This window comes from Pseudomonas sp. BRG-100, from assembly GCF_000737955.1.
GTDB classification, from domain to species: domain Bacteria; phylum Pseudomonadota; class Gammaproteobacteria; order Pseudomonadales; family Pseudomonadaceae; genus Aquipseudomonas; species Aquipseudomonas synxantha_A.
In genome coordinates, this window is the sequence record NZ_JPRX01000001.1 from 5,175,050 (window position 1) to 5,290,392 (window position 115,343).

Genomic DNA, 115,343 nt, shown 5'->3' on the forward strand with positions numbered 1-115,343 from the left:
TTTCGAGCCGTATCGTATTGATCTGACGCCAGTGCCCTGAGGGGGATTTGAAACCTTTTTGATGGGGCGCGAGGGAGCTGGCTCCCGTGACGGTCGGATAGCTGGCGCATATCTACCTGACACGCCAAGATCCAAATGTGGGAGGGGGCTTGCCCCCGATGGCGGCCTAAGAGCCGACCAGGATGTTGGATCAGACCGAGTACATATCCATTCCTGCGGTAACGGCCACTTAGGGTTCCGCTTTTACAGCGGGTCACTTTTGGAAAAGAGCCCCAAAAGTAACCAAAAAGGCTCTTGCCCCACCACTCGGCACCTCGCGTAGGCTCGGTGTGCCCGTAATCCGCCATGGATTTGGGGGGCCGCCGCCACGCGCCATCCATGGCGCGGGGCGGCTAAACCGGCATCCCTGCCGGTTTACCCCCCAAATCCATGGCGAATTACGGCCAGCGTGGTTTGACGGGGCGCCTGAGATCAAAAGCAGATCAAGATCAAGATCACGAGCGGCTCGCTTCGCATTGTGGTTACGGTTGGTTGCGGCTACACGAGTTGTGTGGATACCCATGCTCATCGGTACCAGCATCACGCCTCTGCTCCCGCAGCATGGGCCCGCCGCGCTCAAACCCTGCGTGCAAACGTATCGCTGTGGCTGCCCGACACCTTGCGGCAATGCACCAGCGCATCGCGAATCATGAAGTTCACCAATGTCGGCGAAACCCCCAACTCCTTGGCGATATCCTTTTGCGGCACGCCATGCAGGCGGTACATCTCGAACGCATAGCGAGTGCGCTGGGGCAATTCCGTCAGGGCGTCGGCGATGTTTTCCAGGGTGTTGAAATTGATGTGCGACGTTTCCGGTGAAGCGCCGTGAATAACCACATTCAAGCCTTCCTCTTCGGTCCCGGAGTATTTGAGCTCCAGGGCCTGCTTGCGGTAATGATCGATCGCCAGGTTACGCACGATCTGGAACAGGTAACTCAGTTGGGCTTTGAACGATGAAGTGATCGTCGGCGCTGACTGCAATCGGAAGTAGGCGTCCTGTACCACGTCTTCGGCACGGGAGCGGCACCCGGTAATGCGTGCGGCGATCTTTACCAATATCAGTCGATTATCGACGAACGCCTGCAGAAGGGGTGAGTCGCACCTGCCTGTGGATACTTGTTCCGTCATGGAAATCACCTTGTCGCAAAAGAGGTTAGGGGAGGGCGTCCTTGCTGAGGCCTCCTACACATCGGGCAACAAATTATGCTGAATGATAATGATTGTCAAATGAGAAGGCGAACTAATCTTATGCCTTTGCGGAAGGTGTGAACTACGTCTCGCTCGCCGCCTGCGACTAATTATTTGCCGGGGCCGTCCGTTCTTCTGGGTGACAGGCTTGTTAACAAACGGCCAAGGATCAGCACCCGCAGGAGGAGCAGATGGGTTTTTATCGTGCATTGGGCATGTGTCAGTTTGGAGTGCTTGCGTGATGAATACGCCCGCCCGGCTGCGTCTGTTTTGCCTGCCCCACTCAGGCGCCAGCGCCTCGGTCTATGCTCGCTGGCGCCGCGTCCTGCCGGATTGGTTGCAGGTATGCCCGCTGGAATTACCCGGGCGCGGCAGGCGCATGGACGAGCCGTTGCAGCGCGATATCAAGGCTCTGGCGGCGCAATTGGCTGAGGAAATCAGCCGTGATCTCGACGGTCCTTATGCCTTGTTCGGTCACAGCCTGGGTGGGCTGTTGGCGTTTGAGTTGGCCCATGCCTTGAGCGCGCGCAATGTGCCTGCGCCCCTGGCGTTATTTGCTTCAGGCACGGCTGGCCCGGCGCGGCGCGATGTCAGCGAATACGCTATCGAGAAGACCGATGCCCAACTCATCGCCCGCCTGCGCGAATTGCAGGGCACTGCCGAAGAAGCCCTGGCCAGCCCCGAGTTGATGCAGTTGATGTTGCCGATCCTGCGCGCCGACTTTCTGCTGTGCGGCAGTTTCATCTACGGCGAGCGCGAGCCGCTTGGCCTGCCAATCCATGTGTTTGGCGGCAAGCAGGACAGCGTACGCGCCGACCAGTTGCTCGACTGGCAACTCGACGCCGCCAGCGGTTTCTCCCTGGATATGTTCGACGGCCATCACTTCTTTCTCGTACAGCACGAAAGCGCCGTATTGCGCTGCCTGCGGCGCTATGCCGACGAGCACTTGGCGCGCTGGCGCATTGGCGCGGCACGGCAACTTGCCGCCGGCTGAACCTCACCGATTTCCCGAATTTCCCGTAAGCCGATTTCAGGCAGGAACCCCATGATGGACGCCTTCGAACTCCCCCGCACCCTGGTCCAGTCCCTTCAACGCCGCGCTGCGCAGACACCGGATCAGGTCGCGTTGCGCTTCCTCGCCGACAGCGCCGAGCACAGTGTGGTACTCAGCTACCGCGACCTGGACCAACGCGCCCGCACCATCGCCGCCGCCTTGCAAGCCAATGCCGGCCTTGGCGAACGGGCGGTGCTGCTGTTCCCCAGCGGCCCGGACTACGTCGCAGCGTTCTTTGGGTGCCTGTATGCCGGGGTGATCGCGGTGCCGGCGTATCCGCCGGAGTCCACGCGCCGCCATCACCAGGAGCGCCTGCTATCGATCATCAGCGATGCCGAGCCGCGCCTGTTGTTGACGATTGCCAGCCTCAGCGAGGACCTGGCGCAGATTGAAAATGCGCCGCCGGTGCTGAGCGTGGACACCCTGGAGGCGCAGCTTGCCGAGCACTGGGTCGAGCCCCAGTTGCAGGCCGACGACATCGCCTTCCTGCAATACACCTCGGGCTCCACCGCCTTGCCCAAGGGCGTGCAAGTCAGCCATGGCAACCTGGTGGCCAACGAAGTGCTGATCCGTCGTGGCTTCGGTATCGACCTCAACCCCGATGATGTGATCGTCAGCTGGTTGCCGCTGTACCACGACATGGGCCTGATCGGTGGTTTGCTGCAACCGATTTTCAGCGGCGTGCCCTGTGTGTTGATGTCGCCGGCCTATTTTCTCGCCCGACCGTTGCGTTGGCTGGAAGCGATCAGCGAATACAGCGGCACCATCAGTGGCGGTCCGGATTTCGCCTACCGCCTGTGCAGCGAGCGGGTCAGCGAGTCGGCCCTCGAACGCCTGGATTTGAGCCGCTGGCGCGTGGCCTATTCCGGCTCCGAGCCGATTCGCCTCGATACCCTGGAGCGCTTCGCGGAAAAATTCGCCGTCTGCGGTTTCACGCCGAACAACTTCTTCGCCTCCTACGGTTTGGCCGAAGCGACCCTGTTTGTTGCCGGCGGCACCCGTGGTTGCGGGATTCCCGCGATGCACATGGACGAGCAAGCGCTGGCCGCCAACCGTGCCGAACCGGGCCAGGGCAGTGCGATCATGAGTTGCGGCACCAGCCAGCCGGACCACGCTGTGCTGATCGCCGACCCGCATACCCTCACCGAGCTTGCCGACAACTGTGTCGGCGAACTCTGGGCCACGGGGCCGAGTATCGCCCACGGTTACTGGCGCAACCCCGAAGCCAGCGCCAAGACCTTCGTTCAGCACGCCGGCCGCACCTGGTTGCGCACCGGTGACCTGGGTTTCATCCGCGACGGCGAGGTGTATATCACCGGTCGCCTCAAAGACCTGCTGATCGTGCGCGGCCACAACCTCTACCCCCAGGACATTGAACAGACCATCGAGCGTGAAGTGGAGGTGGTGCGCAAAGGTCGCGTCGCCGCCTTTGCCGTGAATGACCAGGGCCTGGAGGGCATCGGCATTGCTGCGGAAATCAGCCGCAGCGTGCAGAAAATCCTGCCGCCAGAAGCACTGATCAAAGCGATCCGCCAAGCGGTGGCCGAGTCCTGCCAGCAAGCCCCGAGCGTGGTGGTGCTGCTTAACCCCGGTGCGCTGCCGAAGACGTCCAGCGGTAAGGTACAGCGCGCAGCCTGTGCGATTCGCCACGCCGATGGCAGCCTCGATAGCTATGCGCAATTCCCCGGAGTACAAGAGGCTGCGAGCGGGGCGGCGCTGGCGTCTGATGTGCAACAACAGATCGCGGCGATCTGGTGCGAGCAACTGCAACTGCCCAGCGTGGCCGCCGATGACCATTTCTTCCTGCTGGGTGGCAACTCCATCAGCGCCACCCAAGTGGTCGCCCGCCTGCGTGAAACCCTGGGCCTGGAACTGAACCTGCGCCTGCTGTTCGAAGCACCGACGCTGTCTGCCTTTGCGGCGGGCGTGGCGCAATTGCAACAGGACGGCGGCGTTGCCCAGGGCGTGATTCACGCGTTGTCGCGCCAGGAAGAGCTGCCCCAGTCGCTGGCACAGAACCGCCTGTGGATCACCTGGCAGTTGGACCCGCACAGCAGCGCCTACACCATTCCCGGCGCCTTGCACCTGCGTGGCGAGCTGGATGAAGAGGCGTTGCGCGCAAGCTTCCAGCAACTGATCCAACGCCACGAAGCCCTGCGTACGCGCTTTTACGAGCGCGATGGTCAGGGCTTTCAGCGTGTCGAGGCCGCGACGGATTTTGCGCTGCAAGTCATCGACCTCAGTGACTTGCCCGCTGCCGAGCGCGAAGCGCGTGCGCAGCAGATTCGCGAAGATGAAGCGCGTACCCAGTTCGACCTGGAGAAAGGCCCGCTGCTGTGGGTCACCCTGGTGCGCCTGGACGATGAAGACCACCAACTGCTGGTGACGCTGCACCACATCATTGCCGACGGCTGGTCGCTGAATATCCTGATCGACGAGTTCTCGCGCCTGTACGCCGCTGCCGTCCAAGGGCAGCCCCTTGAGCTGCCGCCGCTGGCCCTGCACTACGCCGACTACGGCAGCTGGCAGCGCCAATGGCTGGCCGAAGGCGAAGGCTCGCGCCAGCTGGCGTACTGGACGGCGCAGTTGGGTGACGAGCATCCGACCTTGAACCTGGCCACCGATCATCCGCGTTCGGCCCAGCATCGGCACAGCGCCTCGCGGCACAGCCTGCGTCTGGATACACGCCTCAGCGCCGCGATTCGCCAAACCGCCCAGGCTCATGAGTCGACCCCGTTCATGCTGTTGCTGGCAGCGTTCCAGACCTTGCTTCATCGCTACAGCGGCCAGCGCGATATTCGCATCGGCGTGCCCAATGCCAACCGCCCGCGCCAGGAAACCCAGGGCCTGATCGGTTTCTTTATCAACACCCTGGTACTGCGTGCCGAGCTGGACGGGCGCCTGCCGTTCGACCAACTGCTGGCCACCACCCGCCACAGTGCGTTGGGGGCCCAGGCCCATCAGGACTTGCCCTTCGAACAATTGCTGGAAGCCTTCCCCCAGGCCCGTGAACAGGGCCTGTTCCAGGTGATGTTCAACCACCAGCAACGTGATCTGAGTGCCTTGCGCCGCTTGCCGGGGCTGTTGGCCGATGAACTGCCATGGCACAGCCGCGAAGCCAAGTTCGACCTGCAACTGCATAGCGAAGAAGACCGCAACGGGCGCTTCAGCCTGTCGTTCGACTACGCCGATGAGCTGTTCGAAAGCGCGACTATCCAGCGCCTGGCCGAGCACTACGTCAGCGTGTTGCAAGCGGTCTGCGAGCAACCGCAACAGGCCATCGGCGACCTGCCGTTGATGCCGCCCGGCCAGCAGCAACCCTGGGGCGAAGCGCCCTGCGAGCCGGCCCGGCAGTGGTTGCCTGAGTTGCTCAGCCAACAGAATTCGGACGCCACTGCGCTGGTCTGGCAGCACGGCAGCCTGACCTTCGCCCAACTGCATACCCAGGCCAACCGCCTGGCTCACTACCTGCGCGACAAAGGCGTCGGCCCGGACGTGTGTGTGGCCATCGCCGCCGAGCGTTCGCCGCAACTGCTGATCGGCCTGCTGGCCATCATCAAGGCCGGTGGCGCCTACGTGCCGCTCGATCCGGATTACCCTGCCGAGCGCCTGGCCTACATGCTCAAGGACAGTGGCGTACACCTGCTGCTGACCCAAACCGCGTTGCTGGAGCAGTTGCCGACTGCCGAAGGCGTGTGCGTGATCGCCATGGACAGCCTGCACCTCGACAGCTGGCCAACCCAGGCACCGGGCTTGCACCTGCATGGCGACAACCTTGCCTACGTGATTTATACCTCCGGTTCCACCGGCCAACCCAAGGGCGTGGGCAACACCCATGGCGCGCTGGCAGAACGTTTGCAGTGGATGCAGGCCACCTATCAATTGAATGAAACCGATGTACTGATGCAAAAGGCGCCGATCAGTTTCGACGTGTCGGTGTGGGAGTGTTTCTGGCCGCTGATCACCGGTTGCCGCCTGGTGCTCGCGGGGCCGGGTGAACACCGCGACCCGCACCGCATCGCGCAGTTGGTGCAGGAACATGGCGTGACCACGCTGCACTTTGTGCCACCGTTGTTACAGCTGTTTATCGATGAACCGCTGGCAGCCGAATGCACCAGCTTGCGCCGTATGTTCTCCGGCGGCGAAGCCTTGCCCGCCGAGTTGCGCAACCGCGTGTTGGCGCAGTTGCCGGCAGTGCAGTTGCACAACCGTTATGGCCCGACCGAAACCGCAATCAACGTAACCCATTGGCATTGCTCCGCCACTGATGGTGAGCGCTCGCCGATTGGTCGGCCGTTGGGCAATGTGATCTGCCGCGTGCTCGACGAGCAGCTTAACCCGCTGCCGGCCGGGGTGCCGGGCGAGTTGTGCATCGGCGGCATCGGCCTGGCGCGTGGTTATCTTGGTCGTGCCGGGCTGACGGCCGAACGCTTTGTTGCGGACCCCTTGGGTGCGGCGGGCGCACGCCTGTATCGCACCGGTGACCGGGCGCGCTGGAGTGCCGATGGCGTGCTTGAATACCTCGGGCGCCTGGACCAGCAGGTCAAACTGCGTGGGTTCCGGGTGGAACCGGAAGAAATCGAAGCACGCCTGCTGGCCCAGGACGGTATCGCCCAAGCCGTGGTGCTGGTGCGCGACGCGCAGTTGATCGGCTATTACACCGCCCACACCGAACTGGATGAGCAACAGGTCAAAACCGCCCTGGCCGCCCAATTGCCGGAATACATGGTGCCCGCGCTGCTGATGCGCCTGGACGCCATGCCGCTGAGCCCCAGCGGCAAGCTCGACCGGCGCGCCTTGCCCGAGCCGGTCTGGCAAACCCGCGAACACGTCGAACCGCACACGCCTTTGCAGCTGCAAATCGCCGCGATCTGGCGCGAGGTCTTGGGCCTGCCGCGCATTGGCCTGCGCGATGACTTCTTCGCCTTGGGCGGGCACTCGTTGCTGGCCACGCAAATCATCTCGCGCACCCGCCAGGCGTGTGACGTCGAGCTGCCGTTGCGCACCCTGTTCGAAGCCAGTGAGTTGGGCGCCTTTGTCGAGCAGGTCGGGCTGATCCAGGCGGCGGGGCAGCGCAACCAACAAAGCGCAATCGCCAAGGTCGACCGCAGCGCGCCGGTGCCGTTGTCCTATTCCCAGCAGCGCATGTGGTTCCTCTGGCAGATGGAACCGGACAGCCCGGCCTACAACGTCGGCGGCATGGCGCGCCTGCGCGGCGTGCTGGATGTGCAACGTTTCGAGGCGGCGTTGCAGGCATTGATCATGCGTCACGAAACCCTGCGTACCACCTTCCCGAGCGTTGACGGCGTGGCGTGCCAGAACGTCGCACCGCAGACCGGCGTGCGCATGGACTGGCAGGACTTCTCAGCGCTGAGCGAAACCGAGCGCCAACAGCGTTTGCAGCAACTGGCGGATCAAGAAGCGCACACGCCGTTCAACCTGGAAACCGGGCCGCTGCTGCGGGCCTGCCTGGTCAAGGCCGGCGAGCAGGAACACTACCTGGTGCTGACCCTGCACCATATCGTCACCGAAGGCTGGGCCATGGACATCTTTGCCCGTGAACTCAGCGCCTTGTACGAAGCTTTTATCGACGAACGCGATTCGCCGCTGGTGCCGCTGCCGGTGCAGTACCTCGACTACAGCGTGTGGCAGCGCCAGTGGCTGGAGTCCGGCGAGCGCCAACGCCAGCTGGATTACTGGACCGCGCAACTGGGCACTGAACATCCTCTGCTGGAACTGCCCGGTGATCGCCCACGGCCTGCGGTACAAAGCCACCAGGGCGAGCTGTACCGCTTTGACCTGAGCGATGAGTTGGCGGCCCGCGTGCGCGCCTTCAATGCCGAGCGCGGCCTCACGCTGTTCATGACCATGACCGCCACCCTGGCCGTGTTGCTCTACCGCTACAGCGGCCAGACCGACCTGCGCATCGGCGCGCCGGTCGCCAACCGCATTCGTCCGGAAAGCGAAGGGCTGATCGGCGCGTTCCTCAACACCCAGGTGCTGCGTTGCCAGCTCGATGGGCAGATGAGTGTCGCCCAGCTGTTCGAGCAAGTCCGTCATACGGTGATCGAGGGCCAGTCTCACCAGGACCTGCCGTTCGATCATCTGGTGGAAGCCCTGCAACCGGCGCGAAGTGCCGCGTATAACCCACTGTTCCAGGTGATGTGCAACGTGCAGCGCTGGGAGTTCCAGCAGAGCCGCCAACTGGCGGGCATGACCGTCGAGTACCTGGCCAACGATGCGCGGGCGACCAAGTTCGACCTTAACCTGGAAGTCACCGACCTCGACCATCGCCTGGGTTGCTGCCTGACCTACAGCACCGACCTGTTTGATGAACCGCGCATTGCGCGCATGGCCGAACATTGGCGCAACCTGTTGCACGCCTTGATCGCCAACCCGCAGCAGCGTCTCAGCGAATTGCCGTTGCTGAGCGCAGATGAACAGCGCGCATTGAAGGACAGCCTCGGGGTTGAGAAGGGCGAGCATCGCCTCGACCAATGCATCCATCAGCTGTTCAGCCATCAAGCCAGCCAGCGTGCCGATGCCCCAGCGCTGACCTTTGCCGGTGTGACGCTCACTTATGCTGAGCTGGACGCCCGCGCCAACCGCCTGGCCTGGATGCTGCGCGAGCGCGGGGTGGGCCCGCAGGTACGGGTCGGCCTGGCACTGCCGCGCTCGCTGGAAATGGTCATCGGCCTGCTGGCGATCCTCAAGGCCGGTGGCGCCTATGTGCCGCTGGACCCGGAATACCCGTTGGACCGCCTGCATTACATGATCGAGGACAGCGACATCGGCCTGCTGCTCAGCGATGCGGCGATGTTCGAAGCCCTCGGCGAATTACCGACGACCGTGGCGTGCTGGTGCCTGGAAGACGACCTGCCGGTGCTGGAGAATTACCCTGCCGATGCGCTGCCGTTTGTGAGCCTGGCGCAACACCAGGCGTACCTGATCTATACCTCCGGCTCCACTGGCAAGCCCAAGGGCGTGGTGGTGTCCCACGGTGAAATCGCCATGCATTGTCAGGCGGTGATCGAACGGTTCGGTATGCGTCCGGATGACTGCGAGCTGCACTTTTATTCGATCAACTTCGACGCCGCCACCGAGCGTTTGCTGGTGCCGCTGCTCAGCGGTGCCCACGTGGTATTGCGCGCCCAGGGCCAGTGGGATGCCGAAGAAATCTGCGCGCTGATTCGTACCCATCGCATCAATGTCCTTGGCTTTACCCCCAGCTATGGCAGCCAGTTGGCGCAGTGGCTGGCGACCCGGCAGCAGACCTTGCCGGTGCGCATGTGCATCACCGGTGGCGAAGCCTTGACCGGCGAGCACCTGCAACGTATTCGTGCGGCATTCACGCCTGAGGTGTTCTTCAACGCCTATGGCCCCACCGAAACCGTGGTGATGCCGCTGGCCAGCCTGGCGCCGCAGCAGTTGGAGGAGGGCGCCGGCAGCGTGCCGATTGGCAGCATCATCGGTGAGCGCGTGGCCTACATTCTCGACGCCGACCTGGCGCTGGTGCCCCAAGGCGCCAGTGGTGAGTTGTATATCGGCGGTGCCGGCCTGGCCCAGGGCTACCACCGCCGGCCAGGGATGACGGCGGAGCGGTTTGTCGCCGATCCGTTTGCCGCCAAGGGCGGGCGCCTGTACCGCACCGGCGACCTGGTGCGCCAACGCGCCGATGGCCTGGTGGAATACCTGGGGCGTATCGACCACCAGGTGAAGATTCGCGGTTTCCGTATCGAGTTGGGCGAGATTGAAACGCGCTTGCTCGAACATGCCGCCGTGCGCGAAGCGGTAGTGCTGGCCCTGGATGCACCGAGCGGCAAGCAACTGGTGGCGTACCTGGTCAGCGATGCCGAGCCTGTCGCCTTGCGCGAGGCGCTGAAGGCGCACCTCAAGGCGCAACTGCCGGACTACATGGTGCCTGCGCATTTGATCGTGCTGGACAGTATGCCGCTGACCGCCAACGGCAAGCTCGACCGCCGCGCCTTGCCTGAGCCGGACCCTGAGGCCAATCGCCAAGCCTACGTGGCGCCCCGCAGTGAGCTGGAACACAGCCTGGCCGCCATCTGGTGCGCGGTGTTGAATGTGCAGCAAGTCGGCCTCGACGATAACTTCTTTGAGCTGGGCGGTGACTCGATCCTGTCGATCCAGGTGGTCAGCCGGGCGCGCCAGGCCGGGATCCATTTCAGCCCCCGTGACCTGTTCCAGCACCAGACCGTGCAAACCCTGGCCGCTGTCGCCACCCGTTCGCAGCAGGTCACCGCCGAGCAAGGTGTATTGACCGGCAGCTCTGGGCTTACGCCGATCCAGCATTGGTTCTTCGACACCGATATTACGGCGCGCCAGCACTGGAACCAGGCGCTGGTGCTCAAGCCATTGCAACTGCTCGACCCCCATCGCCTGGAGCAAGCGTTGCTGGCGGTGCTGGAACATCACGACGCGCTGCGCCTGAGCTTCACCCGGCGCGACGCGCAGTGGCATGCCGAACACCTGGCCGTGCCGGAAGGCGGCGTGCTGATGCAGGCGCAGGTGCGCGACATGGAGCAATGCACCGCGCTGTTCACCGATACCCAGCGCAGCCTCGACCTTGAGCACGGGCCGCTGTTGCGTGCGTTGCTGGTGGACGGGCCGCAGGGCCAGCAGCGCTTGCTGATCGCGATCCATCACCTGGTGGTCGATGGCGTGTCGTGGCGTGTATTGCTGGAGGATCTGCAAAACGTTTATCGCCAACTCAGTGACTGCCAGTCTGTCAGCCTGCCGGCCAAGACCAGCGCGTTGCGCGATTGGGCCGCGCGTTTGCAGGCGTACGCCGGCAGCGAATCCCTGCGCGAAGAGTTAAGCCTGTGGCAGGACCAGTTGGCCGGCCCGGCCGTGACACTGCCGGTGGCACGCGCGCAAGGCAGCTTGCGCAATCGTGACGCCGAGACGGTCAGCGTGCGCCTGGACGCAGAGACCACGCGCCAACTGTTGCAGCAAGCGCCGAGCGCCTACCGCACCCAGGTCAACGACTTGTTGTTGACGGCCCTGGCCCGCGTGCTGTGCCGCTGGAGCGGCCACGACTCGGCGTTGATTCAGCTGGAAGGCCACGGCCGCGAACCGTTGTTCGATGAGATCGACCTGACGCGCAGCGTCGGTTGGTTCACCAGCGCCTACCCGTTGCGCCTGACCCCGCTGGCCGAGCAGGGCGCCTCGATCAAGGCGATCAAGGAGCAACTGCGCGGCGTGCCGCACAAGGGCTTGGGCTACGGCGTGCTGCGCTACCTGGCGGACGACCTGTGCAAACGCAGCATGGCGGCATTGCCAGGCGCCGACATCACCTTCAACTACCTCGGTCAGTTCGACCAGAGCTTTGGCGCCGAGGCGCTGTTCCACCCGCTGGATGAGTCCGCCGGCCTGGCCCATGATCCGGACGCACCGCTGCCCAATGAGCTGAGTGTCGACAGCCAGGTCTACGGCGGTGAGCTGGTGCTGCGCTGGACCTTCAGCCGTGAGCGCCACGATGCGCACACCATCCGCAATCTGGCCGACGCCTACCTGGCCGAACTGCGCAGCCTGATCGCCCATTGCCTGCAGGACGATGCCGGTGGCCTCACACCGTCCGATTTCCCCTTGGCGCACCTGACCCAGGCGCAACTGGATGCCTTGCCGGTTCCGGCCAGCGCCATCGAAGACGTCTATCCGCTGACCCCGATGCAAGAGGGCCTGTTGCTGCATACCTTGCTGGAACCGGGCACTGGCCTGTATTACATGCAGGACCGTTACCGCATCAACAGTGCCCTGGACCCCGAGCGTTTCGCCCAGGCCTGGCAAACGGTGATCGCCCGCCATGAAGCCTTGCGCGCCTCGTTCTGCTGGAACGTCGGCGAAGACATGCTGCAAGTGATCCACAAGCCCGGCAGCACGCCGATTGAATACCTGGACTGGAGCGCCGAGCCGCAGGATGAGCAGGAACCGCGCCTGCAAGCGTTGCTCAAGGCCGAGCGTGAAGCAGGATTCGATCTGCTCAACCAGGCCCCGTTCCACTTGCGCCTGATCCGCGTGGGGGAGGCACGTTACTGGTTCATGATGAGCAACCACCACATCCTCATCGATGCATGGTGCCGTTCGCTGTTGATGAATGACTTCTTCGATATCTACATGGCCCTGGGCGAGGGTCGCGACGCGCAACTGGCGACGCCGCCGCGCTACCGCGACTACATCGCCTGGCTGCAACGCCAGAACCTCAATGAAGCGCGCCAGTGGTGGCAACAAAACCTGCAAGGCTTCGAACGCACCACGCCGATCCCGAGCGATCGCCCGTTCCTGCGCGAACATGCCGGCGGCAGCGGCGGCATGGTGGTGGGCGACTGCTACACCCGCCTCGATGCCCGTGACGGTGCGCAACTGCGTGAACTGGCGCAGGCGCACCAACTCACCGTCAACACCTTTGCCCAGGCGGCATGGGCATTGGTGCTGCGTCGCTTGAGTGGCGATCGCGATGTGTTGTTCGGTGTCACGGTGGCCGGGCGCCCGGTAGAGATGCCTGAGATGCAACGTACCGTCGGCCTGTTTATCAACAGCATCGCACTGCGGGTGAAACTGCCCGAGGACGGCCAGCCTTGCAGCGTGCGCCAGTGGTTGAGCGGTTTGCTCGACAGCAATATGCAGCTGCGCGAGTACGAATACCTGCCGCTGGTGACCATCCAGGAGCACAGCGAATTGCCCAAGGGCCAGCCGTTGTTCGACAGCCTGTTTGTGTTCGAAAACGCCCCGGTGGAAGTCTCGGTGCTGGACCGTGCGCAAAGCCTGAATGCCACGTCCGATTCCGGGCGCACCCACACCAACTTCCCGCTGACTGCCGTGTGTTATCCAGGGGATGACCTTGGTTTGCACCTGTCCTACGACCAGCGCTACTTCGACGAAAGCACCGTGCAAGGCATGCTCAGTGAGTTCAAGCGCCTGCTGCTGGCGCTGGTGCAAGGCTTCCATGGCGACATGGCTGATTTGCCGCTGATTGGCGAGCAGGAACGTGAATTCCTGGTGGAAGGCTGTAACCAGAGCGCACATGCCTACCCGCTGGAGCGCAGCTACATCGAGTTGTTCGAGCAACAGGTGGCGCAGCATCCGCAGCGTATCGCCGCCAGTTGCCTCGACCAGCAATGGAGCTATGACGAGCTGAACCGCCGCAGCAATGGCCTGGGACACGCGCTGATTGCGGCGGGTGTGGGCCTGGACCAACCGGTGGCGTTGCTGGCTGAACGTGGGTTGGACCTGCTGGGCATGATCATCGGCAGTTTCAAGGCCGGTGCCGGCTACCTGCCGCTGGATCCGGGGCTGCCGGGTCCGCGCCTTAGCCGCATCATCGACCTGAGCCGCACGCCCTTGCTGGTGTGCACCGAGGCGTGCCGGGAACAGGCCATCGAACTGCTCGAAGGGGTCGATTGCCAACTGCTGGTGTGGGAGGAAATCCCTGCCCGTGGCGAAAACCCAGGCTTCTATAGCGCCCCGGACAACCTCGCCTACGTGATCTATACCTCGGGCTCCACCGGCTTGCCCAAGGGCGTGATGGTTGAACAGCGCGGGATGCTCAACAACCAGTTGAGCAAGGTGCCGTATCTGGGTCTGAGCGACGCGGATGTGATCGCCCAGACCGCTTCGCAAAGCTTTGATATTTCCGTCTGGCAGTTCCTCGCCGCGCCGCTGTTTGGTGCGCGGGTAGATATTGTGCCGAACACCATTGCTCATGATCCGCAGGGGTTGCTGGCGCACGTTCAAGCACAGGGCATCACTGTGCTGGAGAGTGTGCCGTCGCTGATCCAGGGCATGTTGGCCCAGGAGCGTATCGGCCTGGATGGTTTGCGCTGGATGTTGCCGACGGGTGAGGCAATGCCTCCGGAACTGGCGCACCAGTGGTTACTGCGCTATCCGCAGATTGGTCTGGTTAACGCTTATGGCCCGGCGGAGTGCTCGGATGATGTGGCGTTCTTCCGCGTCGACCTGGCCTCGACCCGTGGCACTTACCTGCCGATTGGTACGCCGACCGACAACAACCGTTTGTACCTGCTCGATGGCGCCTTGGAGTTGGTGCCACAAGGAGCTGTCGGCGAATTGTGCGTCGCCGGCACCGGTGTCGGTCGCGGCTACGTCAGCGATCCGCTGCGCACCGCCCAGGTGTTTGTACCCAACCCCTTTGGCGCGCCCGGCGAGCGCCTCTACCGTACCGGCGACCTGGCGCGGCGTCGCAGCGATGGTGTGCTGGAGTATGTCGGTCGTATTGACCACCAGGTGAAGATTCGCGGCTACCGCATCGAACTGGGTGAAATCGAAGCGCGCCTGCACGAGCAACCGCAGGTGCGCGACGCGGCGGTGGGTGTGCAAGAGGGCGTCAATGGCAAACATCTGGTTGGCTATCTGGTGGCTGCCGACGCCACGCTGGACCCGAGCGAACACTTGGAGCGCATCAAGCAACGCCTGCGTGCCGAACTGCCCGAATACATGGTGCCGCTGCATTGGCTATGGCTTGATCGCCTGCCCCTGAATGCCAACGGCAAACTCGACCGCAAGGCCCTGCCGGCTTTGGAGATCGGCCAGTTGCACAGCCATGACTATGTGGCGCCGCGCACTGAACTGGAAGCCACGTTGACGGCTATCTGGGCCGAAGTGCTGAAAGTCGAGCGGGTAGGGGTGCAGGACAATTTCTTCGAACTGGGTGGGCACTCGCTGCTGGCTACGCAGATCGCTTCGCGGGTGCAGAAAACGTTGCAGCGCGATGTGCCGCTGCGGGCGATGTTCGAGTGCAGCACGGTGGCGGAGTTGGCCGCGTATATCCACGGGTTGGCCGCCAATGAAATCAGTGCCGAGAAGGTGGATCGGTTGAGTGATTTGATGGCGGAGTTGGAGGGGCTCTAAGGCGCAAAGGGCGCTGTCCGTTGGTCGGGCAGCGCCGTTTTTTTAGCGCGAACTGTCAATTCTGACAGTAGGCGGGGGCGAAAAAATAGGACTCACTTAAGGGAGTGCCTTGGCCGGACTGGGCTGGTCGAGGATACCTACCTCTCTTGAACACGGAGTTCTGAAAGTGGCCAAGCAAACATCCATTCCTGAAACCCCCTCAAATACCGACAATGCGTCAACGCCTTCAATTACGCCACAGCCGCAGGCGCTAGAAGCCGACGCGCCCATCATCTCCAGTGAGCTGTACGGGACGATTACGGCAGAAGCGATGGAGAAGGACTCATACCTGACTGTCGACTCGCGCATGGACAGGTTGGACATTACCGTAAAGTTCAGCATAAAGGAGGCGCCAGAGATCCGCTTGAATGATGTTGTTGACTCAAGCGGGCAGCCGGGTGCCAGGGAAATCCTGATTCCGCAGAAATACCTGACCATGTCCATGGGGTACACGCTGATCGTATGGTACGAGGGCACAGTGAGCGGTAAACCAGCCGTTTCACTGACCAAGGAAGTGGGGGTGACTTTTTACTCTGCAGAACAAAGTAAAGCGCTAGCGCCTCGATTAAGAGATGAAAAGATATTCCAAAATACGCCAACCTATGACATGCACGATCACAAAGGCGATGAGATAGTTGAAATACCTATTCCTCCACTTGCCCAGGTTGGAGATAAAATTTATTGCAGTGTCGTTATTGAGCAATTCAGTGGAAAACCCGTTTTCTATATCGTGGCTTACGGGTATGCATTAACGCTCGAAGATATAGCATCAGGCGAAAAACTTGAATTTCCGATTCCTCGTGGTTGGCTGGCACGTCAAAAGCCACGTTACGAATCAATTACTTGTCAGGCTGCCTGGATCACCAGTGGCGAGGAGCCCCAACCGCCGGCTGAAGTTGAAAACCCTGATGAAGAGACCCGTCTTCCCAGGAACGCTCTTCAAATCCAACATCGTCGTACCGCTGCTTTCATTGGGGATCAAGGCCTGGAGAATTTGCTGCCTCCCCATTTGCGGCAGTCTGCGTTTTTCGATGATAAGTGGTGCCTCAATCCGGAGCTCACTAAAAATGGGGGAGATATAGATGCGCCGGAGCTGGACACTTATGCCGGTGATCAGATCTGCTTCTACGTAAGCGGTCCCGGCTACGGATCGAAGTTACTGGGTTGTGTGGATATTGAAAGCGATGGGGACCCGGCGTCCGTCAAGTTACCGCGCTGTGTGATTGCTTGTTTCTTTAATAAGCCGATGACGCTGAGCTATACCGTTCAATTTCCTAATCTGATGGGTCCAGAGCCTCAGTCGCCGGAGCGGGTGGTCGATGTGCTGAAGCCTAGACTTTCCAAGTCGGAAATTGCAGAGGCCACTCACGGCAAGGTTAACCTCAATATTTTCGATGAGGACGCATCGGCGTTTGTTCATATTGGCGACTATGCCACATGCTCAACGTTCTGCTGGATGTGGATCACCGGTGAACATGAGGACGGAAGTAGCTACCAATCGGAAATTTTGACGAAGGCGCCTGTTACTGAGGACTGGAAGAATAAAGGTGTTGAGACGTTTATCTCGAGAGACAAGCTGCAACAACTGGCTGATTGCAGTGATTTTGAACTGCATTTTGCCGTGAGTTTCTGCGAGGCCTCTGACCGATCAGAAGCTATCGAGGCTCCGGCGGCGACTTTCCATATCGTCCAGGAAGACCTGGTGCTGCCCACGCCCGAAGTCGACAAGGCTGAGGGTGATGAATTGGAACCCTGGAATGCGCGAGATGGCGTAGACGTGGTGGTGAGTTATCTACGTATGAGCGACAGGCAAACCATCGAGCTTTGCTGGAAGGATGATGAAGACAATTGTTGGCCGTTGGATCCTCAAACCGGTGACAGAACAGGCTCTGTCACCTTCCGTTTGCCAGCGCCAGCGGTGATTGCTTCCATCGGTAGCTCCGTGGAAATCAAATACACAGTGACCACCCGCTGTGGGATTAAAACGTCCGAAAGTCTGCTGTTGAAAGTCCTCGTGCCCCACCGTTTACCGACTCCTGTGGTACGGCAAGCGACACCGGTCGCTACTCAGGATGGTGTTCTGAACCTAAGTGCGTTTGCCGGCAACGCTGATATCGACGTAGAGAAGTGGTGGTTTATCCTGCTGCAGCAGAAAGGCAGGATGCGGGCGGAAGGCACTCGACAAAACGGTGGTCTCTACGCCTTTGATGTGTATCTGAAAAAGCCAGTGACAGATACCAGCGCAGGATTATCAGATATCGTGAAGCGATCTGACTTGGCGGTTTTGAAGAATAACTCTGCGCTGACGTTTACATTTTTTGCCAGGCCCAACCCGCGTTCTGACCAAGGTTACGAGGTCATGTTCCCATCGTTAAGGTTGATTTTCCGTTCTGAGTACCGGGATTTCACATCGTTTACAGGCGGCAGTCGGAATGGTTGGCTCGATGGGGCGGCCTCTCAGGGGGAAAACAGATACGCCTCGTTTTTTGGAAAGTCTTGCATCGCCAACGGTACTGCCAGTTCAGGCACCGCTGGCGTCATTCTATACAAAAATGTGACTGGGCTTGAGGTGGGGCGTAGTTATCGCTTCAGTATGCTTGGCTGTACTTATAACGGGGCTGCCCCGTTCCCACAGTTGTCGCTACGTACGGATGCAGGTGCCGTTACTGCGGCAACGCTGTTCACAGCCATGGCGTGGAAAAGAATAGAGGGGGTCTTCGTCGCTTCCAGCTCGTCGATGCAGATGCAAGTTGTGTCTCACCTCGCTTCGGGAGCTAGCGGTAATGATTTCGCGATGACGGACCTTTTGATCGAGGACGCATGACCTTGATAACAGCCGATTGAAAACGCTCCCGCCATTGGCGGGAGCGTTTTTGCACCTACTGTGGAGTTGCAGGGATCTTCAGGCGTAGTGGGTACTGTCCGATGGTCGGAGAATACGTTCTCCAGCTGATAACTGTGAATTCTGACAGTAGGAAAAGAGGCGTTTTTTCGATGTGATAGGACGGTGTCGATCAGGACTTACACCTGTACCTCGGCATTTCCTGCCAATTGAAAAAGGACCTCTCCTCATGCCCAAATTATTGCTGGATCTGCCCGAGCCAACGCTGGTTGAGGCTGACGAAAATGGCCGTGTCGATTCACTCACTCTGCTAGACGGAGGCAATGTCAGCGTCTGCTACGACGACATGCAGGCAACTGACAGCATCACTCTGAATTGGCCACTGGCGGGCAGCGCTTATCCGCCGATACCACCCCAGAATGGCAACGACGCTGGTTGTATCAACATTTATATACCTGCCGAATACATAGCACTATGGTTGGACAATTACGTGTTGTTCACTTACACCGTTACCCGAAACGGGGATGATCAAACGTCCTTACAAGGTCAAGTATGGATCAGCCTGCCCTCGAACCTGCCTCAGGTGCAAATTCTCAAAGCAACCGATGGCAAACTGGATCTTTCTTTGTTGTGCTGTAAAGATCCGATTCTTTACATCCCATCCTGGGCATTTGCCGACACAATCCAGACGATCGACTGCTATATAGGCGGCATCTATCCCGATGGGTCCAAGGCCAGACTCTACCCATTCGAGGATGAACCGGTTACCGACGAAGACATACGCCTGGGCTGGCGTCGAGCAATCCCTCGGGAGTTGTTCCAACAACTTAAACATGACAGCGAACTGTTTGTTTTGGCCTCCGTGCGCTTCAGCCGGGCCACTCCCTATAGATCGTTCCCCTCGCTAGTGTTGACATTGCTCACCGAGCCTCACCTGGAACTGTCGCCACCTGACCTCAAGGAAGCTGCACACACCGAGTTCGACGGCTGGGTGGTCAACCCCATAAACACGGTTAACGGTGCGCATATCACTGTGGGGTATGAGGGCATATGCAGCGGTGATACGGTATGCCCGAAGTCTTCCGGGACGCCGGGGCCAGGAACGCCGGTGCTGGAGTGTCGCCAACCGGTTGAAGGTGAAACCAGCCTGGTGTTTGCAGTATCGCCTTTAGCGATTCGTGCCAACTTTGAGCAAACCATTACCTTGACTTACGGCGTCACGCGTTGCGACGGCAGCCAATGGTCTTCACCCGAACGCAGGGTGAAAGTGCTGGGCATCACGGGCTTGCCAAAATCGAATATTGAACAGTCCACAGGCAACCGTCTGGACCTCAATACCTTTCGTGGCGACGCAACGGGCGTGGTGCCCATTTGGAGTTATGCCATTGAGCTGGACTGCTGCTGGATGTGGGTAACCGGTACGCTTGAGGATGGCAGCGACTATTGTTTTTATGTGTTGGAGGCCGAGCCGCTTAAAGCCGCCTGGTTACACGATGGGGTCGATACACCGATCTCCAGGGCCAAGCTGCAAAAGCTGGCGGATTGCAAAGCGTTTGAGCTGCATTTTGCCGCGAACTTCGATGGCCAGTGTACGTGGGAGACTGCCGTCGAGTTCCCGGTTCGGACTTTCAGCATCGAGCAGGAAGCTTTGACACTGCCCCCTCCCAGGGTATGTGAAGCAGTGGATGATCAACTGACCATCTGGAATGGCCGGGACGGTGTAACGGTGCGGGTGGAGTATGAGCGGATCAGCCCTCATCAGACGATTCAGGTAAAGTGGATCAAGGCGGACGGTACGAGCCTGCCGTTGGAATCAAAACCGGGCAACAGTGATCCGGGCTATGTTGATTTTGCGATCCCGAGTGAAGCGGTGATTCAGGGCGCAGGTAAAACCATCCTGATCAACTACATAGTGACCAGTACTTGTAAGTTGGCGCCGTCGAAGACGCTTGGGCTGAAGATCAGTGTGCCGACCCGGTTGCCGACACCCGTTGTGCCAGAGGCTACGCCACCTGCTACTCAAGGCGGGATTTTAGATCTGCAGACTTTTACCGGTGATGCGCATATCACCGTGTATGACGCAAACTTCGACAAAGCGTGGTGGTTTGCTTTTGAAGGGCAAAATGCTTGGCTACGTGTTGTCGGGACTCTCGAATCCGGTGCCCCCCATACAATCAACGTGCGTATGGACCCACGCGTAATTTCAGAGGAAGTCGATAACGGGTTATCGGCAGTACTGCTGCGATCTGAATTGGAAAAATTGAAAGATCACAGCCCGTTGACTGTTTTTTGCGAGGTCACGACTGACGGGAGTTCAAGTGCGACGGGCGCAGTGCGGTTCCCATCATTGGAATTGACAGTCATTGTGCCCCCCAAAATTCGCTATGAAAACTTTACTGGTCAGCCGACCCGACTGATTTCTGCAGGCGCAAGTATTAGCATCCCGACGATGAACATACGTTTTCTATCTGGGCCAGGAAAAATGGGTATCTCAACGTATCCATCGACACCAGGGATGCTAGAGGGGCAGGCACTTGTTTTTGCTGATGGATTAGGCCAGGCACCGAGTCATCAAAGAGTGCGCCTTGATTTAACCTTTACATGTAAGCGTGTGAAGTGTGCATATACCTGGAATCACTATCCTACGACAGTTAGTTTTTACAGTCCGTCTGGCGGATATTTAGGTGCAGTAAATTTAAATGGGAGTCCTTTGAATAGTTGGATCGATTTTTCTGCACCGATAGGTTCGGTAATAGGCTACATAGAGATATCGTCTGGCGATTGGATGTACTTTGATTTCTTTACCTTCTGGTTGTAGCTTCAGTCAGCTTGACTAAACGCCCACCTGCTTAGGGTGGGCGCTTTATGCACATCGTTTTTATCAACTTACTTCGGCCCCAAAATCTTCACCAACTTCTCCGGCGACGGCGCCCCCTGTTGCTGCTGCAATCCACCCTTGTCATCCAGATAGAAAATCGCCGGCGTTGCTGACAACTCCAGTTCATCCATCAACTTCATATTGGCATCGAGCTTGGCCTCGACCTCGGCCGGGATCTTCTCCAGCGCCTTGAGCTTACTGCCCTTGCCGGCGGCTTCGTGTTCTTGCAGGGCTTTTTGCGGGTCTTTGGCGGCGAGCAGGGCGGCGGATTTGCCTGGGCTGTCTTCGCGGATGATGCCGACCATGATGTGGCGCAACTGCACCTTGCCGGCCTTGACCCACGGCCGCGCCTGTTCCCAGAACATGTTGCAGTAGGGGCAGTTAGGGTCGCTGAACAGGTACACGGTGCGCGGGGCGTTTTTATCACCGTCCTGGATCCAGCTGCTTTTTTCCATCTTGGCCCAGACTTCCTTGGCCATGGGTGCGTACACCAGTTTTTCCAGGGGCGCGGTGCTCAGGTCATTGCCCTGGGCGTCGTACAGGTTGCCGGCGATCACGTTTTTGCCGTCGGCGGTCAGGTACAGGGCCATGCCACGGTTCTGGTACTGGGCGGCGTAGCCGGTGAGGCCGCTGGGGGCATCGAATTTACCGATGATCCTGGCGCCCTTGGCTTCGATCTGTTTGATCGGCGCCGGCCAGTCTTCGGCCTGGGCCAGGGAGGCGGCGAGCGTCAAGGGCAGCAGGGTCAGCAGGTGGCGGAGGCGAGGCATGTCGGTTTCCTTGTCGTGGTGTCATCGAAGGGTTCCATGGCCCGGGCCAGGCTGGCTTCGGAGAGTTCGCCCAGGTGGCTGTTGATCAGGCGCCCATCGGCTTGGTAGAACAGCGTGGTCGGCAGGGCCATGGAGCCCACGGCCTGGCCGAGGCGGCCGCTGGCGTCGAACAGCACGTTGTCCAGGTTCAGGCCCTGGGTGGCCAGGTAGGTGCTGACGCTTTGCATGCTCTCGGCCTGGTTGACGAACAGAAAGGTCACGTCGGGGCGCATACGCTGGGCGTTTTCCAGCACGGGCATTTCGCGCCGGCACGGCGGGCACCAGGTGGCCCACAGGTTGATCACCAGCGGGCCACCCTGGTAATCCGCCAACTGCACCACCTCGCCATTGGCGTTGCGCAGGGTGATGTCCGGCAGGCGCGTGCCTTTTTCATACAGGCTGAGGGACAGGCTGGCCATGCCCCAGAACAACAGACCGGTGATCACCCCGGCGCTGAGCGGCTTGCGCAGGGCCGGGCGACGCCAGCCATACGCCAGCGCGCCGAGCACCAGCGCGATGATGCCGGGCCAGGCGAGGAAACCACCGTCACGCAGGTCGACCATCTCGACCCAGTCGTTGCTGTAATAACTCCAGTACATCAGCACGAAGCTGACGCGGGCGGCCAACATGCCCAGCAGGAACAGGCTGAACAGCACCGATTCGGGGTTCTCACCGCCACGCTTGGCCACGCGCCAGCCTACCAGTGTGGCGAGAATCAGCGCGCTGATCAGCAGGATGTGATTCAGGGCGATGGCGAATGTGCCGATGGTCAGGGTCAACATCAGCGCGCGTCTCGGGTTTGCGTCCAGCGTTGCAGGAAGGCGGCGGCATCCACTTCGCCGGTGATGCGTTGGGCGCGACGTTCATCACCGTCCGGGCCGATCCACACGAAGCTCGGTGGCCCCGGCACCTTGTAGCGGCCCAGCAGTTCGCGGCTGGCAGCGTTGTCGGCGGTGACGTCCAGGCGTAGCAGGCGCACGTCTTTGAGCGCGTCCATCACCTCGGGTTTGCCGAACACCTGTTTTTCCATGATCTTGCACGACACGCACCAGTCAGCGTAATAGTCCAGCAGCACCCATTGGCCCTGGGCCTTGGCGCTGTCGAGCTGGCTTTGCAGCACTGCCGGGTCATTGATGGTGGTGAAGGCATCGTGAGCGCTCGGTGCACCGGCGACCTTTGAGCCGCTGTAAACCTTCAACGGTTGCCACAGCTCATCGCTGCCACCGGCTGCGCCCACCACCAGTATCGCGCCCCACAGGCCCAGCACCAGGGAACCTGCGCCGAACACCTTGGCGGCCACGCCGAACTCACGGGCCAGTGTCCAGCCGCAGTACGCCATCACCAGCGCCAACGCACCCCACAGGCCGATCCACAGGCTGTCGCCGACCACTGGGCGAATCATCAGCACGGCGGTGCCCAGGAACAGGAAGCCGAAGATACCCTTGAGCACGTTCATCCAGGTGCCCGGCTTGGGCAGGAAGCGATTGCCCACGGTCACCAGCAGCAACAGCGGAATGCCGATACCGATGCCCATGGCGAACAGGATCAGGCCACCGTGCAGCGCATTGCCGCTCTGGGCGATATAGAGCAGGGCGCCGGCCAGGGGCGCGGTCATGCACGGGCCCACCAGCAGGCCGGACAGCGCGCCGAGCACACCAGCACCCACCAGGCTGCCACCGCTTTGCTGGCGGCTGACGTTATCGAGACGGTCGCGCAGGAAGGCGGGCAACTGCAATTCAAAGAAGCCGAACATCGGCAGGGCCAGCAGCACGAACAGCGCGGCAAAGCTGCCAAGGATCCACGGGGTTTGCAGCAGCGCGGCGAGGTTGGCGCCAAGCAGCGCGGCCATCACACCCAGGCCCGCATACACCAGTGCCATGCACACCACGTAGCTACCGGCCAAGGCAAAACCACGGCGCGGGCTGGCGCCACTGCCGACTACCAGGCCGGCGAGAATCGGCAGCATCGGCAGCGAGCAGGGCGCAAACGCCAACAACAGGCCCAGGCCAAAGAAGATCAGCAGGCTCCAGCCCAGGCTGCGTTGTTGCAGGCCGCTGGCCAGGCTTTGGTCCTGGGCCTGCGCGGTAGCGGCTACGGCCGGGTTGCCGCCCAGGTCCACGGTGATCGACTGCGGTGGATAACACAGGCCCGCATCGGCACAGCCCTGCCAGCCCAGCTTGACCTTGCCGGTGGCGCCGGCCGGGATCTTCACTTCCAGGCCCTGGCGATACACTTGCTGTTCGCCGAAGAACTCATCGCTATGGGCTTCACCCTGGGGCAGCACGGGTTGTTCGGCCAGGCCGTCGAACTTCATGCGTTGCTGGTACAGGTAGTAACCGTCGGCTATTTGCCAATACAGTTGGGTTTCGCCACTTTCAAGACGTTCGGAGGTAAAGGTGAAGGCTTTGCCCACCGGGAGAAAGTCGGGTTTGGTTTCGAAGGGGTTGCCCGGCGCTGCCTGGGCGAATCCCGCGAACAATACCAGCAGAAAGGTAAACAGATGCCGCATGGTCAAGCCTTAGTTCGATGCAAGTGAGGCACACAATGTGTGGCGCTGATTAACCGATGATTAACCGGACGCTATTCTAGAGCGTAGGGATAATCTGATGTTGTGAACTTTAGCGGCATAATGCGCGCTTAATCTGGCGCTTTTCTAATCACCCCCATCTTTCATGAAGGGTTCAGCATGCACGTACTGGTCTGTGAAGACGACGAACTGATCGCCAGCGGCATTGTGGCCGGCCTCGGTGCCCAGGGCTTTACGGTCGAGCGCGTGGCCACGGCCGCAGCCGCCAGGGCGATGCTCAAGGCCGCAGCGTTCGACATCATGGTGCTCGACCTCGGCCTGCCTGACGAAGATGGCCTCAAGCTGCTGCAACAACAGCGCAGCCAGGGCCTGGAAATTCCCGTGCTGATCCTCACCGCGCGGGACTCGGTGACCAACCGCGTCGACGGCCTGCAAGCTGGCGCCGATGACTACCTGCTCAAGCCCTTCGACCTGCGCGAACTCGCCGCCCGCCTGCAAACCCTATTGCGCCGGGTGGCGGGGCGCAGTGTCAACCTGATCGAGCACGGCCGCCTGGCCTACGACCCCAGCAGCCGCGAGACCTTCCTGGATGGCCAGCCGGTGGACCTGTCCCGTCGCGAACAGGCGCTGTTGCAGGCGCTGCTGCACAACAAGGGCCGTGTGTTGTCCAGCGAGCAGCTCAAGGACAGCATCTACGGGTTCAGTGATGAGCTGGAAAGCAACGCGCTCAACGTGCATATCCATCACCTGCGGCGCAAGTTGGGCAATGGCATCGTCGAGACCGTCAGGGGCTTGGGCTATCGCCTGGGGCCGGCTGATGCAGGAGAGAACACTCAGTGATGAGCTTGCGCCTGCGCCTGACGTTCAAGCTGGGCGCCGCTTTTGTGCTGATCTGGGTGCTGGCGGCCGCCTGGATGCTCAACGATTTGCGCAACCAGATGATGTTCTCCCTCGACCAGCGCCTGGTGGCCTCGGCGCGCATGGTAGCCGGGCTCACCGAGCAGATGCCGGGTTTGGCCAGCGTCAGCGGTGGTGCACATTTGCGCACCGAACAGTTGAATGTGCCGGGGGGCATGGCCTGTCAGGTCAGCTCCTTGCGCGGCGAGATCCTGGCACGCAGCCACACGACCCCGGATGAAGGTCTGGAGTCGCGCAGGAGTGGTTTTCGTGACCAGATGATCGATGGCGTGGGTTGGCGCAGTTTCACCCTGTCCCGGGGCGACCTGCTGATCACCACCGCAGACCGCCAGGTGGAGCGTGAGGCACTCAACCTGTCGATCCTGCTGGCAGCATCGGTACCGGTCGGCGTGGCATTGCTTGGTTGCCTGTGCCTGTTGTGGCTGGGCATCGGCCAGAGCCTGGTGCCGCTCAATCGTATGCGCGACGCCTTGATGCGCCGCAGCGTCGACTCTCTCGAACCCTTGCAGATTCACCCGTTGCCCAGCGAGCTCAAGCCGTTGCTCGACACCCAGAACCAACTGTTGCAGCGCATCGCCAAGACCATCGAGCGCGAGCGCCGCCTGACCGGTGACGCGGCCCATGAACTGCGCAGCCCGTTGACGGCAATCAAGACCCACCTGCAAGTGGCGCGCATGACCGAAGGTGCGGCGCGCGACCAGTCGCTGGCGCACGCCGAGGAGGGCGCCGACCGCTTGCATCGCACGCTGGAGCAATTGTTGCTGTTGGCGCGGGTGGAGGGCAGCTTGTCGTTTGACGATGGCTTGCAGTCCAGTGCCGAAGAAGTCGCCAGGTTGGCGATTCAGGACGCCAATGCCGGTGACAATTCCCGTATCGATCTTATTCTTGCGCCGGACCTCTCCCACGTTCCGGTAGAAATGCCCGTAGGCCTCGCCGTCGCGGCCTTGCGTAACCTGCTGGACAACGCCTTGCGCCATACCCCCGCCGATACCCGCGTGGAACTGCACGTGTTTTCTACCCCGGATAACGTGGTGTTTCGCGTGCGTGACCATGGCAAGCAGATCTCCAGCGAAGACCTGCAATACCTTACCCAGCGCTTCTGGCGTAATGGCAACAGCGAAGGCTGCGGCCTGGGCCTGGCGATCGTGCAGGCGATTGTGCAGCGCTGCGCCTGCTCGCTTGAGTTCGACAGCCAGCCGGACGGCTTGCGGGTTGAGCTGGGTATGCCGCTGCGCCGCTGAACCTTGCTTTTCATGTGCCAAGTAATTACCGCCCGCCTGACATTCAACCCTTCAGGATGGCGGTAATTTTTTTGCGCTTGAACGGGCCGAATGATTCGGCCTGAAATGAAAAGGACGGTTCTTATGTTGGTTATCGACACCAGTTTCCCAGCCAGGGATTTCAACGACCGCCAAGGTGAATCCGTGCAGCAGGTTATTCTGCACTACACCGCGGCGCCTTTTGCTTCGTCCCTGCGTACCCTTACGCAACACGGCGTCAGCGCTCACTATCTGCTGCCCGACCCCGATGAATCCAGCTACCGCGCCGCGGGTTATGAAGAGTTGCGCGTGTTTCGCCTGGTGGAGGAGGACAAACGCGCCTGGCACGCGGGAGTGAGCCATTGGGCGGGGAGGGACGACCTCAACAGCCGCTCGATTGGCGTTGAAATCGTCAACCTGGCGCGGGATGACGCGGGGGTATTTACCTTTCCCGAATACTCCCCGGCACAGATCGATGCGTTGATTGCATTGGTTCGCGACGTGCTTGCACGTTATCCGCAGGTCGGCCCGACTGACCTGATCGGGCATTCGGATGTGGCCTATTGGCGCAAGAGTGATCCGGGGCCGCGGCTGCCCTGGCGTGTTCTGCATGAGGCCGGTATTGGGGCCTGGTTTGATGAGCCAACACGGGCGATGTACCAGCGCCGCTTTTGTGTCGGCTTGCCGCCAGAGGTTGAGGTAGAGCGTGCGTTTCAGCGTTTTGGCTACAAGCCCGCGCAGAATCGCCGAGCCTTTGAACAGCGCACCCGGGCGTTCCAGATGCACTTTCGGGCTAGGGATTATTGCGGGTTCCTGGATGCAGAGACTTGCGCGATCTTGTATGCACTGAACGACAAATACCGCGGGCTATGAAGTGTGGGAGGGGGCTTGCTCCCACATTTGCATCTTCATTCTTCAGTTATCGATCGCCGCCCCCTAAATCCTGTTCTAGCTGATGCGTTTCCAGAACAGGAAATCCGTGCGCATGCCCTTGGGCCAGCCGCCAACGGATCGGCAGTTTGGTCATCATCAGCGTATTGAGGGATCGAGAGATGTCAGTCGCTACCAGCCGTATCGAAGACGCCCTGGCGCCTGCGGAAACGCTCTACCAGTTTGACGAAACCCCGCTGCTGGCCCGCCAGCGCCAGCAGGAGTCCAACGCCCGCAGCTACCCGCGGCGTATCCCCCTGGCGCTCAAACGCGCCAAGGGCCTGTATGTGGAAGACGTCGAGGGGCGGCGTTTCATCGACTGCCTGGCCGGCGCCGGCACCCTGGCGCTGGGGCATAACCATCCGGTGGTGATCCAGGCGATCCAGCAAGTCTTGAGCGACGAGTTGCCGCTGCACACTCTGGACCTGACCACACCGGTCAAGGATCAGTTCGTGCAGGACCTGTTCGGCTTGCTGCCATCGGAACTGGCGCGGGAAGCGAAAATCCAGTTCTGCGGCCCCACTGGCACCGATGCGGTGGAAGCCGCGTTGAAGCTGGTGCGCACCGCAACCGGGCGCAGCACTGTGCTGTCGTTCCAGGGCGCTTATCACGGCATGAGCCAGGGGGCGTTGAGTTTGATGGGCAGCCTGGGGCCGAAGAAGCCGCTGGGGGCGTTGTTGGGCAATGGTGTGCAGTTCCTGCCATTTCCGCATGACTACCGCTGCCCGTTCGGGCTGGGCGGCGCCCAGGGTGTGCGGGCCAACCTGCACTACCTGGAAAACCTGCTCAACGATCCCGAAGCCGGGGTGGTGCTGCCGGCGGCGGTGATTGTCGAAGTGATTCAGGGTGAAGGCGGCGTGATCCCTGCCGACCTCGATTGGTTGCGTGGCTTAAGGCGTATCACCGCGCAAGCGGGGGTGGCGCTGATCGTCGATGAAATCCAGAGCGGCTTTGGGCGTACCGGCAAGATGTTTGCCTTCGAACACGCCGGCATCATTCCGGATGTGGTGGTGATGTCCAAGGCCATTGGCGGCAGCCTGCCGCTGGCGGTGGTGGTGTATCGCGACTGGCTCGACACCTGGCTGCCGGGTGCCCATGCCGGGACGTTCCGCGGCAACCAGATGGCGATGGCGGCGGGCTCGGCGGTGATGCGCTACCTAAAGGATCACGACCTGGCCAGTCATGCGGCGGCCATGGGCGAGCGCCTGTGCGAGCATCTGCGCATCCTGCAGCGCGACTTCCCGCAGTTGGGGGATATCCGTGGCCGTGGGCTGATGCTGGGGGTGGAGCTGGTGGATCCGACGGGCCCGCTTGATAGCCTGGGGCACCCGCCGGTGCATCGCCTGTTGGCACCGCTGGTGCAGCGTGAGTGCCTCAAGCGCGGGCTGATCCTGGAGATGGGCGGGCGCCATGGCGGCGTGGTGCGCTTTCTGCCACCACTGGTGATCACCGCGGCCGAAGTCGACCAGGTGGCCGAGATCTTCGGGCGCGCCTTGGCGGCGGCGGTTGCCGGCGTTTAATTTTTGCGGTGCCTGGTACGTTTCTACAGATATCAGCGCTGCGCGTGGTGCGCAGCCAGCCTTTGAGCGATGGAGAACAGCAATGACCTCAGTATTTGACCGCGACGACATCCTGTTTCAGGTAGTGGTCAACCACGAAGAGCAGTATTCGATCTGGCCTGACTACAAGGCTGTGCCTGAAGGCTGGCGAACCGTGGGCAAGAGTGGCATGAAGAAGGAGTGCCTGGCGTATATCGAGGAAGTGTGGACGGATATGCGTCCGTTGAGCTTGCGCCAGAAGATGGACGGTGCCGCCCTCGCCAACTGATTCACTTGGGCCCGACTGTGGGAGGGGGCTTGCTCCCGATAGCGGTGTATCAGTCAGCCAATGTTCAACTGAAACACTGCTATCGGGAGCAAGCCCCCTCCCACATCAAGCATTAGTGCGGGGTGTGGGTGTAGAGGTAATCCGTCGCCAACGACGCCAGCGTCCTCACGCCCACCACCAACGCCGACTCATCCACAAAGAACCCAGGGTTGTGATTCGGCGCCGCCTTGCTCATGTCCTGGTCCCTCGGTGTCACCCCCAGGAAGACAAACAGCCCCGGTGCCTCTTTGGCATAGAACGAGAAGTCTTCGGCGCCACCCACCAACGGGCCTTGCACCACATCACCCTGAGCCGCCCAGCGCAGGCTCGGCAGCATTTTCTCGGTCAGCGCCGGGTTGTTGATGGTGGGGTCGTACTTCTCGATGATCGTCACTTCGGCCTTGGCGCCACCGCTTTCGGCGATTTTCTCAACGGTTTGACGCACGTCTGCATGCAGCTTCTGGCGAATGCCGTAGTCGTAGGAGCGAATGGTGCCGCTCATGTCTACCGACTCGGGGATGATGTTGTAGCGGGTACCACCGTTGATGGTGCCGATGCTCACGACAGAGGGGAATGACGAAATATCGGTACGGCGGCTGACCACGGTCTGCAGGCCGACAATGGTTTGCGCGCCAACGGTGATCGGGTCGATACCGTCCCAGGGGCGGCCGGCGTGGGTCTGTTTGCCGAGGATCCTGATGCGCAGGTCGTCGGAGCTGGCCAGGGTCGGGCCTGGGCGGTAGGCGATTTGCCCGGCAGGCACACCGGCCCACACATGCAGGCCGAACACCGCGTCAGGCTTGGGCGCTTTCATCACGCCTTCCTGCACCATCATCTTCGCGCCCCAGGTGTTCTTGCCGTCGGGGATAAAATCGCTGGGGCCTTCTTCGGCCGGTTGGAAATAAAACACCACGGTGCCGGGCAGGCGGTCGCGCATCCCGGTAAGAATCTTCGCAGTGCTCAGCAGGATGGCGGTATGGGCGTCGTGACCGCAGGCGTGCATCACATCGACTTCCTTGCCCAGGTAGGTGCCCTTGGCTTTGGAGGCGAAGGGCAGGTCGGCGACTTCCTTGACCGGCAGCGCATCCATGTCGGCGCGCAGGGCCACGGTCGGGCCGGGCAGCGCGCCTTTCAATATGGCAACGACGCCGGTGCGGGCCACCCCGGTCTTCACCTCAAGGCCGAGTTCGCGCAATTGTTTGGCGACCAACTCGGCGGTGCGGGTTTCGGTATTGCCCAGTTCCGGATGGGCGTGGATGTCGCGGCGGGTTTCCAACAGGCTGGGTTCGAGTATTTTTGCCTGGGAGGCAATGGTTTCCCTGGCACCGTCCTGGCCGCTGCTGGCGGCAATCACTGCACTGCTCGTGACCGCGCAGAGCAAACCCAAAACCCATTGGTGTGTCAGACCGTTCATTCGCATACCAACCTCTGCTTGCTTATTGTTGTGGATCTTTCTCCTGCACGCTGCCTGCTGTCACTACCTGCACGCTCAAGCGCGGCGTTGCCAGGTCGAGGCCGGCTTCATCCAGGTGCCGCTTGAGCGAGAGGTTGAACGCTCGCGAGACTTCCCACTGCTTGATCGGCGCGGTCTTGAAGCGTGCGCGCAGGATCGCGCTGCCGGATTCGAAACTCTCCACGCCCTGGATTTCCAGCGGCGACCAGATATTGCGGCGTTGCAGCGGGTCATTGCGCATGGCGTGGCCGACATCGCGCATCAGCTTGATTGCGTCGTCAATTTCCATGTTGTAGGGGATTGCCACCCGGAAGATCGCGTAGCCGAACTCTCGGGAGTAGTTCTTGATGCTCTTGATCTCGCTGAACGGGATGGTGTGCACGATGCCGTCGATATCGCGCAGGCGCACGGTGCGGATGGTCAGGCCCTCCACCGTACCCAGGTGGCCGCCGACGTCTACGTAGTCGTCGATGGCCAGGGAGTCTTCGATGATGATGAACAAGCCGGTGATCAAGTCCGCTACCAGCGACTGCGCACCAAAGCCGATAGCGATACCGATTACACCCGCACCGGCCAGCAATGGGGTGACATTCATGCCCATGTTCGCCAGCGCCACAATGGCGGCGATGATGAAGATGGTCACGAACAGCACGTTGCGGATCAGCGGCATCATGGTTTGCGCACGCGCGTTGGCCAGGCCTTTGCGTGAGCGGGTCAGGGCGTGGTGGATGGCGGTGTCGCTGAGGATCCAGATCAGCCAGGCAAACAGCAAGGTCCCACCGAGGCCAAACAGCTTCACGGCTATTTCATGGCCGTCACCTTCGGTAAAGCGAATCATCGACAGGCCCCACACCCGCAGCCCCAACTCGATAAACGCCAGCCACACCACCAGGTGCACCAGGGTGTAGACAAACCCTTTGAGGCGTTCGGAGTACAGCGCGTGGCGTTTGTGCCCGCGCTGCGGCTTGAGGGCGTGGCGGCGCACCAGGCCGTTGATCACCATGCACAACACCAGCAGCACCGTGCACAGCAGCGACTGGCGCAGGGCGGTGCTGGTATCGCCGGCCGACAGGAAGGTCGCGAACAGTGAGATACCTACCAGCAGCAAGGCCGGGATGTACCAGAAGGTACCGATGATCGACAGGGTGTCGGTGAGGGCGCGGCGGGTCAGGCGGCGCGACAGCGGCTGGTTGCGGATCAGGTGTGCAATCGGTCGGCGGAAACGCAGGATAAACACGCCGGTGGACAGCGCCGCCATTACATTGGCTACGGTTGCGGCGGTGTGGGCCAGGTGCTGGCCGAGCGCCTCGATCAGGCGCGGATCGCTCAAGGCTTCACCGAAGGCGGCAAAGCTGCCGATCCACCACAGCGGGCGGAACGCCTGATGGCGCAGGATATACAGGGCGCGGTGGCGGTGCGGGCCGTCGAGTACGGAGAAGGCAATTACGCAGATTGCCGAAAAACAGGTGCCGACCACCAAGGCATACGCCAGCACCATCGCCAGGGATTTGCCCAGGGAGGAAGGCAGGGCGTAGCTCAGGTAAACCGTGATCACCAGGGCGATCAACCAGGGGCCCAGCTTGCGTAGGGCAAAGCGCAGCATGTCCCAGGTGCGCGGGTGTTGCGGCAACTCTTCGGGCAGGCCGAAACGCTCGCGTACCCGGTGGCTGAGCCAGATCAGCGCGGCGGCCAGCAGGCTCCACACTGCCAGGATCACGGCAAAACCAAAGATGATCGGCAGCCATTCGTTGGCCGGCAGCATCAGCGCGCCCAGTTCATCCTTGGCCAGGTCGACTTCATTGGACCAGCGCCCCAATGGGCTGTCGGCGCCGGAAAACTGCTGTTCAAAGCCCGACAGCGTGCTGCCGATCAACCCGAGCACACCTTGCTCAGTAGCAGGTTGGGCCTTTTGCGTGGCGGCGCGCAGCTTTTTCAGGTCGCTCAGCAACTGGGTGCGCTGTTGGTCGTTTTCGAGGGTCTTGATCACCTCGTCCAGCGACTGCCCCAGGGGCACTTCAGCCTGGGGTTGGGTCTTGCTGGAACCACCCAGCATTCCGGGCAAGCCTACGGCTTGGGCGGATGACAGCGGCAGCAGCGTGAGCAGGGCGATCAGCAGGTAGCAGGGCAGGGCAAACAGACGGGAAAGCACGAGGCGGTCAACCTTCAAAGCAACGAATTGACCGAGTGTACGAGGCCGCTATGCCCAATGCGAGCGCATTTGTCATTGCGCCAGTTTGGCGAGGATCTTGTAGACCACGGTGCCCAGGATCAGCAGCATACCAACCCACATGCCGAACACGCCGAGGGGCTTGTCGCGAAAATTGAAACCGACCGCGAGCATGATCATGCCGATCACGATGGGGATGAGCATGGCGTGGAATGAGGACATTGAAATCATGGGAGCAATAGCCTTGTCGCAGTGGAAGTTTTGACAAGTCTAGGCGCGATTGCAGGAAGTGCAGGTGATACAAGTCAGTTTGGCAGTACATCGAACCAAATGTGGGAGGGAGCAAGCCCCCTCCCACATTTCGATCACATTTTGCCCGTCAAATCAGGGCAGGTCGCGGCTCGCGTAAAACGCCCCCAGCACCTTCACCAGATGCGCCAGGTCATGGCTGCCGCACAGCTCTCGAATGGAGTGCATGGCAAACGTCGGCAAGCCGATATCCACGGTGCGTACACCCAGGTGGCTGGCGGTGATCGGGCCGATGGTCGAGCCGCAGCCCATGTCACTGCGCACCACAAAGCTTTGTACCGGCACTTCTTCGGCCATGCACAGGTGACGGAAGAACCCGGCGGTTTCGCTGTTGGTGGCGTAGCGCTGGTTGCTGTTGACCTTGATCACCGGCCCGGCATTGAGTTTCGGACCGTGGTTGGCGTCGTGCTTCTCGGCGTAGTTGGGGTGCACGCCGTGGGCGTTGTCCGCCGATACCAGCAGTGATTTCTGAATGGTGCGTACGAACTCATCACCTTCAGGCAACAGGCGGCGCAGGGTCTGCTCCAGCATCGGGCCATCGGCGCCGCAGGCCGAGCAGGAGCCGACTTCTTCGTGATCGTTGCACACCAGCACGCAGGTTTCGTCGGTCTCGCTGGTCAGCAAGGCTTGCAGGCCGGCGTAGCACGACAGCAGGTTGTCCAGGCGCGCACCGGCGATGAAATCGCCATTGAGGCCGATGACCGCCGCGCTTTGGGTGTCGTAGAAGCTCAGCTCGTAGTCGAGCACCACGTCAGCGTTAAGCCCATGCTCGCGGGCCAACTGCTCGGTGAGCACGGCGCGAAAGTCCACGCGTTCGTCACCGGCAAATTGCGCAAGGATCGGCGGCAGCTCGGTCTGGGCATTGATCGCCCAACCCTGGTTGGCCTCACGGTTCAGGTGAATGGCCAGGTTGGGAATGATGGCGATCGGCAGCTTGAAGTCGATCAATTGGCTTTCGACCTTGCCGTCGCGGCGGAAGGTGACGCGGCCAGCCAGGGATAGGTCGCGGTCGAACCACGGCGCGAGCAGCGCACCGCCGTAGACTTCCACGCCCAACTGCCAGAAACCCTGGCGTTGCAGCTCAGGCTGGGGTTTGACCCGCAGGCACGGGCTGTCGGTGTGGGCGCCGACCAGGCGGATGCCGCCCTGCAACGGTGAGTGGCGACCGAGCTTGAAGGCGATGATCGAGGAGTCGTTGCGGGTCACGTAGTAGCGACCATTGGTCTCGGTGGTCCAGGTGTCGCGCTCGTCGAGACGCTGGTAACCGGCCGCTTCCAGGCGCTGGGCGAGGGCCGCAGTGGCATGAAAAGAAGTAGGGGAGGCCTTGAGGAAGTCGATCAGGCCTTGATTCAACGCTTCGCGCATAAATAGCTCCAGACAGCAATGCGCGGAGTTTACCGTTCGATGGCCAGAAGTGCACAGAACAAATGTGGGAGGGGGCTTGCTCCCGATTGCGGTGTGTCAGTGAGCAAATACAGTGACCGACACTCCGCCATCGGGGGCAAGCCTCCTCCCACATTTACCTGTGTTCGCAGCTTAAAAGGGGGCAGGGCACTCGAAGCGCAAGCGCTCGCCGCTTTGTGGATGGGTGAAACTGAGCATGCTTGCATGCAGGCACAGCCGCGGCCAGGCAGCCAAGGCTTGTTCATGAGCATACAAACCATCACCCAGCAACGGATGCCCGATGGACAGCATATGCACACGCAACTGGTGCGAACGCCCGGTGATCGGCGTCAGCTCCACGCGGCACCAGTCGCCACAACGCTCCAGCACTTTCCAGAAGGTCAGGGCGTGCTTGCCGAACTCGTGGTCCACCACATGGCGTGGCTTGGTCGGCGGGTCGTAGCGCAGGGGCAGGTCGATGCTGCCGCTGTCCAGTTCCGGCTGGCCCCAGGCCAGGGCGGTGTAGGCTTTTTCTGTTTCGCGGTCGTGAAACTGGCGGGACAGTTCGCGGTGGGTGTCGGCGTCCCGGGCCAGCAGGATGATCCCCGAGGTTTCCCAGTCCAGGCGATGGACGATACGGGCTTCGGGGTAGCCGTTTTCCTGCAGGCGCGTGATCAGGCAGTCCTTGTTGTCGTCGGCGCGACCAGGCACCGAGAGCAGCAGGGTCGGCTTGTTCACCACCAGGACAGCGTCGTCCTGATGCAGGATATGTATATTGGACAGCGGCATTAAACAGCCTCGTAACAAACGCCAACGGCGGCTCGCCCACCTGGTTCCCGAAGGATCAAGGTGATCGAGCCGCCGTGGCGACCGCCCTTTCGATCAACGATCGGGCAGGGTGATATTGAGTTCCAGAATCGAGCAGCTGCCGTCATTTTCCAGAGCGACATGCACGTCATCGTTGCCGATATTGACGTACTTGCGGATCACCTCGACCAGTTCCTTCTGCAAGGCTGGCAGGTAATCCGGCGTGCTGCGTTGGCCGCGTTCGTGCGCCACGATGATCTGTAGACGCTCTTTCGCTACCGACGCGGTACTTGGCTTTTTGTTGGCGCGAAAGAAGTCGAGAAATTTCATTGTTTAGTTGCCTCCAAAGATACGCTCGAAGAATCCCTTCTTCTTAACATCGAGGAAGCGGTGTTCCACGGTCTTGCCCAGCAAGCGATCGACTGCATCGCTGTACGCCTGGCCGGCGTCGCTCTGGTCGTCAAGAATCACCGGCACGCCCTGGTTGGATGCCTTCAGCACGGCCTGGGACTCCGGAATCACGCCCAGCAGGGTCACGGCGAGGATTTCCTTCACGTCTTCAACGCCGAGCATCTCGCCATTGTTGACGCGCTCCGGGTTGTAGCGGGTGAGCAACAGGTGCTCCTTGATCGGGTCCTGGCCTTCTTCGGCGCGCTTGGACTTGCTGGCCAAGAGGCCCAGCATACGGTCCGAGTCACGTACCGAGGAGACTTCCGGGTTGGTCACCACGATGGCTTCATCGGCGAAGTACATCGCCAGGTGAGCACCGGTTTCGATACCGGCCGGGGAATCGCACACCACGTATTCGAAGGTTTCCTTGAGCTCGGCGAGAACCTTGCCCACGCCTTCCTTGGTCAGCGCGTCTTTGTCGCGGGTCTGGCTGGCGGCCAGTACATACAGGTTCTCAAGGCGCTTGTCCTTGATCAGGGCCTGTTGCAGGTTGGCTTCGCCGTTCACCACGTTGACGAAGTCGTACACCACGCGGCGTTCGCAGCCCATGATCAGGTCGAGGTTACGCAAACCGACGTCGAAGTCGACGATGACTGTCTTGTGGCCGCGCAGAGCGAGGCCGGTACCGATAGCGGCGCTGGTGGTGGTCTTACCCACACCACCCTTGCCGGATGTAACCACGAGAATCTTGGCCAAGGTGTTTCACCCCTAAGGAAAAAGGACTTTCGGTCCCTGAAAAACATCTCTTGAAACTCGCTGCAGGCGGACAGCCTTTGCAGGAAAAAGAAGGAGTTTCCATGGAGAAACACCAACTTCCAAAAAGTCCTACACAAGTCTTGCCGGTTTCGCTTTGCTATCAGAGTCTAGAGATGCTTGGAAAATGCGGCAGTATCCGTTAAAGCCGGATGATGTTCAACACATCGCCCGACAGGTTGACCTGTACCGAAGCCCCCCACAGTGGATCGCGGCGCAAATCTTCGGAAACCTTGTACTGACCCGCGATGGAAACCAGCTCAGCGGTCAACTGCTGGCAGAAAATCCGCGCTCTGGTATCACCCTTGATGCCGGCGAGGGCACGCCCGCGCATCGGGCCGTATACATGGATGTTGCCATCGGCGAGAAGTTCCGCCCCCGGGCTGACCGAGGAGATCACCACCAAGTCGCCGCCCTGGGCGTAAATCTGCTGCCCGCCGCGTACCGGCGAGGTGATGATCTTTGTCGGCTTGATCGCAGGCTCGGGTGGTTTTTCCGGTTTTTTCTTCTCTTCACCGACCAGCGGTTCCAAGGGACGCTCGCGGGCACCGGACGGAGGCAGTACTGGCAGTTCAATGGCGATGGCGGCGGCAATGTCTTCGATGCGGCTGGCACGAATCGCCAGGGTGCGCAGGCCATGGGAGCGGCACACGCGCATCAGCCCGGGCAAATCAATCACGCCCTGGCCGGCCGGCAGCTTGTCCAGCGCCAGCACCAGCGGGGCGTTGTTGAAAAAGTTTGGCGCCAGGGCAACCTTGGCGGCCAGTTGGCGGTCCAGGGCATCAAGGTCATTGCGCGCCAGTTCCAGCACGGTAATGGCGAGCATGCTGCCTTTTAGCTGGAACACGGGATCTTGGTCTAGCGGTTCGGTTTGGCTCATGGTCGGCGAAAGCGGCTTGTCACGAAAAGTGTCGAGACTTATAACGAGAACACTCACCCGCCGCAAGCCGAGTCGAACCGTTGTAGAATGCGCGGCCCTTGTCTTTACCGGAATCTGTAATGGATCGCCCGCGTTTTCGAGCTGTATTTCTTCACCCGCGTTTTTGGCTGCTATGGCTGGGGCTCGGCCTGCTGTGGCTGGTCACCCAGTTGCCGTACCGGGCGTTGTTGACCATTGGTCGCCTGCTGGGTGCGGGCATGTACCGCGTGGCTGGCGATCGCCGCCGTATCGCGGCGCGTAACCTTGAGCTGTGCTTCCCGGAAAAATCCGTGCAGGAGCGCAAACGCCTGCTCAAGGAAAACTTTGCCTCCACCGGTATCGCCTTTTTTGAAATGGCCATGAGTTGGTGGTGGCCCAAGCCGCGCCTGGCGCGACTGGCCCATGTCGAAGGGCTGGAACACCTCAAGCAGGCACACTTGGAAGGCAAGGGCGTGATCCTGATGGCCCTGCACTTCACTACCCTGGAAATCGGCGCGGCGCTGCTGGGGCAGAAACACACCATCGATGGCATGTACCGCGAGCATGGCAACCCGCTGTTCGATTTTATCCAGCGCCGTGGTCGTGAGCGCCATAACCTCGATTCCCTGGCCGTGGAGCGCGACGACGTGCGCGGTATGCTCAAGCTGCTGCGTGCCGGCCGGGCCATCTGGTACGCACCGGACCAGGATTACGGCGCCAAGCAAAGCATCTTCGTGCCGCTGTTCGGTATCCAGGCAGCTACCGTCACCGCTACCAGCAAGTTCGCACGCCTGGGCAAGGCGTTGGTGGTGCCGTTCACCCAGGAGCGCCTGGCCGATGGCAGCGGTTACCGATTGGTGATCCATCCACCGTTGACCGATTTTCCGGGTGAAACCGACGAAATCGACTGCCTGCGCATCAACCAATGGGTCGAAGCCTCGGTACGCGATTGCCCCGAGCAATACCTGTGGACCCATCGCCGTTTCAAGAGCCGGCCGCCGGGTGAGCCCAAACTGTATGAAAAGCGCCGTCGATAACGCTGATTTTTACCACACGGAGTGACGCAATGCGCTCAGTTGAACCGGTCACAGGCTTGATTCTTTCCGGCGGCGGGGCGCGAGCGGCGTATCAGGTGGGGGTGTTGGCGGCGATTGCCGAGTTGCTGCCACCGGGGGCGCCGAATCCATTTCCGGTGATTGTCGGCACCTCCGCCGGCGCGATCAATGCAGTGAGCCTGGCCAGTGGCGCTACCGATTTCTCGGCAGCGATCCAACGGCTGACGGCATTCTGGCAGGGCTTTCGCAGCCACCAGGTGCTGCGCAGCGACTGGCCTGGGGTAATACGCCAGGCCAGCCGTTTCCTCATCCACAGCCTATTGGGCCTGGGCGCCCAGGTGCCCGTGGCGCTGCTCAACAGCTCGCCACTGCGCGACTTGCTGCAAGAACGCTTGAACCTGGACGGCATCGACGAGGCTATTCGCCGCAAGCACTTGCAGGCAGTGGCGGTGACGGCGTTTGGCTATGAGTCCGGGCAAGCGGTGACTTTCTACCAGGGCGGCGGCACCATCGATGCATGGCTGCGCCATCGGCGTATCGGCGTGCCGACCCAACTGACGGTGGAGCACTTGCTGGCCAGTTCGGCGATTCCGCTGTTGTTTGCTCCGGTCAAACTCGACGAAGAGTACTTTGGCGATGGCGCGGTGCGGCAGTCAGCGCCCATCAGCCCGGCTTTGCACCTGGGCGCCAGCCGCGTGTTGGTGGTCGGCGTGAGCGGCAATCCCAGGGGCAATGAAGCGTCGACGCAACGTACCTACACCGGCCAGCAACCGACCCTGGCGCAAATCGGTGGGCATATGCTCAACAGCACCTTCATTGACAGCCTGGAAAGCGATATCGAACTGCTGGAGCGCTTGAACCAGTTTAGTCGGGTTGTCCCTGTCGACGCCGCGGTGCAGGGCCTGGCGCCGGTGGACGTGCTGGTGATTGCGCCCAGCCAGCCTATCGATGAAATCGCGGCGCGACATCGCCAGGAATTACCGGCGGCGTTGCGCTTGTTCCTGCGTGGGCCGGGGGCGACCAAGACCAGTGGCGCGGGGGTGTTGAGTTATTTGCTGTTCGAGGCGGGGTATTGCAGCGAGTTGATCGAGTTGGGGCGCAAGGATGCGCTGGCCAAACGCGACGAAATCACCCGATTCCTCGGCCTGACGCCGAACTGAATGTGGGAGCTGGCTTGCCTGCGATAGCGGTATGCCAGCCAACACTGCTGGCACAGACACACCGCGATCGCAGGCAAGCCAGCTCCCACAGGGAACCGCGATCAACCTTTAGAAGTGGTACTTGACCAGGAAGCTTGCGGTGTCCTGAGTCGTCTTGAACGCGCCGCTGTCTTCAATCCCGTACTTGTTCTTCCAGTAGTCGTATTCAAAACCTACATACAACTGCTTGTCGCCCCAGTGCAGCGCCTTGCCCAAGTCGTATTTGACCTGCGGGTTGAAGTGCAGGTTGGCGTGATAAGTGCCACGGGCGTTCTTGTCGTTATCCACCACCCAGTCCATGAAACCGTCGATCAGCACGTCGGAATTGCCCACGGGGATGGTGTACGACCACACCGGAGTGATCTGCCACACACCGTCACCCGGGCGATTGCCCTCGGTCTGGCGCTGGTAGAAATTCAACTGGAAGTAGTCAAAACCGGGGATGTTCAAGTCGAATGCCGGGCCCAGCAGGTAGGACTCGTTATCGCCCTCGCCGAACTCGTAGGTGAAGGCCAGCAGCACGTCCTTGATCGGGCCGAACGACAGGTCCTTGTCGAAAATCTTGCCGAACGACAAACGCGGGCTGAACTCGCCGTAGTAAGTGTTCGGGCCGACATTGCCGTCTTCCTTGCCGTTGTAAAAGATACGGTCGAGGAAGAAGAAGTTGTCGCCGTACTTCCATGCGTCGGCATGTTCGAAGGTGACGGTTTGCTGGATCTGCGGGTTGACGGTAAAGCTCTTGCCCCACAGGTAAGTCAGGCTGTTGTTCTGCCACTGCAACAAATCACCGGCTACGGCCTGGCCACCAGCCAGCAGGGATCCCGCCAGCATCAGGCCTTTGAACATGGGTTTCATTCGGTTGCTCCCGAGTTAAAGTTTTATGGTTTTTTTTCTTCTACGCAGGCGCTCTGGTATGGCGCCTTTTGGTTCGCTGCAAAAATCGTCTGTTCGGTCAGCTTTAATGCTGTTAGCAAGAGCTGCGCCAAGGTGTTTGAAAAGCCAAAAAATCCCCGTCGGCTGCAGCGGATGCAGTCGAATTCAGAGGACTTTTGCGCACTTTGGCAGCCAACATCAGGCCGGGATAAGTTGGCCTTGAAGTCAGCTTTTACATTCGCTGTTTTTTTTTGAGTCGATTCGAGCGGGCGCGGAGAATACTGGCTCCCAGGCCTGGGCTCAAGTGCGCTGTAACAGAGCGCGAGGGGCGAGAATGGGGCGCGGCGTGTGGCCGGCCCCGGTTGAAGGCTGTGCATGTGGCTGTTCCCTGTTTGTTGTTATTTTTGTACTAACAAAGGAATCAATGCGTATGGGCGACTTCGGGGCGTTCAGCGCCGCCGAGGATGTTGAACAGGATGTTCAGCGACAACGCGCTGAGTGTGGCCATGGCGATCCCGCTGTGGGTAATCGGGCTCATCCACAGTGGCAGTTGCGCGAAGAACTCCGGCCGTACCACGGGGATCAGGCCCATGCCGATGCTCACCGCTACCAATAGCTGGTTGCGACGGTCGGCGATGTCGGCTTCCTGCAGGATCTTGATCCCGGTCGCCGCCACCATGCCGAACATGGCTATCGCCGCGCCACCGAGTACTGCCGGCGGAATCGACGCGACCAGATAGGCGGCCTTGGGCAACAGGCTCAGCACAATCAGAAAGGCCCCGGCCATGATCGTGACCGAGCGGCAGCGCACGCCGGTCATTTGTACCAGGCCGATATTCTGCGCGAAGGAGGAGTGGGTAAAGGTGTTGAAGAAACCGGCAAAGAACGACGCGCCGGCGTCACACAACAGGCCGCGGCGCAGCATTTTCGGGGTGACCTCCTGGCCGGTGATCTTGCCCAGGGCGAGGAACATGCCGGTGGACTCGACAAAGATAATCACCACCACCAGGCACATCGACAGGATCGGCGCCAACTCGAACTTGGGCATACCGAAGTGCAACGGCGTGACCACCTGCACCCAGGGCGCCTGGGCCAGGCCACTGAGGTCGACCATGCCGATAACGCCGCACAACCCGTAACCCAGGCCCATGCCGATCAGCACCGAGATATTCACCCAGAAGCCGCGCATGAAGCGGTTGATCAGCAGGATGGTCGCCAGCACCAGGGCGGCAATCGCCAGATACACCGGCGAGCCGAACGTGGCGGCAGCGCTGCCGCCACCGGCCCAGTTCACGGCCACGGGAAACAGCGAGAGGCCGATGGCGGTAATGACGGTACCGGTTACCAGCGGCGGGAAAAAGCGCACAACCTTGGACATGAATGGCGCGATAAGGATGCCGAAGAACCCGGCGGCGATAGTCGCGCCGAAGATGCCTTGCAAACCGATACCGGGCATACCGGCCATGGCGACCATGCTGCCGACGGCGGCGAAGCTGGCACCCATCATCACCGGCATACGGATACCTACCGGGCCGATGCCGAACGACTGCACCATGGTGGCGATACCGGCCACCAGCAGGTCGGCGTTGATCAGGAAGGCGATTTCTTCACGGCTCAAGCCTGCGGCCTGGCCAATGATCAGGGGGACGGCGACGGCGCCGCCGTACATCAGCAAGACGTGTTGCAAGCCAACCAGAATCAGTTGCAAGAGGGGCAGCCGCACCATGGCGGGTGCGGCAGGAGTCTGCGTTTCTAACTGGGACATGCAACACCTCGAATCTTTTTATTTTTGTGTTGTTTGCAAAGCAATTTTCAAAACACGGCAGATCTCAATTGTGGGAGCTGGCTTGCCTGCGATAGCGCAGGGTCGGCAACTCATCCGGTGACTGACACACTGCTATCGCAGGCAAGCCAGCTCCCACATTGGTCCCGTGTGAAACAGTCAGTTGGTGCGGGCCCCCTGATTGATCCAGGTGCCGATCAGGTCTCTTTCCTGCTGGGTCATCTGGGTAATATTGCCCAACGGCATGATCTGGCTGGCCACGGCCTGCGCTTGAATACGCGCGGCCTGCTGCTGGATCTGTGTCGGTGTGTCGAACATCACCCCAGCCGGAGCGGTGCTGAACAACGGGCTGGTGGGCTTGGCCGAATGGCACACGGTGCAGCGTTGCTCGATCACATGGTGCACCTGGCCGAAGTCGGTCGTGGCCTGGGCCGGTGCCGGTTCAGCGGCGGGGGCGGCAGGCGCTGCGGGTTTCAAGCCACCGCCCAGGGCGGTTTCCGGCAGCGGCTGGTACTCGATCGCAGCAGGTGCCTTGGCAATCGGTTCTGCAGGTTTGGGCCCGGTTACATACGCCAGGCTGATCATCGCCAACGCGCCCACCGGCAAGGTCCACGCATACTTCTGGCTGTCATGCCGGGTGTTGAAGTAGTGCCTTACCAGCACCGCCGCCACTGCGATCCCGGCCAGGATCAGCCAGTTGTATTGGCTGCCGTAGGTACTCGGGAAGTGGTTGCTGATCATGATGAACAGCACCGGCAAGGTGAAGTAGTTGTTGTGGCGTGAACGCAGCAAGCCCTTGGCCGGCAGCGCCGGATCCGGTGTGCGGTTCTCGGCGATGGCTGCCACCAGTGCACGCTGGGCGGGCATGATGATGCGGAACACGTTACCGACCATGATCGTACCGATCACCGCACCCACGTGCAGGTAGGCGCCACGGCCGCTGAACACCTTGCTGAAGCCATACGCCGCCGCAATCAGCAGCACGAACAGGATCAAGCCGAGCAGGGCAGGGCGCTTGCCCAGGGCCGAGTCGCAGAGGAAGGAGTAGATGAACCAGCCGGCGAACAGTGAGCCGATGCCCAGCAATACGCCTTCGGTGCCGCTGAGGCTGCTGCCGGGGGCGAGCAGGTACAGCGTGGGGTTGAGGTAGAACACCACGCAGAGCAGTGCGACGCCCGACATCCAGGTGAAGTAGGCTTCCCATTTGAACCAGTGCAGGTTGTCCGGCATGGTCGGCGGAGCCAGTTTGTATTTTTCCAGGTGGTAGATACCGCCACCGTGGATCGCCCACAAGTCACCGGCCAGGCCGTTCTTGGGGTTGACGCGATTGAGGTTGTTTTCCAGCCAGACAAAGTAGAACGAAGCGCCGATCCAGGCGACGCCAGTGATCATGTGAACCCAGCGCACGCTCAGGTTCAGCCATTCCAACAGATGTGCTTCCACAGTCTTTACCTCTCGCCTGTCACCCTTGTTGTCGGGTGATCCGGCCTTCTCTTATTGGTGGGGGGCGAGGATCAACCGCTCATCCTCTTTGAAAAAATGCTCATCGCAGTTATTGCCTGTGCCACTGCGATCAACCACCAGGAAGTCATCCCGCTTTTCGATCGTCAGCACCGGGTGGTGCCAGACGCCGCGATGGTAATTGATGCCCTGCCTGCCGTTGGTAACGAAGGCGCGGACCAAGCCTGATACAGGTGCATCGCCAAGTGGCGCGACCACGATCAGAAAGGGGTTGCCGAGCAGCGGTATGAACGCCTGGCTGCCCAGCGGGTGTCTCTCCAGCATGCACACGGTCAACGGCATGTCCTGCGCGTCGGCGCGGAAGATGCTGATGATGGCGTGGTCTTCAGGCTGTGCTGTTTCGACCGTTGCCAGTTTGTGAAAGCGCATGGTCGACCCGTTGTTGATCATGAAGTGATCGCTGCCATCGGTTTCGATAACGTCTCCGAAAGGGGCGAAGGCTTCTTTGGTCAGGGGTTCGATCATCAGTGTGCGCATGGCTGTCTCTTATCCGAATACTGTGTTGTTTGGTCTATTGCTATCGCGGGCAAGCCCGCTCCCACATTTGGAATGCATTCCCCTGTGGGAACTGGCTTGCCTGCGATGGCATCACCGCTTATTTCGACACTTTGCCCAGGACGCGCAGGCGACTCACACCGCCATCCGGGAACACATTCAGGCGGATATGGGTAATCGGCCCCAGCGCCTTGATCTGCTCGGCGAAGGTGTGTTCTGCGTGCATTTCCAGTTTCTGCGCCGGCAACAGTTCACGCCAGAACAGCGATTGGGTTTCGATCTGGCTGTCGGTGCCGCCTCTGACGAAGGCGCCCTGGATCGAGCAGGTGTCCGGGTAGTTGCCCTTGAAGTGCAGGGTGTCGACGATGATCTTTTCGATCTCGCCCGGGTGGCCCAACGCGACGATCACCCAGTCATTGCCCGGTGTACGACGACGCGCGGTTTCCCAGCCATCACCCATGTTGATGCCACGGCCCGGGTTGAGGATGTTGCTCATGCGGCCGAAGTGTTCATCGGAGCAGGCCAGGGCACGACCGCCATTGAGCGCGGCAGCCAGGTCGACCTGTTCGTTGTCGCCCACCGAAGACCAATCGCGGAACGGCACGCCATACACACGCAGACGGGCGACGCCGCCATCCGGGTAGATGTTGAAGCGCAGGTGGCTGAACGCCTGGTCGTTGTTGATCTCGTGGTAGTGGTGACTGTTGCCTTGCAGCTCTACCGCCGACAGCACTTCAACCCATTGGGTATTGGCGTCCGGCTCGCCCGAGGCCAGGAAGCAGGCTTCCAGTGAGGCCGACGGCGGGAAGTTGCCGGTGAAGAATGAAGTGTCGATGTCCACGCCTTTGATCGAACCCGGCACGCCCAGGCGGATCACCGCGCTGTCGTAGCCTTCGAAGCGCTTGCGGCGTGACTCCCAGCCGTCCATCCACTTGCCGTTGTCATCGAAAACGCCCTCCTTCCACACGGCCGGGGTCGGCTGGAACAGGCGGTTGGCGTCGGCGAACCAGTCATCGGTCACCGAGATGATCTTGGTGCCCAGGCGGGCGTCGGCCAGGTTGACGAACTTTTCGAAAGGTACGGCGTAAGCTTTCATTCTTCTTGTCTGCCTTGGATAGAGTGGCTGGGGATGGTTGTTTAGAGGGTCAATAAACGGAACAACGCGATCTTGTTGATCTCGTCCAGCGCGCACTTGAACTCGGTGTCTGTCGAGTTATGGATGCGCGTTTCGAACGCGGCGAGAATCTGGTGCCGGTTGCTGCCTTTTACCGCCATGATGAAGGGAAACTTGAACTTGGCCTTGTAGGCGTCATTCAGCTCGGTGAAGCGAGAAAACTCTTCGGCCGTGCATTGGTGGATACCGGCGCCAGCCTGTTCATTGGTGCTGGCTTCGGTCAGTTGGCCCTGGACGGCCGCGCGGCCTGCCAGGTCCGGGTGAGCATTGATCAGGGCCAACTGGCTTTGATGATCAGCGCTCAACAGGATATCGCTCATGCGCTGGTGCAGGGTTTCGATCTGGTCGATCGACCTATCCTGGCCCAGCTCGAAGGCCTTTTCGGCCACCCATGGCGAGTGTTCGTAAATATCGGCAAAGGCAGCGACGAAGGCGTCGCGGCTCAGGGTCGACGGTTGCAAGGTCTGGAACGCAGTCATTTCGCCGCTCCCGTGCAGGGGTGGGTTTGGTGCCAGTGACGGGCGATGTCCACGCGGCGGGTGAACCACACCTGATCATGGCCTTTGACGTATTCAATGAAGCGCTTGAGCGAGGCCAGGCGTGCCGGGCGGCCGATGAGGCGGCAATGCAGGCCGATCGAAAGCATCTTCGGCGCTTCGGCGCCTTCGGCATACAGCACGTCGAAGGCATCCTTGAGGTATTCGAAAAAGTCGTCGCCCTTGTTGAAACCCTGCACCTGGGTGAAGCGCATGTCGTTGGTGTCCAGGGTGTAGGGGATCACCAGGTGCGGCTTGCCGTTAGGGGTATTGGGTTCCCAGTAGGGCAGGTCGTCGTCATAGGTGTCGCAGTCATACAGGAAACCGCCTTCCTCCATCACCAGGCGGCGGGTGTTGGGGCCGGTACGACCGGTGTACCAGCCCAGTGGGCGTTCGCCGGTCAGCTCGGTGAGGATGCGGATGGCTTCGAGCATGTGCTCGCGCTCCTGGGCCTCGTCCATGTACTGGTAGTCGATCCAGCGGTAGCCGTGGCTGCAAATCTCGTGGCCGGCGGCGACCATGGCGCGGATTACATCCGGATGACGCTGGGCAGCCATGGCCACGGCGAAGATAGTCAGCGGTATGTCGAACTCTTTGAACAACTTGAGGATGCGCCACACCCCAGCACGGCTGCCATATTCGTACAGCGACTCCATGCTCATGTTGCGCTCGCCTTGCAGCGGCTGGGCCGAGACCATTTCCGAAAGGAAGGCTTCAGACTCTTTGTCGCCATGCAGGATATTGCGCTCGCCGCCCTCTTCGTAGTTGAGTACGAACGACAGCGCAATGCGTGCGTTGCCCGGCCAGTGGGGGTGAGGAGGGTTACTGCCGTAACCGATCAGGTCGCGTGGGTAGTCAGCGCTCACTGCAGTCTTCCTTCTTGTTCGTGGTAGCTAGGTGCGTGGCGGCCGGGCAGTGGAAAGACTGGGTGGCGTCACAGCGATGAGTGATTGTATACAACTTATCGCAAACTTTGTAAGCCTGCATTTCTGCATTTTTTCTGAACGGTCTGTCTGCAAGAAACTTGCCTAAGTGGTCAGGTTAAAATGAAAAAGCCCACTGCAGGAGCGAGCTTGCTCGCGAAAACCCTGAGGGCGCCACTTTTCATTCTGAGAGCCCGCGTCATCGTTGGCGTTTTTCGCGAGCAAGCTCGCTCCTACAGGAGGGTGGAAGCGCTGTGAAATTTATTGTGTACAATTTTTTATAAAAGTGTCTTAATCGGCCATCGCCGGCTCTTTCACTGCCCTGAAAGAGTGCGGGTTTCTCTATGACTGACTTCGGGAGGCGCATAAAAGCCATGGGACGTTTGACCACACACGTTTTGGACGCCGCACACGGCTGCCCCGGCAGCGCGATCAAGGTCGAGTTGTATCGCGTCGAAGGCGCGCAGCTTGAACTGGTGGGTAGCGCCGTGACTAATAGCGACGGCCGTTGCGACGCGCCGCTGCTGCAAGGCGATGACTACCGCAGCGGTGTCTACCAATTGCAATTCAGCGCTGGCGACTACTACCGCGCCCGCAGTGTGCAACTGCCGGAGCAGGCTTTTCTCGACGTGGTGGTATTGCGTTTCGGCATCAGCGCCGAACAAGACCATTACCATGTGCCACTGCTGATTTCGCCTTACAGCTACTCCACCTATCGCGGTAGCTGAGTCGTCACCTCGCTTCACACCCCCCCCAAAAATGCTCTTCGTTGGTTTCGCCCGCGCACACTGCGGGCTTTTTTTGCGCGTGCTGCGTTCAACTATCTAAAGCCTTAAGTGCCTGTGCGTTGCCTAGGCTCGGTGTTTTCCTCAATCAAGAAAACATCATGGCCTCACTCAACCACATCCCCGACCCAGAAGATCCGGAGATCGCTGCTCAAGCAACGCTTCAGGGTATGCGCAGCCAGCTGACCCGGCGAATCAACGCTCACGCCCATCCAAGCCGCCTGATCAATCAGATTGCTTTTGCCGAACTGCGCTGCGTCGAGGTAATAAAGGTGCTTGGAAGGCTGATAGCGCGCGCGCCAAAAGTTTTGTGGGTGATCCGCGACGAGCTACGCAAAGAGTTTGAAATAGACCCGGACACCCTGCTGTTCACCGTGCCCAAACCACCAGCAGAACCCCAGAAAGTCGACAGCCTGACTGATCGGGCGCTGCTGTCACTGGCCTTGCCCGCAGTGCCGATCAACCTGAATCAGTTCACTGCCCTGAGCGTCAAGGGTGACCCGACTCGCCAGTTGCCTTATACGCCGTTGCAAGTGCTGCAGCGAGTTATCGCCATGAAGCTGCAAGACAGAATTGCCTGGTCGGCCACGCCTTATTGGGACGCGCTGCAGCCCGGTTCCTCGCAAACACGCAGGGGGTATTGGGCAGAGCTGCACGCCGAACTCTTCGCTGACCGGGCTTTTATGGCGCAGCAATTGGACGAGCTGTCGAGTGCCGGGATGGCTCTGCTTCAGGCCCTGATCGACGCACCCAGTGCTGGGGCGCGCCAGCGAGCAGGGGGCGATTGGGCCACTGTGCGAGCGAGTTCGTTGATGTGGCCGGGTACGCCTGCGGTTGCAATTCCCGGTGCATTGCATATCTACCGTGAAGGCGATCCTGATGGTGCACCGCATGTGATTTACCTGCCGGGTGTGGTGCGCAATTTCTACGAGTACCCGTCCTTCTTCGACCTGCAATGCGGTTTGGTAAAGTTGGCCAGTGAGTCACTGTTCGACGAACTCTGGCAATGCCTGCCGTTAGAGCGCCGACATGAGTTGTGTCGGCCTACGGACCTGACCCCCGCGTTAAGCGTGGATCGCGGTTCGACAATCTCCGGTGATGCGCTGGCGATGAGCGCGCAAGCGTTGCTGGAAGGTCAATGGGAAAACGAGCTGGCCTGTGCGCTGGCGATCAATCACGCACACGTGTTTTCTCCAAAAAAGCCGCGACCTCAACCGCTGACCGCTGTGCCTTTTCTGCGTTTTATCGAGCGTGCAAGGAAGCAACTGGTCGGTAAAGTCCGGCTTGGGACCCTCCTCTATCAATTGCTCAAGTGGGACGAGCAGCGACGACGCGCAGAAATTATCTTTGCCAGCACCGCGCCCGGCCTGGCCCTGCTCACCGCAGAACAGCAGGTCAAACGCTACGAAAAAGGTCTGCTCGCACTATTCAACGCCGATGACCTGAGCGTCGAGACTGCAGCGCTTGAGGAATTTGTGGTGCTTGAGAGCCAACTCAAAGCGCATAAAGAAGCGTTGAATTCGCTGATTAACGGTGCACAGCAGCGGCTCTACGATATGCCTTTTTGGATTGAGCGCCCAACCGGTGCGCACAAACGTTATGCCTTGTTCCTGCGTGCCCATGTCGAGGCCCTGCGCTGTGAGGTTCAGTTGCAACACCGGCTCAAGCTGATACCCACTGCACATCAGGACTTGGTGATGGAGGTCGTGGAGCGGCTGTCGACATCCAAATACGTGGGCGGTAAAGCCCAGGTGTTTTCGGTCTCTGTGGGCAGCGTGCAGGCTGCCTTCTACCCGCTTCATAACGTTTGGGTAGTGGCTCGGGCGACGGCGATGAAGCACCCGTCCCGTGGGGTTCCGGTCGCGCTGTATGCATTCGGGCAATATGGCGGGCTGAAGGCTTTTTCAGGCCTGGACGCTTTGACCCGCGGTCTGAAAGCCAGCCTCGGGAGCAGTGATGATTCGGTCCTGTGGGGCTGTATAGAGCACGATAAGCGTCACGACTTACGTGACCATGCCCGGCGTGAAACCCTGACGGTGCGCTATGAACCCATTGAGGGGAACCCTGCGACGGTTTCTTTCAAACACTTGATGGCCTACTACTTTCGCTTGAACAAGCGCATTGAGGGTACTGCCGGTCTGTTCAATGAGGTAAAAGATGCCGAGCTGAGCCGTTTGTTGCTATTGGCTGAGCTGGACGCGCACTTGAAGATTCCCGACAGTCCCGCCTTGAACCAGGCTCAGGCCAACATTGATCTTCTGCGCAAGGCTGCGCTTGAGGCAAAAAAATTGCCACAGTGGTTAGCGGGCGCAACACCTGCCCAGCTTAAACACTTCAAGCGCTTGCAGCGCCGGTACCTGAGCAGCGCCTTTGCCTCTGAAAGCCTGCTTGAACGCGCTCTGAGTGACTTGGAAACGTTCGCCCGCCGCAAGTTGATCGCCCGCTTAACCGAGGATGGTTTCTACCCGGAGCTGGACATCGACAAGCCCCTGATCACGATGCCGGATGATGTCAGAGGCAGCTTCTGCGGTAATCAAAGCCACTGCACGCCGGGTGATCGCGGGCAGGTCCTGACCCCAAGTACTCAAACCACAACCTTCAGCATGTTACAGCTGGCATTGCATAATCTTGATCCGCAAGCACCCTGGGTGCCTTGGCGATTGAATCGAGCACGCTATCTGCAACCGCAGTGGAAGCAACGGCTGAACAAGGAATATCTGATCAAGACAGTCTCTTCGCTGGATATCGGCGGAAACTACGACACGCAGATCAACCATACCTTCTACCCCACGGTTAAAGCCAAACCGAGTCTGGATGCCAGTCGCATTCCTGCGCTGATCAATCGCACGCTGGATGAATGCGCTCACATGCAGCTTTTTTCGGCGGTTCAACAAGGGCTAAGCACCTTTGCACAGAGCCTGTTCAGCACGGCGATGGCGGCGCGAACGCCTGAGGACCTGCTGAAAAACGGGTATGATTTGAAGTTGTACGTCGTTCATCTGGCGGCGCACACGATGCAGCATGATCGCTATATCTCAGGGGTCGTGGTCATGCAGGATCAGGGCAGCGGGCGCTGCGTAGTTTACTGGCCTGCTGCGCCGCATGCCTTGATCATCACCGAGTACATCAGCGTGGCGATGGCGCGGGTAGAACTCAGTCGCGTTGCCGCTTCGGCTGACCTTGTAAAGTTACTGGCGCGGCAGGTAGCGCCCGGTTGGGCATTTGACGCAATCATTCATGACGCCGATGAAGCAGGAGAGCCTGGATGGCTTTCTGTCATGCCGGATGCTTATTATTTCGAAGGTAAGTGGAGGCTCCCTGGTTTTGTTCGCTCCTTCAGCATTACACATCTGCAACCGACGCCAGTGCTCGATGAGATCGAAAAACTGATCCGCGAGCAAATTGCCAGTAACCCGTCAAACTGGCTGGCGATCGTTCCCATATCCCACAGTGAACCCAGGGCATTGCTGTATTACGCCAATGTGCTGGATTTGCAACGCCGCACTCAAGCGGCGAGTAATTCCGGCAAGGTGCTGGATGAGTATCGTGTCCGCCGCCTTGCGGAGCAGACTGATAGCAGCCTGCGAGCGCTCATATCGTTTTTCTTTCCGTTATTTGCGCTGGCTAACTCCTTTTATGAATTGCTGATTGTGGCACGACGTTTTCACCGTTTCGCAGACCCCAGTGATGTCGTGGATATTGTGTTTATGACCCAGTATCTGGTGTTCGATTTGTGGCAGACCTTTACCCCCGGCCCCAAGTTCAGAGGCGTAGCGGCGGGTATCGTGCGGCGCCCGCTGGGGGCGGTGTTGAATCGGATACATCGTTCGCATTTCAGCAGTGGCCGAGTGCTGCGTCAGGCTGCGCCTTCTGCGGCCGCGTTAAAACCCTTGGACCGTTTCAAAGTCAAGGGCGTGCCTCCGGATGCTGTGGCGCTCAAAGGGCGTGGCAGGGAGGGCGTTTATGTGAAAGACGGTCAGCAATTTGTAACGGATGACACTCACCATTATCCCGTTTACCAACGTGATAGCGAGTCTGCGTTTCGGCTGAGAAACATGCTGAAAAGCGGTGAGGATGAGTTGGTCCTGAATATCCATCAGCCCAAGGAGTGGTTGCTGGAGGCCGATAATCCTCAACCTGGGCCCAGCTCCGGGGTGCATGACCCATGGCGCGCTCCCCGGGCGCCCTCGTCGGATTGGCAACCCCCTCGTGAGCGCATGGCGACTGAGAACCGGATTGTCCAGTCACGTACAACGGACACCCAGTGGTTGAGTTGGCGTGCTCAAGTTCACCCCCGTGACATTGTGGGCTTCCCTGCGCCTGGAGTGTTTGAGGTTGGCTCGGCTCCCAGAGGTTCTTCGCTCAATGCCAGGTTTTTGCGCGTGGCTCCTCCTTATACCGACTTCCAGGATCCGAACAGCGGTTTTTACCGGATGCTCCCGCAGGGCGACCATGCATCGTTGACTGACCTGGTGTTTATCACCCGAAATGAGCCACCGGGGCCATCCGCGCGAGCCGATATCATGCGCTGGACCAGCACTGATATTCGCGACCAGCCCATTCCTGTATCACGCCTGCCTACAGGTGAATGGCAACATCATTCGGCGCTGTTCGACAGTTCGTTGGAGCACTCTGTGGGCAGGGCCTTTCCCTCCATGACGAATGAAGCTCGAAAGTTTACCGTCATGAGAATGATTGAATTGGCAGATCCTTCCCACTCTGCCACGGCAAGCCATTTGCTCGGCATCCGCGCGACGCTGGACGAATGGCTACCCCCGCTCCCTGCGAGGAGCGGCCAAACGGACGATTTACTACGGATGTTGCGGACTAATGAACGGCGCAAGCAATATCTATACGTCGGTTTCGAAGGCAAGGCACCCGGCTTCACGCGCGTTGATTTCACGCCGCCTCATCCGTTAGACCCGAGCCTGCAATATGGTGTCGTCCCGGTCAGGACGCAGAGGCTTGAAGCGGAGCGCGCCGCCGTCAGGACCGTGCTGGAGCAGCAGGGTTACCGCGTCGAGGACTTGTCTGTGCGGCGCGCAGGGATGCGTTTTGGAGAACCCAGTATTGAATCAGTCGTTACTCATCCCCGTTCGAACACCATTTACTACGTGGCCTACCAATGGCTTGAACTGGGGCGAATGACCGTGAGAGGGAAGCTTTCGAACCGTTGGGTTCGGATAGCCATCAACTCACACCCCGACTCTCTTTTATTAAGGGCAGTTGACACCGCGATGCAGGAACAGCGCTTGGTGCGGATTGTGGCCGGCATCCAATGGCCCACAAAGGGGCGTCTCGATCCAACTGTTTATTTCGTCAAATTGACCCCTTAGCATTGATGAGTGCCATCGCACCGGCGCCGCCGAACAGTGCCGCGCTGATGCGGTTGAACCAGCTCTGGCCCGAACCGCTGCGCAAGTAACGCGCCGCGCCATGGGCACCCAGACCGTAGGCCAGCTTGCACAGCAGGTCGAGCACCGTCCAGGTGGCGATCATGATCAGCAATTGCGGCAGGAACGGTTGCTGGCTGCTGAGAAACTGCGGCAGGAAGGCAGCGAAAAACAGGATGTCCTTGGGGTTGCTGGCGCCCAACACAAAGGCTCGCCCAAACAACGCACGAAAGCGCGGTACAGACGGCGTTTGTGGGACTTCGGCGCCTTCGCTCGGCAGACGCGATTGCTGCCAGCTCTGCCAGGCCAGGTAGAACAGGTACAGCGCGCCGACAATTTTCAAGGCACTGAACAGCTGTTCCGAGGCCAGCAACAAGGCCCCCAGACCCAAGGCCGAAGCACTCAACAGGCAGATCGACGCAAACACTCCGCCCAAAAACGCCGGGTACGAGCGGCGCAGGCCGTAGTTGAGACTGTTGCTGATCATCAGCAGCGACAATGGCCCTGGAATCAGGATCACGATCAATGCAGCCCCACTGAACAGCAGCCAGGTATCCAGGTTCATCATTTGCTCCTTTTTATAAAAATATGAATTTCGCAATGAAAATCGCGCACAACACCCACAGGCTGACAGAAATCTCGCGGTACTTGCCGGTGCCGGCCTTCAGCGCTACATAGGTGATAAAGCCCAGAGCGATCCCGTCGGCGACCGAGAACGTCAGCGGCATCATGATGGCCGTGACGATCGCCGGAATGCTGTCGGTAGCTTCATCCCAATTGATATGGGCCATGCTCGCCATCATCAGCATCGCTACGTAGATCAGCGCGCCAGCGGTGGCGTAGGCGGGAATCATGCCGGCCAGCGGTGCGAAGAACATCGCCGCCACGAACAGCACACCCACCGTTACAGCGGTCAACCCGGTGCGGCCACCGGCTGCCACACCTGCGGCGCTTTCCACGTAGCTGGTCACTGGCGGCACGCCAACCATGGCGCCGAACACACTGGAAGCACTGTCGGCCTTCAATGCGCGGGACAGGTTGTCGATCTTGCCGTCGGCCTTGACCAGCCCGGCCCGTTGGGCAACGCCCATCAGTGTACCGGCAGTGTCGAACATGTGTACAAAAAGAAAGGCAAATACCACGCTGATCATGCTCACATTGAACACACCCATCACGTCCATCGCCATCCAGGTCGGTGCCAGGCTCGGTGGGGTGGAGAGAATGCCGTTGTAATGCACCAGGCCCAGGCCCCAGCCGGCCAGGGTCACGGCGATGATGCTGATGAGAATTGCACCGAATACACGGTGATAACTGAGGATGGCGATCAGCAGGAAGCACACCGCCGCCAGCAGCGGGGCGGGTTCATGCAGGGAGCCGAGCTTGATCAGGGTGGCCGGGCTGTCGACGATGATGCCGGCGGTTTTCAGGCCGATCACCCCGAGGAACAGGCCCACACCTGCGCCCATGGCATGACGCAGGCTGACCGGAATACTGTTGAGCAGCCATTCTCGGATGCGTGACAGCGTCAGAATCATGAACAGTACGCCCGAGATAAACACCGCGCCGAGGGCGGTTTCCCAGTTGTAGCCCATGGTGCCGACCACGGTGTAAGTGAAAAACGCGTTCAGGCCCATACCCGGCGCCAGGCCCACCGGCCAGTTGGCGTACAGGCCCATCAACAGGCACCCCAGGGCTGCGGCGATGCAGGTGGCGACAAAGGCCGCACCGTGATCAATACCGGCGTCGGCCATGATGTTGGGATTGACGAAGATGATGTAGGCCATGGTGATGAAGGTGGTGAGGCCGGCGATCAGCTCGGTCTTCACTGTGGTGCCATGCAAGCGCAGTTTGAACAGGCGTTCCAGCCAACCGCCTTGCGGCGTGGCCTGGTCCAACGTAGGGGCTTCGGTTTTACGGCTATCCACAGCGAGTACTCCTCAATCGTTTTATTGTTATGTCCAGCGCCGGTCACATGAGTGGGCAACAGCGCTTTGAGGTACTGGCGGGTTTGTTGACCAATAGGTCAGGAACTCGCACGAAGCGAATTATGCTTTTGTATACAAATAAAGCAAATAATGTTTTCGAATGTCTGGGCGAAAGTGGATGAAAGGCTGACTCCCAGGGGGACAGGTAGATTTATTCCGCCCGCCGCCTTGAAACATTGCCGCAATACCCGCACTTTGAGGGCGCAAGCATTCGCTCGGAATGCGCAAAGCGGCATAAGGGGAGCCCATGTACAAGGTTTATGGCGATTACAAGTCGGGCAACTGCTACAAGATCAAATTGATGCTTAGCTTGTTGGGGATCCCGTTTCAGTGGATCGATATCGACATCCTCAAGGGCGACACCCAGACCCCTGAGTTCCTGGCGAAGAACCCCAACGGCAAGATCCCGGTGCTGGAGCTGGAAGACGGCACCTGCCTATGGGAGTCCAATGCGATTCTCAATTTCCTCGCCGATGGCAGCGAGTTCCTGCCCACGGAACCGCGCCTGCGCACCCAGGTATTGCAGTGGCAGTTTTTCGAGCAGTACAGCCATGAGCCTTATATAGCGGTGGCGCGGTTTATCCAGTTTTACCTGAATATGCCGCAGGACCGTCTTGAGGAATACAAGACCACCCACAAGGGCGGTTACAAGGCATTGAGAGTCATGGAGCGCCAGTTGCAAGCCACGCCGTACCTGGTGGGCGACACCTATTCGATTGCTGATATCGCGCTGTATGCCTACACCCATGTAGCCCATGAAGGCGGCTTTGATTTGGCGCCTTACCCGGCGGTGCAGGCGTGGTTGCAGCGGGTGGCCAGCCATCCCAAGCACGTGGCGATGCTGGATTGAGTTCACATTTAGAGCGATGTGCTTGTAGATAATGTGCTGTTGAGCAGTTCAAAGCAGCGCTGCGCCGCCGGGCTCAATGCCATCGCGCTGCGTGTGATCAAGCCGATCTCCCGGTTCACGCCGGGATGATCGATGTCGATTCGCTTCAATCCCTCCAGGCTGTCCGCCGCCGATTCCGGCAGCACGCTGATCCCCAACCCCTGGCGCACCAGCGCCAATACCGTCGACATGTAGTTGGCCTCCATGCCCGCATTCAGCGTCAGCCGTGTCTGGTCGAACAGTGCGTCGACCTGTTCGCGCACGCTGCTGTCACGTCCGGTAAGGATAATTGGCTGGTCGGCCAGTTGCGCCAGGGTCAGTGACCGATAGCGCGTCAGCGCATGATCCAGCGGCACAAACGCGCACAAGCGATCATTGAGCACCGGCTGAAATTGCAGGCCATGGCTCAGGCGCGCCCGTACGCCGATGCCGAAATCCACCTCGCCGTTGCGGACCTGGGCATGAATGCGATGGGCCACCAGGTCATGCAGGCGCACCTCGATCCCGGCAAAGCGCTGGCGAAACAGGCGCAAGGCCGGAGGCAGGGCGCCGGCGCAAACTGACGGCAGGGCGGCGATGGTCACCACGCCGCGACGCAAGGCTGCGAGGTCGCGTGAGCCGGTGACGATGTTGTCCAGGTCCAGCAGCAGTTTTTCCATGGGCCCGCGCGCATCCTGGCCGGCAGCGGTGATGCTCACATGGCGCGGGCTGCGGTCGAGCAGGGCGACGCCGAGCCAGTCTTCCAATTGCTGTACTTGCACGGTCAGGGCCGAAGGCGACAGGTGCAGCTCGTGGGCCGCCTTGGTGAAACTACCGGTGCGGGCCACCGCGAGGAAGGCCTGGATGTGCTGGATCGAGTTCTTCATTTTGTTTTTCCGAACGTGCTAGGCCGAATATTCCAATTTACAAAGACTAACCCGCTTCCAATACTCCGCGAAAACAATAACCGGCCCAAAACGGCCACCCTGGAGTTATCCATGCTCGCAACCCTGGGCGTCATCACCATTCTCAGCCTGCTTGTCGCTGTCATGAGCAAGCGTCTCTCGCCACTGGTGGCCCTGATCGCCTTGCCGATCATCGCCGCGCTGGTCGGTGGGTTCGGCCTGCAAACCAGTGCCTTTATCATCACCGGTATCAAGAACGTCGCCCCTGTGGTCGGCATGTTTGTGTTCGCGATCCTGTTTTTCGGGATCATGACCGATGCCGGGATGCTCGACCCCATCATTGATCGCATCCTGCGCACGGTAGGGACGCGTCCTACACGAATTGTGGTCGGCACCGCGACGCTGGCGTTGCTGGTGCACCTGGACGGCTCTGGCGCGGTGACCTTTCTGGTGACGGTGCCGGCGATGCTGCCGCTGTATACGCGGCTGGGCATTGATAAACGCATCCTCGCCTGCGTGTGTGCGATGGCCGCAGGCGTCAACTTCCTGCCCTGGACCGGCCCGGTGCTGCGTTCGTCGGCGGCGCTGCATGTGCCGGTGGCCGATCTGTTCCAGCCGTTGATCCCGGTGCAGATCGTCGGGCTGATCTTCGTCTTCGCGTGCGCCTGGTGGCTGGGCCATCGTGAAGAAAAGCGCCTCGGCCTGGGCGCCGGTTCCGGCGTGGAGGCGGTGCCGCAACGGGTGCTCAGCGACGACGATATCAAGCTGCGCCGCCCACGGTTGTTCTGGGTCAACCTGATCCTGACCGTGCTGGTGATGGTGGTGATGATTGCCGGTTGGGTCGACCCGGTGGTGATGTTCATGCTCGGCACCGTGGTTGCGCTATGCATCAACTACCCCAACGTGGACGCCCAGCGTGCGCGCATCGACGCCCATGCGAAAACCGCCCTGACCATGGCCAGTATCCTGCTCGCCGCCGGGGTGTTCACCGGCATCATGCAAGGCTCCGGCATGCTCAAGGCTATCGCCGAAGTAGCGGTGGCGCAGATTCCGGCGGGCCACGGCAAGTTGATCCCGGCGGTCGTGGGGTTCCTGTCGATGCCCCTGAGCATGTTGTTTGACCCCGACTCCTACTACTTCGGCGTGATGCCGGTGATCGCCGAAGTCGGCAAGGCGCTGGGCGTCGACCCCCTGCAAGTGGCCCAAGCCTCGTTGCTGGGCGTGCACACCACCGGTTTTCCGGTTAGCCCGCTGACGCCCGCGACCTTCCTGTTGGTGGGCCTGTGCAAGATCGAGTTGGCCGATCACCAGCGATTCACGATTCCTTTTCTGTTTGCCGCCTCGGTGTTGATGACCCTGACGGCGTTGCTCCTGGGAGTGATTTGAGATGAACACCTTGCGCATTGGCTCCGGCGCCGGCTATTCCGGTGACCGTATCGAACCTGCCGTGGAACTGGCCGAACATGGCGACCTGGATTACCTGGTCTTCGAATGCCTGGCCGAACGCACCATTGCCCTGGCACAACAGGCGCGCATCGGCGACCCGCAGGGCGGTTATGACCCGTTGCTGAGTGAACGCATGCGCCGAGTATTGCCCTGCGTGGGCCAGCCCGGCGGTCGCCGTCGCTTACGGGTGATCACCAACATGGGCGCGGCCAACCCGGTGTCGGCGGCCATTGAAGTGCGGCGCATTGCTGCCGAGCTGGGCCTGGGTCTGAAGGTTGTCGCGGTGGTGGGGGATGATGTGCTGCACGCTTTGCCTGCCGAGCAGGTGCTGGATAACGGCCAGTCTGTTGGCTCCCTTGGCGAGCGGTTGATCTCTGCGAATGCCTACCTGGGTGTTGACGGCATTCTTGAGGCGCTGCGCGCCGACGCCGATGTCGTCATCACCGGACGCGTGGCCGACCCTTCGCTGTTCCTGGCGCCGCAGATGTTCGAGTTCGGCTGGGCCTTCGATGATTGGCAACGATTGGGCCGGGGCACGTTGGTGGGGCATTTGCTGGAGTGCGCGGGGCAGGTCAGTGGCGGTTACTTCGCTGATCCCGGTTTCAAGGATGTGGAGAATCTGGCGCGCCTGGGCTTTCCCCTGGCCGAGATCGACGCCGACGGCAATGCGGTGATCACCAAGGTGGCAGGCTCCGGTGGGCGGGTCAGTCGCGCGACCTGTGCTGAACAACTGATCTATGAAGTTCACGACCCAGCAGCCTATTTGACCCCGGATGTGACGGCCGACTTTTCCCGGGTGGGGTTTGTCGAGGAGGGCGTGGACCGGGTGCGCGCTGAGGGGGCGAGCGGGCGTGCTCGGCCTGATCAACTGAAGGTCAGCGTCGGTTATCTGGACGGTTGGATCGGTGAAGGGCAGATGTCCTACGGCGGTCCCGGTGCTGTCGCACGGGCCGAGTTGGCGCGGGACGTGGTGCTCAAGCGCCTGGCGTTGATCGGCGTAAACATGCAGGACCTGCGCGCCGAATTGATCGGCATGGATTCATTGCACGGCCCGCGCAGCAGCGTCGAGCCTTGGGAAGTGCGCCTGCGGGTTGCCGCCCGTTGTGACGAGCGCAGCGACGCCGTGCGGGTTGGCAATGAAGTGGAGACCCTCTACACCAACGGCCCGGCCGGCGGCGGTGGGGCGAGCAAGAGCGTGCGTCAGGTGGTGGCGGTGGCATCGTTGCTGTTGCCCCGTGAAGCGGTCAAACCGAGGATTGAAGAATGAAACTGCACAGACTGGCTCATTCCCGCACAGGGGATAAGGGCGACACGTCAAACATCTCGATCATTGCCTATCGTGCGCAAGACTACCCATTGCTGTGCGAACAGCTGACGGCCGAGCGCGTCACGGAATTTTTCAAGGATTTGCTCGAACCGCTTGCGGCCCCGGTTCGGCGTTATGAATTGCCGAATGTGCAGGCGCTGAACTTCGTGTTGCCGGGCATCCTGCGTGGCGGCGTGACCCGCTCGCTGGCGCTGGATGCCCACGGCAAGTGCCTGGGCTCGGCACTGCTGGATCTGGACCTGACAACACCGATCTGATTTCTGTAGGAGCGAGCTTGCTCGCGAAAAACGTCAACGATAACGCGTGCTTCCTGAATAAACGCGGTGCCTGTGAGTTTTTCGCGAGCAAGCTCGCTCCTACATTGACCGTCGCGTGCTTCAGATTGCCGCGAAGCGCTTGTCCAGGTAGTCGATGATCACCTTGGAGTCGTACATCCAGGTGGTCTGGCCGTTCTCTTCGATGCGCAGGCACGGCACCTTGATCTTGCCGCCTTGTTCCAGCAGGGTCTGGCGGTCCTGCTCGTTGTTCTTTGCGTCCTTCAGGGCTACCGGCACGTTCAGGCGATGCAGGGTGCGGCGGGTCTTCACGCAAAACGGGCAGGCGTGGAATTGGTACAGCGTCAGCGCCTTGGCCGCGTCGTTCACCCGCGCCTGTTGTTCGGCGGGGCGCTGCTTTTTGCGTGGGCGGGTCAGAAAATCGCCCGCGATGATGATCTGGCCGAGGCCCACTCGAAGTGCTTTGACGAACATGGCTGTTACCTCTTGCCCATAACTGAGGGGGCGCAGCTTACCTGATTTCTGCAGGCGAAAAAAAACCGGCGATGAACGCCGGTTCTTTCCTACCCAGCCCGTTACTTGATCAGGCTGAGAAATTCGCTGCGAGTGGCCGCGTTATCGCGGAACTCACCGAGCATCACCGAGGTGATCATCGACGAATTCTGTTTTTCCACACCGCGCATCATCATGCACATGTGCTTGGCTTCGATTACCACGGCCACGCCCAGGGCGCCGGTCACTTGCAGCACCGCATCAGCGATCTGGCGGCTGAGGTTTTCCTGGATCTGCAGGCGGCGCGCATACATGTCGACGATTCGTGCAACCTTCGACAGGCCCAGCACTTTGCCGCTTGGAATGTAGGCCACATGGGCCTTGCCGATAAACGGCAGCAGATGGTGTTCGCACAACGAGTACAGCTCGATGTCCTTGACCAGCACCATTTCGCTGTTATCGGAGCTGAACAAGGCACCGTTGGTGACTTCTTCGAGCGTCTGTTCATAACCGCGGCAAAGGTACTGCATCGCCTTGGCGGCACGCTTTGGCGTGTCGAGCAGACCCTCGCGGGAGACGTCCTCGCCGAGTTGGCCGAGAATCTCTGTGTAATTCTGTTCCAGGGACATGAAACTACCTGTGGGATTTTCGCAAAGCGCAAGGTTACGGTGGCGGGCACATCGCTGCAAGCCTGACGATGGCACTTTACTCGTCGCGGCCTTCGAGCATGGTGCGCTTGAGCATCACATACACCGCACCGGCACCGCCGTGGCGGGCCTGGCAGGAAGTAAAGCCGAGCACCTGGGCATGTTGACGCAGCCAGGTGTTGACGTGGCTCTTGATCATTGGCCGCTTGCCATCCAGCCGCACAGCCTTGCCGTGGGTGACGCGCACGCAGCGGATTTCGAATTTAGTCGCTTCGGCGAGGAACGCCCACAGGGTTTCCCGGGCCTTTTCCACGTTCATGCCGTGCAGGTCGAGGCTGCCTTCGAACGGGACCTGGCCGGCCTTGAGCTTGCGCATCTGGCTTTCTTGCACACCATCTCGGGCCCACATCAGCTCATCTTCGGGGCCGACGTCAATCACGAACTGATCCGACAGGCCATCCACGGTAGTGGCGTCGCTGCGCACGGTCGCGGCCTGGCGCAGCTTGGCGATCTGTGCCCGGTCGGTCTTGGGTTTGCCGGTGTCGGCGCGGTCGTGCTTGATCGGCTTGACGCCGCGCAGCTCGTTTTTGAACAGGGAAAAATCGTCGTCTTGCATGTCAGCCTCCGCGAAGGGCGGGCAGTTTACCTAAATCGCGGCGGCCAGGGCGCAGCAAACGCTATCCAAGCGCCATCAGTCGTGCTTTTTCATCAGGTGCGAGGCGATATTCAACGACAAGGGCTGACGCATCCGCCGACGGCTGCGGCGCCATAACCATACGCCCAACCACAGCACCAGCAGGCCGATCCCCAACAGGATCGCCGAGCCGCCCGGGCTGGCATTCAGCTCGCCCAGTGCCGGCGAATGCCCAAACAGGCCGGCGCCACCAGCGCCTGCCAACAACAAGCCTATGATCGCCAGCAACGCGGCAATGCCCGCCACCAGGCGCAGACGCCAGTTGCTCGGGCCCTTGGGGCGCAAGCGACGAGCATCAAAACCATCGGATATCTTCATTCCGACCTTTCCTCCAGGGTATCGGCCCTTCGACCGGACAATACACAGGTTGTTCCGGAGGGAGGGGTAAATGCGCCAAATGAAAGGGCTTTGCGGATGAGCGGAGCAATAAACACGCCGCTCAACGCCAGAATGATCAGATCAGATCTTTAGTCAGTGCGAGGGTGGCGAAGTTGTCGGCCATGATCGCCATTTCGGTGTGCTGCACATGTTCGGCGCTCAGGATGCCGCCCTTGTAGGGCAGGTCGCGAGTGGCGCAGGCGTCTTCCACCAGGGTGCAGCGAAAGCCCAGGTTCTTGGCCGCACGCACGGTGGTGCTGACGCTGGAGTGGCTCATGAAGCCGCAGACGATCAGGTCCAGGGAGCCAAGGTCCTGCAAGTGTTTTTCCAGGCCGGTGCCGTGGAAGGCGCTCGGCAGCAGCTTGCCGATGATGGTTTCGTCACCCTCTGGCTCAAGCCCCGGAATGAATTCGCCGCGCTCGCCCTGTGGATCAAACAGACCGCCTACGGTACCCAAGTGGCGTACATGCACAATCGGGCGCCCGGCATTGCGCGCGGCGCTGACCAGTTGTTTGATATTAGCGACAGCTGCGTCCATGCCCGAGAGGGCGAGCGGGCCGCTGAGGTATTCCTTCTGGGCGTCGATGATCACGAGGGTCGCATGACTGAGGTTGGCTGCTGCGTAACCGCGACCGCTGAGTTGAAACATCGTCTTTGGAACGGACATTCTGGGGCTCCTGTGAGTGGGGCTTTTGCGACATTGTCCACTGGCTGAGCGCTTCTGTGAATCGCTACTATCGTAAGGTACGCCGTTGCTGGCGTGCAGCCATGTCAAGAGGTGGGCTTGTTTAACACAATGCGGGGCAATTGGATGAAATCCGACGTACGGCGCCAGTGTTTTCGTACATCGTCGGTACAGGTGAAGGCTGTTAGAATTGCCAGTCGTTTTTTCCAGGAGCTTGCCCCGTGATCACTTCCCGCCTGCGCACTTTGCGCGACCATATCCGTTGGGCTGTCAGCCGTTTCCATGGGGAAGACCTGTTTTTTGGCCATGGCACCGACAATGCCTGGGACGAAGCCCGGCAATTGGTGCTCGGCGCCTTGCACCTGCCGTGGGAAATTGCTGACAGCTACCTGGATTGCAACCTCGAAGAAGAGGAAATCTCCCATGTGCAGCGTTTACTGCATCGCCGTATTCACGAGCGTGTGCCCACCGCCTACCTGTTGAAAGAGGCGTGGTTCTGCGGCATGTCGTTTATTGTCGATGAGCGCGTGTTGATCCCGCGTTCACCGATTGGCGAACTGATCGAAAACCGCTTCGAACCCTGGTTGGCGCAGCCGCCGGCGCGCATCCTCGACCTGTGCACCGGCTCCGGTTGCATCGGCATTGCCTGTGCGTACGAGTTCCAGGAGGCCGAAGTGGTACTGGGTGACCTGTCCTTCGAAGCCCTTGAAGTGGCAAACCAGAATATCGAGCGCCATGGCGTCGATGAGCGGGTCTATACCGTGCAGGGCGATGGTTTTGACGGCTTGCCCGGCCAGCGATTCGACCTGATCGTGTCAAACCCACCGTATGTGGATGCCGAAGATTTTGCCGACATGCCGGATGAATACCAGCACGAGCCGGAACTGGGCCTGGCCTGTGGTGACGACGGCCTGAACCTGGTACGCCGGATGCTGGCCGAAGCGGCGGACCATCTGACCGAGAAGGGTTTGCTGATTGTCGAAGTGGGTAACAGCCAGGTGCATGTTGACGCGCTGTATCCGGAAGTCGACTTTGCCTGGCTGGACTTCCAGCGGGGTGGGCATGGGGTGTTCATGCTGACGGCTGAGCAGTGTCGCCAACACCAGGCCGTTTTCGCTGCCCGGATATAACTGCAGAAACTCGGTCAATGTGGGAGCTGGCTTGCCTGCGATAGCGGTGGGTCAGCTTGCACTTGTGCTACTGATACATCGCTATCGCAGGCAAGCCAGCTCCCACATTTTGATTGCATTTCAATCTATCAGCGGTGAGTGGCAATCCAGATCAACAACCCTGCCTGAAACACCGTAAACGCCACCAGGCACGTGATGGTAAAGCGCAGCCCGCTGTCCTCGCGCTTGAACTTGATGACTTTTTCCTCTTCCTTGCGCAGCTTCACTTCCTGTTCCGCCAGGTTCTGATCGGCCTGTTGCAGCATCTGCGCGGCTTCGAGGATCTCCACGAACTGCACCTTCTCGGTGTTCCAACTGTCCAGCACGTCGCCAACCTTGCCCGGCTGCACATTGCCTTTGAGGTGCTGCACGTCGGCATAGGCCACATCAAATCCCTGGATACGCAAAAAGTGATCACGACGCAGGCGCGTGGCTTCGTTGAGGGCGTCCTTGTTGGCCAGGTCCACGCCGTCGACGCGGTAGTGGGACCACTTCTTCTTCGCCCAGGCGGCGGCCTGAGCGACCAGGAAACGGCCGATCCCCCGGTTGGCCGGTTCGATTTCCAGGCTGTTGCCTGGGCCGAAATGCACGCGATGTTTATCGTGGTCCACCCAGATATCCAGGTGGTTCTGCTCGCGGCGTACTCGCTGGCCGGGCAGTTGAATAACCATGCGCAACAGGCTGTGGTGCTTGTCGTGGCGCTCGGCATAGCCGAACTGCACAAAGCGCAACGGCCGTGCGCCAGTGGCACGGTCGGTGGTCAGCGGAGCCAGGCGCAGCATCTTGAAGTGTTCGGCGTGGACGTCCGCCCACGGCAGGGCCGCCGCCTCGACGGCCGCGGTTGCAGTCGAGGTGTCGGCGGTAGATTCGGGTGTTGCTTCGGTGGTTGTCATGCGGCGCGATCCTGTCCAAGCCCAGCAAGCCGACAGTCTTTTTACTGTCGACTCTGGACTTATCGGCCGGTTTGCCCAGGACTGGAGGCAAATTGTCGCTTAACGGGGTTGAAGTCCGTCGATAAACGCGACGATACGCTGGCCCAGTTCCGCAGCCAGGGGCAGTTTCGGGTCATTGTAGGACGCCAGTTGCTGCTTCACGTTGTTGGGCACGATGCGCATCACGTGGTTCATGCCTTCGATAACCGTCAACTGCGCGTCGGGCTTGGCGTGTTTCAACTGCTGGGCATCCGCTACGCCGACCTGAATATCGTTGGTGCCCTGGATGATCAACGCCGGCATGTTCAGCCTGGCGAAGGCGGCCGATGGGTCGGCGCGGAACAGGCTGATCAGATAAGGCTGCACGCTTGGTCGGAAGATGCCTTCGAGTGGGCGCGGCACGTCGGCATCCACTTGGCCGGCCTTGAGGTGGTCGAGGATTTCATTGCTGCGCAACAACAGGGCAGGGGGCAAGTGATCGGCCAGTTGCTGGCGAATCACCTGGTCTACCGGGCGGGCGCTGCCCGATAGGGAAATCACCCCGGCCGGCGCCAGTTGCGGCGCGGCGAGGGCGGCTACCAGCGCGCCTTCGCTATGGCCCAGCACAATCAACGGGCCCATGCGCTTGTCGGCCTTGAGCAGCTTGCCCCAGGCCACCGCATCGGACACATAGGCGTCCAGGGTGAGGTTGCGCTCATCCGGCGTGGCGGCCAGGCTGGCGGCGACCCCGCGCTTGTCGTAGCGCACGCTGGCGATGTTATGTCGGGCAAGCACCCAGGCCAGGCGCTTGAGGCTGTCATTGCGGGCGCCGTCGGCGCTGTTGCCATTGCGGTCGGTAGGGCCGGAGCCGGCGATGATCAGCACCACCGGCACCGGTTTGTCGGACTGCGGCAACAATAATGAGCCAAACAGTTGGCCGCTGCCGGTGTCCAGGCTGATAGGGCGTTGCAGTACCACAGGGGAGGCGGCCTGGACCGCGGTGGTAAACAGGGTAAGGGTGAACAGCAGAACTCGCAGCATCATCGCGCCATCATCAGTAAGGTGCCGGTTGGACCAATGTCTACCGGTAAGGTTTCGAGGATGAACTAGTCGGTTAGCCTGCGTATACTGGCCGCCTTAAGTTATTACGGTTGACTTGATTCAACTGATTTCACGGAGCGCCCTGCATGTCCGGCAATACCTTCGGCAAGCTGTTCACTGTCACCACCGCGGGCGAAAGCCATGGCCCGGCGTTGGTCGCCATTGTCGACGGCTGCCCACCAGGCCTTGAGCTGTCCCTGGACGACCTGCAGCGTGACCTCGACCGCCGCAAGCCCGGCACCAGCCGCCACACCACCCAGCGCCAGGAGCCGGACGAAGTCGAAATCCTTTCCGGGGTGTTCGAGGGCCGCACCACCGGCTGCGCCATTGGCTTGTTGATTCGCAACACCGACCAGAAGTCCAAGGACTACTCGGCAATCAAGGATGTGTTCCGTCCGTCCCATGCCGACTACACCTACCACCATAAATACGGCGAGCGCGACTACCGTGGCGGTGGCCGCAGCTCGGCGCGTGAAACCGCCATGCGCGTGGCCGCCGGTGCCATCGCCAAGAAATACCTGGCCACCCAAGGCATCGTCATCCGTGGCTACATGAGCCAGTTGGGTCCGATTGAGATCCCGTTCAAGAACTGGGACAGCGTGCAAGACAACGCCTTCTTCTGTCCCGACCCGGACAAGGTGCCGGAGCTGGAGGCCTATATGGACCAGTTGCGCCGCGACCAGGACTCCGTCGGTGCCAAGATCACCGTGGTGGCCGAAGGCGTCAAGCCGGGCCTGGGCGAGCCGATCTTCGACCGCCTCGACGCCGAACTGGCCCACGCGCTGATGAGCATCAACGCGGTCAAAGGCGTGGAAATCGGCGCAGGCTTCGCCTGTGTTGCCCAGCGCGGAACCGAACATCGCGATGAGCTGACGCCTGAAGGTTTCCTCAGCAACAATGCGGGTGGCATCCTTGGCGGTATTTCCTCCGGCCAACCGATTGTTGCGCACCTGGCGCTCAAGGCGACCTCAAGCATTACCACACCGGGCCGTTCGATCGATGTACACGGCAACCCGGTGGACGTGATCACCAAGGGCCGTCATGACCCGTGCGTCGGCATCCGCGCCACACCGATTGCCGAAGCCATGATGGCCATCGTGTTGATGGACCACCTGCTGCGCAACCGTGGGCAAAATGCCGATGTGCGCGTGACCACGCCGGTACTGGGCCAACTGTGATCGCCGCCGGCAAGCGAGCTTGCCAGGGTGAGTGCGCTTGTTGTGGCGAGCGAGCTTGCTCGCGCCGGGCTGCGAAGCAGCCCCAATAAAATGACCCCACCGCTCCCATACTGGCGCCTTTCCAGCTTTTACCTGTTCTACTTCGCCCTGCTCGGGGCGACGGCGCCGTTCCTGGCGTTGTACTTCGATCACCTGGGCTTTTCCAGCGCGCGTATCGGCGAACTGGTGGCCATCCCCATGCTGATGCGCTGCGTGGCGCCTAACCTGTGGGGCTGGATCGGCGACTTCACCGGCCGGCGCCTGGCCATTGTGCGATTTGGCGCGGCCTGTACCCTGGCCAGTTTCTGCCTGATCTTCGTCAGTAAGACCTACGCCTGGCTGGCGATGGTCATGGCCCTGCACGCATTTTTCTGGCACGCGGTGCTGCCGCAGTTTGAGGTCATCACCCTGGCCCATCTGCACAAGCAAACCTCGCGCTACAGCCAGATCCGTCTGTGGGGTTCCATCGGCTTTATCCTCACTGTAGTGATCATGGGGCGGCTGTTCGACTGGCTGAGCCTGGATATCTACCCGGTCGTGGTGGTAGTGATCATGGCCGGCATCATCGGCGCCAGCCTGTGGGTGCCCAATGCCCAGCCTGCCAGCCATGGCAATCGCTTGGCCGGTGACGGTTTCCTCAAGCAATTGCGCAGCCCCGGGGTGCTGGCGTTCTATGCCTGCGTGGCATTGATGCAAATGAGCCATGGCCCGTATTACACCTTCCTCACCCTGCACCTGGAACACTTGGGCTACAGCCGTGGCGTGATCGGGATGTTGTGGGCCCTGGGGGTGGTGGCGGAGGTCCTGATGTTCCTGGCCATGAGCCGTATCCTGGCGCGTTTTTCGGTGCGCCGGGTGCTGCTGGCCAGCTTTGTGCTGGCGGCGCTGCGCTGGTTGCTGCTGGGCTCCTTTGCCGAATTTTTCTGGGTGTTGCTGTTGGCGCAGCTCCTGCACGCAGCCACATTCGGCAGTTTTCACGCGGCGGCGATTGCCTTTGTGCAGCGCAGCTTCGGCGACCGTCAGCAAGGCCAGGGCCAAGCCCTGTACGCTGCCTTGGCCGGTACTGGCGGTGCCCTCGGCGCCCTGTATTCCGGTTATAGCTGGAACCTGCTGGGCCCGACCCTGACGTTCAGTATCGCCAGCGTCGCTGCGCTGGCCGCCGCCATTATCATTGGCCTTCGATTGCAAGAGCCGAATCAAGGAACCGTGCAATGAGTTACGTAGCCGTTTACCACATCGCCACCGCGGACACACCCAACAAGGTGCTGACCCATTTCGACGACATCCAGTCGACCCTGGCCGAACACCGCATAGGCTTTGAACGTTGGCAGCCCAGCGTTATCGAGAAAGGCGCCAGTGACGCGCAAATGATCGCGGCGTACCGTCCACAGATCGATGCGCGCGGCTATGCCACGGCGAAGGTGATCAGCGTGATGGGCGACCATCCCCAGAAGCACGAATTGCGTGACCCCTTCCTGGTAGAGCGCACCTGCCGTGAAGATAACGCGTATTTCTTTATCGCCGGCCAAGGCCTGTTCATGCTGCATGTGGGTGATTATGTATACGGCGTGCGCGCCGAGAAAAATGACCTGTTGGTTATCCCGGCGGGTATGTCGCACTGGCTCGACATCGGCGAGAACCCGCACTTGGTGGCGCTGCGTTTGTTCAACACCGCCCAGGGCGAGGTGCCGACGTTCAGCGCAGATAACATTGCCGCGCGTTTTCCAGGGCTGGACGACTAAGCATAAATATCTAAATGTTCAACCCGGGCAAGTTGGAACTTGTTGTGGGAAAACGCCTGAATATTCGTAGGGCGAAGCTGTTTGTTCTGTGTTGTACGCTTTCACTCCGCTGGTTATGTAACTCTCTGTGCGGCGCCAATGTTTATGTCATCTGTCAATAGGAGGAGTCCGAAAGGCGGTGCCGCATCAGCAGATATAAGGAGAGAGTGATGAGCAGCCCAGAGCAGACGTGTGCCCCCATCGATAGCGTGCCGACGGCTATCAGAAAACGCCTGAACTTGTCCGGCAAGCCCCTGACCCCGACGGAGCTGGAAATCCTGCGGTGGGCTTCCGAGGGCAAGACCATCTGGGAGATCAGCCAGATTCGCGGCACCTCCGAAGCGGCGGTGAAGTTTCATCTGCGCAATATCTACGGCAAGCTGGACGTGACCAACCGGGTACAGGCGAAAAACGAAGCCACTCGCCAAGGCTTGTGCTGAAGGCACAAAAAAGGGCCGCGACGCTCAACGGCGTCGCGGCCCTTTTCATGTCTGTCGCTTATGCCGAATGGTAGGTCGGCAGCGCAAAGCGGTTCTGGCTTTGCAGCATGGAAATCTGCGGCAGCTCGCTGGCTTGTTCGGCCAGGTCACGGCGAATGGCGCTGATCACCCAGGTCAATTGATCGGCGGTGTGCAATTGCTGGTACGAGATCGAGCGCTTGACCTGTTTGCCTTCGCTGTTGCGCAGGGTCAACAGGATCCCACCGTCAGGACGTGGCTGGGTGGTGACGTCGTAGTTGGAGAATACCGAAGCGAATTTATCTTGGATCAGGCTCATGTCTATCAGCTCCATTGGCTCAAGTTGGCAAGCATGGAGTGATAGGTGCAGTGATTGTGCCAGTATTGCTTAAAGAAAAAAGTCTTTAAAAATCAGATACTTATAAAATAATCGAATTTTCATTTTCGTGCAATTTGCATGAAAGGCCATCGTGCATCCTGCATTTTGCGTTATTTAGTCGGCGCCTTTGCGAAGGTGTCGGGCTTGCCTTACAGCTATTGACCGCCTTTTTTGCCGGAAAATTCCGTTGCCTGCGGCGACTGCCCTTTGGGATACAAAACTTTTCAAATCCCGCGTGTACAGCCCAAGAAGGGCTGACGTATTTTCCTGTAACGCATTGGCGAGTGCTTACAAGCTCGTCAGGTATCTGGACTCGACCAAAAATAAGAAAAAGGAAGTCCCGCCATGAGCCATCGGCAAAACGACATGATTACCTGGGGCATGATGCTGCGAAAGGTGCCTGCCATCGTTCGGGCGCTCCCGCGTGTGGTACGCGGCATGCGTGCGGCCAACGTCACCGACCCCAGGCAACCCTGCGGTCTGGGCTGGCATTTCGAGCAAGCGACCTTGCGCAATCCTGACGGTGCCGCGCTGCTTTACGCTGAGCAGGTGATCAGCTATCGCGACGCCAATCAGCAGGCCAATCGCATCGCCCATCACCTGCATGACCAAGGCATTCGCAAAGGCGACGTGGTAGCGCTGTTAATTGAAAATCGCCCCGAGTTGCTGCTCAACGTGTTGGCCGTGGCCAAGCTGGGCGGCGTCTGCGCCATGCTCAATACGTCGCAAACCCAGGGGACGCTGGTGCACAGCCTGACGCTGGTCGACCCGGTTGCCATTGTGGTGGGGGCAGAGTTGCTGAGCGCCTACGCAGCGGTGCGCGATCAGGTGCAGATCCCGGCCGAGCGCACTTGGTTTGTGGCGGATCAACCCGATGGCGCAGTTCCTGAGGGCTACATCGACCTGATGGCGGCCAGTGCCGGGCACCCGGTGGACAACCTTGCGATCTGCGCGCAGATTTCCTACAACGATCCCTGCTTCTATATCTACACCTCCGGCACCACCGGCTTGCCCAAGGCCGGCATCATGAAGCATGGGCGCTGGACCAAAACCGCTGTGAGCTTCGGCAGGATTGCCCTGGACATGGCACCGCACGACGTTCTCTATTGCACCTTGCCGCTGTACCACGGCACCGGTTTGTGCGTGTGCTGGGGCTCGGCCATTATCGGCGCGTCCGGCTTCGCCATTCGGCGCAAGTTCAGCGCCAGCCAGTTCTGGGAGGATGCGCGCAAGTTCAACGCAACCACCCTCGGCTATGTCGGTGAGTTATGCCGCTATTTGCTCGACCAGCCCTCCAGCGAACAGGATCGCGATAACCGCGTGACCAAGATGGTCGGCAATGGCCTGCGCCCCGGTGTATGGGCGCAGTTCAAACAGCGCTATGAGGTGGAGCATATTTGCGAACTGTATGCGGCCAGTGACGGCAATATCGGTTTTACCAACGTGCTGAATTTTGACAACACCATCGGCTTTTGCCTGCAGCATTGGGCATTGGTGGATTACGCCCCTGACACAGGTGAACCGTTGCGCGGCAGTGATGGGTTCATGCACAAGGTCTCAACGGGCGGGCAGGGCTTGTTGCTGGCGAAGATCGATGAAAAGTCACCGTTCGATGGCTACACCGACCCGCAAAAAAATCGCAAAGTGGTGATCAGCGACGTGTTCGAGAAGGGCGACCGGTATTTCAATACTGGCGACCTGGTGCGCAGCATCGGCTTCGGTCATGCGCAATTTGTCGATCGCCTGGGGGACACCTACCGATGGAAGGGTGAAAACGTCTCGACCACCGAAGTGGAAAACGTGCTGCTGCAACACCCGCAAATCGCCGAAGTGGTGGCTTATGGTGTCGAGATCGCGAACACCAATGGCCGTGCTGGCATGGTCGCCATCACCCCGAGTGAGTCTCTGGCTGCCCTGGACATGCGCGAACTGCTGCAATTTGCCCACGGCCAGTTGCCGCACTATGCGGTGCCGCTGTTCCTGCGGATCAAGGTAAAAATGGAAACCACCGGCACCTTCAAGTACCAGAAAATGAAACTCAAAGAGGAAGCATTCGACCCGGCCAAGGCCGGCAATGACCCGGTGTACGCCTGGCTGCCAGGTTCGCAGAGCTACGTGCCGGTTACCGGGCAATTATTGGCGCAGATCCAGGGCGGGCACTTTCGTTATTGATTCTGGCTATGGCGGCTTTTGACAAAAAAGCCATGACAGGGGGGAACTCCATCGCGACACTGGGCGCCTTATTCAGTTACACAAGCCGCCTCAGCAAGGAGCCCCCATGTCAGATCAGCCTAAACAAATGACCGAAGACGAAGCCGCCGAATTTGCCGAGCAGGTCTTCGACGTGGCCCGCCGCGGCGATGCAGCCATGCTCGCTGCGTTGTTGACCAAGGGCTTGCCAGCCAACTTTCGTAACCACAATGGCGACACCTTGTTGATGCTCGCGGCCTACCACGGACACGCCGAGGCGGTAAAAGTACTGCTGGAATTCAAGGCCGACCCCTTGATCGCCAATGACAAGAACCAGTTGCCGATTGCCGGCGCGGCGTTCAAAGGCAACCTGCCGGTGGTTAGGGCCCTGATCGAAGGCGGTACGCCGGTTGAGGCGGCCTCATCGGACGGGCGTACGGCGTTGATGATGGCGGCGATGTTCAACCGCGTTGAAATGGTCGAATACCTGCTCGGTCAAGGCGCCAATCCCAAGGCTACCGACGCTCAAGGTGCCACGGCACTGGCTGCGGCACAGACCATGGGCGCGGTGGATACGGCGGCGCAGTTGCAGAAACTGGTGTAGGCTACGCGCCCTCGAAAACCCGCCCGCTACAGGATCGCCCATGAAAACCGCCCTCGTCGAACTCATCAGCAAAATCAGCGCCGGCGTCATGGCTGAGGACGAGGTGGCACGTATCGCCGACGAAGCGGCGCAAGCCTACGCAGACCCGGCCGCTTTCCTGGCGGCTAACCCGGATATCAACTACGACGACAGCTTCCCGATACCGCTGGGGGAGTGGGTGGTGGTCGGCAGCCTGCCCGACACGGTGTTGTTTCAGGCTGATACCTACGGCGACCTGTTCGCGCAGATCGTCGCCTCGTTTGGTCCGGGCGTGGCGTTCAATCTCAAGCCCAAGCAATTGACCAAGACTGAAGACCTGACCGCGTTGAACCGCATCCAGATTCAGATGAGCGCCTTGAGCCCGGAAGACGGCGGTTATGTGCTGATGAACTTCAGTCAGTTGCTCGATGATGAGATCCAGGCGGTATTGGTGTTCGGCAACGACCTGCCGCGCGTGCTGCAACTGTGCGCTGAAGTCGGCATCAAGGCTGAGCCGTCGCTTGAGGCATTGAAGATCGCCGTGCACGTCTGAAATTAAAACGGAACCCCCGCCAAGGCTGACTATCCTACAAGTGCATGCCCTCACTTAGGAGCGACACCATGGGTTCCACTTTCAACGGCCTGATTGGCCTGATCATCCTCGCGCTGGATATCTGGGCGATCATCAACGTGTTCAAAAGCGGCGCAAGTACGGGCGCCAAAGTGCTGTGGATCCTGTTGATCCTGCTGTTGCCGGTACTGGGTCTGATTATCTGGGCTATCGCTGGGCCACGCGGTAACGTGCGGATCTGAGCGCCTCACTCCTCCTGGAGTCGGCGCAGTCAATGTGGGAGGGGGCTTGCTCCCGATAGCGGTGGATCAGTGACAAATAAGCTCACTGACACACCGCTATCGGGAGCAAGCCCCCTCCCACATTTGTTCGAAAAATTTGTGTATCGAAATATTCGCTGTACAGAATTTTCACATTCCATCCAAGACAATTCGCCGGCTTTATTCGCCTGCCAAGGCTCTATCCCTGGGGCCTTTAAAGACACGACAAGGTTGCACGTTCAGTAATTAATAGCCTTGCCGGCCTTGATCGGGCACCATTTGTGCCACCGCGTAAACCGCTTACCCCAGCCAGCCTGGGCGAGGGCGGACGCCACTGCATTATTTCGCAACTTAAACTTCCAATGGGTCCTAAAACGACATGGCAAACCCGGACGCCCTGAATCAGCAGCGAGCTTCAAATCGCCTGCTGCAACCGACCGTCAAATCCCATCTGGCGTACACGCTGCTCTGCGCACTGGTCATGATGGTGATGTTCTCCCTGCTGCGCCTGGCGTTGCTGGTCTACAACCGCGAGATGATCCTGGACACGCCGGCCTCGACGTTCCTGGAAGCGTTCGCCAATGGCCTGCGCCTGGATATCCGCTTGGTGATGTACCTGCTGATCCCGTTGCTGCTGGCGTTGTTCAGTGTACGGGCCATGGCGGCACGGGGTTTCTTCCGTTTGTGGCTGACCGTCGTGTCCAGCATCGCCTTGTTCCTGGGGCTGATGGAAATGGACTTCTACCGTGAATTCCACCAGCGCCTCAACGGCCTGGTCTTCCAGTATGTGAAGGAAGACCCGAAAACCGTGATGAGCATGCTCTGGTACGGTTTCCCGGTGGTGCGCTACCTGCTGGCCTGGGCCGTGGGCACGCTGATCCTGAGCATGGCCTTCAAGGGCGCCGACCGTGCAACGCGCCCGCGTGGCCCGTTCAGCGGCGGTACGATCAGCACGCGCCAGGTGGCTCCGTGGTACAGCCGCATCGCTGTATTCGTGGTTTGCCTGCTGGTCGCCGTGGTCGCCATTCGCGGCACCCTGCGTCAGGGCCCGCCATTGCGTTGGGGGGATGTCTACACCACCGATTCGAACTTCGCCAACCAGTTGGGCCTCAATGGCACCCTGTCGCTGATCGCGGCGGCCAAGGCGCGGTTCGGTGAAGACCGTGCCAACATCTGGAAAGCCACCCTCGAACAACCGCTGGCCACCCAGACCGTGCGCGACATGCTGGTGTTGCCGAGCGAAAAACTGGTGGATACCGACACCGCTGCCGTGCGCCGTGATTTCACGCCGCCGGCCGAGAAAACCCTGCCGATCAAGAACGTCGTAGTGATCCTGATGGAAAGCTTTGCCGGTCACTCGGTGGGCGCATTGGGCCGTCCGGGCAATATCACGCCGTACTTCGACAAGCTGACCAAGGAAGGCTTGCTGTTCGACCGCTTCTTCTCCAACGGTACCCACACCCACCAGGGTATGTTCGCCACCATGGCCTGCTTCCCGAACCTGCCGGGCTTCGAATACCTGATGCAGACCCCGGAAGGCAGCCACAAGTTGTCGGGCCTGCCGCAGTTGCTCAGTGCGCGTGATTTCGACGATGTGTATGTCTACAACGGCGATTTCGCCTGGGACAACCAGTCGGGCTTCTTCAGCAACCAGGGCATGACCAACTTCATCGGCCGTAATGACTTTGTCGACCCGGTGTTCTCCGACCCGACATGGGGCGTGTCCGACCAGGACATGTTCAACCGTGGCCTGGAGGAACTCAAAGCCCGTGAAGGCGGCAAGCCGTTCTACGCATTGCTGCAAACCTTGTCCAACCACACCCCGTACGCGTTGCCGACGCCATTGCCGGTTGAAAAAGTCACCGACCGTGGCAGCCTCAACGAGCATTTGACGGCCATGCGCTACTCTGACTGGGCCTTGGGCCAGTTCTTTGAAAAGGCCCGCAAGGAGCCGTACTTCAAGGAAACGCTGTTCGTGATTGTGGGCGACCACGGTTTCGGCAACGAGCAACAGATCACTGAAATGGACCTGGGCCGCTTCAACGTGCCGATGCTGATGATCGCACCTGGCATGCAGGAAAAGTTCGGCGTACGTGACCACACCGTGGGCACCCAGATCGACATCGTGCCGACCATCATGGGCCGCCTGGGTGGCGACACGTTGCACCAGTGCTGGGGGCGTGACCTGTTGAACCTGCCGGAAGGCGACAAGGGCTTCGGCGTGATCAAGCCATCGGGCAGCGACCAGACCGTGGCCTTGCTTACCGCTGACCGCGTACTGGTATTGCCCAAGGAAATGCCACCCAAGTTGTGGGAATACACCCTGGGCGCCGAACCGACTGGCAAGGTGATCCCTGAGTCGCCGGACGAAGCTGCGCTCAAGCAGAAACTTGAGTCGTTCCTGCAGACCGCTACCAAGAGCCTGCTGGATAACACCGCAGGTGTTGTAGATGGTAAGCCGGACTAACTGACCGGCAATAAAAAAGAGGCCTCGATCGAGGCCTCTTTTTTTGTCCCGGCTTTTATATCTTGCCGAGCAACAACAGCACCAGCAGGACGACCAGCACCACACCCAGGATACCCGACGGTCCATAACCCCAGTTACGCGAGTGCGGGAACACTGGCAGGCCGCCGACCAATAGAAGGATCAGGATAATGATTAGAATGAGGCTCATGGTTTTATTCCTTATAGGTTCTGTGCAAAAACCGGCTGTTTGACCGTTATCTCGTCCATGTGCATCGGGACGTCTTAACCATTCCGACTCATGCACTTCGCAGAAAATTCATTGTTTTTCTAAAACATTTTGATTAGTTGCTTATTTCTTTTAACCCGTGCGCAACTTGAACTAATCAGTTGAAAAAAATTGAACTTGGGCTATATGCGTGCCTGCGACCCGGCCCACGGTTTGCCTGGGGCATTCATCAATCTGATGGTGCGTGGGTGCGGGAAAAACCTTCGCTACACTGCCGGTCACTTCTTCGGTAAACCACAAGGCTACTTCCTATGCAAAATCGCATGATGATCACTGGCGCCGGGTCCGGCCTGGGTCGTGAAATCGCTCTGCGCTGGGCCAGTGAGGGCTGGCAGTTGGCGTTGTCGGATGTCAGTGAGCCCGGTTTGCAGGAGACCCTCAAACTTGTGCGCGAGGCGGGGGGTGAAGGGTTTATCCAACGCTGCGACGTGCGCGACTACAGCCAGCTCACCGCGTTTGCCCAGGCGTGCGAGGTCAAGCTCGGCGGCATTGATGTGATCGTCAACAACGCAGGCGTGGCCTCGGGTGGGTTCTTCGCCGAACTGTCCCTGGAGGATTGGGACTGGCAGATCGCAATCAATCTGATGGGCGTGGTCAAGGGCTGCAAGGCGTTCCTGCCGCTGTTGGAGAAGAGCAAGGGCCGGATCATCAACATCGCGTCGATGGCTGCATTGATGCAGGGGCCGGCCATGAGCAACTACAACGTGGCCAAGGCCGGCGTAGTGGCGTTGTCGGAAAGCCTGCTGGTCGAGCTCAAGCAGCAGGAAGTGGGCGTGCACGTGGTGTGCCCATCGTTTTTCCAGACCAACCTGCTCGACTCCTTCCGTGGGCCGACCCCGGCCATGAAGGCGCAGGTGGGCAAGTTGCTTGAAAGTTCACCTATTTCGGCGACCGATATCGCCGATTACATCTACCAGCGCGTGGCCGCGGGTGAATTCATGATCCTGCCCCATGAGCAAGGGCGCATGGCCTGGGCCCTGAAGCAGAAAAACCCGCAGTTGCTGTATGACGAAATGACGCTGATGGCCGACAAGATGCGCGCGAAGGCGCAGGTCGTTAAGGGCTGATTTGGATGGAGTCTGTCAGGCAAATTACCTACCTGTGTAGGTAATGCCTGATTTTCCAGCAAGCCATTGCCGGTCCATTTCCAAGGGCGCATGGTCCAGGTCCTGCTACTTGAAAAGGACACACGCCATGCTGGTCTTAAGCCGCACCATAGGCGAAGCCATCGCTATTGGCGATGACATCACCGTCTATATTCTCGAAGTGAACGGCACCCACGTGAAATTCGGTATCGAAGCCCCCGTGGGCGTCAATGTGCACCGCGCCGAGGTTTACCAGAAGATCCGCGAACGCCAGGGGCCCGTCACGCATCCCGTGTCGGTACCCAATCCTTAGGCGGGGTTTTCAGTCGAACAGATGCTTGGGTACATCGTGCTTGAGCATCAGTTGGCATTGCTCGCTCTCGGGGTCGAAGACGATCAGCGCCTGGCCCTTGGTCAGTGCCTGGCGTACGCGCAGCACACGCGTTTCCAGCGGCGTGTCGTCGCCATTGTCGGTGCCGTCGCGGGTGACGAAGTCTTCGATGAGGCGGGTCAGGGTGTCGACTTCAAGTGCATCGTAGGGAATCAGCATACAAGCCTCAGGTGTCAGGTCCCGGCGATGCTACTGCGCCGGGACCTATGTTGCCAGTAGCAGCTGTCGCCAGCGTCAGGACTTGTTTCCGACCAGGCTGTCCACCGACGGCACGCGGGTGTCGCTCTCCATTTGCGTTTCATGCTCGATCTGATGACTGAACCGATCCAGGGAACCCTGGGCCGGTTGTGCATCGCTGGCAAAGACCGGCGGGCTGAGGATATAGGCGCCCAGCAAGCGACTCAGGGCGGCCAGGCTGTCGATATGGGTACGCTCGTAGCCGTGGGTGGCATCGCAACCGAAGGCCAGCAGGGCGGTGCGAATGTCATGGCCGGCGGTGACCGCTGAGTGCGCATCGCTGAAGTAATAGCGGAACAGATCGCGGCGCACCGGCAAGTCGTTATCGGCGGCCAGGCGCAGCAAGTGCCGCGACAGGTGATAGTCGTACGGCCCGCCGGAGTCCTGCATCGCCACGCTCACCGCGTGTTCGCTGGAGTGCTGGCCCGGGGCGACCGGGGCGATGTCGATGCCGACAAACTCGCTGACATCCCAGGGCAGGGCGGCCGCTGCGCCACTGCCGGTTTCCTCGGTGATGGTGAACAGCGGGTGGCAGTCGATCAGCAGCGGTTCGCCACTGTCGACGATTGCCTTGAGCGCGGCGAGCAGGGCGGCGACCCCAGCTTTGTCGTCCAGGTGACGGGCGCTGATATGCCCGCTTTCGGTGAACTCCGGCAGTGGGTCGAACGCTACATAGTCACCGACGCTGATGCCTAGGGAGTCACAGTCGGCACGAGTGGCGCAGTAGGCGTCCAGGCGCAGTTCCACATGGTCCCAACTGACCGGCATTTCATCCACGGCGGTGTTGAACGCATGCCCGGACGCCATCAACGGCAATACGCTGCCGCGGATGACACCGTTATCGGTGAACAGGCTGACCCGGCTGCCTTCGGCAAAGCGGCTTGACCAGCAGCCCACCGGTGCCAGGGTCAGGCGGCCGTTGTCCTTGATCGCTCGCACGGCGGCGCCGATGGTGTCCAGGTGCGCAGAGACGGCACGGTCAGGGCTGTTTTTCTGGCCCTTGAGGGTGGCGCGAATAGTGCCGCGCCGGGTCATTTCAAACGGGATGCCAAGTTCTTCCAGGCGTTCGGCGACGTAGCGCACGATGGTGTCGGTAAATCCGGTGGGGCTGGGAATGGCGAGCATCTCCAGCAGCACTTTTTGCAGGTAGGCGAGATCGGGTTCTGGGATGGTTCTGGTCATGGAAACTCCTGATGAGTTGAGGGCATCGATGGTTTCGATGATAGGGTTGAGAGATTCGTTGCCAGTGCCGGCCTCATCGGGGGCAAGCCCCCTCCCACCCTTGATGTGTGAACACAGGAAAATGTGGGAGGGGGCTTGCCCCCGATAGCGGTTTCACATTCAACACAAGCCTCAAGCGGCCGGTTGACTGTGTGGAAACAACAAATCCACAAACTTCTCTGCAGTTGGTTGCGGTTCATGGTTGGCCAGCCCGGCCCGTTCGTTGGCTTCGATAAACACGTACTCCGGTTGGTCGGCCGCCGGCACCATCAGGTCCAGGCCGACCATGGGAATATCCAGGGCACGGGCGGCGCGCACGGCGGCGTCCACCAGCGTCGGGTGCAGGATGGCGGTGACGTCCTCCAGACAACCGCCGGTATGCAGGTTGGCGGTGCGCCGCACGGCCAGGGTCTGGCCGCGGGGCAAGATGCTGTCGTAGTCGTAGCCGGCGGCCTTGAGCGTGCGCTCGGTCTCGCCGTCCAGGGGGATCTTGCTTTCGCCATCGGTGGCGGCCTGACGACGTCGGCTTTGCGCCTGGATCAATGCGCGAATCGAATGCTGACCGTCGCCGATCACTTCGGCGGGGCGGCGAATTGCGGCAGCGACCACTTCAAAACCGATCACCAGGATGCGCAGGTCCAGGCCCTCGTGAAAGCTTTCGAGCAGTACGCGGCTGTCGAACTGGCGTGCCGTCTCGATGGCTTGCTGCACCTCCTCGATCGTTCGCAGGTCCACCGCCACGCCCTGGCCTTGTTCGCCATCCAACGGCTTGACCACCACGCGCTGGTGCTCGTCCAGAAACTCCAGGTTGTCGTCGGCACTGCCTGCCAACTGTTGCGCAGGCAACTTCAGGCCAGCGGCCTTGAGCACCTTGTGGGTCAGGCTCTTGTCCTGGCAAAGGGTCATGCTGATGGCGCTGGTCAAATCGCTCAGCGACTCGCGGCACCGCACGCGGCGCCCGCCGTGGCTGAGGGTGAACAGGCCGGCATCGGCGTCATCCACCTGCACATCGATACCGCGCCGATGGGCTTCTTCGACAATGATTCGCGCATACGGATTGAACCCCGCCTGCGGCCCCGGGCCGAGAAACAGCGGCTGGTTAATGCCGTTCTTGTGCTTGATCGCAAAGGTGGTCAGTGCGCGAAAACCCAGCTTGGCGTAAAGGCTCTTGGCCTGGCGGTTATCGTGCAGCACCGACAGGTCCAGGTAGCTCAAGCCACGGCTCATGAAGTGTTCCACCAGGTGGCGCACCAGCACTTCACCCACGCCGGGGCGGGTGCACTGTGGGTCTACCGCCAGGCACCACAGGCTGCAACCGTTTTCCGGGTCGTGAAAGGCTTTCTGATGGTTGAGGCCCATCACGCTGCCGATCACGGCGCCGCTGTCTTCGTCTTCCGCCAGCCAATACACCGGGCCGCCTTGATGGCGCGGTGTGAGGCGTTCGACGTCGACGGGCAACATGCCGCGGCCCTGATACAGCAAGTTGACGGCGTGCCAGTCGGCTTCGCTCTGTACCCGACGGATCCGAAAACCGCGAAACACACGGGTGGCGGGGCGGTAGTCACTGAACCACAGGCGCAAGGTGTCTGACGGGTCGAGGAATAACTGCTGCGGGTCGATCCCGAGGATTTGCTGGGGCGCGGCCACATACAGAGCGATATCACGTTCGCCGGGCTGTTCGTTGAGCAGCTCCAGGGCAAGGCTGGCAGGGTCGGGAAACGTATGCCCGATCAACAAGCGCCCCCAACCGCAATGCACGGCAATCGGTTCGGGACCTTGCGGGCTGCCGTCTTCGGCAAGCCGGGCCTGCAGGCGCTCGTAGGTCGGCGCCTGGCCTTTGATCAAGCGTTGGCTATACGCCGCGGCGTTAGGTTTCATGGATCAGATTCCTTGTTCGCTGAGCCACAGGTTCAGCGCCGCCAGTTGCCACAGCTTGGAGCCGCGCAATGGGGTCAGTTGACCCTGAGGGTCCGTCAGCAGGCGATCGAGCATGGCCGGGTTGAACAGGCCACGGTCCTGGCTCGGGTCCAGCAGCAACTCGCGCACCCAGTTCAGGGTGTCGCCTTGTAAATGCTTGAGGCCGGGGACCGGGAAGTAACCTTTTTTACGGTCGATGACTTCGCTGGGGATCACCCGGCGCGCGGCCTCTTTGAGCACCTGTTTGCCGCCATCGGGCAGTTTGAACTTGCCCGGTACGCGGGCCGAGAGTTCTACCAGGCGGTAGTCGAGGAACGGTGTCCGGGCTTCCAGGCCCCAGGCCATGGTCATGTTGTCGACGCGTTTGACTGGGTCGTCCACCAGCATCACCGTGCTGTCCAGGCGCAGGGCCTTGTCTACGGCGGCTTCCGCGCCCGGCATGGCAAAATGTTCGCGCACAAAGTCGCCGGCAGCGTCGTTGGCGGTCAGCCATTTCGGTGCGACGGTGGCCGCGTAGTCATCGTAGCTGCGGTCGAAAAACGCCTCGCGGTACGCGGCATACGGGTCGCTTGCGCCATCCACCTGCGGGTACCAGTGGTAACCGGCGAACAATTCGTCGGCGCCCTGGCCGCTCTGCACCACCTTGCAATGCTTGGCGACTTCCCGCGACAACAGGTAGAACGCGATGCAGTCATGGCTGACCATCGGCTCGCTCATGGCGCGGAACGCCGCCGGCAGTTGCTCGATGATCTCGCTTTCGGCGATGCGCAGTTGGTGATGGCGAGTTCCGTAATGCTTGGCGATCAGGTCCGAGTACTGGAATTCGTCGCCGCGCTCGCCACCGGCGTCTTCAAAACCGATGGAGAACGTGGACAGGTCCTGCACACCGACTTCACGCAGCAGGCCGACGAGCATGCTCGAGTCGACGCCACCGGAGAGCAGCACGCCCACATCCACGGCGGCGCGTTGGCGGATGGCCACGGCTTCGCGGGTGCTGTCGAGCACGCGGTCGGTCCAGTCTTCCAGCGTCAGGTGTTTTTCGTCCTCATGGGGCCCGTACGGCAGGGTCCACCAGGTTTTCTGTTCGGTCTTGCCGCTTGCGTCGATGCGCATCCAGCTGGCGGGCGGCAGCTTTTCAATGCCCGCCAACAGCGTGCGCGGCGCGGGGACCACGGCGTGGAAATTCAGGTAGTGGTTGAGAGCGACCGGATCGAGGATCGGGTTGATGTCGCCGCCCTTGAGCAACGCCGGTAACGCCGAGGCAAAACGCAGGCGCTGGCCGGTGCGCGACAGGTACAAAGGTTTTACGCCCAAGCGGTCACGGGCGATGAACAGACGTTGGGCGTCACGTTCCCAGATGGCGAAGGCAAACATGCCGTTGAGCTTGGGCAGCAGTGCTTCGCCCCAGGCGTGGTAGCCCTTGAGCAGCACTTCGGTATCACCGCCGGAATAGAAGGCGTAGCCCAGGGCTTCCAGCTCTTCTCGTAGTTCCGGGAAGTTATAGATCGCGCCATTGAACGCCAGGGACAATCCCAGTTGGGCGTCAACCATCGGCTGCGCGGAGCCGTCCGACAGGTCCATGATTTTCAGGCGGCGGTGGCCCAGGGCAATCGGCCCTTGGGCGTGGAAGCCCCATGCGTCGGGGCCACGGGGGGCGAGGTGATGAGTGATGCGTTCTACGGCTGCCAGGTCGGCAGGTTGATGATCAAAGCGTAACTCGCCAGCTAATCCACACATAAGTTCCTTACCGGTTTTTCCGTTGGGGAGGGGTCAATACTCAATGCGCCAAACGGCGCGTACCCAGAAACTGACCCAGTGCTATGCGTGGAGTTTTAGACCGATAAGTTATAAGGCAGATGGCCGCCTAGCCATCAATCCCGCTCTTTACGGGCTGCGGCCTGGCCTCGAACCAGAGCGCGCAGGGTAAACCGGTTGGGGTGGCAAGCCGCGGCCACGCTGGCCGGTACCGGCAGCGGTTCGCCATTCAGCCAGGCGGCCAGGAGTTCGCCGCACAGTGGTGCGGTGATCAGGCCGCGGGAGCCATGGCCACTGTTGAGGTACAGCCCGGGCAGCCAGGGGCACGGCGTATCCGGTACTTGCCGGGCGTCTTTGCCCAGCACGGCATAAGCCTGCTGGAACGCTTCATGGTCGGCCAGCGGCCCGACGATCGGCAGGTAATCGGGGCTGGTGCAGCGAAACGCAGCACGCCCTTCCAACTGTTCGGCCGCCAGGCGGTCGGCGCCCAGGCGCTGCAGCAGGTCTGTGGAGATCTCGCGCAGCATCTCCAGGTTGCCGGTGTGTTCAGCGAGCGTGGGTGTGAGGTCTTGGTTGTTGAAGTCAAAACTGGCGCCCAGGGTATGTTCACCAAGGCGGGCTGGTGCGACGTAACCCTCGGCACAGACCACAGTAGTAAGGGCCTCACTGGCCGGGGTTTGTGCGAGCCGGGTGATCTGCCCGCGAATACGCTTGAGCGGCATGTCTGCGCTCAAGGGGAAACGCTTGATCTCGGCCGCCCCGGCGAGCACCACCACGCTGGCGCTGGCCAGCACGCGATCGCCTGCGCGGGCGTGCCACTGGTCGTCTCGCCGGTCCAGCTCAAGCGCCTCATGGTGGCTGAGCACCTCAATCAGCGGATGCGTCGCCTGCCACTGGCACAGTGCGGGTGGATGCACCCAGCCGCCCTCGGGGAAAAACAGGCCGCCGTGGGCCAGTTGGATTCCAGCCTGTTGTTGCGCCTGCTCGCGGTCGAGCAGGTGCAGCAGGCTCGGTGCGAAGGCGTCGGCGAGTTGGGCCTGGCGCTGGCCTTCCTTGGCGTCGAACGCCAGTTGCAACACACCACAGCCATCCCAATCCACGCCACGGTGCAAGTGCTCCAGCAGGCGGCGGGTGTGGCCGAAACCGCTGAGTATCAGTTGGGACAATGCGGTGCCATGGGCCGACAGCTTGAGGTACAGCACGCCCTGAGGGTTGCCCGAGGCTTCCTGCGCCAGGCCGGCATGGCGTTCCAGCAAGCTGACGCGCCAACCGCGGGCGGCCAGGCTGGCAGCCGTTGCGCAACCGGCCAGGCCACCCCCAATAACCATGGCGTGGCGTTCACCGTCGATGGCTGGGGGGCGAGCGAACCAGGGTTTGCTTTTTGCGGGCGGCGGCGTCTCGTCGGGCCAGCCGAGAAACTCTCCACGCAGGATCTCCCACTTATGCCCGATGCCCGGCGTGCGCTTCATCTTGAAGCCCGCGGCGTTGATCAGGCGCCGTACCCAGCCGGTGCTGGTAAAGGTGCTGATGGTCGAGCCCGGAGCGGCCAGGCGCGCCAGTTCAGCGAACAGTTCGGCGGTCCACATATCGGGGTTTTTCGCCGGGGCGAAACCGTCCAGAAACCAGGCGTCGATCTGCGCATCCAGTTGCGGCAATTGCTCCAGAGCATCGCCGATCAACAGGGTCAGGACCACGCGGCCGTTATCCAGTACCAGGCGTTGGAAGCCTTGGTGAATGGCGATGTATTGCGCCAAGAGTTGTTCGGCCAAGGGTTGCAGTTCAGGCCAGAGGGCGAGGGCGCGTTGCAGGTCGGCATGGCTCAGCGGATATTTTTCCACGCTGACAAAGTGCAGGCGCGCGCCGGCCGGTGCGTGTTGCTCAAACAATTGCCAGGCGCAGAGAAAATTCAAACCCGTGCCGAAGCCGGTTTCGCCGATCACCAGCCGCCCGCCCGCTGGCAAGCCAGCAAAGCGCTCCTGCAAGCGGTTCTGCTCCAGGAACACATAGCGGGTTTCTGCAAGGCCCGACTGGTCGGAGAAGTACACGTCGTCGAACACCCGCGAATGCGGGCGACCTTGGTCATCCCAGTCGAGCTGGGCGTGGGTGATGGGGGTCATGGGCGGCTCATAGACATACAGCAGGCAAAGACAAGGCGGCCATTCTAGCCGATCGCGGCGCGCAGGGCCGATTCCAGGTGGTAGCCCCATAGGTTTTGCATGGAAATAGCTGCTGCGTCCGGCCTGCAATCCATCAACTATCAGCGTTAATTCTGTGCAAGTTGCTGCGGTATCGTAATAGCTTGATTTATAGGCAATAAAGGACATTGCTGATGCGCCCGCAGGACGATTTGAACAGCAAACTGAACCAATTGACCCAGCGGCAACTGCAATCCGCCTTACTGGAAATGACGGGTGATTTGGACAAGGCCCAGGTGTTGCAAAAGCAACTGCCGGGCTGGATGGTCAACGCACCGCCTGGCGTGTTGGACGCACTGACCAGAGATGCCGCACGGGTTGCAGATGCCCAGGCAGTTGTCGCCGAGCAATTGAAGCCTTTGCAAGCACTGGATGAGTTTTGCAGTGAGCGGCTCAAGGCTTACTGTCAGACCCGATGGCAACTGACCGTGGATCCGAAAAAAGATCTTTTGGTGCGTGCTGTAAACGAGTACGAGAAAGAAGTCTTGCCATTGAAATATGTGAAAACGGTGAGGCTGGTGCAGGACAGTCTCCTGCATGTGGCGATGCAGAATTTTTCCGAGGATGAAGTGCGAGCGCAGCACTTTCCGACGGGCTCGCTGCTGCGCTTGGGGGCTGCCGCTCGCGGGGTCATTGGCATAACCCCCCTGGAGTTTGCACAGGGGTGCCGTGCCCTGGATCTGGGTGGCCTGTATCAGCAGCACATCAGTGAAGTATTCAAGCTGGGGAGTGATCAGCCCAACCTCAATGATGTCGCAACCGATATCGGCCAGATGAAAACCCTGGATATGAAAATCGACGCCCACATTGCCCTGATGCGCGCAGATATTTCCCAAGGTGTCTACGAGGTGTTGTGCAAATTGCTGGACCGCAAGCTGACAGCGTCTCAGGCTCAGGCGGCAGGGATTTTGTTTGAATGGCGCCCCGTCACTTGGCAATGGCTGAATGTACAGGGCAGTTGCCTGTGGAGCATCCTGGTGTTCTCCGGCCGCTCGGTTGCGCAATACCCGCAAGAACCCTGTGTGGTGTACATGCCCAATGAGCCGGAGCGGCCATTGTTCGAGTATTCCTCGTTTGATGACTTTCAGGTCTACCTCAAGCGCAAGCTTGAAGTGCCGGCTTATCGTAGTTTCTTTACCCGGTACCTGAGCCAGGATGACCGGGTCGGCTTCTTCAGCCATTTCGATCAATCCCGTACCTTGGGGGCGCTGGAGGCAAACCCCATTACGGTTAGCCTGGCGGGGCATTTTTTCGCAACTTACGCCGCCAAACTCCAAGCCGACGCGCGGACCCTGGCGGTACCGGTGGCCGACGTGGATGAGGTGGCCCGCGAGCAGCGCTTGCAAGCGTACCTGGATGCCGGTTTGACAGTGCTCAACCTCGCCGGGTTTGTTGTGCCGGAGTTGGGACTATTGATGACTGGCGTGGCGGTGGGCCAGATGCTCGGCGAGCTGTATGAGGGCATTGAGGACTGGCGCCGTGGCGATAAAGAAGAGGCGTTCAAGCAGTTGGCAGCGGTAGCGCAAAACATCACCTCGATGGTGCTGTTCGCGGCGGGGAGCAAGGTTGTCGGTCCGGCGATGAAACGCAGCGGTCTTAACCTGGATAACTTTTTTCGCCAGTTTGAAGTGGTACGCCCCACAGATGGCAATCTGCGGCTGTGGCGGGCAAATGTCACGCCGTACTTCCATGATCAGCGTCTTGTCGACGACGAGGTTGCGGACGCTACGGGAATTTACAAAGTCGGAGGGCATTCATACGTCAAGGTCAATGATTGCGTACATCGGGTTGCGTTTGACTCGAAACTGGATCGATGGCGGGCCAGTCACCCGCTGCGGCAGACGGCTTATCGCCCGCTGTTGCTGCACAACGGCGAAGGACGCTGGCGTTTTGCGTTCGAAACGCCCGACGAATGGGAGGATCAGGAGTATCTCTTTTCACGCCTGAACCCGGCAGGCCCAGGTGCTTCGCTGCATCCCAGGAAGCTTGTGCAGATCAAGGCCATTATGGATATGCCCCATGAATGGGGCGTCTATCAGGCCGAAGAGTGCCTGCCCTTTCCCGCACGTTTTCGTGATTTGTATGAGCGTTTCAAGCTGGACCAGTCCATTCGTGATCTGATCTGGCAGTTGGAAAGCGGTGCGTCCCCCAGTGTAGAAAACTTGACCTTGCAGATGCATGCCCTGCCCTTGTTAGACGGGTGGCCGGTGGGGCGCTATTTTGAGGTGCTGGATGCACAGGGCCGCGTCAAGGCGCGTTACCCCACCGGTGGGCCGTTTGACAATGTAGGCCTGCGTTTGACGCTCACTGAGCAGATGCTTCGTGAGGGCAAAGTGTTTGATGTGCTGTTGTCCGAGCTGGACGAGGCACAAAAAATCGGCCTGCTTGGAGAGGGGGTTGCTGCTGATCAGGAGCGCGGCGTATTGGAGCGTCAGTTGCTCGCACACCTCAAGGCTGACTGCAGGCCGTTGTTCGAGCAGTTGTATCAGGCCCATGACGGACCTGTACCGCCCGAATGGGCGTTGCTCAGGCGTACCTATCCGCAACTGCCCTGTACGCTGATGCGCGAATTGATGGCCCAGACCTCAACGGTGCAGCGCGAGACCCTGCGCGATAATCAACGTATCCCCATGGCATTGGCCGAGTCGGTCCAGCGTGCCCTCGGGGAGCAACGCCTGGACCGCGCCCTGATGGGGTTTGAGCAGCCTGAGCTGGCCAGCCTGGATACGGCGTGTGTGGCGGTTCGGTCGATGCCGCATCTGGCAGGGTGGGGCAGGGAGGTGCGGCTTGAGTTGCGCCAGGGTTCGCCACAGGGTGACTTATTGGCCCTGGGCGCGAGCAATGGCGCCGGTGCGCGACGAATAGTGGTCAGCTCGGACGCTGGGTTTGCAACGTTCGACGACAACGGCCTGAGTCTAGGTGGGCCTTACTCCGGACCGGACGGCTTGTTTCAGGCGATTGAGTGCGCGCTGACCGACAGTCAGCGCGTAGCAATGGGGTTGCCGCTCAACGAGGCCAACAATCTCTGGCGCCTGCGCTACATGAGCGCTTCCCAGGCCAAGGGGGAACGGGAGCTGGCCGCCGAGGCTTTTTCCAGCAGGGGCAGCGAGCCGGTGCTGGACGCGATGCCCTGTGAAATGGCTGATTCGCCGACGGGGCCATTGGCGCACCCTCGCGCGCTGGTGCGCAAGGTGAAGCGTTTGTACCCCTTGTTCAGCACTGCACAAGTGTCTTCGCTGCTGATGGCCTTGGGTGCTGACCATCTTTCCCGGGCCAGGGCGGTAAAGCGTTTGAAGGCAGAGCTTACTCATCTGCGAGCGCTGCTCAAACACTGGAAGACCGATACCCAGGGCATGGATAAACAGCCGGGCCTGAGTGACATTCGTACCAGCCGAGAGCAGGTGGCTGAGCGCATTGAAGCCTGTTGGCGGCGTCAAAGCTTTGCTCTGGATGAACATCAGATGTCGGTTGCCAGTTTGAACCTGGACGGAATGCGCGTCGGATCGTTGCCGACGCTGCCTGCCGACATTCGTTTCGACCATGTCCGTCAGGTGTCACTCAAGAACATGCGATTGGGCGATGACGTCGCGTATTTCCTCAAGTGTTTCAAAGGCATTCGGCATCTGGCGCTGGACCGTAACCGCCTGACGCGCTTGCCGGAAATATTCTCGCGGATGCTCGACCTCGAAAGCTTGTCGATGCCCCATAACCGTCTTGCACTGACCGAGCATACCCAGCTGAAACTGGCTGATCTGAATACGCTGCGCCTGCTGGACCTGAGCCATAACCCACTGGATAAGCTGGTGGATGTCAGCAGGATGCGTGACTTGCACACGCTGTTGCTGCGGGACAGCAGACTCGTCGACCTGCCGTCGGGCATCGGGCGGTTGGCCCACTTGGAGCAGGTGGATCTGCGCGATAACCTGATCACCGTGCTGCCCGAGTGGTTGTTCACGGTGCCGCGCATTTTCAGCCAGTCGATCGACTTGGGCGGCAATCCGCTATCCGACACGACAGTAGAGGCACTCGAGCGTTACCGCGCTGACGTGGGTATTGGTATGGGGTATGTAGACGACGATCAGCCTCGTATGAGCGAACTGAAGGCCAGGGCGCGGTGGTTGCCGGACGAGGTGGCTGCCCGCGATGCCAACAAGCGTAGCGTCTGGGCCAACCTGCGGGATGATCCGGAGTCGACAGAGTTGTTCCTGTTGCTGGCTGAATTGACCAGTGCTGCTGACAGTCGCCGTGTGCGCGAGGATATGACGCAACGTGTCTGGGACGTATTGCAGGCGACCCATGACAATGTCGGGCTGCGCGAGCAGGTCTTCCAACTGGCAGCCCATCCGACTGGTTGTGAGGATGGGGCGGCGCAGATGTTCAGCCAGATTGAGGTTCTCAAGGAAGTCGAGAAGGCAACGCTGCAGGCGGGTCGTGCACAGAGCAACTCCGGGGCGCTGTTGAACTTGAGTCGAGGTTTGTTTCGCCTCAGCGAGCTGGAGAAAATTGCGGCGACATACGCGGTTGAAAAAGCCTCCTCGGATCCGCTGGAAATCAACCTGGCATTTCGGATCGGGTTGGCCAAGGACCTGCAACTGCCGGGGCAGCCCAAACATATGGTCTATGACTCGTTTTTCGAGGTGCCCAGCAGCGATTTGGCGATGGCGCAAGCCCAGGTGCGAACAGCTGAGCTGTCGCCTGCCTTTTTGCGTTTTATTACCCAGTTGACGTTCTGGAAAACCCATCTCAAACAGCAGTTTCCTGCTGAGTTCCTATCGGTGACTGAGCCCTTCGATACGCAGCAGCAAACACTTTTTGAGAATCGCCAGGACCTTACTGACGGGGAGTATTTCAAACAAATGGAAGCCCTGCGCGCACCGCGACGGCAGGCAATAACCGCAGTGATGGAGCGCCTGACACAGCAGATGTTGAAGCATCAGGACCTGGGCCTATGTCACGTTCCTGGGTATTAACCGTAGCCGCGGTGATTGATCCACGGCAAGCCGAGTGAAATTCCTTGCCTGCCGTGGTGCCCAATCCGCTAGTCTTGAGCCATCTTGAAACGGAGCTGCCCATGTTCGAATCCGCCGAAATCGGTCACGCCATCGACAAAGACGCCTATGACGCCGAAGTGCCGGCCCTGCGTGAAGCCTTGTTGGAGGTGCAGTACGAGTTGCAGCAGCAGAAGCGCTTCCCGGTGATCATCCTGATCAATGGCATCGAAGGCGCGGGCAAGGGCGAAACCGTCAAGCTGCTCAATGAATGGATGGACCCGCGCCTGATCGAAGTGCGCACCTTCGACCAGCAGACCGACGAAGAACTGGCGCGCCCGCCGGCCTGGCGCTATTGGCGGCAACTGCCGGCCAAGGGTCGCATGGGCATCTTTTTCGGTAACTGGTACAGCCAGATGCTGCAAGGCCGGGTGCATGGGCAGATCAAGGATGCGCGCCTGGACCAGGCCATCGCCGGCGCCGAACGTCTGGAAAAAATGCTCTGCGATGAAGGTGCGCTGATCTTCAAGTTCTGGTTCCACCTGTCCAAAAAACAGATGAAGGCGCGCCTCAAGGCCCTGGCCGACGACCCGCTGCACAGCTGGCGCATCAGCCCGCTGGATTGGCAGCAGTCCGAGACCTACGACAAGTTCGTGCATTTCGGTGAGCGTGTGCTGCGCCGCACCAGCCGCGATTACGCGCCGTGGCATGTGATCGAAGGCGTCGACCCCCATTACCGTGGGCTGACCGTGGGCAAGATCCTGCTGGATGGACTGCAAAGTGCCTTGAAACAGGCCAAGGTCAAGGCCAGCGGCATGAACCCGGCGCCGTTGCTTGCCTCGGTTGACCAGAAGAGCCTGCTCGACAGCCTGGACATGACCCTGCGCCTGGACAAGGACGATTACGAAGAACAGCTGATCACCGAGCAGGCGCGCTTCTCTGGCCTGATGCGCGACAAACGCATGCGCAAACACGCGCTGGTGAGCGTATTCGAAGGCAACGACGCAGCCGGCAAGGGCGGGGCGATCCGTCGTGTGGCGGCAGCACTGGACCCGCGCCAGTACCACATCGTGCCGATTGCCGCGCCCAGTGAAGACGAACGCGCCCAGCCTTATCTATGGCGGTTCTGGCAGAAGATCCCGGCGCGTGGCATGTTCACCGTGTTCGACCGCTCCTGGTACGGCCGCGTGCTGGTGGAACGCATCGAAGGCTTTTGCACCCCGGCGGACTGGATGCGCGCCTATGGCGAGATCAATGACTTCGAAGAGCAATTGCGCGATGCGAGGGTGATCGTGGTCAAGTTCTGGCTGGCCATCGACAAGGACACCCAACTGGAGCGCTTCCAGGCCCGCGAGGAAATCCCGTTCAAGCGCTTCAAGATCACTGAAGATGATTGGCGCAACCGCGACAAATGGGACGACTACCGCGCGGCGGTGGGCGACATGGTTGATCGCACCAGCACCGAGGTGGCGCCCTGGACCCTGGTAGAAGCCAATGACAAGCGCTGGGCGCGGGTCAAGGTGTTGCGCACCATCAACCGGGCGCTGGAGGATGCGTTCGCTAAAACCGATAAGCACGACAAAAAGAAAAAGAAATAGCCTGCACCCGGCTCGGTCCAAATGTGGGAGGGGGCTTGCTCCCGATGGCGGTGAGTCAGTCACAGATGTGCTGACTGACACTCCCTCATCGGGCCACAGCTCACTAGTTGTCTGCTCTAGCTCTTAACTGACTGGCATTGGGGCAAGCCCCCTCCCACATTTAGGATTGTGGCGTATCCCAATCCAGTGACTTGCCCCTAGAATGCGGTTCCACTTCCTCTGGCATCTGGGGCACTCATGCACATCTCCTCCGGCCGCTGGGTCTACGGCTTTTTCCTGACCCTGCTGACCGCGTTTCTGTGGGGCATCCTTCCGGTCAAGCTCAAGCAAGTGCTGCAAGTGATGGATCCGATCACCGTCACCTGGTTTCGCCTCACGGTGGCCGGTACTTGCCTGTTTGTCTATCTGGCTGCCACCAAGCGCTTGCCCAGCCGTAAAGTGCTCGGCCCCAGGGGCGGCTGGCTGGTGGGCATGGCGGTGTGCGGCCTGGTCGGCAACTACGTGCTGTATCTGGTTGGGCTGAAAATGCTCAGCCCAGGCACCGCGCAGCTGGTAGTGCAGATGGGCCCGATCTTTCTGATGGTAGCCAGTGTGTTTGTGTTCAAGGAGCGCTTCAGCCTGGGGCAGGGTGTGGGGCTGGTGGTACTGATTATCGGCTTTGGTTTGTTCTTCAACCAACGCCTGGTGGAGTTGCTGACGTCCATGGGCACCTACACCGCCGGTGTGCTGACGATCCTGCTCGCCACCACCATCTGGGTGTTCTATGCATTGGGGCAGAAGCAGTTGCTGACAGTGTGGAATTCGTTGCAGGTGATGATGGTGATCTACCTGTCGTGCGCGGTGTTGCTCACGCCGTGGGCGCATCCGCTGGAGGCGTTGCAGTTGAGCCCGCTGCAAGGATGGCTGCTGCTGGCGTGTTGCATGAATACGCTGGTGGCCTACGGCGCATTTGCCGAAGCCCTGGCGCATTGGGAAGCCTCGCGGGTCAGTGCGACCCTGGCGTTGACGCCGTTGGTGACCTTTGTGGCGGTGGCCTTGGCGGCCTGGCTGTGGCCTGACTATGTGCAGGCCGAAGAGATCAATGCCTTGGGGTATGTGGGGGCGCTGGTGGTGGTGACGGGGTCGGCGATGGTGGCGTTGGCGCCTTCGCTGCTCGCCGGGCTCAGGGCCCGGCGGCTGCGGATATCGGTTTAAGCGCCGAGCATGTTTTCCGGGCGGACCCACTGGTCGAACTCGGCGTCGGTGAGGTAGCCGAGTTCCAGCGCGGCTTCGCGCAGTGTCAGCCCTTCGGCGTAAGCCTTCTTGGCGATCTCTGCCGACTTGTCGTAGCCGATATGCGGGTTGAGCGCGGTGACCAGCATCAGCCCGCGTTCCAGGTGTTCGGCCATTTGCGCGGCGTCGGGCTCAAGACCCGCGATGCAATGCTCCTGGAAGTTGTTGCAGCCATCGGCCAGCAGGCGGATCGACTCCAGCAGGTTGTGAATGATCACCGGTTTGTACACGTTCAACTGCAAGTGCCCTTGGCTGGCGGCCATGCCGATGGTCACGTCGTTGCCCAATACCTGGCAGGCCAGCATCGACAGCGCTTCGCACTGTGTGGGGTTGACCTTGCCGGGCATGATCGAACTGCCCGGTTCGTTGGCCGGCAACTTCACTTCGGCCAGCCCTGTGCGTGGGCCGGAACCCAGCAGGCGCAGGTCGTTGGCGATTTTCATCAGGGCCACGGCCAGGGTTTTCAGCGCGCCGTGCAAGGTGACCAGCGGTTCATGGCCGGAGAGGGCGGCGAATTTGTTCGGTGCGGTCACGAAGGGCAAGCCCGACAGCGCCGCCAGTTCGGAGGCAATCGCCTCGCCGAAGCCATGGGGTGCGTTGAGCCCGGTGCCGACAGCAGTGCCGCCTTGGGCCAGCTCGCACACGGCGGGCAGGGCGCTGCGGATCGCGCGCTCGGCGTAATCGAGCTGGGCGATAAACGCCGACAGCTCCTGGCCGAAGGTGATCGGCGTGGCGTCCATCATGTGGGTGCGGCCGGTCTTGACCAGCTTCATATGCCGCGCGGCCAGTTCCGCCAGGCCACCGGACAGCGTCGCGATAGCAGGCAGCAGTTGCTGGTGCACCGCTTGCACCGCAGCAATGCTCATGGCGGTTGGGAAGCAGTCGTTGGAGCTTTGGGAGCGGTTCACATGGTCGTTGGGGTGTACCGGGCTTTTACCGCCCCGATTGTTGCCGGCCAGTTCGTTGGCGCGGCCGGCGATCACTTCGTTGGCGTTCATGTTGCTCTGGGTGCCACTGCCGGTCTGCCAGACCACCAGCGGGAACTGGTCGTCATGCTGGCCGTCGAGGATTTCGTCGGCAGCCTGTTCGATCAGCCGGGCGATATCGGCGGGCAGGTCGCCGTTACGGTCATTGACCCGGGCGGCGGCCTTCTTGATCAGGGCCAGGGCATGCAATACCGCCAGCGGCATACGCTGCTCGCCAATCGCAAAATTGACCAGCGAGCGCTGGGTTTGCGCGCCCCAATAGGCATCATCAGGGACCTGTACTTCTCCCAGGCTGTCGGTTTCGATACGGCTCATCGGGCACCCTCCTTATCCAGTCGTGATTGGTCAGTTTAGGCCCTGGCGGCTGCCGTGGGTTCCCTAAATCCGCATTTGTGCCATTGCGCCCCGCAAAACCAGGGCCTGCGTGGGGTGGGGTTGAGCCGCGAGGTTTTTTAGGCGCAGAATGGGCGCCCTTGGGGTCTTACCTCGCCTGCTAGAAAAGGAAACTCGATGACTCGTCTTCGTGCCATCTGTACCGCGGTTGCTCTGGTTTGCGCCAGCGGCCAGGTTTTTGCCGATACCGCCAGCCACAACGCCAGTGCCGAAGCCTTCCTTACCCTGGCCCACGCTGACAAGCTGGGGACCCCGGTGTACATGCAAGTGCAGCAAATGTTCGCCCAGCGTTTCGAACAGACCAAGGCGCCTGCCGCCAAGCAGTCCGTACTGGACAGCTACCAGGCCAAGGCCAACGCCGCCCTGGACCAGGCCATCGGCTGGCCGAAGCTCAAGCCCGATATGGTCAAGCTCTACACCACCAACTTCAGCGAATCCGAGCTCAAGGACCTGGTAGCGTTCTACCAGTCGCCACTGGGCAAGAAAGTCCTGGAAAAAATGCCGCAGCTGACTCAGCAATCGGCCCAGATGACCCAGGCCAAACTGGAAAGCGCCGTACCGGTGGTGAACAAGCTGTTGGAAGACATGACCAATGAGCTGGCGCCAAAAGGTGCCGCACCGGCCAAGAAGAAGTAAGCAGCAATGACCATGCAACAGCGTATCGAAACGGCGCTCGCCGCCCTGGGGCCGGAACACTTGAGTGTGCTGGATGAAAGCCACATGCACAGCCGTGGGTTGCAGACCCACTTCAAGGCCGTGCTGGTCAGCCCGCAGTTCGAAGGGCTCAACCGCGTCAAGCGCCACCAGAAGGTCTACGCCACCCTGGGTGACCTGATGAGCGAATTTCATGCGTTGGCGCTGCATACCTACACGCCTGAGGAATGGGCGAAAATCGACGCAGCCCCGGCCTCGCCGACCTGCGCCGGCGGGCACTGAAAACCTTTGAGGCCAGCAGGTGCCAAGCCTGCTGGTCTCGACAGGTAGTGCCAGAATCTGGTTACACAAGGCTACTTTTTATACCCCTTTATCGAGGCCGGTACCTCTAGGATTTGTTGACCTTAGTGCAAAACAGGTCATGAATTCATGTCTAACGCCCTACATCGAAATACGCCTACCTTGACGGCCATTGACCCTCGCGGGTTAGCCGTGCGCACTGTGCAGTATCATCGTGCAACGCTCGCGGACTCCCCTCAGGCGCGGGTCAATCGCCAGGTGTTGAGTGCCAGTGGTTTTTTGCTTGAACAGTGGGACCCACGTCAGTTCGCCCTTGGCTCGACCGGGGTGGCGGCGCAATCGAACCTTTACAGCCTGTCGGGTGAAACCGTGCGAACCCAGAGTATGGATGCCGGTTGGCGCTTGGTCATGTACGGTGCAGCGCGGCAGCGGTTGCACAGCTGGGACTCGCGCGGCGCCCTTCAAGCGTTTCACTATGACCATTTGCTGCGCCCTGTGGCGGTGTTCGAACAATCTGCAGAGGACCCGTCACCCCGTTGTGTCGAGCGTATGACGTACGCGCCCGCAATCTCGGCCGAGGTCGTCGGCAATCGCTGTGGACGGTTGATTCGCCATGCGGACCCGGCGGGTGTGCTGCTGGTGGAGGCGTACGCGATCGATCAACGCGTCATCAAGCAAACCAGACGGTTTCGCGCCGATATCGCTCTGGTCGACTGGCCAAACAGCGATGAGGCACAGGATCTGCTAACGGAACGCCAGGCCTATACCACCACCTGGCGTTACGATGCGCTGGGTGCAATGCTGGAGCAGATCGATGCCAAGGGCAACCGCCTACAGTGGCGCTATGGGCAACAGGGCTGGGTGTTGGAAATGCTGCTGATCTTCAAGACCGGCGAGCGCCAAGTGTTGATGAATCAGCGGGTATACAACGCCAGCGGCCAAGTCGTGTCCGAGCGGGCGGGCAATAACGTTACCAAAGTCGCCCGTTACGCCGAGCACGACGGTCGTTTGCAGCAACTTGAGGTGTACCGCCAAGGGCAGGCCGGCACGCCGCTGCAGCAGCTGGTATATGAGTACGATCCGGTCGGCAACATCCTCAGCCTCAGCGACCTGGCGCAACCGACTCGATGGCACAGCAACACCCGGATTGATGCGGTTAATCGCTACCAGTACGACACGCTATATCAGTTGATCCAGGCCAGCGGTCGGGAAAATAGCGCCAATGCCGGGGGCCGGGCTTTGCCAACGCAGGTGCAGTTCGGGGCGACGGATCAGGGGCTCTGGCGCAATTACACCCACCATTATGCCTATGATGGTGCGGGCAATCTGACGCGCCTTCGACACGTGCCCTCCAGCGGCACAGGCTATACCCGCGAAATGCAAGTGGCGGCGCTCACGAACCGCGCCGTGCCCGTAGCGCAAGGGCGGCAGGTTCAATGGGATGGGGCGTTCGATGCCAATGGCAATCAGTTGTCGCTCGACGGCACACAGCAGGCGGCCTGGAATGTGCGCAATCAATTGACCTACACCACCCAGGTACAGCGTGAGAACGGTGACCCTGACGTGGAGAGTTACCTGTATGACAGTCAAGGCCTGCGCGCACTCAAGGTTCGCAGCCGTGAGGCTCGTGCAAAACCTTACACCCAGGAAACCTATTACCTGCCGGGCCTGCAAGTACACAAGCAAAGGGCACAGCGCTTCAATGTGCTGGACATTGATACGGGCGGTGGGCGAGTCACCGTGGTGCAATGGGAGTCGGGCAAACCCAGCGAGATGAGTACCCACTCACTGCGATTCAGCATTCTGGATCACCTCAAGAGCTGTGCGCTGGAACTGGACGAGCAGGCTCGCTTGTTGAGCCAGGAGCATTACTATCCTTATGGCGCAACGGCGTGGTGGGCAACCAGCAATATCGTTCGGGGGCACCCTAAGATTCGCCGTTACTCCGACAAGGAACGCGACGCCACGGGCCTGTACTACTACGGTGCGCGTTATTACGCACCGTGGTTGCAGCGCTGGATAAGCCCGGACCCGATGGGCGATGTGGACGGCTTGAACCTGTATGCGATGGCCCGGGGCAATCCCGTAGGGTTCAGGGATGCCGATGGCACGCAAACGACGTTTGGCGAGCAATTCCAACCCGGTCGAGGCGATATTCTCTTTGGCTTGGCCGCGACGGTTGCTGCCTACAGGAGTTTCTGGTCGAAGCTGAGCGCGCGCGGGGATGCGATGGTGGCCTATTTTTCAGGCGCGGAACTGCAGCGCTGGACTGCCGGGCTGGCGCCTCCCGTTCGCGCCTTCTCTGCATTTCGCAACGTGAATGCGGAGCTATTCAGCGACTTGACGCAAGATCCACATGACCCAGCGAAAGCTAACGAACTCAAGGCCGAGCTCATTGAGCAGCTTTCGGTCGGCGTCCGGCCGTTTTACGAGGGCATTGTTTCGAAATATTCAGGTTGTACGTCAACTTCCTGCAACCAGCAATTCGCGAGGAGGTTTGTCAGTGATCTTGCCGCAGGCAGGTATTCACTCGAGGCGACGGCTCGCCAACACATTGGCACAGACCTATTGGCCATTCAGCAAAAAATCGTCACTCGAAGCAGCAAATCGGCTTTGGAAACCTTGACTAGCCCGCAAAGTGCGGCAATGGTCCATTTCGCTCTCGACAATTTGGACATAGGAGCCGTCGTCAGCAAGCAAGGGGTATCTGCCACGGCCTCCGAGCTGCGCTGGCTTTATCGGCATCGTCTGCAACTGGCAGGCCGCGTGACGTTCTATCGACACCAACAACGGGTCGACGCGCCTTGGGAGTCAAACGCGTCCGCTTGGCGTCGCTACAAGCCCAGCCGTCCGAGGGTGTCAGGGCGGGCGGCACGCTGACACGTGAGCGGGTCGGGGCGATGCCAGTAACTGGATACACAAAAGCATCCTCCAGCACCACCTTTCTCATCCCCTCATCCCTAGGCTCTCAGGACTACTTGTTCAGCAATAAGGTCCTGAGGTCATGTCTGATTCCATCCATCGAAACACGCCGTCCCTGGTCGCAGTCGACCCGCGTGGGTTAATTGTTCGTAACATCGATTACCACCGTTCAAGCACAGAGGTTGAACCGCAGATGCGCATTCATCGTCAGGTGTATGGCAGTACGGGCTTGATGATTGAACAGTGGGACCCACGTTTGTTGCAGTTGTCACGCTCACAGCCTGACACCGCGCCCAATCAACGCACGGTCTATAGCCTTGGTGGACAAGCGTTGCGCACCGACAGCGTGGATGCCGGCTGGCGGCTGACGCTGATGGGGGAGGCTGGGCAGTTACTGGAAGAATGGGATGGGCGGGGCGCTCACCAGGCTCATCGCTACGATCAATATCTGCGGCCGGTGGCGGTCTTCGAGCAGGCGGCCAGTGACGGGCAAGCGTTGTGCGTCGAGCGTCTTGCCTATGCTGCATCTTCGAACGAAGAGGCGGCGCGCAACCGCTGCGGCCGGGTGGTTCGCCACGATGACGGCGGCGGCTCGTTGTTCCACGAGCGGTATGGGGTGCACGCAGAAGTTGCTCAGCAGACCCGACGCTTCCGGCAGGCGGATGCCGCGCTGGATTGGCCGCAGCTGTACGCACAACGCGAGGTGCTCCTGGAGCCCGAGATATTCCAGACATCCATTGGGTTCAACGCGCTGGGTGAGCGCCTGCATCACACGGACGCCAAGGGCAATCGCTTCGACTACGCCTACGGCATTGACGGCCAGCCGGCGAGCATCTTTGTGACGCCCAGGGGCGGCGAGCGTACGCAGGTACTGGGCCAGCGGCACTATAACGCAGCGGGTCAGGTGCTCAGCGAACGCGCCGGCAACGGCGTTGTGCGTGCCATGCACTACCGTGAATTCGATGGTCGCTTGCGGCAAATGACTGCCCATCTGCCCGCGCGACCGGGCGCAGCGCTGCAAGACCTGCGCTACGAGTATGACGGCGTTGGCAACGTCGTGCGGATCGATGACCTTGCCCAGCCGACGCAATGGTCCAGCAACACCCGAATCAGTTCGACCAGCCTTTATGAGTACGACACGTTATCGCAACTGACCAAGGCCACCGGCCGCGAAACCGCCGGCAACACTGGAGGCCCGGCGTTACCAGCGAGTGTGACGTTCGGCTCGACTGACGACAGCGTATGGCGTCGCTACACCCAGCGGTTCAGCTATGACGCCGCCGGAAATATGCTTGAGTTGCAACATGTGCCCAGCAGCGGCACGGGCTTCACGCGGCAGATGAGCGTGGCCGCGGGCAGCAATCATTTTCTGCCGCAGGCTGATGGAAAGGCTGCGCCGGGGTTGGGCCAGGGCTTTGACCGCAACGGCAATCTGCAAGCGTTGGCAGGCGATCACAAGATGGGCTGGGATGTGCGCAATCAACTGGTGCGCCTCACGCAGGTGCGGCGCGAGGGCGGCAACGACGATGAAGAACGTTACGCCTACGATGCCACGGGCCAGCGCATCCTCAAGCGCCGGGTCTCCCAGGCCCGGGGCGTGCTGCATAGGGCCGAGGTGCGCTACTTGCCGGGGCTGGAAATTCGGCATGACAGCGCAACGGGTGAGCAACTGAATGTACTCAACCTTGATGCTGGTACGACCACGGTCCGCGTCCTGCTTTGGGATCGCCACCCTTCGGGGGGGCGCCAGGACGCGCAGATCCGTTACGGCTTGTCGGACCACTTGGGCAGCAGCAGCCTGGAACTGGGCGAGCAGGCGCAACTGCTCAGCCAGGAAAGTTATTACCCCTTCGGCGGGACTGCCTGGTGGGCGGCGAAGAATGCCAGTGAGGCGAGTTACAGGTTCATCCGTTACTCGGGCAAGGAGCGCGATGCCAGTGGGTTGTCTTACTACGGCTTCAGGTATTACGCACCGTGGTTATGCCGATGGATCAGCCCGGACCCGATTGGCGATGCCGATGGTTTGAATCTGTACGCCATGGTTGGCGGTAATCCGGTTAGCAAGGTCGATGCGCAAGGGCTGGCTGCCACACCGGCTTTGGAGGAGTCGCAGGATAAACAAATACGCAGGCTTTCCATCAGCCGCAGGCTCGCGAATATAGGTAGGGTTATGCGCCCGAGGATACAACCGGCCTCGGCGGCAGCGATTCGCGATGGTTTATCCACCTATATCGCCAATGCAATCGCGACGGGCGTCGATCTGGCGGTCTTCAGTACCGTCCAGCCCACGGCACAACGCAACCAAATCTTGCGCCTTACCGTTGCGGTGCTGGATGCAGTGTCCACGGCACATATGAGCACCGGTATCGCCGGTAACTGGACGCGATATGCGCCACAGATCGGTGCTATTTTTGCAGGTGCCGCGGGTATGGGGTATGCCATGCATGGCGACTCGATAGGTGATCAAGCCGAGCACAGCTGGGACCCGGTGGCGGTCCAGCGGTTGGGCGGACATGTGCGCGCGCTCTCCAGAGAACTGGTGCAGCAGGTCCTTCGTGGGCACGGTACCGGCATCTCCTGGGGCAGCACGCCCCTGCGCGGCAGGGTCACGCGCACCGCCGGAGCGACGGCCGCCTATGCCCTTGCTACCGTGGCCAACGCTGTTTATGGCGGGGAAGTGCCTGCGCTGATGCAACCCAATGTCTCACCTGCAATAGAAGCCTACGATGGGGCGATGGGAACGATGATGCGTGGCGGTCACCGGACCGCCGTCCACGATCCCCATGGCCAAACCGTACAGCTGCCGGATCCTGTCGCGACGGCGCACGGTGGGCTGAGCAGAATGTTCAATCAGGTGTGGACGCACTGGGCCGCGTCCGGTGTCGAGGCATTGGCCGTTGCGCTGACGGGCCTGCCACAGGCCGCTCAAGGCCGGACCACTCGAACAATTGTCATGGCGGCCCGCGGCGTGATTGCATCATTGACCGAATGGCGCGGCTTTTTCGTAACGTTTGCCAGGCGCGGGTATACAACCTTGGCGTCGCGATGGGGCGCAGCCCGGCGATCCTGACAAGAACATGAATGGGTCGTCGCTGCGGCCCATTCAACATCCCAGTCGGCTTCAAGGCTGCCTTTGCAGGCAAGCCTCACACACATTTGAACGGCTCACGTTGGAGGGGCCAGACCGCTACAGGTCTGGCGCAGGAGCAAAAGTTCTGTAGATACCCAGGTCTTTAGGGGGTATCAGTCAGTATGTTGTCGGAGTTCAGCTCTGCATAAGTGTCGTTTTCGTCCTCATTGACGGTGTACCAGGCCCAATAGGTGTTACGCCGCATAAATCCTCCTGCGGTCAATGTCTTTGTCGGGCGCCCGAGCGGGTCGTAGAACTGTCGGTCGCTGTGGCCCAGCTCGCGCATGGATTGATCATTGACGTAGGTGTGCTTGTCGGCGAAGTAGGGGCGGTAGACGCGAATGACCAGGCCCTTGTTGTTGTATTCGACACGCTCGCTGATGCGCCAGCGGGGGTCGGCTTGCACTTGGCGCAGCTGTTTCTTCAAAGTGGCGTTTGCATCCGGCAGTTCGTCGACCAACAGGTTGCCCTTGTCGTCGACGGCATGGGCCGGGCCTGGTTCGGTCTTCTGCTTGGTCTGCAATGAGCGGCCGAAGCCATCCCAGCAGGTCAGGGTCATGCGAACCTGTTGTTCGGCATCGCCGGGGTAGCGGTCAGCTTGCAATATGAGCCCATGTACCGGCGTACGGCTGGCCTCATCGATCAACGCCTTGAGTTGTTTTGCACTGTCACTGAGGGGCTGGCGAGCACCACTCAGCCGCGATCGCGCGCTCATGCGGATATGCCCGCCGGGGAGCAGATACCCCTTGGTAATCCACTCGGGCTTGACCAGAGCCAAGTCGATGCTGCCCATCCAACTGAAAGGGGCGTAGCAGTGCGCGCTGGCCATGTCTTGCAGCACGCTTTGCGCCTGTTCGATGGCCAATGCGGGCGTTACATTTTTGCGCGGGCGGTAGCTTTCCAGAGCGGCGAAGCCCACTCTGAGGCTTTGTTCGTGGCCGTAAAAGGTGTTGGCGAGTAACTGCCCAAAACCGTCATAAAGCGCTTCTTGAATAGTGCCATTGGGGTCGACGATTTTTATCGGCAGCAGCAATCGATAGTCGTATTCGGCCTTGGTTACACAATCGTCGGGCATTTTTACGCGCACGGTTTGCAACGTGTAGGGGTCATAGGTGAGCTTTGTTTCGCCATGGGCCTCGGTGGCCCGCAGCGCCCTTATCCGATAAAACTGGGTGGCCTTGCCATAGCGGGGAAAGTGCCGGCGAATCGACCACAGTCGGTTTTCCTTGGGCGGCACCTCGCCGTCGAATAGAAAAAACAGCTCCATGGTGTGATAGCCGCTATCGGTGAGCTTTTGCACCAGGTCCACCTTGAGTTGGTTGGGCATGGTCGGAATGTCGTTGTAGGCACTTATGGCCTGGTCATCCAGCTCGGCGATTTCCAGATAGTCAGTCAATGCCTGGACGGTGGCGACGCCAGGCTCCAGGGTTTTACCGGAGCTACCGGCCTGCCGGTAGTACTGCAGCGACAAGCCGCTCAGGGTGCGGCTGGCCCCTGCGGCCAGCGGCCCGACGCTGGTATCGATGAACACCTCATAGGCGATACGCGCAGGGTCCAGCCCGCCAGGCGCCGGCGCCTTGCCGAGCACCAGGGCGTTGTCTCGTTGGCGGTAGGGCAAGGCCAGGCACCACTGCTGTGCGTCGTCCAGATGAATGGGCTGCGCCAGCGTTTCGCTCAGGTAATAGAATTGTTGCGCGTTGTCATGGGTATCGTGCCACCAGCGCTGCTGGTGCTCATCCACCAGCACGGCGGGCGGCGGGCTGTCGGTGGTGGTACGGCGGGCATAATGCAGGGTCACGCTATGCACCAGGTAACCATAGGCATCCCAGCGCAGATTGATCTGGTGCTGGCAGACGGGATCGTTTTCCACGCCTTCATATTGATAGCTGATCGACTCCAGCGCTAATGGCAGCAACCGGGGGTAGGGCGTATGAGCACTGGCGGGGGCCAGTTCACGGACCAGATACCGCTGGTGTTTGACCGAGTAGGGCACGACGTCTTGCGCCGGGTCTGCTGCCATCACTTCGACCCGCAGCACCGCGCCACTGAGTGCACGGGCCACGTCGCGTGCCAGCGCCGGTGCGGGGTCGCTGATCAAGTCGTCATGATGATCCAGCGGTTGTGCCCCAGCTGTCCCCCTGTAGCGGCTGACCAGCGTGCGGCCGGGAGCCTTGGCGTCTGGGTCGTGAGTGCTCTGGCCGAGGCAGGGCATGTCAAGGGATCGCCCGGTATGAAACCAGGTTTTGCTGAGCACGGGAGCGCTTGACCCCGGCGCGTGAGGGGCGTCTTTGCGGCTGTCGGTGTCGGTTTGCAGCAACAGCCCAAAGCCACGAAACTTGCGGTCCACACGGTCGTAATAAGCCTGACGATAGCTCACGCGCTGGGTCAGCTGGTTGCCGGTAATTTCGTCCCGTTGGGTTTGTTGGCTGGCCAGCAGCAGCGCAAAGGGTAACTGGCTGATAGCGGGCTGGCCCTTGGCATGCAGCTCGCGTTTTTCGTCCAGCCACTCCTGGGCGCTGCTGCGATATTTGATCGCCGCCTGGGCGCCCATGTTGTTGTCGGTGCGTATGAGCAGCCAGGGCTTGTGGCTGAAAAAGTCGTAGCGCCAATGGATGGGGGTCTGGTGGGCGGCGGTCAGGATCAGGCTAGGGCAGCCCCGGCCGCTCACGTCGACGATGTTGACCTGGCAGTGGTCGTCATACTGCACACCCTCTGGCCACGGGACTTTGATCGCCTGCGCCTCGAAACCGTTGCCGCCTTTATTGAGGAAAATCCACAGGTGGGCGGCGCTCAAATACAGCAAGTCCGTAGCGCCACCTCCATTGAGGTCGACGAGCAGTACATTGGCCGGCTTGAACGTTTCATAACGCAGTGGCAACGGAGCCAACACAAACCCTCGGGCAAAGCGGCCTCGACCCAGGTTCGGCCAACATTTCACTTCGTCATGCCGGATACGCACCAGATGCTGTTGGCCCGTGGCGAGTACATCGCTGAACGCCACCAGCTCGTTAGGCGAGGCGGAAACGATCGGCAAGACGTCATCGAGCTTATGAGGCACCTCAACGGCGGGTTCGAAGCCTTTTCTTCGGCGATTGGCATACAGGCGTACGCTACGGGGGCCGATCATGGCAACGTCAGGGCGTCCCGTCCCCATCAAGTCGGCGAGGATGCCCTGGGGGTGGAAGAACTCCGAGGGGAATGCATCGAACGACGTATAGGCTGACCAGTTACGCTGTTCATCCAGGCTGAAAAAGCCATTCATTCCTGGGTGGGCAACCAGCCAGTCCAAACGGCCATCGCCGTCCACATCGGCCAGCGCCTGGTGGATGGGCCGGCTGCTGTCGGCGACCGGCACCCGCGCCAACTCCTGGGCCGCGCCGTAAATCACCTCGTCGCTGGTTTTCGTGTGCTGCGGCCTGAGCGGTTCACGGTAGTACCAACTCTTGTCTGCGCGATACAACACACCCGGTATGCCTTCGCCATACAGATCGACCAGTTGATAGCGATCGCTGTCATGCAGCCCGGGCAGCGAACTGAAGGGCTTATAGCCGCTCTTGTCTACCTTGAGCTGGCTCGATTGGTAAAAACACTCCAGCGGCGGGCGGCTCACACTATTGCCCGAGCTGTCGAAGGCCTGCTCATGGACCCCAATCAACAGGCTGACATGGGTGGGCGCGCGGTATTCCAGCAGCAGACGTTTGACCAGCACCGGGTCGGTGCCCATTTGCGCTTCCTTGGGGAAGTGGTGAAACATCAGAATCTGGTTGCAACAGCGCAGGGTGCGTAGCTCGAAGCCGAACGAAAAATCCGAGCAAGGATCGGGTCGTGTCGGCCACTCCCGGATTTTCTGATACGTCGGCCGCTTATCCAGCTCAAGGTCACGTTCGCCATAGTCAAAGAGCAACTGAAAGTGCCAGCCCATGCCCGGCTCATCGTCGGTCTTCCAAAGGTAGAGTTGTTCCTGCTCCTCGGCGGTGAAGTTGCCGTAGCAGACGCGCTCCAGGTAACGCTGGGCTCGACAGTCCCTCGGGTAGCGTGAGGAGTCAGTTTCTTTTTTGTAGTGATAATAAATGTGTTCGCCGTGGGTATTCAGGCTTTCCTGCAACAACCATTGCGCCACATGATGCGGGTGGCCCGGATCGGCAATTCGGGCCAATGGGGTCTTCCCGTAAAAGTGCTGACTGCCATCGGCACTTTGTATCAACCAGAAGCCTGCAGCATCGGTTGCCGAGTGCCAGTGCTCGATACGGTCGAAATGGCTCTCGACCCGGGGAAAGTACCGGGTGGCCGTGTAGGCGATGGTCAGTGGCAAACCATTGAAGGAGGTCGCGGCGCGGCTGACGATCGCACCTTCGGCGTCGCGTTCGGGTAGCCATATTTGCGCGTCGGGGCCTACCAGTACGTCGTGCTCCGTGTAGGCCGGCACACCATGGGAGGTACGCCGGCTGACAGCCGGCAGGGGTATCCCCCAACCCAATCCGAAGGGGCCGTTGCCAGCGCCGCTGTGATAGGCCAGCGACATGGCCGGCGCGTAACCGCGCGCGGGAGAGATCGGCAAGGGAATCTCAAAGGTGGCCATACCGCTGGCGCCGACATCGCCCCAGCCTTTGCCGGTGCCTTGAATGGCACCGCCGCCTTTGGGCAGGGCCGGGGTATTGACTTGGAGGTTGGGCGTATCGTCGTTCATACCTTACCCCCGCTGGCAACTGGCACCCTGGCGGTGTAACGCAGGTGAATGACGATATCGTTGATCGATTGGAGTACGGCTTCTTGCCGGCTGTGATTGGGGAATTCCAGGGTCCAGTTGGAAATGGCCCCGGTGTATTCGAAGGGCAAGTAGCGATCGTGGCTCTCGAAGTTGAGGGTGAACAGGCCGTTGTCATCCAGGCCGGTGGACAGTGCGATTTGCTGATGGGCACGCATGTCGCGGCGCCGCTCGCCTGCGGGCAATACGATTTCGTTATGGGTTTGGGTCAGTATCGCCTTGATGTCCTCATAGGGGCCTAGCGTCGCGGGCAACGACATGCTGATGCCTTTTATTCGCCGCAGGATGTGGTGGGGGTAATCCTCTTCAAACAGAGCCTCGGGCAACTTGAAGCACAGCGTGCCGTTATCGACCAGTTGTCGTTTATGCTCGGCCCATGTGTTTTGTGTACTCGATGATTGAGTGCCGGTTGTGTCTGTTGTAGGTGTGGAGACTTTGCAATCGATCATGCGATGACGCAGGGAGATGGTCTTGACGATCTCCAGGTCCCGCACGTTCTGGTCCACATAGGCCGCATTCATCTTCAACAGCGACAGCTTCAGGGCCTCACCCGCCAGGTAGCCGCGGTAGTTGTTGTTCCAGGCACCGGGCTGGATAAACGTGCTCGCATAGTCTGCGACTTCGTACTGCCAGCACGCTTGCGCGGTGCGGCACAGGGAAAGGCTAAGGTCATAGACTTGGTAGTAGAACTTGCTCAGTTGTACATTGAGCCAGTCATACAGTTGTGCCCTGGTAAAGCGCTTGGCCAGCAATTGATAGTTCGACCAGGCCTGGGCCAGGGAGGTCTCGGCCAGGCGTAATTGCAGGCGCGTGGCTTTTTCCTGCTCGGCATAGGCTTGTAACTGGGCATCGACCTGTGCCAATTCGAGTCGGGCCTGATCCTGGGCATGCGCCCACTCTTGCTCCCGACGGTTGAATTGCTCGGAACGGTCCAGGTCTGCGGCAGTGCCCCGCAACACTGTCGCGACGCCTTGAGCCAAGGCTTGGGCTGCATAAAACGGGCCCTCCCAGCGCGACCCGCCGGTACTCGTACCGAAGATGTTCGGCGCGATCATCGCGATGCCGGCCGCTGCGGCGGCGGCGGAACCTGCGGCCTCGAATCCGCTACTGATCAGGTAGAGTTGGCCTGCGTGTGCTTCTGCGGGGCTGATGCCTTCGGTGAGCAGGCGTTCGTAGTGGCGCATCCGGGATTCGATCATGCTACGACTGGCGCCGAGTGCCTGGCGGTTTTTCTCGTCGAGCAACAATGCCTGGTGTTGTTGGGTGACGACGATATTGGCCAAGTCCCAGGCTTGTTGTTGCTGCAACTCCAGGTATTCAGCCTGTTCCTTGCGCTCAATCAGGCTCAGCACCGTGTTGCCGAATTGAATCACCGCCTCGGTTGCCGTGAGCGCGTGGCCCAGCATGATCTGGAAGCGATAATGGCCGACTTGCGCGTCAATGAACGGCGCCGCGCCTCCTTCGCCGAAGGCACCGCTGCTGCGGCTAGCCAACAGTTTCAGAGGTGAGAGCGGGGTTGCGTACAGCGACAGGCGCAAGGGTTTGCCAGTGATATCGAGATTGTAGCGCAGGTTATGCAGGCGACTTTCGAGCTTGTCCCAGCGCGCCACCAGATCGGTATTGAAGGGTAGGCACAGATCATCGGTGTCCGTGAGCGAAGCCAGTGCGGTGCTTTCGGTCGCAGGGTTGACATTGATTGGTGGGTTTTCTTGCTCCAGTTCTACCAGGGCTTTAGAGCGGCTCGTCGTCAAACTTTCGAGGGTGATTTCATCCCACGGTTCAGTGGTGGTGACGCGGGGGCGTGGCCCGAGAAAGTGATTGGCTCGCGTGTACCAGAGTTTGGCCTGGGTCAGGCTGTCGGGGGTGAGTTGCCGATAGGCTGCATCGCCACGATTGAGCAGTATGTCGAGATAAAGCAGGTAGATTGCTTTGCGAAAATGCACCGGTGAGCGAATCGCCAGTTTATGTGGGTCGTGAGTGACTGAACCGGGGAGCGGCCCCGTACGAACGAGCTCGTTGAACCCCCAAAATGCAGGGCGCTCGCTGGTCGTATCGGCCAATCGCCCTGGGTCGAAGATGTGTTTTAGCCAGGCTTGGGCTTCGACATACTGCTGCTCCTGATTCAGGCGGTGGGCAACCAGCCAGGGCACGTACAGGAACAGCTCCCAGAAGTACTTGCCGTGAGCCCCGTTAAAGTCAATGTCCTCTGCTGCGCCACCTGGCGTGAGTGGAGGTTCTTGCCACGTTTTCGGTGTTAACGAAAACAAATGCTCAAGGCTGACATTGGCCGCCTTGACCAGATTGCCGGCAAAACAGGTATTCATGCGCAGGCGGGGGGGCGTGTCGGCAGGCGGGGTTGAGGTGCTCGTTGGGAAATCAATAAATTCGGCGGTGCCGAGTTTTTCCGACGTCTGTCTTTTGATCGTCGGCGCCAGTTGTTGATTGAGCGTTGTGTCAGAGGTGGAAGGGGCCAGCTTCAAGGTGGTCGCTTTCAGGGTATAGCCGAGAATTGTCGAGTCGTCTTCTTTGGCAGGCTCAAGCGTCACCACCCCGTGTATCAGGGTGATGCCCGACGTTATTTCCTCCGTGGTCACTGGAATCCGCGCCGTGACCCGATGCCCGCTGGGTAATTCGGGATTTGATCCGGTGAGGCTTTCGTGGGTAGTGTCCTGATAGTTGATGATTTGATGTGAGTTGGCATTGATTTTTTCGGTGAATGGATAGTCTGTAAAATTAGCTCTCATAATGATGTGCTTATAGGCACGTAAATTAGATGTGCGCAGGTTGGGCCTTTTGATGGTCAACGTATTTTGTGCGTGCAGCGACGTCTTTTTGTTTGCGTCTGGATATTTGCTGTAGCGGTCAAGGGCGACCTGGATGGAGTTTTTTGTACTTGTATATAAACTGATGAACGCATTCTTGTCGATATAATGATCTTCGAGTGAGACGGTGTTCCCGTCTTTGGATTTAGCGTTAATGAGTAACCCGTTTTTGATATGTACAGCGTTGGGGAACTCATCATGCGTGGCCGTATTTTTAAAATAAAGAGCGTAAAAATCAGTTTTTAACGCGTCTGTTGGGCCGATAATTTTAGACTCACTGGTCAGTTTGAGCTGAGTGGCTTTCGGATCATCCAGTGCGTCGTCTACTATCAGTATGATGCTAATGTCCTTAGGGGCTTCTTTTGTTAATGTGACGCTGTACGATTGCCGGAAATTTTCATTGAGGGTGGAGGTAAACACGAGTTCGTTGGTATTTGAATCAAAAGAGACGTCACTTGTTTCTGGGCTTTTTATTTTTTCTCGATTTTTTCCAAAGTTCCAATGGTTGTTGTCTTCGGTAATCGTTTCTTCCCTGGGGGAAATCGAGTGCTTGTTTGGGGGTGTCACCTTGAACTGCAAGTTACCTTGGTTTTTATGAGCAAAGAACGTGAGGTATTGCCGGGCGGTGTCAGGCAGCAACTCACTGTAGTACCCACTCACGCTTTGATCTTTGCCTTGAACGACAGTCTGCACTTTTGTCTTCTGCGATGGATCGAAGTGTTCCAGGAGTCGGTTTATCTCTTCGTCCACCTGTGAGCCGGGCAGCACGCTGTAGCGCTCGGGGCTGCCACCATCGGCGATGGTGGTGATGTTGAAGGACTGGTCGACGTGGACAGCCTGGAAAAATTTGCCAATAAAGTTCTCCTGCTGTTTGGGGTCTTTACGGCTGGTGGCCAGCACACTTAAAAACAGTACCGGGGGGCCGTTACTGTCGACGATAGCTACCGTCTGCGTAATGGTTTTCAGAAAGGCAGAGGTCAATGTATTGACGTCTTCGGTAGCGCAGTGCTCCTCGATGCAGGCTTTGGGTGCGCTCCAACTGCCATCGTGCTTTTTATTAGAAAAATTGAGGCGAAACTTGACGTAGCGGCTGTTGATCCATTCGGTCAGCTGTTTTTTTTCCTCTGAATCCGTTTGCGCCGGTGGGACGGAACTGGTGGGGGCGGGTTTGATGCATTCGGCCCAGATGAAAAATAACCGGTTATTGAAGTACACCGGCCGGATACTTTGCTCGGCGGTGGCGTCGGAGACCGACAAGTTGATTCTCTCCCAGTCTGACCAGGCGTCCTGAAAAAGTACCGAGCCTGCGCGCTTGGACAGGTCGAGGGAGCGCCAGTAATAGGTGTTTTCGGAACTCGATTTACCGACGAAGTAATAGGTGCCGCTATGCAGCTTGCTCAAGTCGGCGTCGATATAACCGTTGATCGTGCGTATGTTGGCGGTTTCCTCGAACCTGGCCAGGTAATTGTGAACCGCCGTGGTGACGGTATCCGCTTGAATTCGATACTGGCTCAGATCGTTTTCCAACTGTTCAAAACTGTCGGTCTTGTCACGCCGTAATGTCGGGTCCAAGTAGTTGGCGGGGTGATAGTGCAACTGCTGGTTGGCATTCCAGAGAGCGTAGGTGTGCAACTGTTCGCGCCATAACGTGTCCTGTTGCGCGGTCATGCCCTGCTTTTCATAGCCCGGTTCCAGGCCGAGTTGGATGCGCGTGATGTACTGCTGCAGGCTGGAGATGGCACAGGCTACCGGGCTGGTCGGTACGGCTTGGCTGACTTGTACGTCGAGCAGCCAGTATTCGTAAAGATCGTCGGCATGGGTGATCTTTTCCTTTAAGTCGGTAGGTACCTTGTAGGTCAGGTAGTACGCGAGCATGGCGTCGCGCAGGCTTTCATTGAGCTGTTGATTAAGCGAGTGAGACATGATCAATCCTTGAGCAGGTCGAATGTGAGTAGGGTGTGAATGGGTTATGAATACGCACTTGTGATCGCCTCGCCGACGCTCTTCCAGTCAGCAAATGTAGAGTCGGCTTTCAGTTCGCTGGCTTTGATCAGCATGTTGGCAGGCAGGCCTGTGTCGATGCTGGCTTGGCGGCAGCGCAGCACCCAGTCCAGGCGCATCATTGAGGTAATGCGTGGAGGTCTCAGTTTGTCGCAGAAGACGTCGATTTCACTGGCGTTCCAACCTAAAAGTTGAGCGAGACGCTCGTTCGTTTCTTCACTGGTGTTTTGCGTAGCGCCGTTGGGCAAGGTATTGGCGTGTTCGAAGTAGTCGAGCAGTTGCTCTTCCGTCAGGCCGCAGTGGTGTAGGCAATGTTTGAACTGCTGCATGAGGTAGAGGTTGTACGGGGTGAGTTCAAGTAACGAAGACATCTTGTACTTGCTCGCGAGCCAGTGCGGATTGACCAGGAACTGGTGAAGTGCTTGTGGGCTGAGGGGCAGTTGCAGAATATCGGCGGCGTGAGGTAACCGCAGTATCAGATAACTGAGCGTTTGCAGCGGCGAAGCAGCGGGGGCATATAAACGCAGGAAATGGTGGTCATTGTCGTATTTTTGATAGCCGTTGGTATTGCTTGGCTCATGGAGGACGGTTTGGGTGATTTCTTTAAGGCGTAGATATAAAGCCCACAACTCATCACGCACCTTGCTCAGCAGTGTGTTGAGTGTAGGTTTCGCTTGGTTGATCAAATGTGTCGTACGTACAGGCATAGTGCTGATTTCAACGGAGGAGAGCACTTGATCGAGCGCCATCTCGATGCTGTTATTGGGACGCATCCGTTGCAGCGCCGCATAGGCCAAGGATTCCCAGTCAACGGCGGGTAAACGAACTGTTTCGTCATCGGGTTGCTGAGGAAGATCAAACCGGTGCAACGCTTCGGAAAGAGACGCTTGGTCATAGCTGGCGAACTCCTTCAATAGCTGATTGATGATCGGGTCCTGGACCTGGCGATCCAGCAATAGCTGGCGTCTGAGCAGCGCCAGGCTGCTGCCGTTTTCTTTAAACCAACGGCTGGCCCACTCCAGGTGCATGAGCATGTCGAGGAAGTCAGTCGTGCCCTTCGGTTTGTTGCGTAACGTTGGGTTGCGCAGCTGCATGAGAAAGTTCGCATTCCCGAGCATTTGCACCAACTGTCGGCATTCCACGACCGATAACCCGAACAGGCGAGCGACTCTCGCTTGCCGATAGATCTCGCTGACCGTCTCGATCGTGCGGGTTGCAGGTTTGTTGGGGTTGATCAGTAGTTGAAGCGAATCCTGGGTGTCTTGCAGGCCCAACCCCGCGCAGAGCTGTTGCCGGGTGGTACCGTCGAACGTAGCGCTGTCCAGATACAGGGGAGGCAGGGCGGAACCCGTGCGATTGAACACCTGGTCGAACAATGACACGCGGTCGCCTGAGGCATGGACGGGTAACTGATGAAGCAGGGCGGCAAATTCTTCGGCTTGCAACGTGTAGCGTTTGCTCAAATAGCAAAAGACCCCCAGCGACCGGAGGGTGTTATGGGTGATCAGCAGCGTGCTGTTGCGATGGCCTTCACAGCGCATGGCGCTGACTATCAGGGTGTCCAATTGCGCGAAAGGCAGGCCGAGCCAGCGCTGTAGACGAATCATGCGTTGCAGCCTGTCGAAGCGCTCAAGGCTAACGTGGGTCAGCTTGGCGTTGTCCAGGCTGATAGCGGGTGTGGTCGTGCCGTTGATATAGCACGCACCGTAGGTGAGGCCGGGGTTTTGCTTGCAGTTAGGCGATTGGCGTGGTGACTGAGTCTGTTGTGCAAGCAGCGCCTGAAGTTGGTCGGCATCCAGTTGTGTATGGTTCAGAAAGTCAGTGAGTTTCTCTGGTCCTGTCTGATCTATCGTCCAGTTGTAAAACTGGAGATGGAACTTTTTCACCTTTTCCTCTTTTTCCACCTCTGTTTCGGTAACCCATTTAGCTTTCAGCATTGTCTGTTGTTGAGGGCTCAACCCCGATAACTGACACTGGACTTCGTTGTTCTGTTCGCCGACCTGCCCGTAAGTGCTGGTTTCTCCCGCCAGAGGCAATTGGCGACTGATGCGATAGTTCACCTCACCCAACGCCGGCTTGTCGCCCGACAGGCCCTGTTGGCATTGCTGATGGTGCAAATGATAGGGCAGAGAAAACGGATACCAGGTTTCACTCAGCACCTTATAGGTATCTTCTTCTTTGGCCGGCGCGATATTTTTGAGCAAGATCTGGTTGACGATCGACAACATGGGAACCTGGCTCGAAACGCTATGTTGGTTGATCACCTGGTCTTTGAGTTCCGGGCGTCGCTGCGACAGCTTGAGCGCGTTTGCGTCCTGGGTGTTTCCTTCGAGCTGTTGGGCGAACAAATAGAGCGCCCGCAGGTAGGCAGTCGGTGAGTCAACCGCTGCAATCGACGAACTGGAGCAGAACTGGTCCCACTTTTCCTTGAACAAGGCCTGGTAGGTTGCGCTGGTCTCGGGGGGGAGACTGCGTTTATTGCGCGGTGAAGAAGGGGGGGACGAGACTTGCTGTTCGCGAAATAGCGTTTCCAGTTGCGCGGCGGCGCTCTGGGCCTTGAGGTACACCGTGTGTGCATCGTCATCGTTGTACGTTGCCAGTTGCTCGGCAAAGGCGCTTTCGGACAATCGTACGATGTCCAATACCGAGTTGAGGTTGAGGCGCCGCAGGGCGGTCTTGAAATCGTCCCGACCGGGGGCGGGAGGACGTGAGTGATCAATCAGCTTGGCGAGCAAGGGGCTGCTGTCGGTTTGCATATTCATACGTTCCTTCACGCCCGCCGAGGGTGCCGGCGGGCAATGAAAAACGCTATCACGCAGGTTAACGGGGCCAGGTATAGGTATTTACAGGCGTCGTCGGTGCACGCCGGTTGAGGTGCCTATACACCGATACCACCTCTGTGCAAGACATGAGCCCTAGGCTTTTCTGACCATTGTGCAACTCAGGCCATGTGATCATGTCTGCTTCACTTCATCGAAATACGCCCTCGCTTGTAGCATTCGACCCCCGTGGGTTGACGGTCCGCAGTGTCGCTTATCTGCGCGCTACCCCCCAGGCTGCGCCGACGGCCCGTGTCAGGCGTCAAGTCTATGGGGCCAGCGGCCTGATGCTTGAGCAGTGGGACTCTCGTCTGCATACCCTTAAATCACGTGAACCATTGATCGAGGCGAATCAGGTGTCGGTGTACAGCCTGTCCGGGACGCTGATCCGCAACCACGATGTGGACGCCGGCATGCGGCTGATGCTGGCAGCGCCATCCGGGCAACTGTTGCAGGTCTGGGATGGTAGGGGGGCCTATCAGCGCCACGACTACGATGACTTGCAACGTCCGGTGGCGGTGTTCGAACAGGCTGCCGACGAAGAGCGACCCCGGTGTGTTGAACGCCTGGTATATGCCACCCCAACGTCTGAGCACCGCGCCCTTAACCGCGGTGGTCGTCTGGTGTGCCATGCCGACCCGGCTGGCACCCAAGTGTTCGAAGCGTATGGGATGAGCGGGCAAGTGCTTCGGCAGACGCGGCGATTTCGCGAGGCGCCGGGCGATGTTGACTGGCCGCTTGCTCAGGCCGATCAGGACGCGCAGTTGGACGGCGAGCGTTACACCACACGCTGGATATTTGATGCCCTCGGCGGCACGTTGGAACAGGTCGACGCCAAGGGTAATGGTCGGCAGTTTGCCTATGGGTTGGACGGACAGACGAAACATATTCACCTCGCCTTGAAAAGTGGCGCACGCAAAACCGTGATAGATCGCTACGTCTATAATGCCGCCGGTCAGGTGGAGACGGCCCGGTTGGGCAATGGCGTGAGCAGTCTGGCCGCCTATCGGCCCGAGGATGGCCGTATGAACCGGTTGATGGCGTACCGCCAGAATGAGCCGGCGGCGCCATTACAGGATTTGCGCTACGACTATGATCCCGTGGGAAATGTTTCGAAGCTGCGGGATCAGGCGCAACCGGCCCAATGGAGCCACAACACGCAAGTGAATGCCGCCTATTGCTATCAATACGACTCGCTGTACCAACTGACCCAGGCGACAGGCCGGGAAAGTACCGTCGCCGCCATCACCCCAGCACTGCCTGCGCGTATTTCGTTCGGTTCGACCGATGCCGGTTTATGTCGCAACTACACCCAGCATTATGCTTATGACGAGGGGGGCAACCTGACCCGGTTGCGGCATGTGCCGTCCAGTGGCGTCGGTTACACGCGCGACATGCAGGTCGCCAGTGGCAGTAACCGCGCGTTGTCTAGCGAGCATCCGGTTGGCGCGTTGGCGCAGGGTTTTGACGCCAATGGCAATCAGCAACGGCTGGGGCGTGGTGTAGCGATGGCGTGGAATGTGCGTAATCAGTTGTCCAGGGTCACGTCAGTTGTGCGCGACGCAGCTGACTCGGATGAGGAAG

79 protein-coding genes (2 of these 79 running past the window's edge) are annotated in these 115,343 nt (G+C 60.1%); 38 read left to right on the forward strand and 41 right to left on the reverse strand.

All coding sequences use genetic code 11. The features are described from left to right. Positions 1-40, forward strand: the 3' end of a protein-coding gene (locus JH25_RS04435; protein ID WP_032880092.1) for a substrate-binding periplasmic protein. The gene continues 749 nt to the left of window position 1, outside the view; only the last 40 of its 789 coding nucleotides appear in the window; its start codon lies off the left edge, out of view; its stop codon occupies positions 38-40. A 575-nt stretch (positions 41-615) separates the two neighbouring features. Here the strand turns inward: JH25_RS04435 and JH25_RS04430 are convergent. Continuing rightward, a complete protein-coding gene (locus JH25_RS04430) occupies positions 616-1,167 on the reverse strand; it encodes an RNA polymerase factor sigma-70 (protein WP_005789991.1) in 552 nt (183 codons plus the stop codon). Positions 1,168-1,468: 301 nt separating this feature from the next. Between JH25_RS04430 and JH25_RS04425 the strand changes: the two genes are divergently transcribed. The 4 genes from JH25_RS04425 (at position 1,469) to JH25_RS0127365 (ending at position 20,868) form a co-directional block, all read left to right on the forward strand. Beyond that, positions 1,469-2,221, forward strand: a complete 753-nt coding sequence (locus JH25_RS04425) for a thioesterase II family protein (protein ID WP_032880094.1) — start codon at positions 1,469-1,471, stop codon at positions 2,219-2,221. 51 nt (positions 2,222-2,272) lie between these two features. After that, positions 2,273-15,169: a non-ribosomal peptide synthetase gene (locus JH25_RS04420; protein ID WP_032880096.1), complete on the forward strand. Its 12,897-nt coding sequence runs from the start codon at positions 2,273-2,275 to the stop codon at positions 15,167-15,169. A 166-nt stretch (positions 15,170-15,335) separates the two neighbouring features. Beyond that, the gene (locus JH25_RS27675; RefSeq protein WP_050549402.1) at positions 15,336-18,032 is read left to right on the forward strand and encodes a hypothetical protein; all 2,697 of its coding nucleotides are present in this window, start codon (positions 15,336-15,338) and stop codon (positions 18,030-18,032) included. 247 nt (positions 18,033-18,279) lie between these two features. Further along, positions 18,280-20,868: a hypothetical protein gene (locus tag JH25_RS0127365; protein ID WP_050549403.1), complete on the forward strand. Its 2,589-nt coding sequence runs from the start codon at positions 18,280-18,282 to the stop codon at positions 20,866-20,868. A gap of 68 nt (positions 20,869-20,936) precedes the next feature. On the opposite strand, the gene dsbG is transcribed toward JH25_RS0127365, so the two are convergent. From dsbG to dsbD, 3 genes are read right to left on the reverse strand one after another with little or no spacing between them, the layout of a single operon-like run. After that, positions 20,937-21,698, reverse strand: coding sequence for a thiol:disulfide interchange protein DsbG (gene dsbG, locus JH25_RS04415; protein ID WP_032880097.1), 762 nt, complete (start codon positions 21,696-21,698; stop codon positions 20,937-20,939). Continuing rightward, positions 21,674-22,519 (reverse strand): TlpA disulfide reductase family protein, encoded by an 846-nt coding sequence (locus JH25_RS04410; RefSeq protein WP_032880099.1) that lies wholly within the window; start codon positions 22,517-22,519, stop codon positions 21,674-21,676. Before JH25_RS04410 ends, dsbG begins: the two co-directional genes overlap by 25 nt. Continuing rightward, on the reverse strand, positions 22,519-24,246 hold the full coding sequence (dsbD, locus tag JH25_RS04405; RefSeq protein WP_032880100.1) for a protein-disulfide reductase DsbD: 1,728 nt from the start codon (positions 24,244-24,246) through the stop codon (positions 22,519-22,521). The genes JH25_RS04410 and dsbD overlap by 1 nt, the downstream gene beginning before the upstream one ends. A 177-nt stretch (positions 24,247-24,423) precedes the next feature. Here dsbD and JH25_RS04400 point away from each other — a divergent pair, with 177 nt between their 5' ends. From JH25_RS04400 to JH25_RS04380, 5 genes are all read left to right on the forward strand, one after another. Next, positions 24,424-25,104: a response regulator gene (locus JH25_RS04400; protein WP_005789979.1), complete on the forward strand. Its 681-nt coding sequence runs from the start codon at positions 24,424-24,426 to the stop codon at positions 25,102-25,104. Then, positions 25,104-26,423 (forward strand): ATP-binding protein, encoded by a 1,320-nt coding sequence (locus tag JH25_RS04395; RefSeq protein ID WP_032880101.1) that lies wholly within the window; start codon positions 25,104-25,106, stop codon positions 26,421-26,423. Before JH25_RS04400 ends, JH25_RS04395 begins: the two co-directional genes overlap by 1 nt. Positions 26,424-26,546: 123 nt before the next feature. Further along, the gene (locus tag JH25_RS04390) at positions 26,547-27,314 is read left to right on the forward strand and encodes an N-acetylmuramoyl-L-alanine amidase (protein WP_032880103.1); all 768 of its coding nucleotides are present in this window, start codon (positions 26,547-26,549) and stop codon (positions 27,312-27,314) included. 179 nt (positions 27,315-27,493) lie between these two features. After that, positions 27,494-28,891, forward strand: a complete 1,398-nt coding sequence (locus tag JH25_RS04385; RefSeq protein ID WP_032880104.1) for an aspartate aminotransferase family protein — start codon at positions 27,494-27,496, stop codon at positions 28,889-28,891. An 82-nt stretch (positions 28,892-28,973) separates the two neighbouring features. After that, the gene (locus tag JH25_RS04380; protein WP_003192847.1) at positions 28,974-29,198 is read left to right on the forward strand and encodes an MbtH family protein; all 225 of its coding nucleotides are present in this window, start codon (positions 28,974-28,976) and stop codon (positions 29,196-29,198) included. 112 nt (positions 29,199-29,310) lie between these two features. Here JH25_RS04380 and JH25_RS04375 read toward each other — a convergent pair whose 3' ends face one another. The 8 genes from JH25_RS04375 to minC form a co-directional block, all read right to left on the reverse strand. Continuing rightward, entirely contained in the window at positions 29,311-30,657 is a 1,347-nt protein-coding gene (locus tag JH25_RS04375) for an amidohydrolase (protein ID WP_032880106.1), read from the reverse strand. 16 nt (positions 30,658-30,673) lie between these two features. Further along, positions 30,674-32,839 (reverse strand): mechanosensitive ion channel family protein, encoded by a 2,166-nt coding sequence (locus tag JH25_RS04370; RefSeq protein ID WP_032880107.1) that lies wholly within the window; start codon positions 32,837-32,839, stop codon positions 30,674-30,676. A gap of 72 nt (positions 32,840-32,911) precedes the next feature. Next, entirely contained in the window at positions 32,912-33,088 is a 177-nt protein-coding gene (locus tag JH25_RS28765; RefSeq protein WP_164699536.1) for a hypothetical protein, read from the reverse strand. Between the two features lie 153 nt (positions 33,089-33,241). Next, on the reverse strand, positions 33,242-34,531 hold the full coding sequence (locus JH25_RS04365; RefSeq protein ID WP_032880108.1) for a M18 family aminopeptidase: 1,290 nt from the start codon (positions 34,529-34,531) through the stop codon (positions 33,242-33,244). Positions 34,532-34,702: 171 nt separating this feature from the next. Continuing rightward, positions 34,703-35,338, reverse strand: coding sequence for an RluA family pseudouridine synthase (locus JH25_RS04360; RefSeq protein WP_005789965.1), 636 nt, complete (start codon positions 35,336-35,338; stop codon positions 34,703-34,705). Between the two features lie 93 nt (positions 35,339-35,431). Then, positions 35,432-35,686, reverse strand: a complete 255-nt coding sequence (gene minE, locus JH25_RS04355) for a cell division topological specificity factor MinE (protein ID WP_003175252.1) — start codon at positions 35,684-35,686, stop codon at positions 35,432-35,434. A 3-nt stretch (positions 35,687-35,689) separates the two neighbouring features. Then, positions 35,690-36,502, reverse strand: coding sequence for a septum site-determining protein MinD (gene minD / locus JH25_RS04350; RefSeq protein ID WP_003192835.1), 813 nt, complete (start codon positions 36,500-36,502; stop codon positions 35,690-35,692). A gap of 199 nt (positions 36,503-36,701) precedes the next feature. Then, the gene (gene minC / locus JH25_RS04345) at positions 36,702-37,439 is read right to left on the reverse strand and encodes a septum site-determining protein MinC (protein WP_005789962.1); all 738 of its coding nucleotides are present in this window, start codon (positions 37,437-37,439) and stop codon (positions 36,702-36,704) included. A gap of 119 nt (positions 37,440-37,558) precedes the next feature. Between minC and JH25_RS04340 the strand changes: the two genes are divergently transcribed. Together JH25_RS04340 and JH25_RS04335 are read left to right on the forward strand one after the other, a co-directional pair. Next, positions 37,559-38,494, forward strand: coding sequence for a lipid A biosynthesis lauroyl acyltransferase (locus tag JH25_RS04340; RefSeq protein WP_005789961.1), 936 nt, complete (start codon positions 37,559-37,561; stop codon positions 38,492-38,494). 29 nt (positions 38,495-38,523) lie between these two features. Further along, positions 38,524-39,672: a patatin-like phospholipase family protein gene (locus tag JH25_RS04335; RefSeq protein ID WP_032880110.1), complete on the forward strand. Its 1,149-nt coding sequence runs from the start codon at positions 38,524-38,526 to the stop codon at positions 39,670-39,672. 108 nt (positions 39,673-39,780) lie between these two features. On the opposite strand, the gene JH25_RS04330 is transcribed toward JH25_RS04335, so the two are convergent. From JH25_RS04330 to puuE, 8 genes are all read right to left on the reverse strand, one after another. Beyond that, positions 39,781-40,566, reverse strand: coding sequence for an outer membrane protein OmpK (locus tag JH25_RS04330; RefSeq protein WP_005789957.1), 786 nt, complete (start codon positions 40,564-40,566; stop codon positions 39,781-39,783). Between the two features lie 23 nt (positions 40,567-40,589). Beyond that, positions 40,590-40,961 (reverse strand): hypothetical protein, encoded by a 372-nt coding sequence (locus tag JH25_RS28770; RefSeq protein ID WP_143508472.1) that lies wholly within the window; start codon positions 40,959-40,961, stop codon positions 40,590-40,592. Between the two features lie 44 nt (positions 40,962-41,005). Next, a complete protein-coding gene (locus JH25_RS04325; protein ID WP_032880111.1) occupies positions 41,006-42,349 on the reverse strand; it encodes a nucleobase:cation symporter-2 family protein in 1,344 nt (447 codons plus the stop codon). A 177-nt stretch (positions 42,350-42,526) separates the two neighbouring features. Further along, positions 42,527-43,810 (reverse strand): urate hydroxylase PuuD, encoded by a 1,284-nt coding sequence (locus JH25_RS04320; protein WP_032880113.1) that lies wholly within the window; start codon positions 43,808-43,810, stop codon positions 42,527-42,529. A 51-nt stretch (positions 43,811-43,861) separates the two neighbouring features. Continuing rightward, entirely contained in the window at positions 43,862-44,365 is a 504-nt protein-coding gene (locus JH25_RS04315) for an ureidoglycolate lyase (protein WP_005789953.1), read from the reverse strand. Positions 44,366-44,483: 118 nt separating this feature from the next. After that, positions 44,484-45,479, reverse strand: a complete 996-nt coding sequence (alc, locus tag JH25_RS04310) for an allantoicase (RefSeq protein ID WP_032880115.1) — start codon at positions 45,477-45,479, stop codon at positions 44,484-44,486. A gap of 41 nt (positions 45,480-45,520) precedes the next feature. After that, positions 45,521-46,036 (reverse strand): 2-oxo-4-hydroxy-4-carboxy-5-ureidoimidazoline decarboxylase, encoded by a 516-nt coding sequence (uraD, locus tag JH25_RS04305; RefSeq protein ID WP_032880116.1) that lies wholly within the window; start codon positions 46,034-46,036, stop codon positions 45,521-45,523. Continuing rightward, complete coding sequence (gene puuE, locus JH25_RS04300) at positions 46,033-46,959, reverse strand: allantoinase PuuE (RefSeq protein WP_005789948.1); 927 nt, start codon at positions 46,957-46,959, stop codon at positions 46,033-46,035. Before puuE ends, uraD begins: the two co-directional genes overlap by 4 nt. Positions 46,960-47,390: 431 nt before the next feature. Here puuE and uraH point away from each other — a divergent pair, with 431 nt between their 5' ends. Together uraH and JH25_RS04290 are read left to right on the forward strand one after the other, a co-directional pair. Beyond that, complete coding sequence (gene uraH, locus JH25_RS04295) at positions 47,391-47,744, forward strand: hydroxyisourate hydrolase (protein WP_032880118.1); 354 nt, start codon at positions 47,391-47,393, stop codon at positions 47,742-47,744. Positions 47,745-47,902: 158 nt separating this feature from the next. After that, on the forward strand, positions 47,903-53,137 hold the full coding sequence (locus tag JH25_RS04290) for a dermonecrotic toxin domain-containing protein (protein WP_032880120.1): 5,235 nt from the start codon (positions 47,903-47,905) through the stop codon (positions 53,135-53,137). Here the strand turns inward: JH25_RS04290 and JH25_RS04285 are convergent. Continuing rightward, positions 53,121-53,759: a LysE family translocator gene (locus JH25_RS04285; protein WP_032880122.1), complete on the reverse strand. Its 639-nt coding sequence runs from the start codon at positions 53,757-53,759 to the stop codon at positions 53,121-53,123. The two genes, JH25_RS04290 and JH25_RS04285, sit on opposite strands and share 17 nt — an antisense overlap. A 13-nt stretch (positions 53,760-53,772) precedes the next feature. Next, the gene (locus tag JH25_RS04280) at positions 53,773-55,119 is read right to left on the reverse strand and encodes an NCS2 family permease (RefSeq protein WP_032880123.1); all 1,347 of its coding nucleotides are present in this window, start codon (positions 55,117-55,119) and stop codon (positions 53,773-53,775) included. 307 nt (positions 55,120-55,426) lie between these two features. Here JH25_RS04280 and JH25_RS04275 point away from each other — a divergent pair, with 307 nt between their 5' ends. Then, positions 55,427-56,029, forward strand: coding sequence for a glutathione S-transferase family protein (locus JH25_RS04275; protein ID WP_032880125.1), 603 nt, complete (start codon positions 55,427-55,429; stop codon positions 56,027-56,029). 8 nt (positions 56,030-56,037) lie between these two features. Here the strand turns inward: JH25_RS04275 and JH25_RS04270 are convergent, their stop codons facing one another. Then, complete coding sequence (locus JH25_RS04270; RefSeq protein ID WP_032880126.1) at positions 56,038-56,934, reverse strand: LysR family transcriptional regulator; 897 nt, start codon at positions 56,932-56,934, stop codon at positions 56,038-56,040. A gap of 111 nt (positions 56,935-57,045) precedes the next feature. Here JH25_RS04270 and JH25_RS04265 point away from each other — a divergent pair, with 111 nt between their 5' ends. The 3 genes from JH25_RS04265 to JH25_RS04255 are packed head-to-tail and all read left to right on the forward strand — an operon-like array spanning position 57,046 to position 59,982. Then, positions 57,046-58,338: a CitMHS family transporter gene (locus tag JH25_RS04265; RefSeq protein ID WP_032880128.1), complete on the forward strand. Its 1,293-nt coding sequence runs from the start codon at positions 57,046-57,048 to the stop codon at positions 58,336-58,338. Between the two features lies 1 nt (position 58,339). Further along, positions 58,340-59,665: an acyclic terpene utilization AtuA family protein gene (locus JH25_RS04260; RefSeq protein WP_032880130.1), complete on the forward strand. Its 1,326-nt coding sequence runs from the start codon at positions 58,340-58,342 to the stop codon at positions 59,663-59,665. Beyond that, positions 59,662-59,982 carry an AtuA-related protein gene (locus JH25_RS04255; protein ID WP_032880132.1) on the forward strand — a complete coding sequence of 107 codons (321 nt, stop codon included), beginning with the start codon at positions 59,662-59,664 and terminating at the stop codon, positions 59,980-59,982. Before JH25_RS04260 ends, JH25_RS04255 begins: the two co-directional genes overlap by 4 nt. Positions 59,983-60,102: 120 nt before the next feature. Here JH25_RS04255 and JH25_RS04250 read toward each other — a convergent pair whose 3' ends face one another. The 5 genes from JH25_RS04250 to JH25_RS04230 all read right to left on the reverse strand — a co-directional run bounded on the left by JH25_RS04250 (position 60,103) and on the right by JH25_RS04230 (position 62,878). Further along, a complete protein-coding gene (locus JH25_RS04250) occupies positions 60,103-60,474 on the reverse strand; it encodes a glutathione S-transferase N-terminal domain-containing protein (protein ID WP_005789930.1) in 372 nt (123 codons plus the stop codon). Between the two features lie 101 nt (positions 60,475-60,575). Next, complete coding sequence (gene folE / locus JH25_RS04245; protein ID WP_005789928.1) at positions 60,576-61,121, reverse strand: GTP cyclohydrolase I FolE; 546 nt, start codon at positions 61,119-61,121, stop codon at positions 60,576-60,578. A 76-nt stretch (positions 61,122-61,197) separates the two neighbouring features. Beyond that, the gene (locus JH25_RS04240; protein ID WP_005789925.1) at positions 61,198-61,755 is read right to left on the reverse strand and encodes a Smr/MutS family protein; all 558 of its coding nucleotides are present in this window, start codon (positions 61,753-61,755) and stop codon (positions 61,198-61,200) included. 75 nt (positions 61,756-61,830) lie between these two features. Beyond that, positions 61,831-62,151: a hypothetical protein gene (locus JH25_RS04235; protein WP_005789923.1), complete on the reverse strand. Its 321-nt coding sequence runs from the start codon at positions 62,149-62,151 to the stop codon at positions 61,831-61,833. A gap of 136 nt (positions 62,152-62,287) precedes the next feature. Then, complete coding sequence (locus JH25_RS04230) at positions 62,288-62,878, reverse strand: cysteine hydrolase family protein (protein WP_032880134.1); 591 nt, start codon at positions 62,876-62,878, stop codon at positions 62,288-62,290. A gap of 239 nt (positions 62,879-63,117) precedes the next feature. On the opposite strand from JH25_RS04230, the gene prmB reads away from it, so the two are divergent. Then, a complete protein-coding gene (prmB, locus tag JH25_RS04225; RefSeq protein ID WP_032880136.1) occupies positions 63,118-64,026 on the forward strand; it encodes a 50S ribosomal protein L3 N(5)-glutamine methyltransferase in 909 nt (302 codons plus the stop codon). Positions 64,027-64,154: 128 nt separating this feature from the next. Here prmB and JH25_RS04220 read toward each other — a convergent pair whose 3' ends face one another. Both JH25_RS04220 and JH25_RS04215 read right to left on the reverse strand, forming a co-directional pair. After that, positions 64,155-64,958 (reverse strand): hypothetical protein, encoded by an 804-nt coding sequence (locus JH25_RS04220; RefSeq protein WP_005789918.1) that lies wholly within the window; start codon positions 64,956-64,958, stop codon positions 64,155-64,157. A 99-nt stretch (positions 64,959-65,057) separates the two neighbouring features. Then, on the reverse strand, positions 65,058-66,020 hold the full coding sequence (locus JH25_RS04215; protein WP_032880137.1) for an alpha/beta hydrolase: 963 nt from the start codon (positions 66,018-66,020) through the stop codon (positions 65,058-65,060). A gap of 143 nt (positions 66,021-66,163) precedes the next feature. Here JH25_RS04215 and aroC point away from each other — a divergent pair, with 143 nt between their 5' ends. From aroC to JH25_RS04195, 4 genes are all read left to right on the forward strand, one after another. Then, on the forward strand, positions 66,164-67,255 hold the full coding sequence (aroC, locus tag JH25_RS04210) for a chorismate synthase (RefSeq protein ID WP_032880139.1): 1,092 nt from the start codon (positions 66,164-66,166) through the stop codon (positions 67,253-67,255). Between the two features lie 90 nt (positions 67,256-67,345). Further along, entirely contained in the window at positions 67,346-68,509 is a 1,164-nt protein-coding gene (locus JH25_RS04205; RefSeq protein WP_032880141.1) for an MFS transporter, read from the forward strand. Beyond that, entirely contained in the window at positions 68,506-69,036 is a 531-nt protein-coding gene (locus tag JH25_RS04200) for a 1,2-dihydroxy-3-keto-5-methylthiopentene dioxygenase (RefSeq protein ID WP_032880142.1), read from the forward strand. The genes JH25_RS04205 and JH25_RS04200 overlap by 4 nt, the downstream gene beginning before the upstream one ends. A 209-nt stretch (positions 69,037-69,245) precedes the next feature. Continuing rightward, entirely contained in the window at positions 69,246-69,515 is a 270-nt protein-coding gene (locus tag JH25_RS04195; protein WP_032880144.1) for a response regulator transcription factor, read from the forward strand. Positions 69,516-69,573: 58 nt separating this feature from the next. Here JH25_RS04195 and JH25_RS04190 read toward each other — a convergent pair whose 3' ends face one another. Next, positions 69,574-69,852: a DUF3509 domain-containing protein gene (locus JH25_RS04190; RefSeq protein WP_003172952.1), complete on the reverse strand. Its 279-nt coding sequence runs from the start codon at positions 69,850-69,852 to the stop codon at positions 69,574-69,576. Positions 69,853-70,257: 405 nt separating this feature from the next. Here JH25_RS04190 and JH25_RS04185 point away from each other — a divergent pair, with 405 nt between their 5' ends. The 5 genes from JH25_RS04185 to JH25_RS04165 all read left to right on the forward strand — a co-directional run bounded on the left by JH25_RS04185 (position 70,258) and on the right by JH25_RS04165 (position 76,022). Then, the gene (locus JH25_RS04185) at positions 70,258-72,084 is read left to right on the forward strand and encodes a long-chain-acyl-CoA synthetase (RefSeq protein ID WP_032880146.1); all 1,827 of its coding nucleotides are present in this window, start codon (positions 70,258-70,260) and stop codon (positions 72,082-72,084) included. Between the two features lie 106 nt (positions 72,085-72,190). Then, entirely contained in the window at positions 72,191-72,706 is a 516-nt protein-coding gene (locus JH25_RS04180) for an ankyrin repeat domain-containing protein (RefSeq protein WP_032880147.1), read from the forward strand. 40 nt (positions 72,707-72,746) lie between these two features. Next, the gene (locus JH25_RS04175; protein ID WP_005789905.1) at positions 72,747-73,277 is read left to right on the forward strand and encodes a hypothetical protein; all 531 of its coding nucleotides are present in this window, start codon (positions 72,747-72,749) and stop codon (positions 73,275-73,277) included. Positions 73,278-73,345: 68 nt separating this feature from the next. Continuing rightward, complete coding sequence (locus JH25_RS04170; protein ID WP_003172956.1) at positions 73,346-73,537, forward strand: PLDc N-terminal domain-containing protein; 192 nt, start codon at positions 73,346-73,348, stop codon at positions 73,535-73,537. A gap of 397 nt (positions 73,538-73,934) precedes the next feature. Further along, positions 73,935-76,022 carry an LTA synthase family protein gene (locus tag JH25_RS04165; RefSeq protein WP_005789904.1) on the forward strand — a complete coding sequence of 696 codons (2,088 nt, stop codon included), beginning with the start codon at positions 73,935-73,937 and terminating at the stop codon, positions 76,020-76,022. A 55-nt stretch (positions 76,023-76,077) separates the two neighbouring features. On the opposite strand, the gene JH25_RS28325 is transcribed toward JH25_RS04165, so the two are convergent. After that, complete coding sequence (locus JH25_RS28325; RefSeq protein WP_003192767.1) at positions 76,078-76,230, reverse strand: DUF3309 family protein; 153 nt, start codon at positions 76,228-76,230, stop codon at positions 76,078-76,080. Positions 76,231-76,559: 329 nt separating this feature from the next. Between JH25_RS28325 and JH25_RS04160 the strand changes: the two genes are divergently transcribed. Both JH25_RS04160 and csrA read left to right on the forward strand, forming a co-directional pair. Further along, a complete protein-coding gene (locus JH25_RS04160) occupies positions 76,560-77,375 on the forward strand; it encodes an SDR family oxidoreductase (protein ID WP_032880148.1) in 816 nt (271 codons plus the stop codon). 127 nt (positions 77,376-77,502) lie between these two features. After that, positions 77,503-77,706: a carbon storage regulator CsrA gene (gene csrA, locus JH25_RS04155; protein WP_005789902.1), complete on the forward strand. Its 204-nt coding sequence runs from the start codon at positions 77,503-77,505 to the stop codon at positions 77,704-77,706. 9 nt (positions 77,707-77,715) lie between these two features. On the opposite strand, the gene JH25_RS04150 is transcribed toward csrA, so the two are convergent. The 5 genes from JH25_RS04150 to mnmC all read right to left on the reverse strand — a co-directional run bounded on the left by JH25_RS04150 (position 77,716) and on the right by mnmC (position 85,031). Then, on the reverse strand, positions 77,716-77,943 hold the full coding sequence (locus tag JH25_RS04150) for a YheU family protein (RefSeq protein ID WP_003192759.1): 228 nt from the start codon (positions 77,941-77,943) through the stop codon (positions 77,716-77,718). Positions 77,944-78,018: 75 nt separating this feature from the next. Next, the gene (locus JH25_RS04145; protein WP_005789901.1) at positions 78,019-79,203 is read right to left on the reverse strand and encodes an osmoprotectant NAGGN system M42 family peptidase; all 1,185 of its coding nucleotides are present in this window, start codon (positions 79,201-79,203) and stop codon (positions 78,019-78,021) included. Positions 79,204-79,374: 171 nt separating this feature from the next. Beyond that, positions 79,375-81,120 carry an N-acetylglutaminylglutamine synthetase gene (gene ngg, locus JH25_RS04140; protein ID WP_032880149.1) on the reverse strand — a complete coding sequence of 582 codons (1,746 nt, stop codon included), beginning with the start codon at positions 81,118-81,120 and terminating at the stop codon, positions 79,375-79,377. A 3-nt stretch (positions 81,121-81,123) separates the two neighbouring features. Beyond that, entirely contained in the window at positions 81,124-82,896 is a 1,773-nt protein-coding gene (locus JH25_RS04135) for an N-acetylglutaminylglutamine amidotransferase (RefSeq protein WP_032880150.1), read from the reverse strand. A 134-nt stretch (positions 82,897-83,030) separates the two neighbouring features. Further along, positions 83,031-85,031 (reverse strand): bifunctional tRNA (5-methylaminomethyl-2-thiouridine)(34)-methyltransferase MnmD/FAD-dependent 5-carboxymethylaminomethyl-2-thiouridine(34) oxidoreductase MnmC, encoded by a 2,001-nt coding sequence (gene mnmC / locus JH25_RS04130; RefSeq protein ID WP_032880151.1) that lies wholly within the window; start codon positions 85,029-85,031, stop codon positions 83,031-83,033. Positions 85,032-85,243: 212 nt separating this feature from the next. On the opposite strand from mnmC, the gene JH25_RS04125 reads away from it, so the two are divergent. The 3 genes from JH25_RS04125 (at position 85,244) to JH25_RS04115 (ending at position 92,889) form a co-directional block, all read left to right on the forward strand. After that, the gene (locus JH25_RS04125) at positions 85,244-90,079 is read left to right on the forward strand and encodes an NEL-type E3 ubiquitin ligase domain-containing protein (RefSeq protein ID WP_032880152.1); all 4,836 of its coding nucleotides are present in this window, start codon (positions 85,244-85,246) and stop codon (positions 90,077-90,079) included. 101 nt (positions 90,080-90,180) lie between these two features. After that, positions 90,181-91,695 carry a polyphosphate:AMP phosphotransferase gene (pap, locus tag JH25_RS04120; protein WP_032880153.1) on the forward strand — a complete coding sequence of 505 codons (1,515 nt, stop codon included), beginning with the start codon at positions 90,181-90,183 and terminating at the stop codon, positions 91,693-91,695. Positions 91,696-91,932: 237 nt separating this feature from the next. Beyond that, positions 91,933-92,889: a DMT family transporter gene (locus JH25_RS04115; protein ID WP_032880154.1), complete on the forward strand. Its 957-nt coding sequence runs from the start codon at positions 91,933-91,935 to the stop codon at positions 92,887-92,889. Here JH25_RS04115 and JH25_RS04110 read toward each other — a convergent pair. Beyond that, positions 92,886-94,268 carry a class II fumarate hydratase gene (locus JH25_RS04110; protein ID WP_032880155.1) on the reverse strand — a complete coding sequence of 461 codons (1,383 nt, stop codon included), beginning with the start codon at positions 94,266-94,268 and terminating at the stop codon, positions 92,886-92,888. The two genes, JH25_RS04115 and JH25_RS04110, sit on opposite strands and share 4 nt — an antisense overlap. 195 nt (positions 94,269-94,463) lie before the next feature. Here JH25_RS04110 and JH25_RS04105 point away from each other — a divergent pair, with 195 nt between their 5' ends. The 4 genes from JH25_RS04105 (at position 94,464) to JH25_RS04090 (ending at position 101,292) form a co-directional block, all read left to right on the forward strand. Beyond that, on the forward strand, positions 94,464-94,982 hold the full coding sequence (locus tag JH25_RS04105) for a DUF2059 domain-containing protein (RefSeq protein WP_032880156.1): 519 nt from the start codon (positions 94,464-94,466) through the stop codon (positions 94,980-94,982). Between the two features lie 6 nt (positions 94,983-94,988). Continuing rightward, positions 94,989-95,282, forward strand: coding sequence for a BolA family protein (locus tag JH25_RS04100; RefSeq protein ID WP_032880157.1), 294 nt, complete (start codon positions 94,989-94,991; stop codon positions 95,280-95,282). A 210-nt stretch (positions 95,283-95,492) separates the two neighbouring features. Beyond that, positions 95,493-98,180, forward strand: a complete 2,688-nt coding sequence (locus JH25_RS04095) for an RHS repeat-associated core domain-containing protein (RefSeq protein ID WP_236648068.1) — start codon at positions 95,493-95,495, stop codon at positions 98,178-98,180. A 124-nt stretch (positions 98,181-98,304) separates the two neighbouring features. Continuing rightward, positions 98,305-101,292: an RHS repeat-associated core domain-containing protein gene (locus JH25_RS04090; protein WP_032880158.1), complete on the forward strand. Its 2,988-nt coding sequence runs from the start codon at positions 98,305-98,307 to the stop codon at positions 101,290-101,292. A gap of 163 nt (positions 101,293-101,455) precedes the next feature. Here the strand turns inward: JH25_RS04090 and JH25_RS04085 are convergent, their stop codons facing one another. From JH25_RS04085 to JH25_RS04075, 3 genes are read right to left on the reverse strand one after another with little or no spacing between them, the layout of a single operon-like run. Continuing rightward, entirely contained in the window at positions 101,456-106,039 is a 4,584-nt protein-coding gene (locus tag JH25_RS04085) for a SpvB/TcaC N-terminal domain-containing protein (protein WP_032880159.1), read from the reverse strand. Beyond that, a complete protein-coding gene (locus JH25_RS04080) occupies positions 106,036-110,862 on the reverse strand; it encodes a neuraminidase-like domain-containing protein (protein WP_032880160.1) in 4,827 nt (1,608 codons plus the stop codon). The genes JH25_RS04085 and JH25_RS04080 overlap by 4 nt, the downstream gene beginning before the upstream one ends. A gap of 44 nt (positions 110,863-110,906) precedes the next feature. Continuing rightward, positions 110,907-113,696 carry a Tc toxin subunit A gene (locus JH25_RS04075; RefSeq protein ID WP_236648069.1) on the reverse strand — a complete coding sequence of 930 codons (2,790 nt, stop codon included), beginning with the start codon at positions 113,694-113,696 and terminating at the stop codon, positions 110,907-110,909. Between the two features lie 200 nt (positions 113,697-113,896). Here JH25_RS04075 and JH25_RS04070 point away from each other — a divergent pair, with 200 nt between their 5' ends. Continuing rightward, on the forward strand, positions 113,897-115,343 hold the 5' portion of the coding sequence (locus JH25_RS04070; RefSeq protein WP_032880162.1) for an RHS repeat-associated core domain-containing protein. It continues 1,460 nt past the right edge of the window; 1,447 of the gene's 2,907 nt are visible here — the first part of the coding sequence; its start codon is at positions 113,897-113,899; the stop codon falls past the right edge of the window.

Excerpts from the sequence above, each read along its gene's own strand:
- JH25_RS04430 (WP_005789991.1), bottom strand. The coding sequence starts at position 1,167 with ATGACGGAACAAGTATCCACAGGCAGGTGCGACTCACCCCTTCTGCAG.
- JH25_RS04425 (WP_032880094.1), top strand. The coding sequence starts at position 1,469 with ATGAATACGCCCGCCCGGCTGCGTCTGTTTTGCCTGCCCCACTCAGGC.
- JH25_RS04420 (WP_032880096.1), top strand. The coding sequence starts at position 2,273 with ATGATGGACGCCTTCGAACTCCCCCGCACCCTGGTCCAGTCCCTTCAA.
- JH25_RS0127365 (WP_050549403.1), top strand. The coding sequence starts at position 18,280 with ATGCCCAAATTATTGCTGGATCTGCCCGAGCCAACGCTGGTTGAGGCT.
- dsbG (WP_032880097.1), bottom strand. The coding sequence starts at position 21,698 with ATGCCTCGCCTCCGCCACCTGCTGACCCTGCTGCCCTTGACGCTCGCC.
- JH25_RS04410 (WP_032880099.1), bottom strand. The coding sequence starts at position 22,519 with ATGTTGACCCTGACCATCGGCACATTCGCCATCGCCCTGAATCACATC.
- dsbD (WP_032880100.1), bottom strand. The coding sequence starts at position 24,246 with ATGCGGCATCTGTTTACCTTTCTGCTGGTATTGTTCGCGGGATTCGCC.
- JH25_RS04400 (WP_005789979.1), top strand. The coding sequence starts at position 24,424 with ATGCACGTACTGGTCTGTGAAGACGACGAACTGATCGCCAGCGGCATT.
- JH25_RS04395 (WP_032880101.1), top strand. The coding sequence starts at position 25,104 with ATGAGCTTGCGCCTGCGCCTGACGTTCAAGCTGGGCGCCGCTTTTGTG.
- JH25_RS04390 (WP_032880103.1), top strand. The coding sequence starts at position 26,547 with ATGTTGGTTATCGACACCAGTTTCCCAGCCAGGGATTTCAACGACCGC.
- JH25_RS04385 (WP_032880104.1), top strand. The coding sequence starts at position 27,494 with ATGTCAGTCGCTACCAGCCGTATCGAAGACGCCCTGGCGCCTGCGGAA.
- JH25_RS04380 (WP_003192847.1), top strand. The coding sequence starts at position 28,974 with ATGACCTCAGTATTTGACCGCGACGACATCCTGTTTCAGGTAGTGGTC.
- JH25_RS04375 (WP_032880106.1), bottom strand. The coding sequence starts at position 30,657 with ATGCGAATGAACGGTCTGACACACCAATGGGTTTTGGGTTTGCTCTGC.
- JH25_RS28765 (WP_164699536.1), bottom strand. The coding sequence starts at position 33,088 with ATGATTTCAATGTCCTCATTCCACGCCATGCTCATCCCCATCGTGATC.
- JH25_RS04365 (WP_032880108.1), bottom strand. The coding sequence starts at position 34,531 with ATGCGCGAAGCGTTGAATCAAGGCCTGATCGACTTCCTCAAGGCCTCC.
- JH25_RS04360 (WP_005789965.1), bottom strand. The coding sequence starts at position 35,338 with ATGCCGCTGTCCAATATACATATCCTGCATCAGGACGACGCTGTCCTG.
- minE (WP_003175252.1), bottom strand. The coding sequence starts at position 35,686 with ATGAAATTTCTCGACTTCTTTCGCGCCAACAAAAAGCCAAGTACCGCG.
- minC (WP_005789962.1), bottom strand. The coding sequence starts at position 37,439 with ATGAGCCAAACCGAACCGCTAGACCAAGATCCCGTGTTCCAGCTAAAA.
- JH25_RS04340 (WP_005789961.1), top strand. The coding sequence starts at position 37,559 with ATGGATCGCCCGCGTTTTCGAGCTGTATTTCTTCACCCGCGTTTTTGG.
- JH25_RS04335 (WP_032880110.1), top strand. The coding sequence starts at position 38,524 with ATGCGCTCAGTTGAACCGGTCACAGGCTTGATTCTTTCCGGCGGCGGG.
- JH25_RS04330 (WP_005789957.1), bottom strand. The coding sequence starts at position 40,566 with ATGAAACCCATGTTCAAAGGCCTGATGCTGGCGGGATCCCTGCTGGCT.
- JH25_RS28770 (WP_143508472.1), bottom strand. The coding sequence starts at position 40,961 with ATGCACAGCCTTCAACCGGGGCCGGCCACACGCCGCGCCCCATTCTCG.
- JH25_RS04325 (WP_032880111.1), bottom strand. The coding sequence starts at position 42,349 with ATGTCCCAGTTAGAAACGCAGACTCCTGCCGCACCCGCCATGGTGCGG.
- JH25_RS04315 (WP_005789953.1), bottom strand. The coding sequence starts at position 44,365 with ATGCGCACACTGATGATCGAACCCCTGACCAAAGAAGCCTTCGCCCCT.
- alc (WP_032880115.1), bottom strand. The coding sequence starts at position 45,479 with ATGAAAGCTTACGCCGTACCTTTCGAAAAGTTCGTCAACCTGGCCGAC.
- uraD (WP_032880116.1), bottom strand. The coding sequence starts at position 46,036 with ATGACTGCGTTCCAGACCTTGCAACCGTCGACCCTGAGCCGCGACGCC.
- uraH (WP_032880118.1), top strand. The coding sequence starts at position 47,391 with ATGGGACGTTTGACCACACACGTTTTGGACGCCGCACACGGCTGCCCC.
- JH25_RS04290 (WP_032880120.1), top strand. The coding sequence starts at position 47,903 with ATGGCCTCACTCAACCACATCCCCGACCCAGAAGATCCGGAGATCGCT.
- JH25_RS04285 (WP_032880122.1), bottom strand. The coding sequence starts at position 53,759 with ATGAACCTGGATACCTGGCTGCTGTTCAGTGGGGCTGCATTGATCGTG.
- JH25_RS04275 (WP_032880125.1), top strand. The coding sequence starts at position 55,427 with ATGTACAAGGTTTATGGCGATTACAAGTCGGGCAACTGCTACAAGATC.
- JH25_RS04270 (WP_032880126.1), bottom strand. The coding sequence starts at position 56,934 with ATGAAGAACTCGATCCAGCACATCCAGGCCTTCCTCGCGGTGGCCCGC.
- JH25_RS04265 (WP_032880128.1), top strand. The coding sequence starts at position 57,046 with ATGCTCGCAACCCTGGGCGTCATCACCATTCTCAGCCTGCTTGTCGCT.
- JH25_RS04260 (WP_032880130.1), top strand. The coding sequence starts at position 58,340 with ATGAACACCTTGCGCATTGGCTCCGGCGCCGGCTATTCCGGTGACCGT.
- JH25_RS04255 (WP_032880132.1), top strand. The coding sequence starts at position 59,662 with ATGAAACTGCACAGACTGGCTCATTCCCGCACAGGGGATAAGGGCGAC.
- JH25_RS04250 (WP_005789930.1), bottom strand. The coding sequence starts at position 60,474 with ATGTTCGTCAAAGCACTTCGAGTGGGCCTCGGCCAGATCATCATCGCG.
- folE (WP_005789928.1), bottom strand. The coding sequence starts at position 61,121 with ATGTCCCTGGAACAGAATTACACAGAGATTCTCGGCCAACTCGGCGAG.
- JH25_RS04240 (WP_005789925.1), bottom strand. The coding sequence starts at position 61,755 with ATGCAAGACGACGATTTTTCCCTGTTCAAAAACGAGCTGCGCGGCGTC.
- JH25_RS04235 (WP_005789923.1), bottom strand. The coding sequence starts at position 62,151 with ATGAAGATATCCGATGGTTTTGATGCTCGTCGCTTGCGCCCCAAGGGC.
- JH25_RS04230 (WP_032880134.1), bottom strand. The coding sequence starts at position 62,878 with ATGTCCGTTCCAAAGACGATGTTTCAACTCAGCGGTCGCGGTTACGCA.
- JH25_RS04220 (WP_005789918.1), bottom strand. The coding sequence starts at position 64,958 with ATGACAACCACCGAAGCAACACCCGAATCTACCGCCGACACCTCGACT.
- JH25_RS04215 (WP_032880137.1), bottom strand. The coding sequence starts at position 66,020 with ATGATGCTGCGAGTTCTGCTGTTCACCCTTACCCTGTTTACCACCGCG.
- aroC (WP_032880139.1), top strand. The coding sequence starts at position 66,164 with ATGTCCGGCAATACCTTCGGCAAGCTGTTCACTGTCACCACCGCGGGC.
- JH25_RS04205 (WP_032880141.1), top strand. The coding sequence starts at position 67,346 with ATGACCCCACCGCTCCCATACTGGCGCCTTTCCAGCTTTTACCTGTTC.
- JH25_RS04200 (WP_032880142.1), top strand. The coding sequence starts at position 68,506 with ATGAGTTACGTAGCCGTTTACCACATCGCCACCGCGGACACACCCAAC.
- JH25_RS04195 (WP_032880144.1), top strand. The coding sequence starts at position 69,246 with ATGAGCAGCCCAGAGCAGACGTGTGCCCCCATCGATAGCGTGCCGACG.
- JH25_RS04190 (WP_003172952.1), bottom strand. The coding sequence starts at position 69,852 with ATGAGCCTGATCCAAGATAAATTCGCTTCGGTATTCTCCAACTACGAC.
- JH25_RS04185 (WP_032880146.1), top strand. The coding sequence starts at position 70,258 with ATGAGCCATCGGCAAAACGACATGATTACCTGGGGCATGATGCTGCGA.
- JH25_RS04180 (WP_032880147.1), top strand. The coding sequence starts at position 72,191 with ATGTCAGATCAGCCTAAACAAATGACCGAAGACGAAGCCGCCGAATTT.
- JH25_RS04175 (WP_005789905.1), top strand. The coding sequence starts at position 72,747 with ATGAAAACCGCCCTCGTCGAACTCATCAGCAAAATCAGCGCCGGCGTC.
- JH25_RS04170 (WP_003172956.1), top strand. The coding sequence starts at position 73,346 with ATGGGTTCCACTTTCAACGGCCTGATTGGCCTGATCATCCTCGCGCTG.
- JH25_RS04165 (WP_005789904.1), top strand. The coding sequence starts at position 73,935 with ATGGCAAACCCGGACGCCCTGAATCAGCAGCGAGCTTCAAATCGCCTG.
- JH25_RS28325 (WP_003192767.1), bottom strand. The coding sequence starts at position 76,230 with ATGAGCCTCATTCTAATCATTATCCTGATCCTTCTATTGGTCGGCGGC.
- JH25_RS04160 (WP_032880148.1), top strand. The coding sequence starts at position 76,560 with ATGCAAAATCGCATGATGATCACTGGCGCCGGGTCCGGCCTGGGTCGT.
- csrA (WP_005789902.1), top strand. The coding sequence starts at position 77,503 with ATGCTGGTCTTAAGCCGCACCATAGGCGAAGCCATCGCTATTGGCGAT.
- JH25_RS04150 (WP_003192759.1), bottom strand. The coding sequence starts at position 77,943 with ATGCTGATTCCCTACGATGCACTTGAAGTCGACACCCTGACCCGCCTC.
- JH25_RS04145 (WP_005789901.1), bottom strand. The coding sequence starts at position 79,203 with ATGACCAGAACCATCCCAGAACCCGATCTCGCCTACCTGCAAAAAGTG.
- ngg (WP_032880149.1), bottom strand. The coding sequence starts at position 81,120 with ATGAAACCTAACGCCGCGGCGTATAGCCAACGCTTGATCAAAGGCCAG.
- JH25_RS04135 (WP_032880150.1), bottom strand. The coding sequence starts at position 82,896 with ATGTGTGGATTAGCTGGCGAGTTACGCTTTGATCATCAACCTGCCGAC.
- mnmC (WP_032880151.1), bottom strand. The coding sequence starts at position 85,031 with ATGACCCCCATCACCCACGCCCAGCTCGACTGGGATGACCAAGGTCGC.
- JH25_RS04125 (WP_032880152.1), top strand. The coding sequence starts at position 85,244 with ATGCGCCCGCAGGACGATTTGAACAGCAAACTGAACCAATTGACCCAG.
- pap (WP_032880153.1), top strand. The coding sequence starts at position 90,181 with ATGTTCGAATCCGCCGAAATCGGTCACGCCATCGACAAAGACGCCTAT.
- JH25_RS04115 (WP_032880154.1), top strand. The coding sequence starts at position 91,933 with ATGCACATCTCCTCCGGCCGCTGGGTCTACGGCTTTTTCCTGACCCTG.
- JH25_RS04110 (WP_032880155.1), bottom strand. The coding sequence starts at position 94,268 with ATGAGCCGTATCGAAACCGACAGCCTGGGAGAAGTACAGGTCCCTGAT.
- JH25_RS04105 (WP_032880156.1), top strand. The coding sequence starts at position 94,464 with ATGACTCGTCTTCGTGCCATCTGTACCGCGGTTGCTCTGGTTTGCGCC.
- JH25_RS04100 (WP_032880157.1), top strand. The coding sequence starts at position 94,989 with ATGACCATGCAACAGCGTATCGAAACGGCGCTCGCCGCCCTGGGGCCG.
- JH25_RS04090 (WP_032880158.1), top strand. The coding sequence starts at position 98,305 with ATGTCTGATTCCATCCATCGAAACACGCCGTCCCTGGTCGCAGTCGAC.
- JH25_RS04085 (WP_032880159.1), bottom strand. The coding sequence starts at position 106,039 with ATGAACGACGATACGCCCAACCTCCAAGTCAATACCCCGGCCCTGCCC.
- JH25_RS04080 (WP_032880160.1), bottom strand. The coding sequence starts at position 110,862 with ATGTCTCACTCGCTTAATCAACAGCTCAATGAAAGCCTGCGCGACGCC.
- JH25_RS04075 (WP_236648069.1), bottom strand. The coding sequence starts at position 113,696 with ATGCAAACCGACAGCAGCCCCTTGCTCGCCAAGCTGATTGATCACTCA.